Below are 115,343 nucleotides of genomic sequence, written 5' to 3' on the forward strand. Positions count from 1 at the left end.
AACCCGGTTACTGGTGTTAGGCAAGCGTGGTTTTAGCAGTGCTGAAGCGCATGGCCATATGGGGTTGCATGTAGAGCGGGTTATACGCAGTATTCAAAAGCCAGTGTTACTCACGCAGCAACGTTATAAAGTGCCGCAGCGCATTATGTTTGCTTATGATGGCAGCGCCACAGCGTTGAAGGGCTTGCAAATGCTGGCTGCCAGCCCGCTAGTGCAGGGGCTACCGGTACACCTGGTGATGGTAGGTGCCGATGTTGAAGCCGCCAGAGCGCAAATGCAGGCCGCAGCAGAAATTTTACGAAGCGCCGGTTTTGAGACGAAAACCGCTATTGTGGCTGGTGAGCCGGAAACCGCATTGAACCAATACCAACAGGAGCATGTGATTGACCTGATGGTCATGGGGGCTTATGGCCACTCCCGTATCCGGCAGTTTATCGTCGGCAGCACGACGACTGCGATGATCTGCAAGGCGAAGTGCTCATTACTGATTTTACGTTAACTACGAAACCCGGCTATCAGCCGGGTTTTTTGTTCCTGTAACTTAACCTGGATGTTGTGATTATGTGGAAAAAGCAAGGATCCCTGTACAGTCTGGTGTTGCTACTGAGCCTGTTGGTCATGCCGGTACATGCTGCTGTGGGTGAAGTCGATTTGGCACATAGCCTGACCGGCTATATCGCCATCGTGATTTTTGTCGTGGCTTATGCGCTGGTTATGGCAGAAGAGAAAATTCATCTGCGTAAATCTAAACCCGTGCTGGTTGCCGCTGGTGTGATCTGGGTTTTGATCGGCTGGCAGTATGTGCAGGCGGGTTTTCCGGCTGCGTCTGAAGCCGCATTCCGGCATACCTTGCTTGAATTCTCAGAGCTGATGTTGTTTTTGCTGGTGGCGATGACTTACATCAATGCCTTGGAAGAGCGACGGTTGTTTGATGCGCTGCGTAGCTGGATGATCCGCAAAGGCTTTAGTTACCGTCAGCTGTTTTGGTTAACAGGCGCATTATCTTTTGTCATTTCTCCGGTTGCAGACAACCTGACTACGGCATTACTGATGTGCGCTGTGGTCATGAAAGTTGCTGAAGGCGATAAAAAGTTTATCAATCTGTGTTGTATCAATATCGTGGTTGCCGCTAACGCAGGCGGCGCTTTCAGCCCCTTTGGTGACATCACCACGCTGATGGTATGGCAGGCCGGCTTACTGCACTTCGCTGAATTTTTTGCGCTGTTCGTCCCGTCGTTGGTCAATTTTCTGGTGCCGGCAATTTTGATGAGCCTGTTTGTCGAAAATCGTAAGCCATCGGCAGTACAGGAAGATGTTGAGCTTAAACGCGGTGCGCTGCGTATCCTGGTGTTGTTTCTACTGACTATAGCCACGGCGGTTGCCTGCCATGCGGTGCTGCATTTACCGCCGGTACTGGGCATGATGACTGGCCTGGGTTACCTGCAGTTCTTTGGTTATTTCTTAAGGGTTTCTCTGCCGGGCTCTTTGGCGCGTAAGAAAGCGCTGGCTGAGCGGGTCGGCGATGAAGAGCGGATCAGGGCACTGGGACAGGTAGTGCCTTTTGATGTGTTCAGCCGCGTCGCCCGCGCAGAATGGGATACGCTGTTGTTTTTTTACGGTGTAGTCATGTGTGTTGGCGGCCTTGGTTTTATTGGCTATCTGGCGATGTTATCAGATGTACTGTATACGCAATGGGACGCGTCCTGGGCTAACGTAATGCTGGGTTTGGTGTCGGCGGTGGTTGATAATATTCCGGTGATGTTTGCAGTACTGACAATGCAGCCTGAAATGTCACATGGCCAGTGGTTACTTATCACGTTAACGGCGGGTGTCGGCGGCAGTTTGCTGTCTATCGGCTCAGCAGCAGGTGTAGCGCTGATGGGGCAGGCCCGTGGCTACTATACATTTGCCGGCCATCTGAAGTGGGCCCCGGCCATTTTTCTCGGCTATGTTGCCAGTATTCTGGCTCACTTATGGCTGAACAGCGCAAGTTTTTCAGTTTTTACGGCCAGCTGAGTAAATATTCTAATCAAAGTGTTTTATAATATGCCGTCCGGTGTCCGCCGGGCGGGTTTCTTTCAGAACTGAGGACAAAAATTGTGAAGCAGTCTGTGCTGTACCTGTTGTTGTGCGCGTTATTCTCTCCTGTTGCTTTTGCCGAAACTGGCAGCCTTAACCTTACGCTAGCCCCTGTGGGTATTATTTCTCTGGTGTTGTTTGGCCTGGCTTACCTGCTGGTCATGGCCGAGGAGAAACTTCATTTACGTAAATCCAAACCGGTGCTGGTCGCAGCCGGTATTATCTGGGCGCTTATCGCCTGGAAATATATGCAGCAGGGCATTCCTGGCGTGACGTCGGATGCATTCAGACACACTTTGCTTGAGTTCGCAGAGTTAATGTTGTTTTTGCTGGTCGCGATGACTTACATCAGCGCGCTGGAAGAGCGGCGGTTGTTTGATGCTTTACGGGCCTGGATGATCCGCCGTGGCTTCAGTTACCGGACGCTGTTCTGGATTAGCGGTGTTCTGGCATTCATCATTTCGTCTTTTGCCAACAATATGACCACCGCTATGTTGATGTGTGCGGTAGTGATGAAAGTCGCTGAAGGCGACAAGCGTTTTATTAACCTGACCTGTGTCAATATTGTCGTTGCGGCTAATGCCGGCGGCGCCTTTATTCCGTTTGGCGATATTACCACGCTGATGGTATGGCAGGCGGGTATTGTTACTTTTAATGAATTCTTTACGCTGTTTGTTCCGGCTGTGGTGAACTACCTGGTACCGGCCATTATCATGAGCTTTTTTGTTGAGCGGCGTTATCCGGCGGCGCTGCAAGAAGATGTTGAGCTAAAGCGTGGAGCGCTGCGCATTCTGACGCTGTTTTTAGCCACTATTGCGCTGGCAGTGTTATATCACTCCTGGCTGGATTTGCCGCCGGTGCTTGGCATGATGACGGGCCTGGGCCTGCTACAGTTTTTCGGCTTCTTTCTGCGTAAAACACTGCCCGGTTCACTAGCACGGAAAAAAGCGATGGCAGAGCGTGAAGGCGACATAGAGCGTATTCGCGCGCTGGGCCAGATAGTGCCGTTTGATGTCTTTAACCGTATTGCCCGTGCCGAATGGGACACCTTACTGTTTTTCTACGGCGTGGTAATGTGTGTCGGTGGCCTGGGGTATATCGGTTATCTGGAAATGTTGTCAGTCGGTTTGTATGGCAGTGGTAATCCGACGTTTGCGAATGTTATTTTAGGTTTGATGTCATCTGTGGTGGATAACATCCCGGTGATGTTTGCCGTATTGACGATGGAACCGGCAATGTCACACGGTCAGTGGCTGCTGATTACACTCACGGCAGGTGTTGGTGGCAGTTTATTGTCTATTGGTTCTGCAGCCGGTGTAGCGTTAATGGGGCAGGCCCGTGGCTACTACACCTTCGCCGGTCATTTGAAGTGGGCGCCGGTGATACTGCTGGGCTATGGAGCCAGTGTTGTTACCCATTTATACCTGAATGCCCATTTGTTTGATGTGTTTAGCAGCGCTGCCGCTCATTAATCAGAAATAAGGTGCTATCAGCCGATAGCACCATTTCGGGAGAACAGATGTCTAAAAAAGTGTATTGTATTGCTCAGTTTCTGCCCAAACCGGGCAAGGCCGATGAGTTGTTTAAAGTACTGCAGAGCTTGGAGCCAAACAGTAACCGTGAAGACGGCTGTTTGCAGTACATTGTTACTCGCCAGATCGAAAGCCCTTTTGCTGAAGGCAAAAGCTTTCCTATTGCCTTTAACGAAATCTGGGCCGACTTGCCAAGCTTTGAAGCGCATTGCCAGCGCGCTGAGATAAAGCACTTCTTTGAAACCTACTGCTTAGCCGAAGACGGCCTGGCAGCGGACTGGAACGTATGCATTTACAGCGACGAGCCAGCCAATTTCGATGCGCCTGCATTAAGCTGAAGCCTGATTCTGCTAGAAACAAAAAGCCCTGCATTGCAGGGTTTTTTTTGCAAAGTACTATGCTAGCTTAGTACTTTTAAGTGCACCGACGAGCAAATTATGAAAACGATAGGATTGATTGGTGGTATGAGCTGGGAGTCGACCATTCCTTACTACCGGGCAATAAACGAAGGCGTGAAACAGCAGTTGGGTGGTTTACATTCTGCTAGGTGTATTTTGTATAGCGTTGATTTTCACGATATCGAGCGTTTACAACATGCCGGCGATTGGAACGCCGCCGGTGCCATGCTCGCTGATGCGGCTCGCTCGCTAGAGTTGGCAGGGGCAGGTTTTATTGTGTTGTGTACTAATACTATGCATAAAGTTGCCGGCAGCATTGAAGCCGCGGTAAGCATTCCTCTGCTGCATATCGCCGATGCAACGGCTATGGCGGTTAAACAGGCAGGTTTTAGCCGGGTAGGCTTGCTTGGTACTAAATTTACCATGGAACAACCGTTTTACCGTGAATATCTGAATGATCAATACGGCATAGAAGTACTGCTGCCAAATGACGCCGAGCGCGATAGTCTGCATCAGATTATTTATCAGGAGTTATGTCAGGGTATTATTAACCCGGAGTCGAAACAGACAGTGCGGCGCATGATGGCAGGGTTCGCCTGGCAAGGTGTGGATGCGATAATTCTGGGGTGCACAGAGATTGGTTTGCTGGTAGGCAAAGCGGATGCGGCAGTACCGTTATTTGATACCACACTGCTGCATGCTAAGGCTGCAGTACAGCAGGCGCTGGCTTGACTGCTAACAAAAAGCCGCTTTACAGCGGCTTTGATGGCAAAATTATTACTACCGACGGCGTAATCTGAGAGCTGCTAAACCCGTGGCTAAAATCAGCACGCTGGCAGGTGCCGGTACCGGATTAGATGGATTTTCAGTTTGTTCACCCACAAAAGCAATCAGGTTTTTCGTCAATTGTTGTGAATTAGGCAGATCAAAATCGTTCATCATAAAATTCACATCCAGGATTGTTGTCAAGGCACCAGCCATAGCATTAGCCAGGCTGCCAGCAGCAAAGGCGACACCTGAACCGACAGAGCCGTCAGCCCTCGACGTGATCCACTGACCGCTTCCTTTGTTATTAAAACAGCCCGACATAGCGTAATTAACCTCAGAGACATCATTCGGCCCGGTAAAAGGTGCATGCACAACTTGCGTGCCATCGCTGCAACTATTAAAGCCTAAATCTCCGCCACCCAGTGAAGCTATCAACGACAGCACTGAGTTGTTCCGTTCCATAAAATAGTGGTTTTCGCCCATTAAAAACAAGCCCCCGCCACTTACCAGATAATTGCTGTAAGCGGTTTGTTCTGAGCTATCTAAGGCGGCGGCGTTAAAAAAACGCACGTCCCATATCTGCGAGTATGCAGATAGGTCGCCCAGTAAGTCATCAACGATAGTAACAGTGTTACCAACGGCTTCATGTAACGCTTTAAGGTTGTCGGTCAGCGCTGAGGTTGTATCAACTTCTGTTGTCTGGTTAGCGCCATTGATAATCAGAATTGGGCCTGCCATTGCCGCACTTGATACCAGTAAACTACCTGCACAAATTACTGATTTTAAAAACTGCATTTTCACTCCGTGAATTAACTTCTTTATTGCTTACTTCAGGTTATTTGCTATCTTTGCAAAAATTATTCCTTTTTTAATTGCTTTGTTTTTCAATATCATACATCCAGCATCATGTGATTTTGTAAAGAAAGTCGACATTTGATGGCTGCGTTGAATGCTACTATGCACAGCAGTACCGGGTGTTACCTTGCCTGTGATGGCTAAATTAGTTAGTTTTAGCGGCAGTTAAGCTGTTGCTGGCAGGAGATGTGTTCTGGATACGTTAACTACCATAGTACTTTGCACACTGGGTGCAGGCCTTGCGATGCCAGCTGGTGCATTATTAGCTGCCATTGAGCATATCCGGCCGCATTGGCTGGAAAAAGAGTTCCGCCACAGTGTATTGGCGTTTGGTGCCGGTGCGCTGTTATCTGCAGTTGCGTTGGTACTGGTGCCCGAGGGTATAAAGCATCAGGCGGTGATACCGGCTGCGCTGTGGTTTGTTGCCGGTGGTTTTGGCTTTATGCTGCTGGATATTATATTGAAAAAAGCCAATACGCCTGCCAGTCAACTTGCGGCAATGCTGGCAGATTTTATCCCCGAATCGGTTGCGCTTGGCGCCGCATTTAGTGCAGATCCCAATACAGCCATCTTACTGGCCGGTATTATTGCATTGCAAAATCTGCCCGAAGGTTTTAATGCCTACCGGGAGCTCAACCCTTCTGGTGGCTCTAAATGGCGGCTGATCATCAGTTTCAGTGCTATGGCACTACTCGGTCCGGCTGCCGGCCTGGTTGGTCATGTCTGGTTGCAGCAGCAGCCGGTGATAGTGAGTGCGATGATGCTATTTGCCGCCGGCGGCATCCTGTACTCGGTATTTCAGGATATGGCACCGCAGGTAAAGCTGGCGCGTCACTGGGGCCCGCCAATGGGGACAGTGCTGGGGTTTATGCTTGGTATGGCAGGTTTTATGCTGGCACATCAATAAACTGGTTGCTTAGTTTTAAAACGTTATTTACAGGATAATGGCATGGATACAGCATATCTGGAGTATGCGGCGAACGGGTTTTATCTGCTGGCAGTATTTCTGGCAGCGCGTAATAGTATTCATACCTGGTGGTTGGGTATTATTGGTTGCCTATTGTTTGCGGCACTGTTTTATCAGGTCAAACTCTATGCTGAAGTGCTGTTGATGCTGTTTTTTGTCGTCACTAATGGCATAGGTTGGTATCAATGGGGCTGGCAAAGCGGTGTTAAGCAGGTTACTAACACGCCACTCTGGCGTCTGGCTGGTTATAGTGCCCTGGCCGCACTGGTGACTCTGTTGTATGGCTACATATTACACAGTATGACGGATGCTTATGCACCCTTTATTGATTCCGCTATTTTGATGTTCAGTGTTATCGCACAGTTTTTACTGATGAACCGTAAACTTGAAACCTGGTGGTTCTGGCTTGTGGTTAATACGGTAGCGGTACCGTTGTATTTCTCTCGTGACTTACAGCTGACCGCTATCGTCTATATTGGCTTCTGGTTTAATGCCTGGTATGGCTTATATATATGGCGCAGGTTACGCAACGTCAGCCTCACACCAGGCTGACCCGGTTAGGCTGAAAAAATGAGTTTGTCCTGCAGCTTCTGCGGCAGCTGCTGCAAATCTGTAGCGTTGCTGCTGACAACGACGACATTTGCTTTAGGCATAGCCATAGTGATGCCCTGATACCGCTCGTCGGCAAACTGTGCGTTAAAGGCCAGTTCAACTTCTTTGGGTACCACAAAGATAGTGGCATAGCCGCTGTCGGTTTTTACTGCCAGATGCAAAGAACGCACCCCCTGAAAGGTACAGTAACGGGCATAAATAATCTCGTCCTGCCAGTCCTGCAGGCTGGCATCAAAGTCTGCAAGTTTCAGATTTACTGTGCTGACCGGCTGCACCTGCGCATGATTTAGCAAGTAGTTTTCTTCATGGTAAACATGGGCCAGGGCATGCCCGCCTAAATCTGTCGCAAAGCTGTTGTAATACAGTTGTAAGCCCAGCACTGACACTACAGCAATACTGGCCGCCATCGCCAGCGGTTTAAACCAGTTACGGCGTGGCTTTTGCTGTTGCTGTGGTATCTGCAACAAGCGCTCTGCCAGCATCGGCGGTACCGGAATATGCAGTGCATCTTCCAACTGGCGCTGCTGCTGTTGTAATTCACTGGCAAAGCAGCGCAGGTCGTTGTCGTTCGCAATAGCTGCCAATACTTCTGGCTCCGTGCTAAAAGGATCTGCCATTAAGATACGGCGTAATTCGGTGTTATCCATGGCGGGACTCCCCTTGTTGCATCAGGCTGTCGCGTAGCAGTTTACGTGCCCGGAACAGCCGGGTGTTAACGGTGTTTACATTCAATTGCAGCACAGCGGCTATCTCGTCGCTGCTAAAGCCACCCAGAACCTGCAATACCAAAGGCTCGCGGTATTCTTCGGCTAATGCCGCCATATGGCGGCGCAGCGTATCATTGTCACAGTCCTGTTCGGCACTGGTCTGGGCGGTATCAGGCAAACTATCCTGCTCGGCCGCGTCATCATAATCAAACTGACGGCGCTCAAAGCGCCTGGCATTTTCCCGCCGCACTATCGTGATTAACCAGGCTTTGGCAGCACCGGCATCAAGCAAGCTATCAAGGCTTTTCCAGGCCCGCAGAAAGGTTTCCTGCACCAAATCCTGGGCTATATCAGGGTCTTTACACAGCCAGTAGCCGTAGCGGTACACATCAGCATGATACAGCTGCACCAGCTGTTCATAACGTTTGGTTTTGCTGCCGTTGTTGTCAAATATCACAAGGGTTGCGCTGCTCTGAGGCAGCGTTTTTGCAGAGTGTTCAGCCATCGGCCCGATATCTTTGGTTGATTCTGCTGCCAGCCTAGCGTTATTTCGCTGCGCTGGCAAAAAATGTAGTTCACCCATGTTGCTGCTCCGCTACAACAGGCCGCCCTTTGCTGATGTAGTGATCAAGGCTGGTATAGCGGCCGCCACCGGTGAAAAACAGGCTAAATAACATCAGAAAGTAGGTTGCCGCAAACTCAATACCATTATTCAGGATGACAATGCTGCCATTGCTGGTCAGCCAGTCGTAGTTGCCGTGTTCCTGCAATATGCTGCGGGCTGCACTGAGTTGCTGCGCCGAATTGACAACTTGGTCGTTTGCCAACCAGCTGCTGCTATCGGCAATTGCCAGCCAGCCATTTGGCCAATGTACAGCGAAGATCGCCACCAGCATGGTTACCATCAGTGGAATGCTGACCAGGCGGGTAAATAACCCGAGCGCCAGTAAGATGGCACCCAGCATTTCAGCGCCAATGGCAAGTGTTGCCATTAGGGCAGGTGCCGGTAACCCCAGGCCCCATTCACTGTTGCCAAACCAGGCAATAGTGTCATCGATGTGCTGATATTTGTTCCAGCCTGCCTGCAATAAAACCGGCGCCAGATAAAGCCGCAGTAAAAAAGGCGCAAAGCCGGATAAATGCTGGCTTTTCGCCACAGCACGCTGGTACAGCGATATAACAGTCTGCATAGATACCTGAGTGATTAAATCAATAACTTTGCTATAGGAACGGCAGCAGTGCAGAAATATTTCAGCGCAGTATGAATTTACTGCGCCGGAGCGGGCTAAGGCGGCTTAGTGCACGCGATACAGACGGCAGAAGAAATCGATTACAGCATCTGCATCCAGGTTAGTAAAGCGCACTTTGCGTTTGGCCACGATGGCCTCACCCAGCGTTTTTAACGTGTGCTCCAGTGGCAAGCCGCTTGGACGCTCCAGCTGGTGGTCGGCAAACAAAAAGTTAAGCGCGGCACTGGCGTAGGATTTACCCGGTGATAAAGAAACCAGTTCCAGCTCCTGCAAACGAACACCCAGGTTGCGGATCCTCTCTAAGCGGTAAGTTTCTTTCATCATTGGCCCCGTGTTATCTATGCCTTGGTAAACACTGTATCGACAACAGAGGGTTTTTCTTTAGTAAAACGATGAAATTGACCAGTACAGCTAAGCCGCTTTTTGCTAGTATACCGGCCATAACAGTTGGTTACGCTAAGGTATTACATGACCCAACATCCACATCCTCTGGCACTGACGGTGCATCAGCTTGGCCCGCAATTGGACAATAAACTGATTAAGCAAGCGCTGTCGCCACAGCAGCTGATCCCAGCCTTTATCGGCCAGGACAGAGCCAAATCTGCACTGGCGTTTGCCATTGGTATGGACATGCCCGGCTATAACCTTTACGTAATGGGTGAACCGGCGCTGGGACGCTTTACGCTGGTACAGGATATTCTGCAGCAGGCAGCCAGCGAGAAAGCCACACCGGATGAATGGTGCTACCTGAACAATTTTGAAGATGAACGCGTGCCCAATACGCTGCGTCTGCTGCCCGGTGAAGGTAAGATCTTGGTTAAGCGTATTGAAGCCCTGATCGATGAGCTGTTAGATACCTTTCCGGCCGCTTTTGATAACCCGGGATATCAGCGCAAGAAAAAAGCCATAGCCCGCGCCTTTGATGATAAATACGAGCAGGCGATTGAACTGGTTGAGAAAAAGGCGCTGGAAAAAAATGTCGTGCTATATGAAGAAAACGGCGCTGTCAGTTTTTCACCAATTATCGATGGTAAACCACTGGATGACCAGGAGTTTTCTAAGCTGACTGAAGAGCAGCGGCAATATTTTTATGCGCTGGTCGGCGAGCTCGAAACCATCTTAAACGAGCAGTTGCTTGAGTTGCCACAGTGGAAACGCGAAGTGTCGGAAGGGATGCGCGCACTGCGTAAAGACACGATAGAACAGGCGATTAAACCGTTGCTGAAACAGCTTGAGCATGATTATACGTCTGAGCTGGGCGTGCTGCGCTACATTCGTGAAATGCGCAGTCATCTGGTGAAAGCGGTACTTGAACTACTTCCGGACGAATCAGATACCGACAAGCAGGAAGAAAGCGATAACCGCGAGATTTTTATCGAAGAGTTTGTACCCAATGTGTTGGTGCATTTTGAAAGCATGTCGGGTGCGCCAATAGTATTTGAGCCAAATCCCAGCTACGGCAATTTGTTTGGCCGGGTAGAGTACAATTCCAGCAGTGGCGCACTTTATACCAATTACCGCATGATTCGCCCCGGGGCCTTGCATCGTGCTAATGGCGGTTATCTGATTCTGGATGCTGATCGCCTGTTAACGCAGCCTGCGCTGTGGGATGCCCTGAAGCTGGCGCTGAAATCCGGTGAGTTGCTGATTGATACGCTGTCTGAGCATGCTGTAACCAATTCCACCATCATTACGCCTAAGGCAATACCACTGAATGTCAAAGTGGTGCTGCTGGGCTCTCGGGACCTGTATTACCTGATCCAGGATGTTGATGATGAGTTTAATGAGCTGTTCAGGGTATTAGCCGATTTTGAACACTATCTGCCTTACAACACCCAAACCATCAGCTACATGGCAATGCAAATTCGGGCGCAGATGCAACAGCTGAATATTGAAGAACTGACGGCCGACGGTCTGAAGCAACTGTTGATGTTCAGTTTTCGCCAGGCCGAGCATCAACGCAAGTTGTCAGCACGTTTTGCTGATGTACTCGAACTGGTGCGGGAAGCCTGCTTTTATGCCGGACAGAAGCTGAGTAATAGCCTGAATGCAGAACATATTCAACAGGCGCTAAAAGGTAAGCAGCACAGAACCGGCCGTATCAGTGAAGGGTTTCTGGAGGATATCCAGGAAGGTCAGATCCTGATCGACACAGACGGCCTTGCTGTAGGTAAGGTAAATGGGCTGACGGTGCTGGAAATTGGTGATACTGCTTTTGGCACGCCGGCGCGTGTTAGTGCGACGGTTTTTGCCGGCTCCAGTGGCGTTATTGATATTGAGCGTGAAGTGGAACTGGGTAAAGCAATTCACTCTAAAGGGGTGTTACTGCTGACCGGTTACCTTGGCGCCAAATACGCCCGCGAATTTCCACTAACCCTGTCTGCCAATATCGCCATGGAGCAAAGTTACGGTCATATTGATGGTGACAGTGCTTCGCTGGCAGAGGTATGTGCACTGATTTCTGCCATCACGGATATCCCAATCAAGCAAAGCCTGGCGGTGACCGGCTCGATCAATCAGCACGGCCAGGTACAGGCTATCGGCGGTGTTAACGAGAAGGTCGAAGGCTATTTCCGCTTGTGCCAGAGCCGTGGCTTAACCGGTGATCAGGGTGTGATCATTCCGGCCAGTAACCAGCTTAATCTGGTGCTGAACGACGATGTGACGCAGGCTGTAAAACAACATAAGTTCCATTTATATATCGTAAAAACAGTAGATGAGGCGCTGACGCTGCTTACGGGCGTGGACGCCGGCGAAAAGAGTAGCCGTGGCCTGTATCCGAAAAAATCAGTCAATGGGCGCGCGCTGCAACGTTTATCTGATATTGCCGATATTGTTAACGGCGCATCTGATGATGATTAACTGACAATCTGTATAGCTACAGCTGAGCAAAAGCGCGCTGATAATTCACCTGGCCGCTTTTGCCGTTAAGGCTACCGGGTTCCAGCTCCAGCAGCATAAAAGCGTTGTCCGGTGCCTGCCAAGGGCAACTGATGTTGAACCGGCTGGCTGCAGTAAAACCAAAACGCGGGTAATATGCCGGATGGCCCAGTACGACCGCGGCTACCGCACCTTGTTCTTTACACAATTTCAGACCAGCGCGTACCAGTGCCGACCCTATACCCTGATGCTGCAGCACATTGCTAACAGCCATTGGCGAGAGCGCCATCAGCCTGGTATCAGGATAATTATCCAGTGTTGCAGGTGAGAACAATATGTGACCGACAATGTTGCCGTGCTGCTCTGCAACCAGAGAAATGCAATCAGCGCATTGCTGACGTAGCGAGTTGATAAGGCGGGCCTCGGTATCGCCATTAAACGCATTGCAGGTCAGGGTGGCGATGGCGTTATGATCGTCAGGCCGTTCAGGCCTTACGGTGGTATCGTAGCCAAGCGCATGCCAGGTCGAGTTACGGCGGCGCTGCAAAGTGCGGCTGATGTTGTGCAGTAAGGTCATGGTCAATGCCAACAAAGCGAAGCATAAATTCAGTCTACCGGACTCTGTGCTGTTCTCAAGCAGATTGTTAACAAATTACCGCTGAACTTTGAACATTGTCCGCCAACGAATGAGAAATGCACCACCGATAATCAGGAAACAAAGCAGCCACAGCGGTTTATCTCCCCATTGAGAGTAAAGCGTCGCACCTTCAGTTAAACGCACGGTGTCAGTAAGCACAGCTTCAGTAAACTGCGGTGCGACTTTACTGATTTCGCCTGCCGCATTGACGGTTGCTGTCACGCCATTGTTAGTGGCGCGCAGCAGCGGCCGGCCGAATTCCAGTGCGCGCATTTGCGCTATCTGTAAATGTTGCAGCGGGCCAATACTGTCGCCAAACCAGGCGTCATTGCTGACGGTCAGTAATAGCTGGGTGTCTGTTGTCATATTAGCTGCAATCTGCTCAGGGAAGGCAATTTCAAAGCAAATTGCCGGTAGAATGTGATAACCATTGGCCACCAGATTAGGCTGCACATAACTGCCGCGGGTGAATGAACTCATCGGCAGATCAAAGATAGGCGCTAGCTTACGCAGCCAGTCTTCCATCGGTACAAACTCTCCGATAGGCAACAGGTGATGCTTGCTGTAGCGGTTGCCATGGCCATAGAAATAGTCACCGTCGGTAGAGTCAGGGTTACGTTTACCCAGCACAATCAGGTTGTTCCAGGCTTGCTGGGTTTTAAAGTTGTAATCGAGAATGCCGCTGATAACCGCAGTGTTGGCATATAAAGCCGCACGGTTCAGATTATCCAGATAACTTTCAGCCAAAGGTTCCAGCTGTGGTATAGCGGCTTCTGGCCAGATCACCAGATCGCTTTGAAAGTGGGGCCGGGTTAAATCCATGTATTTGAGCATCGTTGGCCATTCCTGCTCGGGTGCCCAGCGTAGCTCCTGCTTGATATTGCCCTGAACCAGCAGCACTGACAGGGTTTTATCGGTATCTTGCCAGCCTTTGAATGCCGTCAGCTGTGGGCTTACAGCAAAAATGATACCTGCAACAAGAACATAGCTGTAACGGGCAAGTGGTTTTTGCTTGAATGTCAGCTGCGCCAGTGCCGCAGCTGAAAAAGCCAGCACAAAACTGATACCGGTTTCACCAATCAGAGGGGCTAAATCTTTAAGGCCGGCAGAGGTCTGGCTATAGCCGAGCGACAGCCACGGAAAGCCGGTGAGTAATACGCTGCGCAGCCACTCTGCCAGCGTCCAGCTAGCAGCAAACAACAGCGGCATCATACGGTACAGACGCAGTTGGTAGCTAAGGCCACTGGCAAGTAGTGGGAACAAGGCAAGGTAGCCAACCAGTAAAGCCATCAAGCCGAGGCTGCCAGCCAGCGGCAAGCCACCAAACTGGTCTATGCTGACATGCACCCAGCTGATACCCACGCCAAACCACCCTAAGCCATAACTGAAGCCATACAAACAAGCTTGTTTGACTGACGTTGCACGCTGTACATAAAACACCAGTAATGCCTGTGTCAGTAGCGGCAGCCACCACAGGGTGTAGGGCGCAAATGCCAAAGTAGTTAAGCCGCCCGCCAGGATCAGCAGAGCATAGGGTAATAACATTTTTAGCTTAGCGGCTACTGCGGGCAAGATGTCAGCTTTCCTCAGACTCAACCGGTTCTTTGGCGCGGATCACCTGCAACTGCACCAGACGTCTGCTGTTGGCTTTGCTGACTTTAAATGTCAGCCCCTGCAGTTCGATACTCTCGCCACGTGCCGGCATATGGCCAAAAGCATGCAGCACTATACCGCCGATGGTATCGGCATCTTCTTCGTCAAAGGTGGTATTAAAGGTTTCGTTAAATTCATCCAGTGGGGTCAGCGCACTGACCTGAAACACGCGGGACGCCATTTTCTTGATATCGTTTTCTTCTTCATCGTCGTGCTCATCTTCAATTTCGCCGACAATTTGCTCAAGAATATCTTCAATGGTGACCAGGCCAGATACGCCGCCATATTCATCGACGACAATCGCCATGTGGTAGCGTTTCTGACGGAACTCTTTTAGCAGCGCATCAACACGCTTGCTTTCCGGGATGATGACAGCCGGGCGCAGTAAATCGCGCAGATGCCAGTCGGTAACATTAGGGTCAAGTGCGAATTGCAGTAAATCTTTTACCAGCAAAATGCCTTCGATATGATCTTTATCTTCGTTGACTACCGGATAACGGCTGTGGTTATTTTCCATCAGGATCGGCAGCATATCGGCTACCGTATCGTCGATATCAATGGTAGCCATCTGCGAGCGCGGCACCATGATATCGCGGGCCCGCATATTAGAAACCTCAAGTACGCCTTGCAGCATGCTTTTGGTATCGCTATCAATCAGGCTGCGTGCTTGCGCTTCACTGATGATATCCTGTAAATCTGAAATATCCTGTGGTTCTGCGTTAAAAATACTGGCGATCCGATCTAACCAGGATTTACCGGCAGAACCGCGACTAGAGTGGGGATTGTCGTCACTCATGGGTGAACTATTACTCCAAAAAATAAAAAAACCTATTCGTCATCCAACAAATAGGGGTTAGTAAAGCCAAGTTGCTGCAAAATGGTGACTTCTTCGGCTTCCATTTGCTCTGCATCGTCGTCATTTATATGGTCAAAACCAAGTAAATGCAAGCATCCGTGCACGACCATATGGGCCCAGTGTGCATTCAGGGTTTTATTTTGTTGCTGTGCTTCTTGCGCCACCACGGGAGCGCAAATGACTAAATCGCCAAGCAGAGGCAGTTCAATACCGGGCGGGCATTGAAACGGAAAACTCAGCACATTGGTGGGTTTGTCTTTACCACGGTAATCGAAGTTAAGCTGCTGGCTTTCAACGTTGCCGACAATGCGGATTGTTACTTCTGCGTCGGCCTGAAACGGTAATACCGCTGCATCCAGCCACTGCTGAAACTGCATTTCGGTTGGCAGGTCCGGCGTGTCAAACGCCAGCTGCAGGTCAAGGGTTATGGCCATTAGTCACCTTTTGCAGCCGTGGCGGCCAGTTTGGCGGCTTCATGCGCTTCATAGGCCATGACAATACGCTGCACTATAGGATGGCGCACCACGTCTTTGGCGGTAAAGTGGTTAAAGCTGATTTCTTCCACAGCGCTTAATACATCAATAGCATGCTTTAAACCGGAATACTGGCCGCGTGGCAAATCGACCTGAGTGATATCACCGGTGATCACAGCTTTAGAGCTAAAACCAATCCGGGTTAAGAACATCTTCATCTGTTCAACGGTCGTGTTCTGGCTCTCATCCAGAATAATGAATGCATCATTCAGTGTACGGCCACGCATATAGGCCAGCGGGGCGATTTCGATAATACCGCGCTCTAAGTACTTTTCGACTTTTTCAAAGCCGAGCATCTCAAATAAGGCGTCGTATAACGGGCGCAGGTAAGGGTCGACTTTTTGCGCCAAATCACCCGGTAAGAAACCGAGTTTTTCACCGGCTTCTACGGCCGGACGGGTCAGAATAATACGCCTGACCAGATTGCGCTCCAATGCATCAACTGCACAGGCTACCGCCAGATAGGTTTTACCGGTACCGGCCGGGCCTATGCCGAAGCAGACATCATGTTTTAGCACGTTGGCAACATAAGCCGCCTGATTCGGATTACGCGGTTTAATCAGGCCTTTTTTGGTTTTCAGGCTAAAGTCCTGTTGTTCACCGTCCTGTTGCTGATACTGAATGTCGTAGTTCTGACTAATCAGTAAATGCACCTGTTCCGGTGTAAGTTCGGCACCCGGGGCAGAGGTCGCGCTATACAACTGCTGCAGTACATCCATAGCGGCAGCGACGTTGTCGGCCGGGCCTGCTACTTTCAGTTGGTTATCGCGGTGGCTGATGTCGACCAATAAGCGCCGTTCTATATGCTTAAGGTTGTCGTCAAAAGGTCCGCACAACAGGGTTAAGCGTCTGCTGTCTGCGTCTTCGAGGGTTAAATCTGCCGTGTGTAAAGGGGTGCTCAAATGCCTGCCTCTGAATAAAAGGGGGCTATACAGCCCCCGGATAAATTAAGGAATAAAGGTTGTCACGCCAAGGGTGTCGGCCACAGGTTCTGTTTTTTGCCGTGCCAGAATTTGCTGTGGTGCCGTATCGCGACGTAAGCCCATATCGGCTTCGGTGCGGATAAGCTCACCGCGTAATGAGTTACTGAACACATCCGTGATCCGTACATCAACAAACTGCCCAATCATGTCAGGCGAGCCTTCAAAATTCACTACCCGGTTATTCTCGGTACGGCCGGTCAGTTCCATAATGTTTTTCTTTGATGGCCCTTCTACCAGAATCCGCTGTTCCGTGCCAAGCATGCCACGTGCAATACGCAGTGCCTGCTGGTTGATACGGTCCTGCAGAATATACAGTCGCTGTTTCTTGGTGTCTTCAGATATGTCATCCGGCAAATCTGCCGCAGGCGTACCCGGGCGGGCACTGTAAATAAAGCTGAAGCTCATATCAAAATCTATCGCCTGAATCAGATCCATCGTGGCCTGAAAATCTGTATCTTCTTCACCCGGGAAGCCGATAATAAAATCAGATGACATGCTCAGGTTAGGCCGGATGCGCTTCAGCTTACGGATTTGTGCTTTGTATTCCAGTGCAGTATGGCCGCGTTTCATCAGATTCAAAATACGGTCAGAGCCGCTTTGTACCGGAAGGTGCAGGTGATCAACCAGCTCCGGTACGTCGCGGTATACTTCGATAATATCGTCGGTAAATTCGACCGGATGTGAAGTGGTGTAGCGGATCCGATCAATACCGTCGATCGCCGCTACCAAGCGCAGTAACTCCGAGAAGTGGCAGATGCTGCCATCAAACTTCTCACCGCGGTAAGCATTGACGTTTTGCCCCAGCAGGTTCACTTCGCGTACACCCTGCTCAGCTAACTGAGCAATTTCGAATAGCACATCGTCCAGCGGTCGGCTTACTTCTTCGCCGCGGGTATAAGGCACGACACAGAAAGTACAGTATTTTGAACAGCCTTCCATGATAGACACAAAGGCAGTCGGGCCTTCGGCTTTTGGTTCTGGTAAGCGGTCAAACTTTTCGATTTCAGGGAAAGATACATCCACTACCGGTGACTTGGAGCCACGAACGGCATTGATCATTTCCGGCAGGCGGTGCAGGGTTTGCGGGCCAAAGACAATATCGACATAAGGTGCACGCTCACGGATGGCGGCGCCTTCCTGTGATGCTACGCAGCCGCCGACACCGATCACCAGATCTGGATTCTTCTCTTTCAGCGGACGCCAGCGTCCCAGCTGATGGAATACTTTCTCCTGGGCTTTTTCACGGATAGAGCAGGTGTTCAGCAGAATAACGTCTGCCTCTTCGGCTTCCTCTGTCAGTGTGTAGCCATGAGTAGAATCCAGCAGGTCAGCCATTTTCGATGAATCGTATTCGTTCATCTGGCAGCCCCAGGTTTTAATGTGCAGCTTTTTGCCCATTGCGTGTTGTTACCTGTCTTGTCACATCGAAAAAAGGAGCGTATTTTAGCCTGTTCGGCTGCGCGTTGCCAGCGTTGGCGTCAAAGCCTCAGAACAATCTTTGTCTGGTGGTGATATAGCCGGCATAGAAAATCACCAGTACACCGCCAAACCAGGCCGCGCTGACCGGTTCCTGCCAGAACAAATAACCAAACAGGCCGGCAAAGATAACACTGCTGTAGGTCCACATGCCAATATCGCTGGCAGGGGCTACCGCATAGGCGCGTGTCATCGCAAGCTGGCCGGTGGCTGCTAACACCCCCATGCCGATAAATGCCAGCCAGACATCATTGTTCAGGGGTTGCCAGTAAAATGGCACCGGGATTGCAGACAGCAGGGCAGTCAGCAGCGAAAAGTAAAATACAATGCGTACGGCGGGTTCAGTGTCAGACATATAGCGGATCGTGGTTTTGGTTACCGCAACCAGCACTGCCGACAGCAGCCCTACCAGCAATACAGCTTCAGCACTACCGTAGTTAGCAGGTAACGCCAGCAATACCCCGACAAAGCCCAGTAAAATACTGAACAGTGTCAGGCGGCTGGGGCGTTCTTTTAGCCAGAAGCGTGCAATCACCGGCACAATAAAAGGTGATAGCAATAACACCAGCATACCCTGCGCCAGTGGTAGGCGGGCCAGCACATAGAAAAAACAGTACATCGAAATAATACCGGTTAGCGCCCGGCTTAAATGCAGATACCAACGTTTTGTCTTTAACAACCGAAAGCCATGTTTGTATAAAAACGGCAGCATCAGCAGCAGGGCAAAGAAGTTACGGAAGAACACCACCTGAACTTCAGAAGCTGTGCCGCTGGTGAATTTGACAATGGCGCCGATACCGGCGAAGCAGGCTTCAGCCAGCAGTAACAGCAAGGCTCCTTTGACGAGGGGCGACAGCATAACAATCCGGGCGACGTTCTGGGGTGGCTCAGTATACCAGAGTCGTTAACCTGGCTGGCATCAGCGGCTAAAAAGTTATCTCAGCGCCAGTACAACCTGGCGCATGCTGGTCACAGGTTGGCATGTTCTTGCTGTAGAAAAGCAAACATATCTTGCTCCGGCATTGGTCTGGCGAACAGATAGCCCTGAATCAGGTAACACTGGCGTCTGCTGAAAAATGCCAGCTGCTGTTCGGTTTCCACACCTTCGGCCACACAATACATGCCCAGACTATTTGCCATACTCAGCATGGCCTCTATGATGGTTTCATCACTACTGTCGATTCCGATGTCCTGCACGAAACTGCGGTCAATTTTAATGCCATCGATCGGCAGTTCTTTCAGGTATTTGAGTGATGAATAGCCGGTACCGAAATCGTCCAGCGCCAGCTGTATGCCCAATTCACTTAACGCCAGCATGGTATCTATCGCGCTGCGGTGATCGCGCATCAGCGCGCTTTCTGTTACTTCAAAACGCAGGCAGCTGGCCGGTAAGTCATATTTCAGCAGCAGGTTGCGGGTATGCTCAGCCAGTGATGGTTGCTCCAGATGCTGCGTGGACAGATTGACCGACAAATACAACTGGTAGCCACTGTCATGCCATTTTTTCAGATCGGCCAGGGCGCGCTCCAGCAGCTGTTGTGTCATGTTAATAATTAAACGTAACTCTTCTGACAGCGGAATAAATTCAGCCGGTGAGATCAGTCCTTGGTTGCTTTGCCAGCGCAGTAACACTTCAGCGCCGACTATGCGGTTAGTCTGGCTGTTTATTATCGGCTGGTAAAAGTTAACAAATTCGTTGTTATGCAATGCGTTACGTAAGCGTGTTTCACGTGCCAGCCGCATATGAGCTTTTTCGTTCATTTCGGCGGTGAAAAACTGGAAGTTATTCCGCCCGGCTTCTTTGGCGTGATACATCGCCACATCGGCATGTTTCAGCAGCTCAGTGGCATTTATCGCATCTTCCGGATAAACGGCGATACCAATACTGGGTGACACACCAACGGTATGGGTGCCCAATTGCATAGGTTCGCTGACCACGGTCAGCATTTTTCGTGCAACATGGCTGATGTTGTCGTCATTTTTGTAGCCTTCAAGCAATATGACAAACTCGTCGCCGCCTAAGCGGGCTACTGTATCACTGTCGCGCAGCGTTGACGTCAGCCGTTTAGCGACTTCTTTTAGCAACAGATCACCAATATCGTGGCCTAGGGAATCGTTAATTTGTTTAAATTTATCCAGATCAATGAAACATAACGCCAGGCTGCGCCTGTCGCGCCTTGCCTGATCGATACCATGATATATTCTGTCCATCAGTAGGGCGCGGTTCGGTAAACCGGTTAAGGCATCGTAGTTAGCGAGGTAACGTAATTCGTCTTCTGCCATTTTTTGTGCGGTAATGTCAGTAAATACCAGCACAAAGAAGGTTTGCTGCTGCTCACCTATAGCACTGATATTGATTAGCGTCGGCCGTTCACGTCCGTCAGGCGTAATAACCTGCTCTTCTCCCTGCCAATGCTGGCCACTTTGCATACTGCGCAGCAATTTGGTGTAAAAGCGTCGTCTGACCAGGCTGATGCCAAGGTGATGGGTGCGTGGCTGGTCGATATATTGTTCCAGGCTGCCAAAAGCGGTGGCAAAAGACTGGTTGGCGGCAATAACCCGCTGTTGCTGGTCCAGAATGACGACCCAGTCACGGGTTTGTTGAAAAGCTTCACCAAACAGACGGGCCTTTTCCTGACTGGCGCGGGTTTCGGTAATATTACTGAAGGTACCCAATACACGACGTACGGCTGAATCTTCATCCTGCTCAGTTACTTTGCCGATATCCCGGAACCACAGCCAGTGGCCATCCCGGTGTTGCATGCGGTAGGTGCAATCAAAACTCTGCTCTGGTTGCTGGATAAAGCGTTGCCATTGAGCTGTGTAATTAGCTTTGTCATCAGGGTGTATCAGGGCTTCATGCTGCGACAACGTCATCGGATTCATATTTTCCGGGTAGCCGAGCATTTGCTGTACTCTGGAAGCGTAGAATAAGTTGGTATCAGCCTGCCATTCCCAGGCACCACTATCCACTGAAGCCAGTGCCTGTTTCAGCCGCTGCTCGCTCAGGCGTACTTTGCGGTGAGCCTGGTTGATAAGACGATGTTGATTACGGCGAATCGTTAGCAAGCTGCCACCTGCGGTCAGCAGCAGTAGCAAATATGCGAGCAAAGCCCAACCTGACAGCCAGGGGCTGGCAGACACGTGCAAAAATATTCTGGCCGGCTCGCTTTCCTGGCCATTGGTCGGCGACAGCGCTACCACATAAAAAATGTAGTCGCCCCGACTGAGCTGCGGAAATACTACTTTGCTGCTGTGCTGTACCGGATAACGTAATTCCTGAGCGCCTTCGAGCCAGAAGCGGTATTGCATTTTATGCGCATCACGAAAGTTCATGCTGCTGAAATTCAGCTCGATGCCTAAATCTTGATACGATAAATCGATATGACGTTCATTCAGATTGCCGTGCAGCTGCAGCTGATTGCCGGTTTGCGTGCTGATGCCGGTTATTACAGCGCTTGGTTTAAGGTTCTCGGTTGCCAGGGCTGCTGTGTTAACCACAGTGACGCCACGCATACTGCCAAACGCCAGTTTACCGCCGGGCAAGCGGGCCGACGCGGCGCCATTGTATTCATGCGTTGGCAAGCCATCTGCCTTAGTAAAATGTTCAGCCTGCAGCGACTGTGGGTCAAGCCGGAATAAACCTTTATGTGATGAGAACCAGATATAGCCTTCGTTGTCGCGTTGCAATGCGTAGGCATTATCTGCTGTGGTCAGAGTATGCTTAAGCTGCAGCGTTTGCTGGTCAAACCCCATCAGGCCATGGCCGGCAAAACCGACCCATAAAGTACCGTTATCATCAGTGACCATAGCGTCAGCCTGGCGGTTAAGTTCAGGCTGATATTGCGGGTATTGATAGAGCAAATGCACCTGGCGCTGCGCTGTGTCATACAACCACAGCTGATCCGCCGCCGATAACAGCAACTGACCAGGCTTTGCGGTTTCGCCGATAAAACCGCCAAATATCAGATTGGCAAAAACACGATCCAGTTCGGGTAAGGGTTCCACTTCAGCAGTGTCAGGCTGATAGCGGTAAAAGGCGTTGTCGGCAACAAAATAAAACTGGTTATTGAAGCGGTAAGCGAAGCCGGTTGCTGATGCTAACAGGCGCTTATCGGTATCGTTATTTCCGGGTGGTAGTCTGAGTTCATTTTGGGCAGTATCAAACTGGCGCAGCCCGGCCGAAGTTTGCAGCCAGAACAGGTCTGTCTCGTCAGGGAATATGTTCAGAATAGTGCCGCTGTGCCATATAGCTTTGGTATCGTTATTGACTAAATACGCTGTAATCTCGCCTGAGGTCAGATCAACACGATTAAGGCCGTTACTGGTACCAACCCACAGCGTGCTATTCCCGGCGGAGGCCAGTGCATACACTTTTTCACTGCTGAGGCTGTTATTGTTCTCTGCCAGACGACTGATATTACTGAAAGCAGTACTACGTGGGTGCCAGTAGTAAGCGCCATCGTTGCGAGAGGCCAGCCAGTAACCGCCGTAGTTGTCGGCAACGATATCGAGAATATTATCGTCAAATAACCCCAGATCGCTGCGGGTAAGCTGCAACAGACGTGTGATACTGTTATCTGCCAGGTTGAACTGATACAAGCCCTGTTCAGTGGCCAGCAAGGCTTGCTCTCCTTGCCACAGCAGTTGCCATATATTGTGGCGGGGTACATGTTGCTGCGGTGTATAGCGGCTTTGTTGCTGTATATATTGTTGTATATCGGCAGTGGCAATACTGTATAAGCCTTCTACGGTGCCAATCCACACACGTTCGTGTTGCAGCTCAAGATACTTCACATGCTTTTGATCGTCGTGGTTAGTGTTTTCGGCCGCCGTCATAGCCGGTGTCAGATGGGGCAGCAGCGTCGGTTTTTTGCTGGCATATTCGAGAAAATACAGGCCATTAAAGCCACCAATAAACACATTGCCATCCACAACAATAGCCGTACGCAGCCAGCCGTTTTCCACGCCTTGCTCAGACAAGCTGAAAAGCTGCTCTGGTGCTGCGGTAGAAAGCGGCAGACGGTATAGCGCATCATCCATCAGAAACAGCAAAGTGTCTTTGTCATATTCCAATAGCGAGATAATGCTGTGTGCCCCGGCCTGTTCATTATTCGCTGGCACAGGCATCGGCATAAACAGTTCAAATACTGCATTAGCAGGGTTAAATAAATAGATACCTGCGTGGGCTGAAGCGGCCCATAGCCTGCCGCTGGAATCTTGCAGTAATTTACTAAATGGCAGCTCTCTGAGCTGGTAACCTTCAGCATTAATATGGTTTAGGCGGGTGCTGTCGTAGCGGTTAATGCCGCCGTCGGTAGCCAGCCAAAGAAAGCCGTCTTTGTCCAACAGCAAATCACGCACTGAGCCCTGCGACAAACCCTGGTCAGGCGTCAATGGCCGCAACAGCGGCGCAGCAGTGGAGCTGCAGACCACGAGTAACAACAACATACTCAGGCAGCGCAAAAAGTGCGGCAAAAAATTCACTGATACTCCTGTTGTAGCTTTATTAATTTTATTGGCGCTACATCTGCGGTTAGGGGCAAAACATATAACGAGATCGCCTGACTGTCCAGTGCTGTTAACTGCGTAATTCTAATGTTTTAGTTGCCATACCAATTGCAGCAAACTACCGCCGGCAATCACCAGTAGCAGGTACAGATGGGAGAACTGCAATATACTGACAGCGCGTTGGATGTCCGTCGCCACCGGCTCGTTTGGCTGCTTAATTTTACTGCGCTGCTGTTTCAAACCGTTGTAATATACCGGCCCACCGAGACTGCGGCGCAGCGCCGCACTGGCGCAGCACAGCAGCCAGAAAGAGCAACGGTTAATATTAAAGCAGTGCGTTGCCCGGCATAGCTGATAACTACGCAGTACCCCATGCTGTATAGCCAACAACAGGCTACTGATACATTTTGGTATAGCGGTCAGCAGCCCTGCCAGCGCCGAGGCCGGTGCGCCAAAATAACGATATTGGTCACGTTTAGGGTTCCATTGTTGCTGCAGTTCAGTCACTAACCGGTAGCCTATAGCACCAAGCCCGCCAGCCAGCACAAATGCCAGACAAACCCCTACAAAATGACTGGCAGAGCGCAGTGTAAGGCTTTCCAGCAATGCTTTTGTCAGGCCCATTTCACTTAATGTGGATGTTTTACGGCACAACAATGACTTTGCCTGCTCACGGGCCAGTGTCAACTGGCCCGTGAGCAGGCGCTGCTGGATCTTTTGTGCCTGTTGCTGCGTGCTGTACCAGTCCAAACCGGCGTACAGCAGCAGGGCATCGAGTACCAGAGGTAATTCGGAAAACTGATACAGGCTATACAGCAGCGCCATAGCAGGCAACCAGGCGACAAGAAGTGCCAGACTGCCTGAAATATATAGCTGCTGCCTTGGCCGCTCTGGGTCCGGATTAACTTTTGCCGCCAGTTGCTGAGCAAAATAGCGAAACAGCATTAACGGGTGGTACGCCGCTGGCATAGGAATTAGCCGGGCTGCCAGCACCACCAACAGTAAGATAGCTGGATGTGCAGATAGCTCTGATGGCCAAGTTATGCCAAGCGGCCATGGCATATTACAGTGTTACTCCGTTCAGGCGTTGCAGCAGCTCCAGCACCATCGCAGAGCTGTTTTTCGACGCAACTTCCAGATAGTCTTCAAAAGACTGCGGCGATTCTTTACCGGCAATGTCGCTTAAACTGCGGATTACAACAAAAGGTGTTTTCAGCATATGGCAAACCTGCGCTATAGCGGCTCCTTCCATTTCAACCGCCAGCATAGTTGGGAACTGCTGACGAATGACAGCAATACGCGCCGGGTCGCAGATAAAACTGTCGCCAGTGGCGATCAGGCCTTTTTTTGTCTGGCAAAACCCCAGCGCCTGAATGCTTTGCTCTGCAGCGCTGATTAATTTGGGGTGTGCGGTAAAAGCAGGCGGCATTTGTGGTACCTGACCCATTTCATAGCCAAAAGCGGTTACGTCAACATCGTGATGACGCACTTCTGTACTGATGACGATATCACCGACGTTCAGATCTGGGTCAAAACCGCCGGCAGAACCTGTATTGATAACTGCCGTAGGCTTAAAATGCTGGATCAGCAGCGCGGTTGCCAGTGCCGATGCCACTTTACCAATACCGGATTGCACCAGTACCACCTGAACACCCGCCAGTTTGCCGCTATAAAAGCTGTAGCCGCCCAGTTCGGTGCAGCTAACATCATTAATTTGCTGGCGCAGTAGCGCCACCTCCGGCTCCATGGCGCCGATAATACCAATCTGTTGCATGTTGCAGTCTCTGTTGTTACAAAGCTGCTAGTATAAAACGCCATGGCGGTAAAATCCCGCTTTTCATGGCGTTATCCATTGTTATTGTGCCAGTTGGATGGTCGCTGCAGCAGTATCGCCTGTCAGCTTACCCTGCTGATAATCACTGATAGCCTGCTCTATTTCCGCCATGCTGTTCATCACAAAAGGGCCGTACTGTACTATGGGTTCACCGATAGGGGCAGCAGCCAGTACCAGCACGCGACTACTGTGTTCTGCTACCAGTGTCAGGGTATTGCCGTGGGTCAACACACCTGCATGATGCTCAGGGACTTTGCGCAGTTCTTTATCATCCTGTATCAGTACCTGGCCAGCATACGGATAAACAAAGGCATTATGTGTGACCGGCAGTTGCAGGCTAATGCTCTGGCCAGCTGCCAACTGCAGGTCATAATACTGCGGATCGGTAGTCAGCCCCTGGATCGGCCCGCTTTGCTGCAGATTACCGCTTTGCAGGGTACCGGCAATCACTTTGGCACTGCCTTGCGGCAGGTTAAGTTGCGGTATTTGCTCAGGGGCGATATCAACATAGGCTGCAGCTTTCATTTTTTCTTTTGCCGGTAAGTTGAGCCAAAGCTGGAAACCTTGCATCAGCCCGGCTTCTTGCTGTGGCATTTCAGAATGGATAATGCCGCGGCCCGCCGTCATCCATTGCACACCACCTGATTTCAGGTGGCCTTGGTTGCCCAGATGATCTTCGTGCAGCATATGGCCATCAAGCATATAGGTAACGGTTTCAAAACCGCGATGCGGGTGCGGAGGAAAGCCTTTAATGTAGTCGCCGGCTTTGTCTGACCCAAAAAAATCCAGCATCAGAAATGGATCCAGTCTGGTGTGCGGATTCTGCCCCAGGCTGCGCTTTATTTTTACCCCGGCGCCGTCTGAAGCCGCAATCGAAGGAATAAGGCGTTGTAAAACTCTCGCTGTCATAATGTCCTCCCAAAAGTGGTTTTTACTATTAAGCATTAAGTTAAACCAAATGAAAACCGCATAATTAAGCCGTTTACTGTCGATAAAATAGAATACTTCTGGCTGTTATACAGTTCAGCCAGTGTTAATTCGCCGCCGCTAAGCTGTCATCAAACAAACTGAGCAATACCCAAAATCTCTGGTACTGAGAATTCTCTGATACAGGGGAAAACAAGGAGTAACAATATGAAAAAGTCTTACGCATTAGCAGGTATTCTTGCAACCATGTTTGCTGCTGGCGCACAGGCCAATATTAAATGGGACTACGTTGGCGCCGGTTATACTGACGCCGGTGGTGATGGCCCTTATATTGAAGGTTCTTACCGTTTGGATGGCAATTGGGTAGTTGACGGCACTTATACCCGTCTGTCTGAAGGCCCGTTTGACGTGAACTTTGTGCAGGCTGGAGTGAACTATCTTACCGGCTTTAAACTGGATTTTTCACCTACCACTCAAACGTACGTGCTGGCAGGTATTGAGAATGCGTCCGGTGATGCTGACGATACAGGTGGTTACGCCGGTGTAGGTTTGCGCCACCCTTTAACACCGCAGGTAGAGCTGTATTCTGAAGCTGCTTACCATTCTATCGGTGATGACCATGGCAGTTTAGCAGGTGGTATTGCTTTCTATTTAAGTCCGGACTGGGCTATTCGCAGCAATATCGCGCTGAACAGCGGCGACACCAAAAATGAGTTCCGCTTTGGTGTGTCTTATCAGTTCTGATGCAATGTTCAAGATAAAACAACAGCGCCTAACGGCGCTGTTCGTGTTTTAGCAGCCAGGCTTTTTTATCCAGGCCGCCGGCATAGCCGGTTAGTGTACCGTTGGCACCGATCACACGGTGGCAGGGCACCACTATCGCTATTGGGTTACGGCCGTTGGCGGCGCCGACGGCCCGTACCGCTTTAACATTATTGATATCACCGGCAATGGTGGCGTAGCTGCAGGTGGTGCCAAAAGGTACCCTGCACAGTGCCTGCCAGACCTTGCGCTGAAAGTCCGTGCCAGCGGCATCAAGCGGCAGGCTAAAATGGGTGAGGCTACCGCCGAAATAATCGCTCAGTTGCTGTGCCGCCTGTTCAGTCAACGCAGAGCGATGTTCCACAGCAGTCTGGCTGACAAAGCGTATTTCGCTGATCCCGGCAGCTGACGCCGCGATTTTTACCGGCCCAAGTGGGCTGTCAATATATTGGGTATACATGCGTTAACCTCCTAAGCTAAACCATAACTGAAACGTCGCGTAGCTACGCCACGGCGCCAGATTGCTGTGTGCCAAAGCGACAGAGCCGTTATCGGCATGCTTTGCCAGCGCTTTTTGCACCCCCAGGTCGCCGCCAAGCCAGATATCACTGTCAGATAAGCCCCGCAACCGGGCATAACTTATCGTCCAGGGGCCGATGCCTTTAATCTGCTGCCACAGCTCAGGTGCTGCATCAGGTTGCTGCAGTACAAAGTCGGCCAGCGCTTTTAACGTGTCCCGTCTGGCTTGCGGCACCTTGATCATTTGCAACTCGCTTTGCGCCACCGCGGCGGGGGTTGGAAACAGCTTTTTATCCCCGGCGACAGCTTGGCCCAACGCCTCGACCAGGCGGTTAAGCTGGGTACGGGCACCCGCCACACTCACTTGCTGGCCAAGCACTGCGCGTACGCCTGCTTCCCAGCTGTTCCAGACGCCCGGTATGCGCAGACCACTGATGACTTTGTCAGTAAACAATGGGTGGTTTTGCAGCTGCTGTTCTATTTGCAGCATATTGGCATCTAAATCAAGCAAACGGCGCAGGTGCTGTACCAGATGAAACAAGCCCTGTTTGCCGGGCCAGTTAAGTTTCAGTATTAAGCTGCTGTTGGTGCGCGGCGTAATATCAAACCAGCCCGCTTGCTGTTGCCAGCTAAAAGTGCGGCCATAAGTTTGACCATCTACCCAGTCTATACCGTCCAGTGTGCGCTGCTGCCAGAAATCCAACATGCGTTGCCATGCCAACGGTGGCCGGTAGCTGAGTTCCAGTTCAATTACCTCACCAATAGTACCGCGATGGCGGCGGATACTGGCTGGTGTAAGCTGCAGCTGTTGTTTAAACGCATCGTTAAAACGGCGCAGGCTGTTAAAGCCAGACTGAAAAGCTACAGCCGAAACCGGAAATGCTGTTTCATGCAGCAATTTTTTGGCAAACAATACCTGCTGCATTAACGCATATTGCTTAGGGGCGACGCCAAGTTGCTGCTGAAACAGTTTGCGCAGATAGCGCTCGCTAATACCTAAACGCTGTGACAACTCTGCCTGTGAATGTTGCTGTAGTGCACCCTCATCAATCAGCCTTAGTGCACGTTGTAAGGTGGTTTGGGTGCCCTGCCAGGCGGCAGAGCCCGGTGCGCTGTCTGGCCGGCAGCGCAGACAAGGGCGAAAGCCGGCCGCACTGGCTGCTGCCGCGCTAAAGTAGTAACTGACATGTTGCTCTGCCGGCGCTCTGGCCGGGCAAATGGGCCGGCAGTATATGCCGGTGCTGCTGACGGCAGTAAAAAACAAACCGTCAAAACGGGCATCGCGTGCCAGCCTGGCCTGCTGACAGATAGTGGCTGATAACATGCTTTATCCGGTGTTAAGTAAACTTGATTGCAGTATATCAATATCAGCCAGTGATACTGGCCGGATCCGGCACTGAATAGTAAATTAATGTTACTGCGACCTTGGTGGTATTGCGAAGTCATTGCGCTGCCTTTAGTATCAGCGCATACCCTCTTTAACAGAGCCCGGCAGGAAATCAGTATGTTGCAGCAGTTTTTTATTCAGTTGAGTGTTGAACCGCAGAGCATCAGTTTTGAACAGAGTATCAGCCTGATTGATGCTTTATATCATTTCACGCCGACGGCATTTAAGAATGGTGATTTGCATAATGCTGCCGGTGAGAATAACGGCTCGTGCAAGATACTGGCATTTGGCTTGTTACATCAGTTATCTGAGCCGCAGACATTACACCTGTTTGGCGATTATTACCGCCAGGTATTGGAAACGCCGCAAGCCGACGACCACCAGAACATCCGCAACTTCATCCGCACTGGCTGGGGGGGCGTTGAATTTACCCAGCTGGCATTGCAGGAAAAAACACCGCAGCCGTGAGGTGTGTCAGCGCAGATCCGGTGCGGCTTATCCTGCCTGACTTTGCGAAGCCAAAGCCCTGTGTTATTTTGACAGCCGTTTGTGCTGACAATAACAATCTATTTTTCAGGGTCCCCTATGCAAGAATCCAGTGTACTTATCACCAATGATGCCGTAGTACTTGGTTTAATGGCGGTCATTCTAGGCGCCGTATTTTATACCAGTCACAGTGATAACCGCTTTTTTAAAGCTTTTTATACCTATGTGCCGGCGTTGCTGCTGTGCTACTTCATTCCATCGCTATTTAACAGTTTTGGCATTATAGATGGCGAAGGCTCGTCGTTATACAAAATGGCGTCGCGTTATCTGCTGCCAGCCAGCCTGGTATTGTTAACGCTAAGTGTTGATTTTAAAGCCATTCTTGGTCTTGGCCCTAAGGCACTGATCATGTTCTTAACCGGTACTGCCGGTATTGTCATCGGCGGCCCGCTGGCGTTGTTAGCAATGGGGTATATGTTCCCGCAGGAGTTGGGTGGGGATGTCTGGCGCGGTATGACGACAATTGCCGGCAGCTGGATAGGTGGCGGTGCCAATCAGGCCGCCATGAAAGAAGTGTTTGAAGTCGATGGCAGCATTTTCTCGGTGATGATCACGGTTGATGTGCTGGTGGCAAACGTCTGGATGGCGGTGTTACTGTTTATCGCCAGCCGGTCTGAGTACTTTGACCGTAAAAACGGCGCTGATACCTCAGGCATAGTGCACCTGCGCAAAAAGATTGAACAATATGAAGCAGAAAATGCCCGTATTCCTACATTGACCGATATTATGCTGATTGTCGCCGTTGCCTTTGGTGTGACAGGGTTATCGCACTTTCTGGCTGATATTATCGCGCCCTGGATTGAACGGGTGGCACCGCAGCTGGCAATTTACAGCTTAACCAGCAGTTTCTTCTGGTTGGTGGTTATTGCAACGACGCTGGGCTTAATTATGTCGGCAACCCGGGTGCGCAATCTCGAAGCGGCCGGTGCGTCAAAAGTTGGCTCTGCTTTTTTATATATTCTGGTGGCGACCATTGGTATGCATATGGACGTTACAGCGATTCTGGATTATCCGCTGATGTTCTTAGTCGGTATTGTCTGGATGGCAGTGCACGCAGGCTTGCTACTGCTGGTGGCAAAATTAATCAAAGCGCCGATGTTTTATATGGCGGTAGGCAGCCAGGCTAACGTTGGCGGTGCCGCATCAGCACCTGTAGTAGCCGCGGCGTTTCATCCGTCGCTGGCACCGGTCGGCGTGTTACTGGCGGTACTGGGCTACGGCTTGGGCACCTATGGCGCTTATATCTGTGGCCTGATATTGCAGCAGGTTGCGCCATAACACAGCATTTTAACAGGGGGTGAGTATGACAAAGTTTGAAGCCGGCATGCGACACTGGATACTGGTTATTGCGCTGTTGCTGGCGCTGTACAGCAGTTATTTATTGGTGGCGCCTTATGTAGGGGCCATAGTGCTGGCATTCGTATTGTCGTTACTGTGTTTCCCGGTACATCAGTATATCGAACAAAAGATCCCGGGCCGGCCAAATCTGGTGGCTATCATCTCCTGTGCTTTACTGGTCGTAGTGATCCTGGTGCCGGCATCGTTGGTGTTTATGGCGATAGTCAACCAGGGCGTGACCTTTACTAAGCAAAGCTATCAGTGGCTCGATGGCGGCGGCGCGGAGCAGCTGTTACAGCATCCGTTTTTGCAAAGTGCGCTGGAAAAAATCAATCAGGTGTTACCAACTGAGCAAATCAGTGCTGCCAGCATCGTGCAGAAGCTGACGGAGTTTGCCGGAGGCTTTGGCAAAGAATTGCTGGATCTGAGTACCAAACTGGTGGGGGATATTACCGGCTTGATCCTCGGCTTTATGCTGATGTTGTTTATTTTATTTTTCCTGCTGCGCGATCACGAAAAAATTGTCGATACGCTGTACTGGGTGTTGCCACTGTCACGCTCGCAGGAAAATGCGTTGTTGGCTGAAGCAAAAGCCGTGGCGCGCTCTGCCGTCATGGGATCTTTTTTAACGGCGATAGCACAGGGTATTGCCGGTGGCATCGCGATGGCGATTGTTGGTCTGCCTGGTTTGTTCTGGGGCACGATGATGGCGTTTGCGTCATTAATTCCGGCTATTGGTACGGCGCTTATCTGGGTGCCCGCCAGCTTGTATCTGCTACTGACCGGTGACTGGCCCTGGGCGCTGTTTCTGGCACTGTGGGGCGCAATAGTCGTGGGGTCTATTGATAATTTCCTACGGCCTATCCTGATGCAGGGCAGTGGCGGTATGAATACCTTGCTGCTGTTTCTGTCGCTACTGGGCGGCATCCAGCTGTTTGGTTTGATTGGCCTGATTTACGGCCCGATTATTTTTGCGTTGACGCTGGTGCTACTAAAACTTTACACCATAGAGTTTAAAGACTTCCTGGAACAACAGGATAAGAGCTAAGCCTTATCCTGTTGTTGTTTTACACTACTAAATCAATTTGCTGTACCAGTGCAGGTTTGCCGTCTGTCATAAACGCCAGGCCGCTGCGCTGCAGCTGGCCAGCCAGAGTATTATCGGCATTATGCAGCGGCATAGGTGTCGCTGCGGACTCAATAGAAATAGCGCCTAATTTAGCCTGCTGCATACTGAGCAAGCTTTGCTCTGGCCGCCACAGATACAGGTACTGCCAAATATCATCACCGGGGTCGATAAAGCCGTTCGCGTTGTCATCAAATCCGGCCAGTTCCGCGAAACCCTGTCCGGTACGGGGGCCGAACAACTCTGTACCATTGTTTACCTGCTGATCCTGATTACGGTCATATGCCAGATAATATTGCCGGGCCGCCAGCTGTGGCAGTTGAATATTGCTACCGTCGTTGCGCAAGTCAAACTCGCTGCGGTCTTTACTTAGCTGCACCGGCTCGCCGGATAAGCTGACCAGTAACGGATCCTGCACAGGTTGCTCGGTGTAGCTGTATCTGGCCCAGCTGAGCTCCATCCTGAAATCCAGCGCGAAGCTGATGCTTTCACCGTTTTTCAGTGTCAGCTCGCCGCTGAAACTGGCTTGCACAGCCTGATAGCCAAATTCCCACTGCTCTGTAGCCAGCCATTGCTGCTCGCTGTTTTGCTGACTTTGACTACTACTAAGCCAAATTGACTGTGTGGTTATTTCTGAGCTAAACGAGAAGCTGTTGAGGTCTTTTGCTGAAAATTCTGCCGTCAGCGGTTTGTCCAGCCAGTCGCCGGTGTGTTTACTCAGTTGGGCCAGAATACGCTTAACCATGCCGACGGTCTGAAAGGCGTTAAATACCTGTTCATCGTCCTGCGCTTCGGCGATATCTTCTGCCTGACCACTGACAACCTGTTGCGGCTGAACAGCTGCAACGGCTGGCTTGGCTGGTGCATTTGTGCGGGTTGGGTGTTGTTCGTTTTTGCTTAGTAACTGCTGTTTGCGACTATAAGCAAGGTGTTTCTGTTCGGCAACCGCAAACTGTTGCGAAGCGGATGTAATCTCCATCGTCTGCTCCACAAGGTTTTTCTGTTAGCTTGTTATCGGAGCTACCGGTTGAAACTTGAGCAGTTTTTTGGCGCTATCTGTTAACTGACTGAACAGACAGGGGAATTAAATTACTTGCCGGCTGGTAAATTGAACTGGTAAGCATGACGCTTTAATGGCTGTTGTACGCTGGTCTGGTAGGTCTCAACCTGCATCAGGCCGTTGCTTTGCAACGAAAACACCCTGAACATCGCGGTATGGTGGCTCTCATCCGGAATTTTTGTCCGCTCCAGTGCCGGTATGTGCAGATAATGCACGGCTCCCAACTGTTTTGAGTGTGTCACTCTGTCCATGTCCATATGCAGGTCGCCGGAAATGACCGCTGCCAGGTTTGGCTGCGCTATGACGTCACTAAATCCCTTATGGCGGATGCCTTTTTCTGCATTCTCCGGATAAACGCCGGTCTGGGCGCTGTGTACCAAAAGCAAGACAGGCTTGGGTTGCAGTTGTGTTATCTGCTGCATTATCCACGCTATACCACTGTCGTTGAAATCGCGGCCGTGGTCCGGCGAGGTAAACACCAGTGCAACGTCTTCAAATTCGAGCACATAGCTTGGTGATGTCAGCGTAACGTTGCCTTTATTCCACGTGTTAGCAAACTGCATAAAGCGCTCAACTGTGCTGCCATGCTCTTCATTACCCATGATCGGATAAAATGGCATAGTAAGCTGTTGCAGGACAGGCGTTGCGTTTTCGTACTGGATAAGGCTGCCTTTGTGCGCGATATCGCCAATACCGGCAACAAAGTCAATTTTTTGCTGCTGTGCCAGTTTGTTGATGTCTGCAACGGCTGCCGCCAGATTAGGAAACTGCGGCTCGGGTTTAGGCTCGGCATCGCCCAGCACAGCGAAGCGCAATACAGTCTGCGTTGGTGCAGACGTGTCTATATCGCTGGCAACGCTGGCGCCGGCAAAGACAAAAAATAAGCAAAGCAAAATGGCTTTCATGTTATCTCCTGAAGATCAAAAATGGATTAATGGCTGTTCTGCAGCTCTTTAAAACTGCTGGGAATTAGGCCGGTCCAGCGTTTAAACGCCCGGCGAAAGTTATGCTCGTCGGAATAGCCAAGCTTGCAGGCTAACTGGCGATTGGAGTAACACCCTTGTTGCAGCAGTTGGCGGGCGGCGTCGCGTCGCACGCTATCTAACAGCTGGGCAAAATTGGTTTTGTGTAAGTTAAGCTGGCGCTTTAGCATGCTGGCAGATACGCCGAGTTGTTGTGCGGCTTGCTCAAGGCTGAGTAAGGCTGGCAGTGCCCGCCGCTGCAGCTGGCAAATATGCTCCAGCAAGCCGCGTTGGCGCGGCAATATACGATTCAGCTGCCGGCAGGTACGTCTGGCCGCTGCAAATTTAGCCGGATTTGCAGCAGAAAAGGCCTGATGCCAGAGATGATGCTCAATCAACAAACTGTCGCAAGGCTGATTAAAACTGACTGCACAGCCCCAGTGCAACTGATAGGGTAACGCCAGCGCCGGTGGCTGATGTTTTAACTGTGCACTGATACCATCGCTACTACCAAGCTGAAGTTTAATCAGGCTCAGTAACAGTGAAAGTAAAACAGTCATGGCGGTGCTGTGTTGTTGGCCGTGAGTCAGGCCGGTGTTGAATTCCAGCACAATACCCTGTTGTCTGCGATACAGCTGAACATAGATGCCGGGAAATAGCTGATGACGGAAATAGAGCAGCTGACGTAACGCTTGTTTCAGATCGGCGGCGTACAGCAGGCACTGACTTACTGAGATGTAGCGGTTGTGCAGCAACGTGGTGCCAAGCAGGAACGGTAGTTCCGGGCTGTTTAGTTGCTGTTGGCAGTTTTGCAGCAGCTTAAGCCAGTCGGCATGATGCAACCGGCCATGCGGTTTTTGGATATCCTGCTCAAATATTGAGGTACCGCTAAGTAACTTATGCAGCAGGGCACCACGACGCTGAGCTAGGTGTAGTAGATCAGTACAGCCATGTTGCAGCAACAGTATTTTATCCTGATAGCTGAAATGGCGTGGCAGCATCAGGCGTTCTGCACTGTCAGGGGGGCATGCTGGCGGCGCGCAGTGGTTACGGCATTTAATGCTGCCTGTAACGCAGCTGCCGCACTGCTCTGACTTACACTACTGCATACCAGCGTCAGCTGTGGCTGGTTGTCGTCTTTACAAAGCATACTCAGATGCTGTTGTAAGTGCTGTCGCATAATCTGTGCTTGTACATCACTGGTATCTGGCAATACAGCGACAAAACGGTCGCCGCTGTAGCGGCAAATCACATCACTGTGGCGCAGCTGACTGGATAACAACTCACTCAACTGACCCAGATAATTATCGCCGGCGGCAATACCGCAGCGGCGGTTAAAGCCGGCAAAATCATCAATGTCTAACAGCAACAGGCTGAGCGGCTTGTGCTGGCTGCGGTGTAACGCTATTTCACGGCCCAGCACAGCATGCAGATAGTCGGCACCGTACAGTTGGGTCAGGGGGTCGATTAAATGGTGGTCGCGCAGAAACAACTCTCTACCCCGTAATTGCCGGTCAATCGAGCGCTGCTCACGGTGCCAGCCGACCAGGCCGTATGTCAGCAACAGCATGCCAACCGGCGCAGGCAAGGATTCCAGCCAGCTCATCAGGCGCAGCGTATCCGGGTAACGGATGAACTCGTCCAGCAGGTCGAGAAAGTAAGAATACATTAATAGCAAGCTGCCGTAGTACAGCCATTCAGTGACCGGGCCCGCCGGGCGGCTGCTGATAATCAGCCCAAGCCACAGGCAGGCCACCAACAAGGTAGTGCCTTCACCTAAGATATCAAGCGTATCAAACAGTTGTACCGGTTTTAAACTGCCGAATGACACGGCCATCAGCAACGCGCTAAGTAGCAGTAAAACGCTGAAAACTAACTTATACCGGTGTAATCGCCACATGAAACTGACCGCAGGAACAAAAACGCCATTGTCGGTAAGCAGTATGACAGTCAGATGACAAGATCAGGGCTGCTACGCCTGGGGATGCGCTTTGCTGACCCGGGTCAGTAGCGTGCAGTGAGCTGTGTTAACAAACGGCATTTTGTCATACAGCTTGTGCAAACTTTAGCCCCATCATTATTACCTGCAAACTGAGAGCTGTTTATATGATGTCAAATGTCTGCCATACCCAACGCCGGTTGATAAAACAAAAGCCAAGCCTGCTGGCTTGCGCAGTGATGTTAGCTTGTGGTGCTTCTTCAGTACCGGCATTGGCCGATGCTGATGTACAGGGCCGTATTACCGATAACCGCAGTAATCTGCTGACCGGGGCTGAAGTGAGTATTCCGGAGCTTAAGCTGCGCCGCACTACCTCTGCCGATGGCCGTTTTCAGTTTAATCAGCTGCCTTCAGGCACTTATACCTTACTGGTGAATTATCTTGGCGCTATGCCGGAAACACGGGTGCTGACTGTGGCAGATACTACACAGCAGCTGGGTGATATTAAGCTATTGTCAGCCAGCGACAGTGTGGAACATATAGAAGTTGTTGGTCAGTCGGGGGCGGTCAGTAAGGCGCTGAACCGTCAGCGTAACGCTGGCGGCATTGTCACCGTTGCCAGTACTGACGAGATGGGACAGTTTCCGGACAGCAACGTCAGCGAAGCACTGCAGCGACTTGCCGGTTTATCGGTAGAGCGGGATCAGGGCGAAGGCCGCTTTGTCAGAGTGCGTGGTTTAGCGCCGGATTATAACGCGGTGACCTATAACGGTACCCAACTGGCAGCACCGGAAGCAGGCCGGCGGGCGGTAGCGCTGGATGTCATCCCATCTGATCTGCTGGAGTCGGTGGAAGTCAGTAAAACCTTAACGCCTGATATGGCCGCCGGTTCGCTTGGTGGTACTGTCGAAATTAAGAGCTTATCTGCCTTTGATCGCAGCGATGATTTCTACTCGGTTACCGCAGAAGCGGGTTATAACGAGCAGCAAAGCAAAACCAGCCCTAAACTCTCTGGTGTCTTCAGCAAAATACTGGATGCCGGCGGCGAGACCGACAGCCTGGGGGTTGCCATTGCAGCAAGTTATGCTGAACGTAAGTTTGGCTCAGAAAACGTAGAAACGGGCGGCAGTTGGGACTTTGACGACGGCCTGGAAGAGTTTGAACTGCGGGACTACAGCATTACCCGTGAACGGTTAGGATTGGCGCTTAATATGGATTACCGGCCGGGCAGCCACAACGAATATTATCTGCGCTCTTTGTATAGCCGTTTTAGTGACAACGAACAGCGCCAGGCTTTGGTGGCGGAGCTGTCTGAGCCGCAATTTGCCGGCGCTAGCGGTGAAGCAGCACTTATCCGCTCATTAAAGCAGCGTGAAGAAACACAAAGTATCAGCGCCATTGTGCTGGGTACTAAACAAACCCATGGTAACTGGCACTGGCAGTTAGAGGCAGGCGCCAGCAAAGCCGATGAAGACACACCTTTTAACATCGCGTCTGCCGATTTCGAGCAGGAGTTTGATGACGGTGTTGGCTTTACCGGTGAACAGATTATCCGTCTTAATGCTCCGGCTGAAGCTTATCTGACAGAGGGATATGCGCTAAAAGAAGTCGAGATGGGCGATACCTATACCAAGGAAACCGAGCGCAATATCAAGTTTGATCTGAGCCGTGAAATTATTCAATCCAGCGGTAGCATGACGCTTAAAGCCGGCGCCAAATTCAGCCAGCGGGAAAAAGAAGCTGCCGAAGATGTCTGGCTATTTGAAGATTTTGAGGATGCGGGCATCAGCGCCCTGAGTATGAGTGACTACAGTAATACAACGGTTGATTATGGCCTGGGTACTATGGGCGGCGCTATAGACAGCGGCAGTATTTACCGCTTGGTAAGCACACTTAGCCGTGAAGATTATGTTGATGAAGTAGAATCACGTATTAATGATTATCAGGTAGATGAAGACATCAGTGCAGGTTATCTGATGGCGCAGTGGGAGCGTGATAACTGGCAACTGATTAGTGGCGTGCGTTACGAGCACGAGCAACGTGATGCTGCTGGAACACGTTATGATGATATCAACGAAGTCTTCAGCGAAAACCGGCAAAAAAGTAGTAAAGGCTACTGGCTGCCAGCAGTAGTTGGCCGTTACGACTTATCTGAAAATAGTATCGTGCGTGCCGCTTTTAGTACAGGTCTCGTGCGGCCCAACTTCGAACAGCTTGCCCCGGCGTTTATCCTGGAAGAGGACGATGATGAGCTCGAAGCCAGTTTCGGTAACCCGGCATTGAAGGCACTGACAACCAACAACGTTGATTTGGGTATTGAACATTACGCTGACAAATTAGGTGTGTTGTCTGCGATGCTGTTTTACAAGCAGATTGATAACTTCATTTATGAGGCGGATTTAGCCGGACGAGGCGACTATGCAGACTTTGCTAAAGCAGAAACCTATGTCAATGGTGGTAAGGCCGATTTATATGGCCTTGAGCTTAACGCCATACATAAAGTATCCGGTTTTGGAAACTGGCTGGATAACCTGCTGTTATCCGCCAACCTGACGCTGACAGATTCTGCGGCAGATATTGAATGGTTCGACGACGGCAGTATATTTAGCCGCGAAGTCGCACTGCCCAGTCAGTCAGATAAGACCGCTAACCTGAGCCTGGGCTATGAGACTGACACCATCAGCCTGCGCCTGGCAGCCAATTATAAATCTAAGTACTTAGCCGAAGTCGGTGATGTGACAGATGCCGCTTACGATGTGTATTCCGATGACCATCTGCAGCTCGATTTTACCGCTAAATGGACATTCCAGCGTGGTATGCAGTTGTATTTCAACGTGGTGAATTTAAACGATGAGCCGTATTACGCCTATACCGGCAGTAAAGCTTACAACTTCCAGTATGAACAGTACGGCCGCACTTTTGTGCTGGGTGTACAGATCACTAACTGGTAATAAAGGGTAGGTTATGTCTTTGAATATTAAGTTTAGCTTGGCTGGTGTATCGCTAGTGCTGGCGGCTGCATTAAGCGCCTGCCAAAGCAGTAACCAAGCTACAGACAGAAACGATGACAACAGCGTGACAGCACTGGCAGTGAGCGCCAGTCACTATCTGAACGTGACGCTGGCTGATGAGCAATATCAGCTGATGACAGATGCATCGCAATTACGTGTGCAAAAAGCGGATAAACTGATTGCCCGGCAAAGTGGTAAATTCAGCCGCGTAGCTATACAGGCATTGGGGCCTGATGATGCGCTGCTGGCAGCCATTGAGTCAGACAGCAACAGCCTGATGCTGTGGCACCTGATGCCATCGTCTGCCCAGCCGCTGGTGTTGTTACAACGGCAAGTTGTGCACAGCCGGGTGGTAGAGGACATTTGCTTTTATCACAGCAGCGAAAATCAGCAACTGAGCCTGTTTTTGCTTGGTGGGCGCGGCGGTGCAGATCAGTTGCTGTTACAGCAGCAACAGCAATGGTTAGCTCAACCTATCGTCATTCGTGAGCTGAACGTACCTTACGACAGCACAGCCTGCGCGGTTGACCATCACTCGGGCAGTTTGTATATCGCTGAAGCAGACCGGGCTATCTGGCGCTATCAGGCAGAACCTGAAGCCGATGAAGGCCGCAGTCTGGTGCAGGTTAATCAGCCTTTTGGTCAGTTGCAGGGTGAAGTAAAAGCGCTGGCGGTATTACCGGATTCAAATGTGCTGGCACTGGAAGAAGAGCCTGCCCGGCTGCTGCATCTGAGCAAAGAAGGCAAAGTACTGAGCAGTACGGTACTGGGTGCACTTGAAGAAGCCGGTAATTTATCGGTAAGCCAGCAACAGACAACATTACAGGCTTATGTCAGCAGTGAAACTGGGGCTGCAGTGCAGCAGGTGCCGTTTACGCTGGATACTGCGTTGTTGCAGCACAGCAAGCCTGCCATGGCGCAGGTTCAGCCTACTGTGCAAACTGAAGCGGCAAGTCAGCGAGGGGATGTGATTGATGACCCGGCGGTGTGGCATCATCCTGCCGTGGCGTCGCAAAGTCTTATTCTGGCAACAGACAAACGCGCCGGGCTCGATGTCTACACTATGCAGGGTAAGCGGGTACAGCAATTAGCCGTTGGCCGCCTGAATAATGTGGATGTCCGTTATGGTCTGAGCTGGCGCGGTAAGTCACATGATATCGCAGCCGCCAGCTCGCGTGATGATAATAGCCTGCAATTGTTTGCTATAGACGCCTCGGGCAAACTACATGATGCGGGCAAGGTAAACACCGGTCTGACAGATATTTATGGCTTGTGCATGTATCAGAACACAACAGATAAAAAGGTGTTTGTGTTTGTAAATGATAAGTCCGGTGTTATCGAGCAGTATCAGATAGACGCCAACGGTGCAGACTGGCAGGGCCGCCTGGTGCGTTCGCTTAAAGTGCCAACTCAACCGGAAGGGTGCGTCGCCGATGATATCAGTGCAGAATTGTTTGTCGGTGAAGAGGATGCCGGTATCTGGCGTTTTGCCGCGAATGCGGCAGCTGGCAGCGAGGGTGAGAAGATCATTCTGGTTGATGGCGAGCGTTTAGTTGACGATGTTGAAGGGCTGGCACTGGCACAGAGTGGTGACAAGCGCTACCTGGTGGTATCAAGTCAGGGCAATGACAGCTACGTTTTGTATGATGCAGCAGCACCTTATTCCGAGCAACTGCGCTTTCGTATAACCACTAACCCGGTACTGGGTATAGATGGTACATCAGAAACTGACGGGCTGGAGGTGACAACCCGCTCACTGGGGCCGGGGTTTGAACAGGGCGCCTTGATTGTACAGGATGGCCGTAACCGCATGCCGGAGCAAGGCCAGAACCTGAAGTTGGTGCCCTGGCAGTATATTCTTCAGCAGTTACGTTGATTTGATTACTAATGCCAGAAACAAACAGGCCGCAATCACATGCGGCCTGTTTTAGTATCTGCTAATTCAGTTTTGCAGCTAAACAGCGTTCGACAATATTCTTAATCTTCTGCGGTGAAAACGGCTTTGCAATAAAACCACTGGCACCGGATGCAATACTGCTTTTTACGTTTTCTACAGAATTGTGCGCTGTGACCATAACCACATGGGTTTTATCGGCTTTTGTCTTAATTTGCTGCAGAAGTTGCTGACCATTGATATCCGGCAATTCGATATCCAGAAAGACCAGATCGTGCTGCTTTTCACCAAATACCTGCAAGCCCCGTTTGCCGTTTGCGGCTTCATGAATATTACTTATACCCAGATGTAACAGGGTCTGACGTAAGTACTCGCGTACTGTATAAGCATCATCAATAATCAGTACTGAGCACTGTTGCTGGGTCATGACAGGTCCTTTGTAATTTTACCGCATGCGTTACAGTGTAACGCATAAAAATACAGGTACAAAAAATAGCTAGCAAGTTTAGCCGATGTTACTGAACAGACCATGAACTGACACTAAAAGTAATAACAACTTTGAAACCGGCGATCGCACTATTATGCACAATATTGTTGACTGTAATGCTGCCGCCGCAGGCTTCAATTACGCGTTTTGCAATACTGAGGCCCAGGCCAATGCCATTATGGCTGCTGTGGGCGCGGAAAAACGGCGTGAACAGCCGGTCAAGGTGTTGCTCTGGCACTCCGGGCCCTTGATCGCACACTTGCAAGCTTAACTGTTGGCCATGTTGCTGCAGGTTGACACTGACTTCTGAATACGCGGGGGTGTATTTTACCGCGTTGCGGATCACGTTTTCGATTGCGCTGTATAGCAGCGATGGATCACCTTTAATACTGGCAACAGGGCTAAGCTGTAACCACAATGATTTCTGGCTGGCACTGGCTTCAAGCCTGGCATCTTCACAAATTGACTCCACCAGATCAGCAAGGTCAACATTGATATGTTCAGGCTCTGCAGTGCCATCTTCCAGTTTTGAAAATGTCAGAATTTTGGCAACCAGCAAATCCAGTTTTGTCACTTCCTGCTCTATTTTGGTGATCATTAATTCAGCGTCAGCCGGTGATTGGCCTGCCAAACCACTCAGAATTTGAATACGGGCCAGTGGTGAGCGAAGTTCATGGGATACATCATGCAGTAAACGGCGCTGAGACGCGATGGCTTCGGCTGCCTGGGTAGCCATCTTATTAAAGTTTGTGCTTAAACTACCAAACTCATCGCGTCGCGCGGTCAGCTCAGGCCCAAGCTGAGTTTGCCATTTATTGCTGGCTAACCCGGCCAGTGCCTGTTTCAGTTGTTGTACCGGTCTTGCAATATAGCGGGCCAGCAGCCAGCTAAATACAATGCTGGCGCTGAGCAGTAGTAGCAGATGCAGCCATGGTCTGCGCCAAAAAGGTGGTGGCATACGCTCAGGCGGCATATTCAGCTCTGCATGTGGCGGCTGCATAGTGAAGCCGGGTGGGCGCATATGCACGTCATCCTGCCAGACAAACGTAAGCCGGACTAACATTATCGCCATCAGCAGCGTGGCCCAGAACACCAGAAAAAAACGCCAGAATAGTCGTTGCATGCTGTAAATCTCTAAGAAAAAGCAGAGTATATGAACTGATAACCTTTGCCACGTACTGCCGTGATCCATTGCTGGCCTTCAGGTCTTGGCCCGAGTTTCTGCCTGATGTGGCTGATGTGAACGTCGATACTGCGATCGAAACTGCTGAGTGGCTTACCCAATGCCTGCTCAGACAGCTCTGCTTTGCTGATGATTTGCCCGGCTTTTTGTGCCAGCAAATACAGGATGCTGAACTCAGCCCCCGTTAGTTCAATTTTCTGCTTTTGCAGGTACACGGTGCGGCTGGACGAGCGGATGTTGAGCTCACCACATTGCAATTCTGTGTACTGTTGCTGATGCTGCACCCGGCGTAAGATAGCTTTTATGCGGGCAGTTAACTCACGTGGTAAACAGGGCTTGGCAACATAGTCATCCGCACCCAGCTCCAGTCCGACAACTTTATCCAGATCATCACCTCGGGCAGTCAGCATTATCACCGGAATACCGTTGCTATGTCTTATTTCCCGGAGCAGGGTTATACCATCCATGAGCGGCATCATGACATCCAGGATCAGCAGATCAAAGCTATTCTGGCGCAGGCAGGCTAGCCCGGTCATGGCGCTGTTATGTACAGTAACGTCAAAGCCATCTTTTTTCAGGTACTCTGCCAGCAAGCCTGTCATTTGAATATCATCATCAATAAGCAATAACCGGGTCACGATATCCTCAGATACTTTTAGTGCAATAAACTTATTTTATAGTCAGCCGCGTCTGGTTCAGCAACCAGAAGGTAATTACGGCCAGCAACGAACTGTTCAGACTCTGACTCTGCCAGTAGCACTTTGTTCTTATTGCCGTCGGTATATACCAGTAAGATGCGGTATTCGCCGTCCGGCAAATTAATGTCGGTATGGGCGCCCTGGCTCAATGATGTAATGTAATACTCAGTGGTATCAATAGTTTCGTTTGGCGGAACAAAATACAGGCTTAATGAAGGGTAGTCTGTAATAACATTCACAACACTGATATCAAAATCATAAATCTGCGGCAGGTTACTCTCTTCAACCACTATCGAACTTACTACTGCGCTACTGTTTTTAAATAACACTACTGCTTTACTCTCGCCCTGGTTCAGCGTCAGTAGCGCATTTTTCAGTAAAGAATTGCCCTCCATGTCTGTGGCTGATAAGCGGTAATCTGCGGCGTCCAGTTGCAGGTAGTCACTGAACGTATCATGTGACAGACTGGTGAAAGCAATACTGTTGTTCAGGTAGATGTCGGTGGGGTCGGTACTGTCTACGCTGTTATATAACCTGAACTGCGCTGTTGCTGCTATGTCAGTCAGGTGTGTAACCGTAGTGGTATTGTTAATTACGTCTACCGCGATGTTACCTTGCAGCGGGCCTGATGCTATACGTGGAACCAACACGTACTCTGTCAGATAACTAAAGCTATAACTGGATGAGGTAAAGATCACATCATTACTGCCAGCTTCGGTAATGTAAATGATATAGCTGCCAAGCGTGAACTCAAGTGGCTCACTGATTTGCTGATAGTTTACGGTTGCGACCAGGCTGGCGTCAGCAAAGCTGGCATCCGAATCACTGATATAGACATCATAAGCGCTGTCTGCACTTAGTAAGCTGGCGACATACAACTTAAAGCTGTCTGTCAGGCTGTCATCACGTAAAAAAGCCAGGCTGAGTAAATCCGGGCTGGCGTAGTCACCGGCCAGCAGTAGCAAGTGCTTATAGCTCTGCTTAAGCTCAATACTGTCTTCCCGTATGCTGACGTCATCACCTGCGCTGTTAAGCCGGCTTAACGCTATATCATAAGTGCCGGCAGCATAGCTCACCAGAGTTGTGGTATCGGTGTAGGTTGCACTGCCTGCTAAGTAACTGCTGTCGTTGCTGTCGGTAAGCGTTAAACGGGTTGAAGTGCTGTTAGCCGAGCCGTTATATAGCTGAATATAGCTGCTGGTATAAGTTGCAGAAGTATCATCTGAACCGGTACTACCACATCCGGCCAACACCAGTGCTGCTAAAAACGGGAAACAAAGTATAACAATACGCATAAAGCCTCATCACATTAAGTACTGAATCAGCGCTAAGAAGGCTGAAATACCGAACAGTTCCGGGCTTTACTCAGCTTTACCCGGCTTAACCTTTCTTAACCTCAGTGCATTTATTTTTTTAACAATAAGTGACTTTATTCTTTAATTTTCATTGCCATATTGTGAGCTGTTGCTACTTTTAGAATTCAGGTTCAAAAAGGAACAGCAGGGAGCTCATTCTTATGCGTCGTAATATGCCGGTGACTAACACCGAACGTACTTTTCCGCCAAACCAGAAACTGATTTCTAACACTGACCTTAATGGCAATATCCGCCATTGTAATGATGCTTTTATCGCGATAAGTGGCTTTAGTAAAAGTGAGTTAATTGGTCAGCCACACAATATCGTTCGTCATCCGGATATGCCGCCTCTGGCTTACAAAATAATGTGGGAGCATTTGAAAGCCGGTAAACCCTGGATGGGGCTGGTAAAAAACCGTAGTAAAAATGGTGACTACTACTGGGTGGATGCTTATGTCACCCCTGTTACTGAAGCCGGAAAAGTAGTGGGTTATGAGTCTGTTCGTTCCTGTCCGTCGCGTGAAGACATTAAGCGGGCGGAAAAACTGTACAGTGCCATTAATCAGGGCAAGTTCCGCTCCCGCAATTTCCATCTTGGTATTCCCAACATGGTTCTCGCCGCGGTTTTGTTGTTAGCTGCCGTTTTGTATTTCAACGGTTTTACCGGCTTAACTCTGATTACTATGGTGCTGGCGTTATTGTGTTATGCCGGTTGGGCTAACTACAGCAAGAAAAACGCACTCGATAGTGTTAAAACCTTACTGGCAAACTCGTTCCGGCATGAGCTGGCGGTGAAAACCTTTACTGATGACAAGCCTGATGTAGGTGAGCTAAAAGTTGCAGTGATGAGTTCCAGAGCCCACCTTGGTGCAGTGCTGAGCCGGATGGAAGATGCTGCCAAGAGTGTGTCAGAGCAATCTGATCTGGGCCTTGAGCTGGCCAAATCGTCAATGAAACTGATCCAGCGCCAGCAGCAGGAAACCGAGCAGGCAGCCACTGCTATGCATCAGATGACAACAACTATCGCCGAAGTGTCAAAACACGTACAGGAAACCGCAGAACGGGCTGAGCAGTCTAATGAGCTGGCAGGTCGCAGCAGACAGACCGCAACGATAACACGTAAAGCTATAGAAGAGTTGCGGCAAACCGTGAACGATATCAGTAACTCGGTGAAAGATGTGTCAGAGCAAACGAAAAAGATTGCGTCGGTGGCGCAAATGATAGAGCAAATAGCCGAGCAAACTAATTTACTGGCACTTAACGCGGCGATAGAGGCGGCAAGGGCTGGTGAGCAAGGCCGCGGTTTTGCGGTGGTGGCGGATGAAGTGCGTAATCTGGCGCAGCGGACTCAGGATTCGACCAAGGAAATTCACCAGATTATCAGTGATTTAATCAGTAGAGCAGATAACGCTGTCAGGGTGGCTCAAAACGGTACCACAGGTGCAGACGCCGGGTTAAGCAGGGTAAAAGAAACCGAAGAAATGCTAAATGGCATTTCAGATGCCGTTGGCAGCATCGCCAATATGTCGATTCAAATGGCAGCTGCAGTTGAAGAGCAAGCTAACGTAGCAGAGGAAGTGAATCAGCAGGTCGTGAATATTTCCAGCCTGGCTAACAATAGCCTGACAGAAGCCGGCAATTCAGCTGACAGTATTAAGCAGTTGCAACTGGTATCAAATGAACTGCATGAATTGGTTGTCAGGTTTGCCCGTTAAAAACTGCAGCAAAATGGTGTTGTGCTAAATGATAAAAAGGCCAGCTGAATGCTGGCCTTTGTTCTTATATCCATAGCACTGTTACACAGTGATATTGATATTCTGTCCCAGGTTACCTACAGGGGATGAAGCCTGTACCTGCTCAACCGATTGCATAGCACTTTGTACCAGCATGGTCGCCATTTTAGCTTCCTGGTTTTGCTGCTTTTTGGCCATTACAGCCCCCAGTACTTCATAGCCCTGGTTTGATGCCGCAGCGCCAACGGATTGACTCATAGTACCTCCTATGCCAATTCCTCAACACTGTAACGGCGGAGTAAGAGTTTACTTTAGTAAATTATTTTATTTTTTTCACCAGCGAAACAATAGCTGGTACCGGCATAGCCATTTTACGATCTGAGCGGTTTAAGGCTGCTTTAGGGGGCATAAATAAAAAATGCCGCCCGTTGCAGCGGGCGGCATTCCAACTTAGCGCGGAGTGACTCATTTCTCCATGTGCGTTAAGAAGCCTGTATCAGCGCAGTCTGCTGCGCTTTAATCTGTGAATGTGACAAAGCAGGTACCGGCAATCTGTTGCCGCTGTCCACTGCCGGTTTCAAGGAGCGGACCGGCCGGGTTGGCCCTTTCTTCACTAATCCTTTAAACATTGGTTCTGGTTTGGCAACAGGTTTGCCAAGCCTAGATGCTATCGCCGCCTGTATATCAGCTGCGGTGTAGCCAGCTTTAATTTTCATCCGCAAGTAAGGAATAGCTGCGGCGTCCAAAGCGCCATTTACAAACCAGTCAGGTACGGCTTTGTGGCCTTCTTTGCTGGTGTTGTTAACTAAATCCAGTACCGCGACTATGCTGAGATCTGTCGGGTCGCACAGCACGAAATCGAGGTATTTGCCATTTAACTTTGTTAACGTATTACTGCGGCTTTTATCACTGATGCCGGTTTTTAATTCCATAATATCAGCCAGCTTAACCCGGTTCAGAATTTTATATTCACCGGCAACGGCTTTTTCCAGCAGCTGCATAAATGACCTTTCAACCGGACTGAATAAACTGGTTTTCTTCTGTACCGGGAAAGGGTTACCACTGTCAATAAAGCGGCTGGCAACCATAGCTACCACAACAACTAACAATAAAATCAACAGCAGGACATATTCCATGCTTACCTCCGACAGAAATTTGACTCGGTGTCAGGTATATCGCAACACAGTGATAACTAAGCACAACTTGTGCCAATATTTCTTGCTGTTGGCCGGTTCTGTTATTTATGTGCCGAATGGCTGGCATTGCCTGCATTGATACATTTTATAGTCGAAAAGCGCTTATAGTTAGTGCGTACCCCTGATAAGCCCGACAGTGTGCAACAACGCTGCTGTGGCGGTAACCAAGGACAATATTATGACAACAAGCATCAGCCGTGCCGGATTATCCATCAATGCGCCTTTGACGGCCGAATACGACGCCATTTTAACTGAACAGGCCTGCGCTTTGCTGGTGGAGCTGACACGTGAGTTCCGGCCGGCGCTTAAGCAATTGCTTGCAAAGCGCCAGCAAGTACAACAACGATATGACGCCGGTGAGTTGCCGGATTTTCTGGCTGATACCGCCAATATTCGCCGCTCGGATTGGCGTGTTGCTGCCATCCCGGCTGATTTGCAGGACAGAAGGGTTGAGATCACGGGGCCGGTCGACCGCAAAATGATCATCAATGCATTAAATGCTGATGTAAAAGTATTTATGGCCGACTTTGAAGACTCGCAGGCACCAAGCTGGGCCGGCGTAATTGAAGGCCAGATTAACCTGCGTGATGCCAATCTGGGTACGATCAGTTATACCGATCCGCAAAATGGTAAACAGTATGCTTTAAAAGACGATCCGGCGCTGTTAATAGCACGCGTGCGTGGTTTACATCTGTGGGAAAAACATTTGCTGGTAGATGGCGAGCAAATTCCCGGAGGCTTGATGGATTTCGCGCTGTATTTCCTGCACAACTATCAAACCCGGCTAAATAACGGCACAGGAGTGTATTACTACGTGCCTAAGCTGCAAAGCCATCTGGAAGCGAAATGGTGGGATGATGTGTTCCGCTACACTGAGCTGAAGTTTGCTCAGCCTGTCGGCACCGTGCGGGCAACGGTGCTGATTGAAACTCTGCCGGCTGTGTTTGAGATGGATGAAATTCTCTACATGCTACGTGACCACATCGTGGCGCTAAATTGTGGCCGCTGGGATTATATTTTTAGTTATATCAAAACGTTAAAGAATCATGCTGACCGCGTGCTACCTGATCGCCAGGTGGTAACGATGAAACAGCCGTTCTTAAATGCCTATTCCCGTTTGCTGGTTAAAACCTGTCATAAACGCGGTGCGCTGGCAATGGGCGGTATGGCAGCCTTTATACCAGCTAAAGATGCTGAGCAGAACGCTGCAATTCTGGCCAAAGTCACCGCCGATAAAGAGCTGGAAGCCAGTAATGGCCATGATGGTACCTGGGTGGCGCACCCGGGGCTTGCAGCAACGGCAAATGCGGTGTTCGATAAATATTTAGCGGGTGGTAAGCAGAATCAGTTAGACGTAAGCCGTGAGGAAGATGAAGAAATCAGCGCAGCGCAGTTGCTAGAGCCCTGTGATGGAGAGCGCACAGAAGAGGGCATGCGCACCAATATTCGCGTAGCGCTGCAGTATATTGCTGCCTGGATCAGTGGCAAAGGCTGCGTGCCGATTTATGGCCTGATGGAGGATGCCGCCACGGCGGAGATTTCCCGTACCTCTATCTGGCAGTGGATTAAACATGGAAAAAGCTTAAGTAACGGCAAGCTGATTACCAAAGCCTTATTTGCTTCTATGTTAGAGGAAGAGGCAAAAGTGGTGAAAGCAGAGGTTGGCGAGGCAACATGGGCGGAGCAAAATTTCGACCGGGCGCAAACTTTATTGCTGGATATCACGACTTCTGATCAGTTGGTAGACTTCCTGACCCTGCCAGCCTATCAGTTACTTGACTAAACCTGAGTAAACCAAGCCAAAGGCGCTGACTTGCTGACAGCGCCTTTTTTATGTCTGTTGCTCGTCGGAACACAGCGTGGAAAAGGCCGTGTTGAGCGAGCCGGGGAGTGTCTGAGCCCTGCCGCAGGCACAAGGGCGAGTTGCCCCGGCGAGAGAGGCAGGGTGTTTTCCTAAGCATCCATGTTAGCTTCGGCTGCAATGCCCATTTTGGCTAACCGCAGCAACTCGCTCGTGCTTACGCACTCACTCAGACACTCTGCGGTGACCAAAACGGGATTCCAGCCTTCGATACTGGTTCTGATTAATTCAACTCGTCTGCCGTTTCAACAATCAACCGGCGAAACCAGATATGGCTGGCGTCTTGATGCAGTAGCGGGCTCCATATCATTTTCAGCTCAATCGACGGTATCGCAAACGGTGGGTCCATAATGGCCATGGTCGGATCCTTGTCATACAACTTTGCCGCGCGGCTGGGCAAGGTAGCAATTAAATCAATGCCAACCGCCAAATGCATCGCCACATGGTAGTTACGGGTAAATACCGAAATACTGCGTTGTTTGCCCAGTTTCGCCAGCGCTTCGTCTACCCAGCCCAGCTTTTGCACATCTTTCGGGTCCATGCCTACGCCAACACCAAAGCCGGTTTTACTAACCCAGATATGTTGCGCTTTTAAGTAGCTGTCCAGGTTGAAGTTTTTAAGGACCGGGTTTTGCGCATTAATCAGGCAGGAGAAACTGTCGCGCCAGACGGTTTTCTGATGAAACGACTGCGGCAGCTGGTCAAAACGGTTGATCGCCATATCCACTTTGCCGTTTTCGACATCGTGAAAAGTCACATCGGAAGGCGTCATGATATCCAGGCTGGTATGGGGAGCCTGCACCCGCATTTTTTTCAGCAGTGCCGGGATCAACGTTGAGGCGGCGTAATCGCTGGCCATAATGCGAAACACGCGCTGACTGTGCTGAGGCTCAAAATCTTTGTTCGGTTGCAGAGTCTCTTCCAGCGTCAATAAAACGCCACGTACCACCGGTGCCAGTTCACGTGCCCGTTCTGTCGGCACCATACCATCTGATGTGCGCACTAAAATAGGATCATTCAGTAAATCACGCAGCCGTTTTAAGCCATTACTCATCGCCGGTTGAGTGATATTAAGCTGATTCGCGGCGCGGGTAACATTCTTCTCGCGCAGTAAGACATCTAAGTAAACCAGCAGGTTTAAATCCATTTTATTGATATTCATTACTTAAATATTCCCACCAGCTTTCATAATTTGACTGAATCATAGCATTAGCTAACAGGCCAGCGTCAAGCCACCTTTAGTATTAATCGTATGAATGGCCAGCATCACAAAAATCACCTTTATGAATTATAAAAATGAAACCTATAGTGTAATGCAACAGGTAACACATCAGCCTGGGAACAGTCAGCGTCCGGCAAGCCGGGCAATATGCAAGAAGAGGATACTGCTATGTCAGCTTACCAAGATGTAATACAACAAATCGCACAGTTACGTCAGCAGAATGGCGAGGCCTGGGCTGCGATAAACCCTGAGTCTGCCGCAAGGATGAAGCTGCAGAACCGTTTTAATACTGGCTTAGATATCGCGAAATACACAGCTAAGGTGATGCGCGAAGATATGGCAGCCTACGATGCTGATAGCAGCCAGTACACTCAGTCTTTAGGTTGCTGGCATGGCTTTGTTGGTCAGCAGAAACTGATCGCTATCAAGAAACATTTCGGCAGCACCAAACGAAAATACCTGTATTTGTCAGGTTGGATGATTGCGGCGCTGCGCTCCGATTTTGGCCCGCTGCCGGATCAATCGATGCATGAGAAAACCGCCGTGCCAGCGTTGATCGAAGAACTGTATACCTTCTTAAAACAAGCTGATGCCCGTGAGCTGGGTGGCTTGTTCCGTGAGCTGGATGCCGCCAAAGCAGGCAATGATGCCGCTAAAGTTGCAGCAGTGCAGAGCAAAATTGATAACTTTGAAACCCATGTGGTGCCGATTATTGCCGATATTGATGCCGGCTTTGGTAACGAAGAAGCCACTTACCTGCTGGCGAAGAAAATGATTGAAGCAGGCGCCTGCGCTATTCAGATTGAAAACCAGGTATCGGATGAGAAGCAGTGTGGGCACCAGGACGGCAAGGTTACCGTGCCACATGCTGATTTTCTGGCGAAAATTAACGCGGTACGTTATGCCTTTTTAGAGCTGGGTGTGGACGACGGTATTATCGTTGCCCGCACCGACTCATTAGGCGCTGGCTTAACCAAGCAAATTGCAGTGACTAACAAGCCGGGCGATCTGGGTGATTTATACAACAGCTTCCTCGATGGCGACGTAATCAACGGGGCAGATGATATAGCTAACGGCGATGTTGTGGTGAAAGCCAACGGCAAGTTATTAAAGCCAAAACGTTTAGCCAGCGGCTTATTCCAGTTTAAACAGGGCAGTGGTGTTGATCGCGTAGTGCTGGATTGTATTACTTCACTGCAACATGGTGCAGATTTACTGTGGATTGAAACTGAGAAGCCACACATTGGCCAGATCAAAGAGATGGTTGACCGCATTCGCGAGGTGGTACCGTCTGCCAAGCTGGTATACAACAACAGCCCAAGCTTTAACTGGACGCTGAATTTCCGCCAGCAGGTGTTTGATGCCTGGAAAACGACTGGAAAAGATGTATCGGCCTATGATCGCGCACAGCTGATGAGTGCCGAATACGATACAACAGAGCTGGCGCAGGAAGCGGACAACCGTATCCGTACCTTCCAGGCTGATGCAGCGCGCGAAGCGGGTATTTTCCACCACCTGATCACTTTGCCAACCTACCATACTGCGGCTTTATCTACCGACAATCTGGCAAAAGAGTACTTCGGTGCGGCCGGTATGCTGGGCTATGTTGAAGGTGTGCAGCGTAAAGAGATCCGCCAGGGTATAGCCTGTGTTAAACACCAGAATATGTCAGGTTCAGACATCGGAGATGATCATAAAGAATATTTCTCCGGTGAAGCAGCATTAAAAGCGGGTGGCACGCACAACACCATGAACCAGTTTTAAGGCGTTAGCTGAAACCAATTTACACTACGTGGTCAGGTAACTGACAGTTGGGCAGTCATTGGCTGCCCTTTTTTATTTCATAAATAATTCATCATAACGCTGTTCTTATACAAAAATGTTGCAATAGTGTATCTGGAGTGGTGCTTGTTCTAACCTTAATAACAGGATACGTTGCGATGAAAAAGATACTTTGCCTACTTGGCATATTCGCGCTCAGTGCGACAGCCGCCAGAGCTGATATTGAAAATGGCGGTTTTGATCAATGGTCAGCTAATATCCCGACGGGCTGGAGCCTGATCGACAATGGTATTACGCTGACACCTTCTACCGGTATTAAACTCAATGGCAATTACAGTGCGGCTGTGGCCGTCAATACGACAGACCAGGCCGCCACTGATTTTCGTCAGACAGTGGCCGTCAGTGCCGGGCAAAATTACCCTTTTAGTGTGTCTGTTTACCATACCGAGGGGCATGTCAGAGCCCGGCTGTATGTCGATGGCTATCAGAGCTATTCGAATGAAACGCTGACTGGGCAATGGCAAACACTAAGTTTCAATTACACTGCGACCACTAGCGGCACTATTGAAGTTGGCGTACGGTTTTATGATGTCGCCGGTTTTGATGGCAGTGAGCTGGTGTATGTGGACGACTTCCAGCCCTCTGCTACATCAACGCCGCCTGGCAGCAGCTGCAATGCACATGCACTGACTTTCGAGCTGACGACCGACAACTATGGTGCTGAAACCAGTTGGCAGCTGGCTGACAGCAATAATCAACAAGTTTATGCAGGGGCGGGGTATGCCAGTAACAGCAGCCACAGTGAGCAGTGGTGCCTGAGCGATGGTGACTATGCGTTCACCATAAGCGACAGTTACGGTGACGGTATCTGCTGTAGTCATGGCAATGGCAGTTATCGTTTGAGTGTAAATGGCGCAGACATATTCAGTGGTGGAAGTTTTACCAGTGCTAAGACACATAGCTTTAGCCTTGGTACTGGCGGTGGCAGCGACGATCTGGATGCCTACTATGCAGATGCTGCCGGTTTCACCGGTTATGCGTTAAAAACCGCACTGCATAATATTATCAAAAACCACAGCGCACAGGGGTATAGCGCACTGTGGACGTTTTACAGCACGCACGAGCTGGATAATTACTATGAGCAGGATGGCAGTATTTTAGATATCTACTCAGAAAATCCCAGCGGGGCGGATGCATATCAGTACGCGGCGACCGTAAACCAGTGCGGCAGTTACAACAGTGAAGCTGATTGTTATAACCGTGAGCACTCATTTCCACGCAGCTGGTTTGGCGGTGCAGTCGAGCCGATGAACTCTGATGTACACCATATCTTTGCCACCGACGGTTTTGTTAACTCCAAACGCAGCAGCTTTCCGTATGGCAAAGTCGGTATGGCCAGTTATATCTCGACAAACGGCTCTAAACTAGGCACTGCATTAAGTGGTAGTGGCTACAGTGGTACAGTGTTCGAGCCCATTGATGAGTTTAAGGGTGACATTGCCAGGGCTTATTTTTATATGGCAACCCGCTATCAGGACCGGTTAGCAAACTGGCAGGGTAACAGCAGTGAAGCCAATGCCGCACTGAACGGTACTACGACTCAGGTATTCGAAAGCTGGTTGTTGCAGCTGCTGAAGCAGTGGCATGTGCAGGATCCTGTTAGTCAGAAAGAGCGTGACCGCAATGATGCAGCCTATCAGTACCAGGGCAACCGTAACCCTTTTGTCGACTATCCGCAGTTTGTCAGCGCCATTTGGGGTAATTAACTTACGATAAAAAACGCCAGCTAAGCTGGCGTTTTTACTCTTTTGACTCAATCGCTAATAGCGCTGTTTTACATAGGCAACCACATCCTGATACTTCTCCTGCATCAGACGGATATCCTCGTTAATCACTGGCCAATCACTTTCCTCAGCAGCTTTTTCCAGCTTTAGTGCTTGCTCGGCTAAACTGATTGCGCCGACGCTCTTGGCGACAGATTTAAACTGATGCGCGACGGCCCGGACATTACTACGGTCCTGATTATCAGCATGAAGATGCAAATTCTGCAGTAAATCTGCAGCATGTCTGACAAAGTAGTTCAGATGTTCTTCATGCTTAGCCGGGTCATTGCCGAGAAAATTAGCAATAGTGGTAAAGCAGATTGGCGAGGGGGGCTGCGCCGTGTCAGTCGATGCGACGCCGGGTTTCATTGGGTCGGCCTGATGAGGTAACCAGCGTGATAGCATCGTGGCCAAAGTATCGAGTTCAACAGGTTTGGTGATATATCCATCCATACCGATACTCAGGCACTTCTGCTCTTCGCCTTTGAGCGCGTTAGCTGTCACTGCAATAATGCGAGTAAACTCAGCACCCTCGCTCAAATGCAGGCTCTCCTTGCGGATGGTGCTGGCTAAATCATAACCGCTCATATTGGGCATATGTAAATCGGTCAGGATTAACGGATAGTGGAAGCGGCGCCATTTTTCCAGCGCTATTGCGCCATCATCAGCAACCTCGACGGCGTAGCCAAGCGCATTTAGCTGATCAACAATCACGCGCTGATTCATCAGGTTGTCTTCCGCCAGCAATACTAAGCGTTTTTGTTTTCTGGCTTGTTCTATAGACGGCGCTTTGGCGGTAATAGTTTTTTCACCGGCATAAATGGGTTTAGCTTTACGCTTAGCCGCTATTAGCACAGCGTCATACAAGTGGCTGCGGCAGATAGGCGAGCTGTGCAGGTAGTAAACCCTATCGGTACTGCGCTCAGAAAGCTCAACCTGATTGGTGATCACAACAAACTGCACCTGGCTCATGGCTGGCAGCTGCTGCAACTGTTCTATCTGATTGGCCGAGATTTGCTCATAAGTTGCATCTAACACCCAGACTGCAGCCTGCTTGGGTGGCAGCGGTTTCATCGTTTGTGCTTTTTGCAGCAGAGCTTCAAAACTGTTGGCTACATCAAGCTCTGCACCTGCATATTCAAAATACGCACTTAAATGGGTTTGGTTATGCAAATCTGTCGTGAACAGGCACAGATGAATATCGTTAAGCTGCTCTTTATCCAGATACTGAATTTCATCAGAGCGGCGCATAGGGATGCGTACCCTGAATTCAGTGCCCTGATCAACCTGGCTTTGTACATTAATATCGCCGTACATTAATGTCGCTAAGCGCTGACAGATAGATAAGCCAAGGCCAGTGCCGCCAAACTTACGGGTAATAGAGCCTTCTGCCTGGTTAAAGGGTTGGAAAACATAGCTGATCTGACGTTGAGTCATGCCTTTGCCGTTATCAACAATGCTGAACTGGATTTGGCTGAAATCCATATTTTCTTCCAGCATTTCGGCTTTGATTATCACCAGGCCGGTTTTTTCCGGTGTGGTCTGGGTGAACTTAATGGCATTGCCGGCCAGGTTGTACAATATCTGCCGCAAGCGCACCGGGTCGCCGACTAAACCGTCAGGTATGCGTGGGTCAACAAACATCTTCAGGTCGATTTGCCGCTGATAAGCTACTGAAACCAGAATACGGCCTACCGCTTCAATGATATCAACCAGCGACAGCGGAATGGTCTCCAGCTCCAGCTTACCAGCTTCGATTTTTGAGAAATCCAGAATGTCGTCAAGAATGCGCAGCAATGAGAAGGAAGATTCGCGCACTGTGTCGGTCATACGAAATTGTGAGGTTGATAGCTGGGTCTTTCGCAGTAAATCTATGGTACCGATAATGCCGTTCATCGGCGTACGGATTTCATGGCTCATTGTTGCCAGAAAGGTTGATTTGGCTTCATTGGCTTTTTCGGCTGTCAGCTTAGCGGTTTCCAATGCATCGGTGCGCTCTTTAATACGGGTGTCGACTTCCTGTCTGAGCGTTTTAATGTTTTGCTCTGATGCCGCCAATGCTTCCTGAGTTTGTTCTATTTTTCGAAATAGCTGGTTTATATAACTGCCCAGCACACCGTAACTGTCCTGAGCATGGCTATCCACGCTGGCATTGAACTGCTCTTTTTCCAAAGCCTGACTGGTGCCTTGCAACAGCGGTTTAATACGGCGACTGAAGAAACCGGATATTGCAGAGGCGAAGAAACCACTTAACAGTAAACCCAGTAACAGGCTGGCAACAGACACCGCCGCATATGGCCACAGCGGTTTGATATCGGGCTGTTGCACATAGATCAGCAGCGCATTTTGCTGCTCGCCCAGCGCCACCAGCTGATGAACAATCAGATAACCATTTTGCTGCTCGGCAATTTCCTGCCATTGCGGCTGCGGCACATAGCCCTGCACATTATTGGTATTGGCAATAAGCTCAGTATCGCCACGCTCACTGTGGCGATACAGATAAAGTGCCCGGCTGGCATCACCGTTACGGGTTTGAAACAGTACCTGCTCAGTGGCGCTGATATCATTGCGGCGCAGCAAAGGGGCGACCGCACGGCTGACCAGCTTTGTTTCTGCCACCAGCCGTTCTAACTGCTTTTCTGCAAAGTTGGGGTCGGGCTTACTCAGTAGCATAAAAAGTGCAGCCTGCACTGCGAGTGTGAGTACACACATCAGTGCCAGACGTTTAAAGATCGGTTTACTAAACGACGTATTTTTCATTAGTGGTCCAATTTTTGATTGTTTATGCTGCAAGCAGAACAATTTGCCGGGCATTTTAACAACTTTTGGCCCGTTAGGTAGTGGCTTTATTGTGCGCTTTGTTCGACACCATTTTATGGCGGTGTGCTGAGGTTTTATTCGTATTGCTCAACTTATAAGCTAACGCACGGCCGGTTCTAAAATATCTGTTGACTTAAGATCGTAAAATCCGTTTAATACGACCCGCGTTGCCCAGATAGCTCAGTCGGTAGAGCAGCGGATTGAAAATCCGCGTGTCCCTGGTTCGATTCCGGGTCTGGGCACCATCAGTTCAGGTGCTAAAGTTGTTGTAACGTAGCAGATTTCAACAGCTTTTTCCATGATGCAACTTGCCGCTTTAGCTCAGTTGGTAGAGCAACTGACTTGTAATCAGTAGGTCATCCGTTCGACTCGGATAAGCGGCACCATTTTGCGTCACACAGTTTTGCCCAGATAGCTCAGTCGGTAGAGCAGCGGATTGAAAATCCGCGTGTCCCTGGTTCGATTCCGGGTCTGGGCACCATAAACACAGAAGGCCTGTCTTACGACAGGCCTTTTTGTTTCCCGCCAAACACCACAGAAAAAGCGCCGGACAGAAATAGGCAAAGCAGAGCTTCTTTGCTAAGCTCGGTCGCGTTAAAACAACAAGAAACAGGGAATTTCACCGATGAAACACGTATTAAGTATCCTGGCTGTATCCTTACTGGCTGCCTGCGGTAGCGAATCCACCACTTCTTCAGCAACTGAGCCCAATGCGATTACTATGACTGAAACTGTAAAAACGCCTTTAAGCTATCCGCAAACCGCCAAAGGCGATGTGGTGGATAGCTACTTTGAACAGACTGTTGCCGACCCTTATCGCTGGCTGGAAGATGATCGCAGTGCAGAGACCGAAGCCTGGGTAAAAGCACAGAATAAGGTGACGTTTGGTTACCTTGAGCAGATCCCATACCGGGAGCAGATTAAGCAAAAACTGGCCGCATCGTGGAACTATGAAAAAGTTACGGCACCTTTTAAAGAAGGTAAGTATACCTACTTCTACAAAAACGATGGCTTGCAGAATCAGTATGTGTTGTACCGGCAACTGGATGATGGCAGCAGCGAAGTATTTCTTGACCCGAACACTTTCAGCAGCGACGGTACCACTTCGCTTGCGGAAGTAAGTTTTTCCAAAGATGGTTCAAAGCTGGCGTATTCTATTTCTGAAGGTGGCAGTGACTGGCGCAAAATTATTGTTATCGATGTTGAAACCAAACAGCAACTGGAGCCGGAACTGGTAGATGTGAAGTTCAGTGGCATTAGCTGGTTTGGCAATGAAGGTTTCTATTACTCAAGTTACGACAAACCGGATGGCAGTGAGCTGTCAGCTAAAACGGACCAGCATAAACTGTATTACCACAAGCTTGGTACACCACAAAAGGACGATGCCGTCATTTTTGGCGCGACAGAGCAGCAAAAACACCGCTATGTCGGTGCATCAGTAACAGAAGATGATCACTACCTGCTGATTTCAGCAGCAGTATCAACGTCGGGTAATAAGCTGTTTTTAAAAGACCTGACCAAGCCTGGCAGTGAGCTGGTGACAATTTTAGATCACACCGACTCTGACACCGATTTACTCGATAACGATGGCAGTAAGTTGTATCTGGTCACTAACTTAAATGCACCGAACAAGAAAGTGGTGGCAGTAGATGCCGCTAAACCCCAACCAGAGCATTGGGTTGATGTGATCCCGCAAACAGATAACGTGCTGAGTGTGTCGACTGGGGGTGGCTATATTTTTGCCGAATATATGGTTGACGCCATCGCTAAAGTACAGCAATACGATTACAGCGGTAAGCTGGTGCGTGATGTTACGCTGCCTGGGCTAGGCAGTGTTGGTGGCTTCAGCGGTAAAAAAGAAGACAAGACGCTGTATTACACTTTTACTAACTACACCACTGCGCAAACGATTTACAGCTTTGTACCTGAGTCAGGCAACTCAGATGTTTACAATAAATCCGGTGCTGACTTTGACAGTAATAACTATGTGTCTGAGCAGGTGTTTTACACCTCAAAAGACGGCACCAAGGTGCCCATGTTAATCAGCTATAAAAAAGGTCTGAAACGTGACGGTACTAACCCGACTATTTTATATGGTTATGGTGGCTTTAACGTCAGTCTGACACCTGGTTTTAGTATTCCTAATGCCGTGTGGATGGAAATGGGTGGTGTGTACGCAGTGCCTAACCTGCGCGGTGGCGGTGAGTATGGTAAAGCCTGGCATGATGCCGGTACCCAGCTGAAAAAACAGAACGTGTTTGATGATTTTATCGCTGCTGCCGAGTATCTGCAGGCACAGAGTTATACATCAAAAGACAAGCTGGCTATCCGTGGCGGTTCAAACGGCGGCCTGTTGGTGGGCGCCGTGATGACACAGCGGCCTGAGCTGATGAAAGTGGCTCTGCCTGCGGTAGGGGTAATGGATATGCTGCGCTACCATACTTTTACCGCCGGCGCAGGCTGGGCCTACGACTATGGCACCAGCGAGCAGAGCAAAGAAATGTTTGATTATCTGCGCGGTTACTCACCGGTGCACAATGTTAAAACCGGTGTTACTTATCCGGCAACCATGGTCACAACTGCAGATCACGATGATCGTGTAGTACCGGCGCACTCATTCAAGTTTGCTGCCGAGCTGCAGGATAAAGATACCGGTGCCAACCCACAGCTTATCCGTATTGAAACCAATGCTGGCCACGGTGCCGGCACGCCGGTATCAAAACAGATTGAGCAGATGGCAGATATATTCAGTTTTACGCTGTATAACATGGGTTACCAGCAATTGCCGTAACGCTCTATATACCGGAAAAACCCGCCCGTGTTGGCGGGTTTTTTAATGGCAATACCATGCTGACAGCTGTTGTTATATTGTAAAGCGGCGCACTTCGATTTACACTGCGTGCCCTTTTTTAAAATGTAGCATGCAGTTAGCCGCTGAACACTTGATGGTTCAAAGTGGTCAGACGTAACAGCAACACATAAGCAAAAATAACAGATCAACTCAGGAGCAGGGTAATGGCAAAGAAAGCAGTGATCCTGGTATTAGACAGTTTTGGTATCGGTTATGCGCCGGATGCTGACAAATTCGGCGATGTTGGTGCGAATACCTTTGCCAGCATTGCGCGTGTGTTTCAGCAAAAAAAAGGCCGTCAACTGGCTTTGCCTAACCTCGCCAGCCTGGGGCTGGTAAAAGCAGCCAGGGCTGCGTCCGGCGGTAAACAAGCAGACGTTACCGATGCTGAAAACGTTGTGGGTGCCTATGGTTATGCCAAAGAGCTAAGCAGTGGTAAGGACACGCCAAGTGGGCACTGGGAAATTGCCGGTGTTCCTGTGTTGTTTGATTGGGGATATTTTTCTGATAAAACCGACAGTTTTCCAACAGAGCTGATAAGCGAGCTTTGTCAGCGCACTGGCGTGCCGGGTATTCTGGGCAATTGTCACGCGTCAGGCACTGACATTCTGGTAAAGCTGGGCGATGAGCATGTGCGCACCGGAATGCCAATTTGCTACACCTCGGCAGATAGCGTGTTTCAGGTGGCGGCGCACGAAGAGCACTTTGGCTTACAGCGATTACTGGATTTTTGTCTGGTTGCGCGTGAACTGCTGGATAAGTACAACATAGGCCGAGTTATAGCGCGGCCTTTTACCGGTGATAGCCCGGCAAATTATGCCCGTACCGGCAACCGGCGTGATTACTCGGTGTTACCGCCGGCACCGACAGTACTGGATAAACTTACCCTGGCCGGTGGTACGGTGGTCAGTATTGGTAAGATTGCAGATATTTATGCGCATCAGGGGATCAGCCAGAGCTTAAAAGCGACCGGGCTGGAAGCCCTTGTTGACACGACGCTGACGCAGATGCAAAAGCAGAGTGATAACAGTATCGTTTTTACCAATCTGGTTGATTTCGACCAGAACTTTGGCCATCGGCGCGACCCTATTGGCTATGGTGAAGCGCTGGAGTATTTTGACCAGCGTCTGCCTGAGCTGATGGCGGCCTGTGATGCTGACACCCTATTATTGCTGACGGCAGATCATGGTTGTGACCCTACCTGGCATGGTACTGAGCATACCCGTGAATATATTCCGGTGCTGGCGTATAAACCAGGTATGCAGGCGGCCGATTTAGGCGAGCGTCAGAGCTTTGCTGACATAGGCCAGACGCTGGCGGATTATTTTGGGCTGGACGCAATGGCGTACGGCGATTCGTTTAAAAATAAAATTAACTAAGAGATCTCTATGGCTACTCCGCATATTAATGCGCCAGCGGGCGCTTTTGCTGAAACGGTATTAATGCCTGGCGACCCGTTACGGGCCAAGCATATTGCTGAAACCTTTTTAACCGATGCGGTTTGTGTTAACACCGTGCGGAATATGTTCGGTTATACCGGTACCTATAACGGTAAGCCTGTCAGTGTACTGGGTTCTGGCATGGGTGTGCCGTCTATGTCCATCTATGCTACTGAACTGGTGAAATTTTATGGTGTGAAAAACATCATCCGTATCGGTTCCTGTGGTGGTTTGCCATTGTCTGTAAAAGTACGTGATGTGGTAATAGGTATGGGTGCCAGTACCGACTCAGGGGTGAACCGTAACCGTTTAGCCGGTATGGACTTTGCGGCTATTGCCAGCTTTAACCTGCTGGAAAAAGCCGTTGCGGCAGCACGTGCCAAAGATATCGACGTCAAAGTGGGTAATGTCTTTACCTCTGATCTGTTCTACAACCCGAGCGAAACCTTGTTTGATACGCTGGAGAAATACGGCGTGCTGGCAGTGGAAATGGAAGCTGCTGGCCTGTATGGCGTGGCGGCCGAGTATGGTATCAATGCGCTGGCAATCTTTACCGTCAGTGACCATATCCGCACCGGTGAGGCGTTAAGTGCAGAATTGCGTCAGACCAGTTTCAATGAAATGGTCGAAGTAGCACTGGGTTGTTTATAATTTCCGATTAATCGAATTTGCAGGACAGATGCTATGTCGCTATCAACCAATAAAATGTTTTATGTATCGTGGGAAGCTTTCCATCGTGCAACCAAAGAGCTGGCGCATCAGCTGCTGGGCAAAGAATACAACGCGATAGTTGCGGTAAGCCGCGGCGGTTTGGTACCCGCGGCCATTCTGGCACGCGAGCTGAATATCCGGGTGGTTGACAGTATCTGTGTTGCCAGTTACGAACACGATAAACAGGGTAGTTTGCGTATTCTCAAAGACGCGAGCCTGCAGGACGATAAACAACTGCTGATTGTTGACGATCTGGTCGATACCGGCGAAACCGCTAAAGCCCTGCGTGAGCATTTCCCCAAGGCCTGTTTTGTGACGGTTTATGCTAAACCTCAGGGTAAACCGCTGGTTGATCATTATATTACCGATATAGAACAGGATACCTGGATCCAGCTGCCATGGGATATGGAACTGGCATACAGTAAACCGCTGGCCGACAAGTAACAGACTAATCAGGCCCGCTGTTGCGGGCTTTTTTTTGAGGAACACAAATGAATAAGCATCAGGTTATGCTGGATTTACCTGGCTGGATTGACGAAGTTGTTGACTGGACTAAAAGCTACACCAGTGATGATGAGAAGATGGCCGTGGCGGTAGAGTTATCCCGTCAGAATGTATTGCGCGGCACCGGTGGCCCTTTTGGCAGTGCCATTTTTGATATAGCCAGCGGCAAACTGGTCAGTGTTGGCGTAAACCGCGTGATGCCACTGCATAACTCTACTGCCCATGGTGAAATGATGGCCATCATGCTGGCTGAGCATAAAGTGCAAAGCTTTAGTTTGTCAGCTGATGGGGTGAAACGTGAGTTGTTCACCTCTTGTGAACCCTGTGCCATGTGTCTGGGTGGAACACTGTGGAGCGGGGTAAAACGTTTGGTTTGCGCCGCTACGGCAGAGGATGCCCGCGCGATAGGTTTTGATGAAGGCCCGGTATTTGACAGCAGCTATGCCTATTTGCAGCAAGCCGGGGTCGAGGTTGTGCGCTTAGTGCAGCGCGATGCTGCGAACGATGTACTGCAGCAGTATCTTGGCGGTGGTGGCACCATCTACAACGGTTAAAGCCCGGGCAGGCTGTATCAACGCTGCTGATACAGCTTTTGGGCGACAAACAGGTCTTCAACTTTTTGCCGCGCCCAGGGCGTTTTACGCAAAAACTTTAAACTGCTTTTTACCGAAGGATCCTGTTTAAAGCAGTTGATATCAATCTGGTTTGCCAGCCCAGGCCAGCCAAAGTGGCTTACCAGTGACGTGACAATTTGCTCCAGCGTAAAACCATGCAGCGGATTATTAGCTTGGGTCATATCGATATCCTTAAAATCAGCATAAAAAAATAGCCACCCAAAGGTGGCTATGCTAACAAAATTTTTGCTTACAGGCGCTCTAATACTGCAGCTGTGAAGTCGGTAGTACCGAAGCTGCCGCCTAAATCGCGGGTAGTGCGGTCACCGGTGGCGATGACATCAGCCAGCGCTGAACGGATTTTCTCCGCTTTGTCCTGCATACCCAGATATTCCAGCATTTGGATAGATGCCAGAATAACAGAGCTTGGGTTAGCCAGATTTTTACCGGCAATATCCGGTGCACTGCCATGCACAGCTTCAAAAATCGCACAGTCAGCACCAATGTTTGCGCCCGGTGCCATGCCCAGACCACCGACTAAACCTGCGCATAAATCTGACAATATATCGCCAAACAGGTTAGTGGTAACAATAACGTCAAACTGCTGCGGGTTCATCACCAGTTGCATACAGGCGTTATCAACAATCATTTCCTGCGCTTCGATATCCGGGTAACGGGTAGCAACTTCGCGCGCGGTTTTCAGAAATAAACCCGAGGTTGATTTCAGAATATTGGCTTTATGCACGATGGTCACTTTTTTGCGTTTTTCGCGCCGGGCTGTTTCAAAAGCAAATACCGCAATACGTTCTGCACCTTCGCGGGTAACGATGCTGGTGGCTTCTGCAACTAAACCATCGGCAGACACGACCTGGCCATGCCCTGAGTACATACCTTCGGTATTTTCACGGATGGTGATGATGTCAATATTTTCATAACGGGCTTTGGTGCCTTTGAATGAGATCACCGGGCGCACGTTAGAATACAGGTTGAATTTCTTACGTAAGGTTACGTTAATTGACGTGAAACCTTCACCAACAGGTGTGGTGAGAGGGCCTTTTAACGTGATCTTGTTGCGGGTAATTGCATCTAATGTAGCTTGTGGCAGCAACTCGCCGGTTTTTTCCAGTGCAGTTAAACCGGCATCGACATACTCATATTCAAATTCACAGCCAACTTTATCCAGCACCTGAATGGCGGCTTCAACAATGCTCGGGCCAATGCCATCGCCTTTAATGACAGTAATAGTTTGTTTGCTCATGGGGATCCTTAGCTGTCGTAATTATTCGGGTCGTAGTTATTCGACGTACTTAATCAGACGTACTTGTTTGAAAACGGCCTCTGGCGGGCCTGAAAACGGCGCAGAATATAGCATTTTTCGGCACATTACGCCAGTTTGCTACGAAGCAGGCACAAAAATCTCAGTTATACCCTGTATAACGTATATGAATGTTGTAATAAAACTACAATGACAAAGTCAGTGGGCAGTAACATTCGCTGTTGGCTGCCAGCTGCGCCAGCCAGTTATGCTCATTTGTCACTGCTGCTGGACGTTTTTCAAGCAGCTCAATGTTGTCATTAAGCAGCAGTACTTTACAGCTGTTCCAGGCAAACGAAATCGCCAATGTTCTGTTGTCGGTTAGTGTCGTCATGTTATGCAGCCACTGTGTGACCGGCTGTTGCCAGATTGTCAGTTGATACTGACACAGTAAATCAGATATCAGTGCATGAGTGCTGTCCTGGCGATAAATACTATCGTCAAAAGGGGCTGCACTGCCCAGGCGCTGTGGCGCCAGTGCCGGGCTGCTGTAGTCGTTGTGTCTGAACCAGAGTGGCGCGCACAGGCAAAGTGACACGGCCTGCCAGTAAGCTTCTGAATGCTGTTCGGCACTAAGCAGGGCAAGAGCGTGCGCCATGACTTTACTAAACTGCTGCCATACAGCCTGCGACGGGTGCTTCAATCTCGTCAATTGATAATGCAGCTCAGCTTCGGCCAGGATAAAGGGTATTTGCTGCCTGCCGAGCAGATTCAGCGCCAGATGAAGATTGCTTATTTGTTGTTGTTGCCGGTTTAACTGACTTGCTCTGGCCAGCACCGGGGCTGCCAGCTCTGGCTGTTGTTGCAGATACTGTTCCAGCTGTTTGGTTTCAGCATCGTATAACTCCGTGAAGCGGGAGTCCGCGCTGAAGTTTTCAGTGCTTGGCGCAAGGTCTGAATTATCCAACTGGCCCAGGCGCTGTAGCAGCTGTCTAAGCAAAGCAATTTCATACTCGCTTTTCGTCACCGCGATACGCAGGCCAATCTGCTTTGATAGAGGCAGTGATTGACTGCTCAGATATTCTGCCTGCGTCAGGATCAGGCTCAGAGGGTTTTGCAGCCAGTAAGCAACCTTGCGCTCAGTCGGATAACTACCGGCCAGTATAAACCGCAGGCTGCTGCTTTGCGGGCTTTGCTTTAATATGTGCGCTGCTAACAGTGCGGGGTAGGCTTGCCATCTGGCGCTTCGTGCCTGCTCTGGCATGGCCTGGCACAGTGCGCTGCAAAACCCGGCCCGAACGGCAAGCTGCAGAGCCTTTTCCGGCACTTGATAATGCCTGCATAGCAATAATATGATTTCGATGCGCTGTAATGCTATAGGTATGCCGGTTTCGCTTTGCAGTAACAGCGCACAGTTTTCAGTTAGTGACAAACGTATCGCAGTTAGCTGCATACTCAATTTCAAGGCGGTATCGGGTTCTGAGCGGGTACTCAGATAGCGGCAACTTTGGAGTACCAGCTCCTGATACTGATTGAACGTGGTAACCTTAGTCTGCACTGCCACGCACAGCCTGATACTGCAATACTGCTGACTCGCCTATTGCAATTAACTGTCTGTTTTTAAACAGCAGCGCAGTGCACTCTGCTGTAGTGGTAATGCCATCGGGAGTGTCACGATGTGTACGGTAATACAATACCTGATACAGCGTATTGCCTTGTTGTTTTGCCGCCGTGATATCTGGCGAGCCTAGCCGATCCAGTACCTGTTGCTGGTTAATACCGCTGTTCAGCGTGTATTGACTGATGATTTTATGATTAAACACTTCGCGGTCAGCCCAGGTCATTTGTTCCACATCATCCTGATACCAGAACAGTACCGCCAGAGTTAGCATTACATAAATCAGCACGCCTAAAATGAAGCCGCTGAGTTTGCTGATACGAAAGTGTGAGGTAAGATGCTGAATGTTTGCCTGCATATTTATCCTTCCTGCGGGACAATACGCATTTCCTGCAGGTTTAGCCCCAGCTGAACATCTGTTTTTAATGTCAGGATTTGCATAAAAATCTTAATTTGTTCTTTATGCTGCAGAATTTTTTCGCGCAGTTTTTTGTGACAATCCGGATGCTCCAGCGCATCAGTCAGCGTAGCTCCCAATGCCAGTAAATCGTGTGCGCCTTTCGGACCAATGCCGTTTACGCCGGGAATATTGTTGGTGCTATCGCCAACCAGACTCCAGTACCTTACCAATTGGGTAGTGCTAACGCCAAATTTTTGCTGCACATCTGTTTTATTATGGAATTGACGGGCAAACGCATCATAAATCTGAATATCCTGCTCGAGCAGCGGCAAAAAGCCTTTGTCTGTTGAAACAATAGTCACCTGTTGTCCATGCTGAGCCATTTTTACCGCGACAGAAGCAATAATGTCGTCAGCTTCATATTCAGCTTGCTGAAAACTGTTTATACCGGCGTTTTTCGCAACCTGTTGCAGGTTTTCCAGCGCACCGGCCAGTATTGCCGGCATTGGTTTACGATTCGCTTTATAGTCCTGATACAAGGCTTTGCGCCACAGGCTGTCACGGCCGTCAAACACCAGCAGCGCGTGGCTGGGGGATAATTCCTGCTGCAGTCTGGTCAGCGCCTGACGCAGCATATTTTCTGTATTGCGGACTATCTGTGCTTTTGTGCTTTCGGCAACGTCATCCGGCAAAGGCAGGTACGGCCGTTCCTGCACTGCATATAAACGCCGTATCAGGTTCAAAGCATCAATAAGCAGTAAATGAGCCATCTAACGTACAACCCGATAACACGGAATATACTTACTGCCAGGCAACTTCATCCTGCCCTGATCAACAAAAGCCTGTAACAGCGTGTCCATCATTTGCATCAGTTTTGGTTCACCACTTATCTGGAATGGACCATGTTGGCGTATCGCTTTAATGCCTTCGTCTTTTACGTTACCGGCAACAATGCCGGAAAAGGCACGGCGCAGGTTAGCTGCCAGTGTTGCTTTGTCTTGCTCCAGGTGCAAGTCAAGTGCGGCCATGTTCTGATGATTCGGGACAAAAGGCTGCTGGAATCCGGGTTCAATTTGCAGTGTCCAGTTAAAGTGATAAGCATCTCCTACCGATTTGCGGTAGTGTCTGACCTCTGCTGCGCCAAGTTTGAGCTTACGCGCCACAGCAGGGGCGTCATCAATAATGATTTCGAACAAGTCCAGTGCTTCTTTGCCAAGTGTATTCTCGATAAAGCTGGCAATTTCACGGAAGTAAGCTTCACTCTGTTTCGGTCCGGTCAGAATAACGGGTAGAGTTTGCTGCCGGTTATCCTGATGCAGCATGATACCAAGCAGATATAACAATTCTTCTGCGGTACCGGCACCGCCTGGAAAAACAATAATACCGTGTGCCACCCGGACAAAGGCTTCGAGCCGTTTTTCGATATCAGGCAGTATTACCAGCTCATTAACAATAGGGTTTGGTGGCTCTGCTGCAATGATACCTGGCTCTGTTAGGCCCAGATAGCGGCCACTGCTACGGCGCTGTTTGTTGTGACCTATAGTGGCGCCTTTCATTGGCCCTTTCATGGCCCCCGGGCCGCAGCCGGTACAAATATCCATGCCGCGCAGGCCAAGTTCATAACCTACTTCTTTGGTGTATTTGTATTCGGTTTCATTAATCGAGTGGCCACCCCAGCACACAATCATATTGGGTTCGTTACTGGCATCTATAACACGGGCATTACGCAAAATATCAAATACTGTATGGGTAATGTGTGGGCCCAGGTTTAAATCTAGCCAGCTTTTATTGCTTTGCAGGCGGCTGTGGTAAAACAATATATCTCTTAAAACGGCAAACAAATGCTCATGTATGCCTTTTATTATCTGGCCATCAACAAAAGCGCTTTGCGGCGGGTTGAACAGTTCAATTTTGATACCGCGCTCACGGCTAATCAGGTTGACCGAAAAGTCTTTGTATTGATCGTATATTTCAGCAGAACTGTCAGTGTGGCTGCCGACGTTTAATACAGCAAGACAGCAGTTACGAAACAGTCGGAAGGCCTCTTGCTCGGTGTTTTGCTTTAAATGGTCTACTTCTAATTGTGATAACAGATCCATAGACCCTAGCGGGTTTAGCTGCACATGCATATGTGATCCTTAAATAGTGGTAATACCCGCTATTCGCCGGCGGGTTTTAAAATGACGTTGTCCCGGCCCGATCTCTTCGCTTCATACAAGGCTTCGTCTGCACGGTCAAAAGCACTGCGGCTGGTGTCTTTCGTGACAAACTGTGTCGCGCCAAATGAAATAGTGATTGGAACACTAACATTTTTGAATTTAAACGGGATTTTCCTGATTTTCTCTCTCAAAGCATTCAGTGGTACTTCCAGCTCTACAAGCGATGTTTCAGGAAACAGGATAATAAATTCCTCGCCACCGTAACGGGCGATGAAATCGGTCTCACGCAGGTTTAATTTCAGCGTCTTGGCAATAACTTTGAGTGTTTTATCGCCTGCACTGTGGCCGTAGTTGTCATTGATGCTTTTAAAATGGTCAACGTCAGCCAGTACCACGCAAAGAGGCTTCTTATAACGCTGCCAGCGTTTAATCTCCAACTGGTAACGTTCATCAAAAGCAGCACGGTTCGGGATCTCGGTAAGGGCGTCCTGTAGGCTACGAAAGCTTTGATCTGAAATACGTTTTTTAAAGGTTAACGCTTCGCTTTCCAATTCATGTAACCGCTGCTCCATGTCACCAAGTGTCAGCTGCAGGTTATGCCGCTCTTGCTGTTCCAGTTGATCTTTTTCACGCAGCGAGCTGGTAATTGCAGACAGCTTGTCACTCACCAACATTTTCAACTGTTCAAGTGATGTAGCCCTCTCGCTGGCGGCGCCGAGGTGAACAATCTGTTGTTCAATTTGCTGATTCAGTACCTGCATGCGCTCTTTTAGCGCAGAAGAAGTGCTTAGTGATGAAACAACGGTTTGTTGTACGCTGGACAGCGCATCGTTTAACTTCAGGAGAAAATGTTCTGCTGATTGCCGTTCCCGATTGATACTACTGATAATAATGTTGATCGTTTTAAGGCAGGCTTCCAGCAGGGCGTCTATAGGGAGCTTTTCCAGCAAACTGTGGCGGATCTTATCCATCTCAGCCGCGCTATCTTCGGCAAAGGCCAGTTCGCTCAGCAGGTTTGTCAGCTCGACACTGATCTGGCGGCAAATATGGCTGTAGCGATCATCATCTGCACAGTCGCTGCTTAGCTGTTGCTTAGCTTCCAGTGCGTGCTGGTATAGCCTGGTTAAGTCATTCAGGTGAGGTAAAAATGCATGTACGGTCGCTGAGGGAGTTTCAACTTTGCCCAGCAATTCTCTTAAGTCTCGCCTTAGCTGGTCCGGTAAACCTTTCTGCTTCTGCAGAAGTTTACCCGCTTCTGTCAGGCCGCGCTGCACTTTTTGCACGTCAAGCTGGTGTTTTGCTTCTAATTGCTTCAGGTTTTCGCTGGTACCTTCAATAAAAGGCAGCAATTTCTCCAGATCGGTACCGCGGTTTAATTCGGTGCGTAGTTTCGCCAGCCGGTTATCCAGGTCAACGTCTACGCCTTTGCATGCCAGAGACAATCTGGAAACAAATAATGCCAATATTTTAAATTGCGCTTCATAGGTATCTTCCAGCGCTTTACGGGCTTTGAGGGCATCATTCAGTTGTTGTTTAGTGTCGTCCTGCAAGGGCATCAACCATCAACCATTTAGTTAAATACATGTTTAATCTTAAGTATATCGACTATCGCTGCAAAAGCGATCACTGTTTGTACTCAAATCAGACTTTTGCACAAAAAAAACGGGCCAAAAGGCCCGCTACAGTAGGGAATGTTTTTATTCAGGTTTACTTCTTACACAGATAGTAAGGTAACCATGATTGTTCTTCAGTAGAGGTCAGGTTAAACATAATCAGCATTCCTTGTTGGAACTCACGTCTGATTTTCCCTCAGACGCTGCACATTTAACCAGAAATGCCGCTATTTTGAAAGTTTGTTTGTAATATTTCTTTTTGCAATTCATTTTTTTGCTGCGCAAGTACGCGAATTAATCGCGTTTTGACCTTTTTTGTGTCAGTCAAGGCTTTGTATTTAAGTTTTTCGTGAAAGTTAATGTGTAATATTACAGTTTACTGTCGGCTAAGTCGGATGGCCGGAGGTTTACAAGGTTCACTGGCACGCCATGGGTTTATATCCAGCCCGCCACGACGTGTGTACCGGGCGTAAACGGCTAAAAAAGACGGCTGGCAGCGTAGCCAGATGTCAGTAAAAATACGCTCAACACACTGTTCGTGAAACTCATTGTGGCTGCGAAAGCTGATCAGATAGCGTAGTAGTGCCTCATGATCCAGTGCTTTGCCCCGGTAATGGATATACACGCTGGCCCAATCGGGTTGTGAGGTGATAAGGCAGTTAGATTTCAATAGATGTGAATGCAGACGCTCTTCAGTGACATCCGCATCAGGTTGCAGTTGCAGCAGGCTGGCATCGTACTGGTACTGATTAATTTCAATGTCTAAATCATCAATACAGCGGCCTGGGATCCAGGTTGGTTGAAAGGTAGTAATTTCATTGACGTTATGCAAGCTGACTTTAACCGGCTTACCGGCACAGGCAGATAAATCTTGCTGCAGATGCTTATAGACCTGGCCTAGATCGGTAAACCGACTTTGATTGAAACTGTTCAGATACAGTTTGAAAGATTTAGATTCGATCAGATTGGCAGAATCAAATGGCACAACAAAAGTGGCCAGCGCCACCATAGGTTTGCCTTTGGCGTTTAACCATGACAGTTCATAACCGTGCCAGATATCCTGGCCAACAAAAGGTAAGGCGGTTGCATCCAGGCCGATATCGTCCCGGCCAAGGCTGCGCGGCACGGCTTGTAATAAACTGGCATCATATTTATCGGCGTAGGCGGTGGCTTTCCCCAGGCTGAGCCCGGCAAGCAAATCTGAGTTAAGGCTGGTCATGTCTGTTGGTGTCATCGCTTTGCTTTGGCGTTACAATGGCGCAAGTTTATCATAAAGTCTGATGGAAGATCGCGTGGCGCTAGAGAGCAATTACACCCATTTTGTGCAGCAAGCCTTGAGTTGGTGCAAGCAGAATCAACAATCTTTAATGACCTGGTGCGATCCGGACAGCCCGTCTCCTTGTCAGGTCGGCGCAGTACAGGATAATTCCGTGCAGTGGCAACCTGTTCTGCAACAGCAGCCGGCTGATTATCGTAATGTAGAACAGGCACTGGAGTTAACGCTGCATCCGGACATCAAGCGTTTTTATCAGCTGTACTACGGTGCAGGTTTATCTGCTTTGCATCAGCGCGGTAAGCTGATGCTGCTGATGGTGTGGAACGAAGATGATGTAAAACGGTTACAGGAAAATATTATCGGCCATGTCATTATGAAGCGGCGTCTGAAGCAGCGGGAAACAGTGTTTTTTGCCACAACCGAAGATGACGATATTTTGCTGTCAATATTAAACAGCACGGGTGAGGTGTATCTTGAGCATGTTGGTCAGGAAGTAACAGAAAAGCTCTCTGATAATCTGACCGACTTTATTGCCAGCTTAAAACCATGCAGTTACGACGGGCTTTGACAATCCCAGGCTATATTGCTGACTAAACGGCAAGTGTCGCATTTAAAATCAAATATATCATGCAAAGGTTGGTCTAAACGCCAGCTACCTTTACAGCCTGGGCAGCGTTTGTCGGTTTCAGTTATGCAATTGTCGCTGCTGCCGCTGTACAACGCATAAAACACTGGTGTCAGACTAATACGTTCAAAGCGGCGGGCCAACGCGTGCCCTTGCTGATTCAGCTTGCTGCTGAGCTGCTGCAGGCTGCGTTCTGCACTTTTATGCAACACCCGGTTTTGCTGCATCTGAATTTCATCCAGCGCCTGATACTGTAGTTGCCAGCGGATTAACTGCTCATGATCATCGGCAAGTGCTGAAAACTTGTATAGCGGCACTGGAGCAAAGTGTTCACCACAGCGCAGTGGTGAGCAGGTCTCGCTAAAGCGGCTGTACAAAATATAGTAATCGCTGCTTAGGCACGGATCGGTATGAGATGACATCAAATCCATCCCCAGTATTTGCCATTGTGGGTAAGCCAGGCCTGAGTTGGCCAGCTGCTCAAGTACAGCTTTGCCACGCTGGCTATGATATTGCTGCTGCAGCGCATCTTCTGCCGGTAGTACGACCCTGCTGTTAAATCTGTCCTGCAGCCAGGCTGTAGGAAACTCACGCCCCAGTATCTGGCCATTAAAAATCAGCGCTTCGATATAACGACGGATTGCCGCTTCTGCCTGGTCAAAGTTGGTATCGGCAATGATTTTAAAGCTTAACTCGGCCAGATACACGCTGTTACTCCAACTTGCTGAGCAAGAGGTCAAGTTTGGCCTCGATACGTTGTAGCCGGGCATTAATGTCGTCAGCGTGGGGTTCATTCTGTGGCATATCTGTCTGCTCAGGCAGATCAGACGCATCGTCAGCAAATACCGGGTTATTACGCCAATGCTGGTATGCCGCAAATAGTTGCTGAGGGGGCAGACGTCCGGCAAGGCGCGCCCGGAACAATGCCAGGCTAGGGGTTTTTCCTTCTTGTTGCAACTGCGCTGCAACCTGCTGCAGTAGCATTACCGCGTCGGTCATATTATTTGCCCGTTTGACTAACTATTAGTGGAATTTACCACCGCTGACAGATTAATGATAGCTGCTGTTTTTTAATTCATTGTTTTTAAAGGTTTTAATCGGTGGCATAGTCTTTGCTTTTGTTGGCTGCGGTCAAGTTGATGGCCCTTTAATCATAACAACACAGGAAGATCATTATGTTAGCAAAAGTATTTGTTACGGCGGCTCTGGCAGTAACCTTATCAGGATGTGTAGTAGCAGTAGGTGGCGACCACGACTTCGAGCGTGATGATAGCAGCTGGAAGAAAACGCAGCGCTATAATCAGGAACAAATCAATAAGCTGACATTGCAGATGAGTGCTGAAGATATCCGCACCTTGCTTGGCACGCCGGACTTTACTGAATCGTTTAATAAAGATGGTGAAACAGTGCAGGTCCTGTTTTACCGTACCCATCATCAGAAAAGCGATGGCAAAACGACAAAAGATGAATGCACACCCTTAGTGTTTAAACAAAATCGTTTAACGGGCTGGGGCGATAAAGCTTATCAGTATTTGTAAAAATACATGCCTCAGCAGCAAAGATGCTGCTGAGGCCAGACAATTCAATGCATCAGCGTATTGAGTTCATCAATTACCTCACACCATTCCGCATCCTGTTTCAGTGACTCACGCAGGAAGCTGGCCTGAGCCTGATTCCAGAACGGCGCATCCTGGATAGCGGTGCCGGGGGACAATTTATGTTGGCGGATAAATTGCGCCATCGCTTGCTCGTTATTTTCCAGACCAAGCTGGGCGAAGAGTGTTCTTAACGAGTGTTCTGAGGTATCCATCTGTTCCTCCTTTAATATGTTTCACGGGTTATTTAGCATAGCCAATCCAACTTTGTTTTGCTGCAACTGCCTGCTTGGCAACATCAGACCTTACTGCTATTGTGGATAAAAAAACAACAATATCACCGGGGCCTGTATGTTAGCTGAACTGAATACTATAGCGTTGGATCGGTTAAAAGCCGTGTTACTGAGCGCAGACGAACTAAAGCTGGCTGCATCTTTACTGTATCAGTCTTATTATGATGACCCGTTGTTTATGGAGATTTTCCGCGCTGATAAACCTGACTATGAGCAGCGCTTGAGGGCTGCAATACGTGAGGAACTGAACACGTTCTGGCAGGCAAAACAGCCAATAGTAGGGTTGTTTCAGGGTGAGCAATTATTTGGTGTGGCCTGTGTCATTGAACCAGACTCAGGTATTGGTAGCAGCCGTTTATGGCACTGGCGGTTAAAAATGCTACTGACAGCCGGTTATGTTTCGACCAAACAGTTGCTGGATAAAGAACAGAAAATTCATGCTGCGATGCCAGCACAGCGTTACCACATGCTGGCATTTATTGCTGTTGCTCCAAAGCAACAGCATCTGGGTTTGGGGCATTATTTAATCCATGCTGTTGACTCTATTGTTGATAAAGATGAATCATCAGCTGGTATAGGTGTCTTTGTGACACTGGAGAAGTACAAAGCATTTTTTGCAGACGACAAATATCAGGCGGTCACTGAGCTGGCGTTTAACACGGTAAGCGGTACGCTGATGTTTCGTCAGCGGCAGCAACCCCAAAACTAACAAACAGGGGATGCCAGCATATGAATAAATTCAGCAGTTTTGCCCAGTTTTACCCGTACTACTTAAGCGAACATCGTCATCCGGTCTGCCGGGCATTGCACTACATTGGCAGTGCGCTGGTAATTATTGTGCTGTTATATGCCCTATGGACACAGCAGTGGCGTTGGTTATGGTTGCTGCCACTGATTGGTTACGGTTTTGCCTGGGTTGGGCATTTTGCTTTTGAACACAACCGGCCGGCAACCTTCAAACATCCGTTTTACAGCCTGGCGGCCGACTGGGTTATGCTAAAAGACTTCCTGACCGGCAAGCTCAAACGTAAGTTGGGCGCTAATTAATACGGTATGCTGGCAGATTAAATGCTGCCAGCCGCATCCCGCTCAGTAGCAATTCTGCCTGATAACGGCTTTCGCCATCACCGCTGAAATCGACCTGATAGACGGTAATAAAGCGTAACCGGCCATCAACTTTGCGTATGCTGTGACCGCTGCGGCCGCAGTCAAGCAGTTGTAATTGTTGTTGCTGACACAATTGTCTGGCAATGACAAATGCGCGCTCATCCTGTTTGCGTTGCATCCAGAACAAATAACAAATACTACTGATAAACAGCAGCAGTAACACCGGCCCCATATCATACTCCTTATCGCTATCGGCAGATAATGCTGACTGCCAACGCGCTTTGCAAGGGCTGGCTGCGATCTTCGCTTATGGTAAACTGTTCTCCGAATAACGAGGATGCTATGCCAGATACAATACAGCAGTTGCTGAGCGCACTTGAAGCAGAGCTAAAACAGCTGCAGCTTTGGAGTGCTTCCCCGCCTGATATCCGGGCGCTTGAGAGTACGCTGCCATTTTGCTGCGATACTTTGCCACTGGAACAATGGTTACAATTCATTTTTTTGCCCAGAATGCAGGCCTTAATTGATGCCAGGTTAAATTTACCCGGCAAAATAGGCATCCTGCCAATAGCGGAGGAAGCTTTTAAGCAGCATGGCGAAAGCGCCGCGCCTTTGCTTAGGATTATTGCCCGTATCGACACGCATGTACCGGGGGCGAAATGAGCTCTGCTGCGCCTTTTGTGCTTGATGCGCCGCTTAATATTCTGTATCAGGACCAGCATCTGGTTGCCGTTGATAAACCAAGTGGCATGTTAGTGCACCGCTCGTTTTTAGATAAACATGAAACGGTGTTTGTGATGCAGACACTGCGTGATCAGATTAGTCAGCATGTGTTTCCGGTGCACCGGCTGGACCGCCCGACCTCTGGTGTATTGCTGTTTGCATTATCTGCCGATGTCGCCCGGCTACTCGGTCAGCAGCAGGAAAATCAACTCTGGCGTAAGTACTATCTGGCGGTCGTACGCGGCTTTTTAACGCAAGGAGGAGAGTTGGATTATCCGCTGAAAGAGGAGCTGGATAAAATAGCTGACAAGTTCAGCCGTGATGATAAAGCGCCGCAACACGCTATCAGCCGTTATCAGCCATTGCAGCAGGTTGAGCTGCCAATCCCGGTCAGTAAGTACCCCGCTGCGCGCTACTCTTTAGTGGCGCTGCAACCGCTGACCGGACGCAAACATCAGCTGCGCCGGCATCTGGCTCATCTGCGCCATCCGATTGTCGGTGATACCAGCCATGGGGACGGCAAGCATAACGCGCTGTTTAAACAACACTTTAATTGTCGCCGCCTGATGTTAGTAGCAAAACAGCTGCAATTGCCGCATCCGGTAACCGGCGAACCTTTGTGCCTGTCAGCTGGTCTGAACGGGCTTGAGCCGCTGTTTGCCAACTTTGGCTGGCCAACGGCAGAGGCGTATTATCAGCAGCAGTTTGCTGCGCTTTTTACGGAGAAAACATGACCAAAGTCGCGCTAATTGTCGGTACTGTGTATGGCGCCGCCGAGTATGTTGGCGAACAGGCGCAGGCACTGTTGAAAGAGCTGGGTTATCAGACAATGCTGTTTACTGAGGCAAAGCTTGACGATGTACTTAGTTTTAACGCTGATATCTGGCTGGTCATCAGCTCGACAACGGGGCAGGGCGATATTCCTGATAACTTGCTACCGTTTTATCTTGATGTACAGAATCGCTTTCCGCTGCTTACCGGTAAGCAATTTGCCGTGATTGCCTTAGGTGACAGCAGCTACGATACATTCTGCGGTGCGGGTGAGCAACTGCACGCATTATTGCTGGAAATTCAGGGCACTGAGCTGGCGCCGATGCTGCGCATCGATGCAGGTGAAACGCTGGAGCCTGAAACGATAGCCTTGCCCTGGCTGCAGCAACATTTCACCAAAGCTAACTAGCAATATTTATCCAGTTTATTGTATGCCCTGGCACCCGGTGCTTTAAGTGCCGGGTCATTTTGCATCGCGAGCCGGTCAACCCACATCGCCGTTGCGCCGCATACTGCAATGGGCATAACAAACAGGTTAAATAGCGGAATCATACACGCAACGTTAACGGTAACGCCAAACGCAAAACTGTTGCCGGGTTGATTACGCAGTTGCTGGCGCATAGTACGGAAATCAATCTTATGGTTATCATAAGGGTAATCCACGTATTGAATAGCGAGCAGCCAACTGGTAAACAAAAACCATAAAATGGGGCCGATCACCGGTAAAAATAGAAACAGGATAAAAAGAATAATTGCGCGTGGCAGTGCATACAGAAGCTTCTGCCATTCACGCCCCAGCATCCTGGGCATATCTTTAAAAAAACCGCTGATGCCTGTGTCCGCCGGTGTTTTGCCGGATAAGTGCGCCTCAACTTTCTCACTTAGCAAACCGTTAAAAGGGGCGGCAATAAAATTGGCCACCATGGTAAAGCTATAAGCCAAACCTATGACCAGCGTCATCACACCTAGTGGGATTAATAAATACTCCAGCCAGTGCAGCCAGGAGGGCAGATATTGCTGTACCGCTGCAACCAGCGCATTGACCTGCTGCAGTAAAAAATAAAACGCAAAAGAGAACAACACCAGGTTGATACTTAAGGGCACCAGCACAAAACGTTTCAAACCCTTGGTGTGGATCAAACTTAAGCCACGAAAAAAGTAGTACATTAGTTACCCCGGTAGAAAACTGCTACAACTAAGTGGTCAGTATACGATGAGCCAACGCCGGCTGGTGTTGTCAAAACGGCATTTTTGGTAACAGAATATAACGCCGGTAATACAGTGCTGGCATATGGTGGCAGTTTTTGTGCTAGAATGCGTCCGCTTTTAACCGCGCGAACGCGGATGCGGCGGTAATAATAACTTCAGATAAAGGTGAGATATGGCAATGTTAGGTTCTGCGCTGGTATTTGGCTTAACGACACTGTTTTTACTGGCAGGCTTAACCTGTCTGGTCTCTGCGCTGTTAGTGCCAGCTGAAGTTGGCCCGGAAAAACGTTTCGAAAAGCGCCTCGAATATTCAATGTTTGCTCTGGTTGGATTAGTGGGCTATGGCGTGCTGATGGTGATTGGTTAAGTCTGTAATCTGCAAAGCTATAACAGCAAAAACGGCAGCTTAGCTGCCGTTTTACATTTACCTTTGCGTTGTCAGCAACTATTCCACGCTACGCAGCAGCGCATTAATGCCCACTTTAGCACGGGTTTGCGCGTCCACTTTTTTCACAATGATAGCGGCATATAAACTATGACTGCCGTCTTTAGCCGGGATTGAACCTGGCACTACTACAGCACCGGCTGGTACACGGCCATAGCTTATTTCTCCGGTTTCACGATCATAAATGCGCGTGCTCTGGCTGATATAAACGCCCATAGATAACACAGCACCTTCTTCAACAATAACACCTTCTACTACTTCAGAGCGGGCACCGATAAAGCAGTTGTCTTCAATAATGGTTGGGTTAGCCTGCAGCGGTTCTAGCACGCCACCGATACCGACACCACCTGATAAATGCACGTTTTTACCAATCTGTGCACAACTGCCAACAGTGGCCCAGGTATCGACCATAGTGCCTTCACCAACATAGGCCCCGATGTTGACATATGACGGCATTAATACAACGTTTTTAGCAATATAGCTGCCCCGGCGCACTGCAGCCGGAGGAACCACGCGTACACCGTCAGCACGGAACTGAGCGTCGCTGTAACTGGCGTATTTCATTGGTACTTTATCAAAAAAGCGGTTTTCAGCGCCGTCCATAACCTGATTGTCATTGATGCGGAACGACAGCAATACAGCCTTTTTCAACCATTGATGCACAACCCATTCACCGGCAATCTTTTCTGCTACCCGGGCAGTGCCGTTATCCAGCATGCTAAGCGCTGTTTCTACAGCCTGCTTTATTTCGCTGCTAACGGTAGTCGGGGTAATGTCGGCGCGCTGTTCGAATGCGCTTTCAATGATGCTTTTTAACTCTGACATAATGTGTTAATTGCCTTCTGTTTGCTGTGATAGTTGCTCGATAAGTGCCCGTTTCAGCTCACTTTGCTGCTCTGCAGAAAGGGCCTGATCGTCGCTATTTGAAATCATAAAAAAGTCTTCGGCACGCTCGCCGATGGTGGTGATTTTCGCGGCATGAATGTTAACATCACAGCGCTGAAATACTTCACCGATGTTGGCCAGCAACCCGGGCGTATCCAGCGCAGCGAGTTCAATCATCGTGCGCTTGCTGGTGTTACCCGGCAAAAACACCACTTTAGGTGGTACATTAAACTGGCGCATCTGGCGTGACAGCTTGGTTTTTTGCCGGGACAAGTCGGGTTTACCGGCAATAAATAACTCCAGTGCCCGTTTGATACTTTGCTGGCGTGACGGCGAGTTAACCGCTTCACCGTTTTGTTCAAGAATAACAAAAGTGTCCATCGCATAACCATCTTTGTTGGTCATGATTTGGGCGTCAAAAATGTTCACTTTTTTACTGTCCAGCGCAGCCACCAGCCTGGCGAATAATTTCGGCTGGTCTTTGGTGTAAATAAACACTTGGGTGCCGCCACGAATAGGGGCCTTGCTGATCAGTACCATCGGTTCATTCGGGTTTTTATGCCGCAGGATATGTTCGCAGTGCCAGGCGATTTGCCGCGCGCTGTAACGGGCAAAATAGTCGGCTTTAATCCGGCTCCATAAATGCAGGATTTCGCTTTCACTGAAGGTTTGCTTTAGCAGCAGTGGCATGGCCTCGCTCTGATTCTCACGGATCAGATCGCGCAGGTCCATTGGCTTCTCCAGGCCGCGGCGGAACGCCTTTTGCGTGGCCAGAAACAGTTCACGCAGCAGTGAGCCTTTCCAGTCGTTCCACAGGTTGTCATTGGTAGCACGGATATCGGCCAGTGTCAGGCAGTACAGGTAATTCAGCCGGGTTTCATCCCGCACTTTCTCGGCGAACTCGGCAACCACGGCCGGGTCGTGAATATCGCGTCTTTGGGCTGTAACCGACATCAGCAGGTGATGCTCAACCAGCCAGGCGATTAGCTTACTGTCAAAATCACTGAGTTTGTGTAGTTTGGCAAATTCACGTACATCCATCGCGCCAAGCTCAGAGTGATCGCCGCCACGGCCTTTGGCAATATCATGAAAAATACCGGCCAGATACAGCAATTCAGGTTTTTCCATTTTCCTGACGATATCACTACACAGCGGAAACTCGCTTTCGTGCTCGCTCAGCGTGTATTTGTACAGATTCTTCAGTAAACGGTGGGTATGTTCATCCACCGTGTAAGCATGGAACAGATCGAACTGCATCTGACCGACAATGTTACGCCACTGCGGCAGGTAGGCCGCCAGCACGCCGTAGCGGTGCATCAGGGTAATAGCTTTGTCCATGCCTCTGGGGTGACGGATAATGGCCAGAAATAGCTGACGGCAGGCTTCATAATCCTGTAAATCGCCCATCAAACGGCGCCGTACCTGACGGATTAAACGCATGGTAGAGGAGTGAACGCCGGTGATGTTTGAATTGTTGGCGATGTGCCAGAATAACCGCAACAGGTTATCGCGTCTGGCGAACACGGCATTGTCGCGCGCGACAATTAAATGGCCCTGCAGCTCAAAGTAATCATCCAGAATCAGGGTTTTGACTTTCTCTTTGTGGTTTAAAATGCTGCCGTCAAAGTGCTGAAGCAGCATTTCATTCAGCTCACTGACGCGCTGTACGGTGCGGAAAAAGCGTTTCATCATCCGTTCTACCGAAGCTTTACCGTCGGCACCGAAGCCCAGACGCTCGGCTACGGCTGGCTGATAATCAAACAGAATACGGTTTTCATTGCGGCCAGCTTCCATGTGCAGGGCGAAACGCATCTGCCACAGGTAAGCTTCACATTCCATCAGCTCCTGATATTCATCTTCCGTCAGGTACTGGTAAGCCACCAGTTCACGCATAGTGCGGGTTTGAAAGTGGCGTTTGGCAACCCAGCCAATGGTTTGAATGTCGCGCAGGCCACCCGGGTTAGCTTTTAAATTCGGTTCCAGATTGTAGGCTGTGCCGTGGTACTGGGCATGGCGCTGTTGCTGCTCGTGCCGCTTGGCCTGAAAAAACGCCTGGCTGGTCCAGAAACTGTCTTTGCTGACTTCATGCTGCAACTGCTCAAACAACGGCTTATTGCCGGTGAGCAGGCGCATTTCCAGCAGATTCGTAGCGATGGTGATATCGTCTTTGCCCAGTTTAACCGACTCTTTGACGGTGCGCACGCTGTGGCCAACTTCCAGCCGCAGATCCCACAGCAGCGTAATAAACTGACCTATAGCATCCTGCTGCGCAGCAGATAGCTTGCCTTCAGAGAGGATCAGCAAGTCGATATCAGAGCACGGATGCAGCTCGCCGCGGCCATAACCGCCGACAGCAATCAGGCTTAAATCTTTACTTTTATGTAAGCCAAATTGGTGCCACAGCTGCACCAGTACTTCGTCGATAAAGCGGGCTCTGGCTTTAACCAGTACATTGACCGGATGCTGTGAGAAACTTTTACCTAACCAGTCCTGAAAATCGGCAAAATGCTTTTTATAGCTGTCCAGGCTGTAACTGTCCGGAAGCGCTTTGCTATAGGTTACCGCCTGGCTCATACTGCTACTCCGTAATTATTCTGCGGTTAAAATGCGCTCAATGGTGTCATCGCTGCGCAGCGTTAAAATTTCGCAGCCGGTATCGGTCACCAGAATAGTGTGCTCAAACTGCGCAGACAAACTGCGATCTTTCGTCACTACTGTCCAGCCATCGGCCAACAACTTACTATGGCGGCCACCGGCGTTAATCATCGGCTCTATCGTCAGGCACATGCCGGTTTTCAGCACTTCACCGGTACCGGGTCTGCCATAATGCAGTACCTGTGGGTCTTCGTGGAATACCGCGCCGATGCCGTGGCCACAGTATTCACGTACCACAGAGTAACTGTGTTTTTCGGCATGTTGCTGAATAACATGGCCAATGTCACCGAGGCGCACACCGTTTTTTACTTTTTTCAGGCCCAGGTACATGCATTCCTGCGTTACGCGGATCAAACGCTCTGCCATAATGCTCGGCTTACCTACCACAAACATCTTTGAGGTATCACCGTGGTAGCCATCTTTAATGACAGTAATGTCAATATTAATGATGTCGCCCTCTTTGAGCTTCTTATCGCCCGGTATGCCGTGGCAAATTACCTGATTGACAGAGGTACAGATAGATTTGGGGAAGCCGTGATAATTCAAAGGCGCCGGAATGGCCTGCTGCTCGTTCACAATATAGTCGTGGCAAAGGGTGTTCAGCTCATCGGTGGTGACACCGGCTTTAACATAAGGCTCGATCATTTCCAACACGTCGGCGGCAAGCCGGCCTGCTACGCGCATTTTTTCAATTTCTGCCGGGGTTTTGATGGTTGCTGTCATGCCTGCTCTCTTCGTAATACTTAGCCAATACCTGCAGTGCTTTTAGCCTGCAGTACTGCTGTAAAAATACACATTTGATTGTGTTTGTAAGGTGTCTATGGTATAAAGCGCGCCGCAAATTAGCAAATCGCTTTGCAGTCTATTACAGAACCATTTTGTTCTTAGTTAGACCCAAAGCCTGCTTAATGGGCGTAACGTAAACAAAACACACATGTATCGGCACATATTCCGGGGTGCTTTGCTCTGCACTGAAACACAGTCAGACCAGGGTCGGCATATGGGATACATGGAGGCTTAACCCCTTATACAGGAATTTAAATCATGGCAAAAGTTTCTATGCGCGACATGCTCCAGGCGGGCGTGCACTTCGGTCACCAAACCCGTTACTGGAACCCAAAAATGAAGCCATTCATTTTCGGCGCGCGTAACAAAGTACATATCATCAACCTGGAACAAACTGTTCCTATGATGAACGATGCACTGGCATTCATTCAGCAAGTTGCTGCGAAAAAGGGCAAAATCCTGTTCGTAGGTACTAAGCGTGCTGCCTCTGAAGCTATCAAAGAAGCTGCAATCAAGTCTGATCAGTTCTACGTAAACCACCGCTGGTTAGGTGGTATGCTGACTAACTGGAAAACAGTACGTCAGTCAATCAAGCGTTTAAAAGATCTGGAAGCGCAAAGCCAGGACGGTACTTTCGACAAGCTGACGAAAAAAGAAGCTTTAGACCGTACCCGTGAAATGGATAAGCTGGAAAAGAGCTTAGGCGGTATTAAAGACATGGGCGGCTTGCCAGACGTGCTGTTCGTGATCGACGCTGACCATGAACACATCGCGATCAAAGAAGCTAACAACCTGGGTATTCCGGTTGTATCTATCGTTGATACCAACTCTGATCCAAAAGGCGTTGACTATGTAGTTCCAGGTAACGATGACGCGATCCGCGCTATCCAGTTATACCTGGGTGCTGTAGGTCAGGCTATCCTGGAAGGTCGTGACAAAAACATCGAAGTACAGGCTGAAGCCGAAGCCTTCGTTGAAGCAGAGTAATTTCTCTGTCATTAGCGCAGGCTAAGCTTGCGCTAAACAGTGCAAAATTGCGACAGGGGCCAAGGCCCCTGTTTGTCCAACCAGAATTATTACGAGGAAGCTCCCATGGCTGTAACTGCCGCTTTAGTTAAAGAACTTCGCGAGCGCACTGGCGCTGGCATGATGGATTGTAAAAAAGCATTGGAAGAGACTGCTGGTGATATTGAAGCAGCAATCGATGCCATGCGTAAAAGTGGTCTGGCCAAAGCTGCCAAGAAAGCAGGCCGTATCGCTGCTGAAGGTACTATTATCACTCGCGTTGGTAACGGTATCGGTTTAGCTATCGAATTTAACTGCGAAACTGACTTCGTAGCTCGCGATGCCAGCTTCCTGGCATTCGCTAACGCGGTTGCTGATTTAGCACACGCTAACAAGCTGTTCACTGCAGAAGCTATCTTAGCTGCTGACTTAAATGGTACTTCTGTTGAAGATACCCGTGCAACTTTAGTTGCGAAAATCGGTGAAAACATCAACGTACGTCGCGCTGCAGTAGTTGAAGGTGCTGTTATCGGCCAGTACGTGCACTCAGGCCGTATCGGCGTATTAGCAGTACTGGAAGGCGGTAACGAAGACATCGCTAAAGATGTTGCTATGCACATTGCTGCTAACAACCCAGGTTATGTTAACCCGGAAGACGTTTCTGCTGAAGTGGTAGAGCGTGAGCGCGAAATCCAAATCGATATCGCGGTTAACTCTGGTAAGCCAAAAGAAATCGCTGAAAAGATGGTTGCAGGCCGTATGAGTAAGTTCACTGGCGAAGTGAGCTTAACAGGTCAGCCATTCGTGAAAGACCCGTCTATCACTACCGGTGAATTCCTGAAACAAAACGGCGCGAAAGCTGTTTCTTTCATCCGCTTAGAAGTGGGTGAAGGTATCGAGAAGAAAGAAGAAGACTTCGCTGCAGAAGTAGCTGCACAAATCGCAGCCGCTAAGAAGTAATTTATTCTTCTGCCTGACGGCAAAAAACGCTAGAATAACCGCGGCTTTCAGTCTTACTGACTGAGCCGCGGTTTTTTTATCCGCAACATTCCTAACTTTATCCAGTACTACGAGGATGTCATGAGCACGAACCCAAAACCGACTTACCGCAGAATATTACTAAAACTCAGTGGCGAAGCGCTGATGGGGGAAGAAGGCTTTGGTATTGACCCTAAAGTGCTCGACAGAATGGCGCAGGAAATCAAAGAACTGGTTGAACTGGGTGTGCAGGTGGGTATCGTTATTGGTGGCGGCAATATTTTCCGCGGCGAAGGTTTGGCCAAAGCCGGTATGAACCGTGTAGTCGGCGACCATATGGGCATGCTGGCGACAGTAATGAACGGGTTGGCAATGCGTGACGCTTTGCACCGTGCATACGTTAATGCCCGAATGATGAGCGCTATCCCATTAAACGGTGTGTGTGATAACTACAGCTGGGCTGAGGCCATTAGTTTGTTAAAGTCAGGCCGGGTGGTGATTTTTTCTGCCGGTACCGGTAACCCGTTTTTTACCACCGATTCTGCTGCCTGTTTGCGCGGTATTGAAATTGAAGCAGATGCTGTATTAAAAGCCACTAAAGTAGATGGTGTATTCTCCGCAGACCCGGTAAAAGACCCAACGGCGACATTATATCATCAGTTAACTTACACTGAAGTGCTTGAAAAAGAATTGAAAGTAATGGACCTTGCTGCATTTACGCTGGCGCGGGATCACAATCTGCAGATCCGTGTGTTTAATATGAACACGGCAGGCGCCTTAAAACGCGTGATTATGGGCGAGCAGGAAGGCACAGTAATCGACCACGCAGAAAATTTACAGTAAACTACCTGGCTTGGTACTGCATCTGTAAACAGTTGCAACGAATAAAAAAAGGATACAGATCGTGATTAACGACATTATTAAAGACAGCAAAGTACGGATGGAAAAAAGCGTGGAAGCGCTGAAAGGCCAGTTAACCAAAGTACGTACTGGTCGCGCTCACCCCAGCTTACTTGACGGTATTATGGTGTCTTATTACGGCGCAGATACACCTCTGCGTCAGGTGGGTAACGTATCGATAGAAGATGCCCGTACACTGGCTATCACCGTATTTGATAAGAGCCTTACTGCGGCGGTAGAAAAAGCCATTATGGCATCTGACTTAGGTTTAAACCCAATGTCTGCTGGCACCGTTATCCGTGTGCCACTACCACCGCTGACTGAAGAGCGCCGTAAGAGCCTGGTGAAACTGGTGCGTAATGAGGCTGAAGGTGGACGTGTCGCTGTGCGTAATATCCGTCGCGACGCCAATGCTGATTTAAAAGCACTGCAAAAAGACAAAGAAATCAGTGAAGATGACGAGCGTCGTGCAACAGATGAAATTCAGAAAATCACCGATAGCTTTATCAAACGGATTGATGAAGTATTAGCGGAGAAAGAAAAAGAATTAATGGAAGTGTAAATTACACTGCCATGTTACAGAATTAGCGTCGTGACGCTCGGGCTTTACGGCGCTTTTTTCTATTTGGCATTTTATTTTGCATGGCAAAAAGATTAATCAGAAGTCGTCTGATGAATCTGTGGAAGGACAGAGCACACCTATGACTGCAATGACGCAGCTCGAAGCGCAAAGTTTGCCAAGGCATGTGGCAATTATTATGGATGGCAATGGCCGCTGGGCGCAGCGCCAGGGAAAACCACGGGTTTGGGGCCACAAAAAAGGCGTAGAAGCTGTACGCCGCAGTGTTAGTTTTTGTCGGGAACTGGGTATACAGTCACTGACATTATTTGCTTTTAGCAGTGAAAACTGGCGACGTCCGGAAGATGAAGTATCAACACTGATGCAATTGTTTCTGATGGTGTTGCAAAGTGAAGTAAAAACACTGCACAAACACAACGTTCGGTTGAAAATTATTGGCGATTTATCAGCATTTAGCGATAAATTACGCGCAAGTATTGCTCAGGCAGAACAACTTACAGCTGACAACACTGCGCTGACACTGAATATTGCCGCCAATTATGGTGGGCGCTGGGACATGGTTAATGCCGCCCGGGAGTTGGCAAAGCAAGTTGGCCAGGGCGTGTTGGATGCGCAGCAGATAGATGAGCAGCTATTCGCTAAGCAAGTACAGATGCATGACCAACCTGAACTGGATTTGTTGATCCGTACAGGCGGGGACTTACGCATCAGCAATTTTTTACTGTGGCAGGCGGCTTACGCCGAGCTATGGTTTACAGAAACACTGTGGCCTGATTTTGATCAGCAGGTGTTTTCTGAAGCAATAGCTGCTTTTGTCAACCGTGAGCGGCGTTTCGGCTGTACCGGGGAACAAGTCCGGCAACTGGCGCTGCAAGCTAAAGGATAACGATATTGTTTAAACAACGGGTAATTACTGCGCTGATTCTGGCGCCCCTGGCTCTGATGGCGGTGTTTTATTTACCGCTGGCCGGCTTTGCACTGTTTATTTCCGCCGCATTTTTACTTGGCGCCTGGGAATGGAGTGGCTTGTGTGGTCTTGCCAGCAAGGCTATGCGCTGGGTATATGTCATGCTTACGGCCATTATTTTAGCACTGCTGTACTGGCAATGGCCTGCACCGCTGCATTGGCCGGTAGAGCAAAATGTATTGTTAAGCACGTTACTTTTGGCAGGCATTGGTTGGTGGGTACTGGCGATAGTATTAGTATTAACTTACCCCAAAAGTCAGAAATTATGGGCGGGAAGCGACTGGGGCAAAGCGCTGATGGGGTGGTTAACGTTAGTACCGGCCTGGGTAGCAGTATTGTTTATCCGTTCAACTGATTACGCCGCATCGAATTTTACCGGCGCCTGGCTGATTTTCTGTCTGCTGGCGCTGGTATGGGCAGCAGACATTGGTGGCTATATTGTCGGTAAGCCGTTTGGCAAACATAAACTGCTGCCCAAAGTCAGCCCGGGTAAAACAGTCGAAGGAATGCTAGGTGGTTTGGCACTGGTCGCGATAGTTGTAACTATCGTGGCGTGGCTGCAAGACTGGCCAGCGCAAACCGGTATTTGGTACGTTTCGGCGTTGTTGCTGACAGTATTGTCAGTATTTGGTGATTTAACCGAAAGCATGTTTAAGCGTGTGGCAGGTAAGAAAGACAGTGGCGCTTTTCTCCCTGGCCACGGTGGTATCCTTGACCGTATTGACAGCCTGACGGCTACGGCACCGCTGTTTGCCATTATCGTGGCACTGTATGGCGGCTTTTACTGATGCGTAATGTGGTGATCCTGGGTTCTACCGGGTCTATTGGTGTCAGTACCTTGTCTGTGCTTGCTGCACATCCTGAAGCTTATCAGGTGCTGGCGCTTACCGCGGCCAGCCAGTGTAAAAAGCTATTGCAGCAATGCCTGCAATTCAAACCACGTTATGCCGCTATGCTGGATGTACAGGCAGCAAAGACGCTGGCGACTGAGCTGAAGCTGGCAGGTTGCCCAACTGAAGTATTAACAGGCGTTGACGCCCTGTGCGAATTGGCTGCACACACAGATGCTGACATCGTGATGGCCGCCATTGTTGGTGCTGCAGGTTTATTGCCGACATTAGCGGCGGTTGAACAGGGTAAGACAGTATTACTGGCAAACAAAGAAGCGCTGGTAATGAGCGGTGAGCTGTTCATTAGTAAGGTGTCGCAACATGGGGCAACCTTGCTGCCTATAGACAGTGAGCATAATGCTATTTTCCAATGTCTGCCTGCAGCATTACAGCAACATACCCACAATCAAAAAATCCAACACTTCGGCATCGGTAAACTATTGTTGACCGGCAGTGGCGGGCCTTTTCTGCATACTCCTTTAGCCGAATTTCCGTTTATTACACCGGCCCAGGCGGTTGCACATCCAAACTGGAGTATGGGACATAAAATCTCTGTCGACAGTGCAACCATGATGAATAAAGGCCTAGAATTTATAGAAGCGCGCTGGCTGTTTAACTGTCAGGCCAGTGATATCGAAGTGGTTATTCACCCGCAAAGCATTATTCATTCCATGGTGCAGTACACCGATGGTTCGGTACTGGCGCAGTTAGGCCAGCCGGATATGCGTACTCCGATTGCCCACGCTCTGGCGTTCCCAAAGCGTATTGCCAGCCCGGTTTCCCCGCTTAACTTTAAGCAAATGCGTGATTTTACCTTTACCGAGCCTGAGCCTGAGCGTTACCCCAATCTTTATCTGGCAATGACAGCCTGTGCTGACGGCCAAGGGGCCACGACGGCGTTGAATGCCGCAAATGAGGTTGCTGTGGCAGCTTTTTTAGCTGGCGAGATCCGCTTTACTGACATTGCACGCGTTAATGCGCTGAGTCTTAGCAGATACACTGGCTTCCGTGTCAGCACGCTGGATGATATATTGGCGCTTGATAACGAAGCTAGAGTGCATGCCCAACAACAACTGAGGAAATTGTCCTGATGTCCGGTGCGATCTGGAATTTACTGTCGTTTATAGTCGCGCTGGGTGTGCTGATCACAGTGCATGAGTTCGGCCACTTCTGGGTCGCCCGCAAAAACGGCGTGCTGGTAAAACGTTTTTCTATCGGTTTTGGTAAAGCGTTGCTGCGCTGGCGGGATAAGCAAGGAACAGAATTCGTTATTGCCGCTATTCCACTTGGTGGTTATGTAAGAATGCTGGATGAACGGGTAGATCCGGTGCTGCCACAGTTTAAAGATCTGGCGTTTAACCATAAAACGGTTTGGCAGCGTATGGCTATTATTGCTGCCGGCCCCGCTGCCAATTTCATCTTTGCCGTATTTGCACTCTGGCTGATGTATATGCTCGGGGTACAAACGATGCGCCCGATCATTGCCTCAATTGAGCCGCAATCTATTGCAGCACAGGCTGGCATGACAGCGCAGCAGCAGATCGTGTCTGTGAATCAACATTCTGCAACGGATGCAGGTAGTGTGAATCTGCTGCTGGTAGAGCAAATTGGCAGTGAGAGTATTACAGTAGGCCTGAAAGATGTTGCTACGCTGCAAGAGCATACCGTGATACTGGATACCCGCAACTGGCGTTTTGACCCAGAGAAACAAAGCGTGTTCAGTAGCCTCGGGCTGAATTTGGCCCGGCCACAGGCGTTGACGGAAATTGCAGCAGTTGCACCAGACTCTGCGGCGGAACAAGCCGGTATCCGCGTTGACGATAAAATTCTGCGTATCGATGATGAGCTCATCGATAACTGGACACAAATTCAAACCATAGTCAGCAACTCACCGGAACAGCTACTGAATATAGGGTTGTTGCGTGACGGCACAGAGATTGAGCTGCAGGTAACGCCCGGACGGGTTGAAACGGAGGATGGTTTCTCGCAAGGTATGCTGGGTGTTTCACCGAAAGTCAGTGAGTGGCCTGATGGCGTGTTGTATACCCAGCGCTATGGTGTATTTGATGCTATCGGCGCAGGGCTGGCGCATACCTGGCAGTTGACGCGGCTGAGCTTTTCCATGATAGGCAAGCTGGTCACCGGCGATGTATCCGTCAAACACCTTAGCGGCCCTATTTCGATTGCCCAAGGTGCCGGCACCACAGCCAGTATAGGTTTGGTTGCTTTTTTATCGTTTTTGGCGCTGATAAGTGTTAACTTAGCCGTCATTAATTTGCTGCCATTACCGGTACTGGACGGCGGACATTTAATGTATATGCTGCTGGAACTAATGCGTGGTAAACCTGTCTCTGAAAAGACGCAGGAAATAGGTTTCCGGTTTGGGGCGCTAATCCTGCTGACGTTAATGGGAATTGCGCTGCTCAACGATATTTCTCGATTGTAAATAACTAATCATAAGTAGTTCAAATAATGACAATTAAACGATTAGTAGCTGCGATGTTACTTGCCTCTGCCAGTAGCTCGGTGCTCGCTGAAGAATCTTTTACGGTTCAGGATATTCAGGTAGAAGGCCTGCAACGCGTGGCGCTGGGTGCGGCGTTGAATAATCTGCCCTTTAACGTGGGTGATACCATTACAGAATTTAATCTGTCACGCAGTATCCGTACACTGTATGCTGCGGGTCACTTTGACGATATAAAAGTTTTTCGTGATGGCAATACTGTTATCTATCGGTTGCGTGAACGCCCTACAATCAATGCGATTGAATTTGATGGTAATAAAGACATTAAAGAAGACCAACTGACAGAAAGCTTGTCTGGTAATAAGGTCGAAGTAGGCGAACCTCTGGATAAGACAATACTGAAGAGTATTGAAAATGGCCTGACAGAATTCTATCACGGTGTTGGTAAATATCAGGCGAAGGTAGATATTGAAGTAACATATCTGCCTCGTAACCGGGTAAACCTGAAAATCAAGTTCGAAGAGGGTGATCCAGCCTCAGTTCGTCAGATTAATATCGTTGGTAACAAGCTGTTTTCCGATGAAGAACTACTGCAGGATATCGAATCAAAACAAGACTTGCCCTGGTGGCGCTTTATGTCATCCGACCGTTATCAGAAGCAAACCCTGCAGGGCGATATTGAAAAGATTAACAGCTACTACCTCGACAGAGGGTACTTACGCTTTAAAGTCGACTCTGAACAGGTGTCGGTCAGCCCGGATAAAGAATCGGTATATGTCACACTTAACGTGACTGAAGGCGAAAAATATACCATTAAAGGCGTTAAGTTTGTTGGTGACCTGATTGGCCAGGAAGACTTTATCACCAAAATTATGCCGTTAAAGGAAGGTCAGCTGTATAACGGTGCTTTAGTGACCTACACCGAAGAAAGTATTGCTAAGTTGCTGGCGCGTTTTGGTTATGCTAATTCCAAAGTGCGTACTATCCCGCAAATTAATGATGACACCAAAGAAGTGGAGCTGACGATCAGCGTTGATCCGGGCAAACGTGTATATGTGCGCCGTATTGATATGAAAGGTAACGCCACGACTAAAGATGAAGTATTGCGCCGTGAACTGCGGCAGATGGAAGGTGCCTGGCTGTCTAATGATGCGTTGGAATTATCCAAAAACCGTATTCAGCGTCTGCCATATATGGAAAGCGTAGAGTTTGAAACGCTGCCCGTTGCTGGCGAAGACGACCTGATTGATGTTGCCTTTACGGTAAAAGAACAGCCATCAGGTAGCTTCAATGCCGGTATTTCTTACGGTAACTATATGGGGTTGTCGTTCCAGATTGGCGTGCAGCAAGAGAACTTCTTTGGTACCGGTAACAGCGCCGGCATTAGCCTGAATACTAATAAGTATCAAAAATCTATCAGCATGACGTACACCGATCCTTATTTCACGCTGGATGGTGTCAGCCTGGGTGGCCAGGTATTCTACTCTGATGTTGACTACAGCAGCGCATCTTCTAACCTGGAAGCGTATAACCAGACGCGTTATGGTTTTGGTGCCAACGTAGGTTACCCAATTAATGAATACAACCGTTTAAACTTCGGTGCTAACTACGTCGTTAACAAAATCAACTCGATCAACGAGTACGATCAGCTACGCCACTTCCGGGCAGTCTTGTTGGATGCACAGAATCCGGATGGTGGATACCACTTTACCAACTATGAGTTAACTGCAGGTTGGGTTCGCAGTACACTGAACCGGGGCTTGTTCCCCACAGCTGGCCATTACCTTGGCGCTAGCATTAAAGCCAGTACCCCAAATTCTGATTTACAGTTCTTTAAAACGTCTTTTGAAGCACGTAATTATATTCCGCTGAGCAATGACCATGCCTGGTCATTCCTGTCGAAAATAGAGCTGGGCTACGGTAACGGCTACGGCGATAAAAATGGCTATGATTATACCTTACCGTTTATCGAGAACTACTATGCTGGTGGCCAGAATCTGCGTGGTTTTGAAAGCCGTATAATCGGTCCGCATGCTATTTACCGCTATGCTGACTCAGTACCAGGCTTACCTGGTAGCGGCACAGGTGCAGGTAGTTACCCAAGTGGTCCGGAAAATGACAGCTATCAGGTATCGCAACGCTCGATAGGTGGTAATGCGCTGGCAGTGTTAACATTGGAGCTTATTACACCAACGCCGTTTTTAAGTGACGACTACCGTAACTCAGTACGAACCAGCCTGTTTGTTGATGCGGGTAATGTTTGGGATACAGAGTTTGATATTAATCGCTACAATGGTCTGCGACAAATTCAGACCAGCCAGCAACAACCGCAGCTGATAGATTATTCAGATGCTGGTTTGTTTCGGGCGACAGCTGGTGTATCTTTACAGTGGATTTCGCCTATGGGCCCGCTCACCTTCAGCCTGGCAAAAATCATTAAAAAGCAGGAAGGTGATTTACAAGAGAACTTTAGTTTCAATATTGGTACAACATTCTAGATTAGAAAAAATAGGGAATAAAAGATGTTAAATATGCGTGCAGTAAAATCGGCAATGATTCTGGTTGCAGGTTTATTGATGGCTGGCACTGTTGCCGCTAAAGAAATGAAAATTGCTTATGTTGATGTTCAGGCGGTTGCCGCTAAAATCCCTCAGTCAGCGGCTATGCAGGAAACGATTAAAAACGAGTTTGCCCAGCGTATTGAAGCCGTTGGTAAGCTGGAAAAAGACATCGGTTTCAACATTGAGAAGTTGCGCCGCGATGGCCCGACAATGAGCGAAAAACAGCAAGAAGAGCTGAAAGCTACTGTAAGCAGCCAGCGCCAGCAATATGAGCAGTTGGCACGTCCGTTGGATGAAGAAATCCGTACCCGTCAGGCTGAAGAACGCAATAAAGTGTTGGCGCTGATTAAAGCCGCAATTGATGTAGTGGCTGAGCGTGAAAAGTTCGATATGGTATTAAACTCTGGCGCTGCAGTATATGCCAAGCCTGAATTTGATATCTCTGAAGCAGTTGTTGCTCAGGTAAGCAAAGCAAAATAATGGCACGTTTTATTCTTTCTGAACTGGCTGAGCGCTTAGGCGCTCAGCTGATTGGTGATGCAGATTGCCAAATTACTTCTACTGCGACACTGGAAAATGCTCAATCTGGGCAAATCAGTTTTCTCTCCAACAGTAAATATCGGAAATTTCTCTCAGAAACCGCAGCCTCCGCGGTACTGATTACTCAGGAAGACATTTCTTTTGTAGCCCCGGGTGTGGGGGCGTTGGTAGTTGCCAATCCTTATACGGCTTTCGCTCGTGTTGCGCAGTTGCTGGACAATACACCTGCGGTTGCTTGCGGCATTCATCCTACAGCTGTTGTTGACGACACTGCAGTGCTTGGCGATAACGTTGCCATTGGCGCCAATGCTGTAATATCTGCCGGCGTGCAACTTGGCAACAATGTCCAGGTGGGTGCTGGCTGTTTTATCGGCGAACAGGCCAGTATTGCAGACAATAGCAAAATATGGGCTAACGCCACGGTATATCACCGCGTACGTATTGGTCAGCGCTGTATTGTTCACAGTGGTGCCGTGTTAGGTGCTGATGGCTTTGGCTTTGCCAACGAACGCGGCAGCTGGCTGAAGATCCCGCAAACCGGCACCGTCATTCTGGGCGACGATACTGAGATTGGTGCTAATACGACTATAGATCGTGGTGCGATTGAAGATACCATCATTGGTAATAATGTCATTATTGATAACCAATGCCAGATTGCTCATAACGTAAAAATAGGCGATCATACCGCTATAGCCGGTTGTACTGTTGTTGCGGGCAGTACCAAAATAGGACGCTACTGTATAATAGGTGGCGCAGTGGTTATTAACGGTCATATGGAAATTTGTGACGGTGCCAATATTACTGGCATGGCAATGGTTATGAAGCCGATCACAGAAAAAGGCATATACTCGTCGGGTATTCCTGCTACCACTAATCAAGAGTGGCGTAAAAATACGGCTAAGTTACGACAAATAGATCAACTATATCAGCGGGTTAAGCAACTTGAAAAACAGCTTGCCACTGTGTTACCAGCACAGGATGCTGACCACCAGACAGAGGAATAGCTTTGGCTAACCAACTTAACAGCCTGCAAATCCAGGAAATTATGGCTTTATTGCCACATCGTTATCCATTCTTGTTAATAGACCGGGTGCTGGATTACACGCCAGGTGAAAGCCTGACAGCAATAAAAAATGTCACGGTGAATGAGCCTATTTTTACCGGTCATTTCCCCGGTATGCCCATTTTTCCTGGTGTATTAATTCTGGAAGCGCTGGCACAGGCTACCGGTATTCTGGGTTTTAAAACGGTGACAGAGCGGTCTGAAAACGAATTGTATCTTTTTGCTGCCATTGACGAAGCTCGTTTTAAAAAGCCGGTGTTACCCGGTGACACCATGGTATTGGAAGTGAAGTTTCTGAAAGAGCGCCGCAACATGTGGAAGTTTTACGGCGAAGCAAAAGTTGAAGGCCAGATTGTCTGCTCGGCTGAGCTGATGTGTGCCAGAAGAGAGCTCTAACGTGATCCATCCAACAGCGGTAATTGATGCCAGTGCCAAGCTTGGCAAGAATGTAAAAGTTGGCCCGTTTTGTTATATCGGTCCTAACGTTGTGCTTGGCGATGATTGTGTTCTGGAATCGCATGTGGCGATTAAAGGGCCTAGTACTATTGGTAAAGGCAATCATTTCTTTCAGTTTGCCAGTATCGGTGAAGATTGTCAGGACAAGAAGTATAAAGGTGAGCCAACCGAGCTGATTGTCGGTGATTACAATGTGTTTCGTGAAGGCTGCTCAGTGCACCGTGGTACTATCCAGGATCAGGGTAAAACCATTATTGGCAGCCATAATCTGTTTATGAACACCACCCATATTGCTCATGACTGCGTGATTGGTGATTACACCATCTTCGCCAGTGGTGCTCAGGCTGCCGGGCATGTACATGTAGGCGACTGGGCTATTCTAGGCGGCATGACCGGTGTGCATCAGTTTGTGCATATTGGCGCTCACGCGTTTTGTGGTGGTGGTTCTATCGTATTAAAAGATGTCCCGCCATATCTGATGGTGCACGGTGCCCCTTGCGTGCCTGCCGGTATTAATACCGAGGGCCTGAAACGCCGTGGCTATAGCAGCGAAGCGCTGTTGGAAATACGCCGCGCTTACAAAGAAGTGTACCGCAAAGGGCAGACGGTAGCTGAAGCCCTGGCCGCGCTGGAAGAAAAAGCAGCAGAGGTGCCCGAGCTTAAGCTGTTTACTGACTTCATAGCCAACGCCAGCAGAGGCATAGTGCGCTGATGCCGGCGGATAAACCACTGAAAATAGCCATTATCGCCGGGGAACACTCCGGCGATATTTTAGGTGCCGACCTGATAACCGCACTGAAACTACAACACCCGGATGCAGAGTTTTACGGTATCGGCGGGCCGCGCATGCAGGCTTTGGGTTTTACCGCGTTATTTGACATGGAAGAGCTGGCGGTCATGGGCATTGTTGAAGTGCTCGGCCGCTTGCCACGTTTACTGCAGGTGAAGCGTGAAATCCTGGCGGCATTGTTGTCTGATAAGCCCGATGTCTTTGTTGGTATCGATGCGCCCGATTTTAACCTGGCGGTAGAGCTTAAACTGAAACAGGCCGGGATTAAAACCGTACATTACGTCAGCCCGTCTGTCTGGGCCTGGCGACATAAACGTATTTTTAAAATTGCAGCGGCAACGGATATGGTGTTGTCATTGTTACCGTTTGAGAAAGCCTTTTACGATAAGTATCAGGTACCCTGTACCTTTGTTGGCCATACGATGGCGGACAATATGCCGCTGGATGTCGACAAAGCTAAGGCTAAAGTTGAGCTGGGGCTTGATCCGGCGAGGCCGGTGCTGGCTATTATGCCTGGTAGCCGCACTAACGAAATTAAACTGCTGGCACCGGATTTTCTCCAGGCCGCACTATTGCTGCAACAGCAAATACCAGAGCTGCAGTTTGTAACTAATATGGTTACAGAAACTAAAGCCGGGCAATTCAATGCCATTAAGCAACAGCTGGCACCAGAGCTGGCTGTAACAAGCTTTACCGGCCAGGCGCGTCAGGTGCTGTTGGCGTCTGATGCGACTTTTATTACCTCAGGTACCGCCACTCTGGAAGCTATGTTGGCGAAATGCCTGATGGTCGTGGCGTACCGTACAAACTGGCTGACCTATCAGATAGGTAAACGTCTGGTGAAGCTTTCACATTTTAGTTTGCCTAATTTACTGGCCGGACACGGCATGGTCACAGAGTTATTGCAGCATGAGGTAACACCGCAGGCGCTCAGTTCCGCTATGCTGCCGTTGCTGTCTGCTGACCGGCAGTCGCTGCTGCTTCAATACCGGGACATTCATCAACGCATAAAATGCGACGCCAGCGTAAAGGCAGCGCAGGCTATTTTACAGGTAGTGAACAATGATGTTGTACCAGCGGCCTGACGTCAGGCTAATTTGTGGTGTAGATGAAGTTGGCCGTGGCCCGCTTATCGGTCCTGTGGTGACGGCTGCTGTTATCCTGGATCCAGCCAGACCTGTCGCTGGCCTGACCGATTCAAAAAAACTGTCCGAAAGACGTCGTATTGAACTGGCAGCCCAAATTAAACAGCAAGCGTTGTGTTGGGCTCTGGGCAGGGCAGAACCGGCGGAAATCGATCAGCTTAATATACTGCATGCCACCATGCTGGCTATGCGCCGTGCCGTAGCCGCTTTAACGATTCAACCGGAATGGGTGTTGGTTGACGGTAACCGTACCACAGAATTTGGCCTACCAGCTACGGCTGTTATTAAAGGCGATTTGCTGGTGCCTGAAATCAGTGCGGCCTCTATTTTAGCCAAAGTGGCGCGTGATGAAGAAATGCAGGCTTTACATCTAGAACACCCGCAGTTTGGTTTTGCTGATCACAAAGGTTACCCCACTGCAGCGCATCTGGCTGCTATTGCACAATATGGTGTGTTACCTGAGCACCGGCGCAGTTTTAAACCTGTCAGGCTGGTACTGGAGCAGCAAAGCATATGAGTAGCCCGGCATTTATTCATTTGCGTGTACACAGCGATTTCTCGATGGTGGATGGGGTTGCCAAGGTCAAACCTATCGTTAAAGCTGCGCAAAAGCTGAATATGCCGGCGTTGGCGCTGACAGATCAAATGAACTTTTGCGGTCTGGTACGCTTTTACAGTACAGCGCACGATGCTGGAATTAAGCCCATAGTAGGCGTTGACTGCTATGTGCAGCACCCTTTGTTTGGTAGTGAAAGTAGCCGCATGTTACTGCTGGCGGCAGATAACACAGGTTATCAGAATTTAAGCCAGCTTATTTCTAAAGCTTATCTGCGTGGGCATGTCGACGGTAAACCTCAGATAGAGCATGACTGGCTAGCCGAGTATGCGCAGGGTGTCATTATCCTATCGGCTGGTAAAGACGGCTTACTGGGTAAGGCATTACTGAAAGAAAATCAGCAGTCGGTAAATGAATTAACGGCCTTTTATCAGCAGTATTTTCCGGAGCGTTTTTATCTGGAGCTTATCCGCACTGGTCGCGCCGATGAAGAGCTATACATTCAGAAAGCCGTAACGTTGGCAGAGCAGCATGACTTACCGCTGGTCGCGACCAATGAAGTGGTATTTTTGCAGCCAGAGGATTTTCCGGCGCATGAAATACGCGTTGCCATTCATGATGGTTTTACTCTGGATGACAAGCGTCGGCCGAAAAACTACACCGAGCAGCAATACCTGAAATCCGAGCAGGAAATGCAGCAGCTTTTTGCTGATTTACCAGAAGCGCTGGAAAACTCAGTCGAAATAGCCAAACGCTGTAATGTCACTATTCGTCTCGGTGAATATTTTCTGCCAGCGTTCCCGACTGGCGGCATGACCGATGCTGATTTTTTGGTGATGAAATCGCGCGAAGGTCTGGAAGATCGTTTAGTACAGTTATTCCCGGATGAAACTATACGGCAGCAAAAACGTGTCGAATACGATGAACGCTTGCAGATAGAGCTGGACGTTATCAACCAGATGGGGTTTCCGGGCTACTTCCTGGTGGTGATGGAGTTTATTCAGTGGAGTAAAGACAACGACATTCCGGTTGGCCCGGGGCGGGGTTCGGGCGCCGGCTCGCTGGTGGCATACGCACTTAAAATTACCGATCTGGACCCACTGGAATTCGATCTGCTATTCGAACGTTTTCTGAACCCTGAACGGGTATCAATGCCTGATTTCGACGTCGATTTTTGTATGGACCGGCGTGACGAAGTCATTGATCACGTGGCTGATATGTATGGTCGTGAGGCGGTGTCACAGATCATTACTTTCGGTACCATGGCCGCTAAAGCTGTTATCCGTGATGTTGGTCGGGTATTGGGCCACCCGTATGGTTTTGTCGATCGCATTTCTAAATTGATACCGCCAACGCCAGGCATGACGCTAGAGCAAGCGTTTAAAGAAGAGCCGCGCTTGCCAGAGTTGTACGAGCAGGATCAGGAAGTGAAAGACCTGATCGATATGGCACGTCAGCTGGAAGGTGTAACTCGTAATGCCGGTAAACATGCCGGTGGCGTGGTAATTGCGCCAACCAAAATTACCGATTTCTCTCCGCTGTGTTGCGATGATGAAGGTAACAACCCGGTTACCCAGTTTGATAAAAACGACGTTGAATATGCCGGCCTGGTAAAATTCGACTTCCTGGGCTTACGGACACTGACCATTTTGCAGTGGGCGGTGAATATGGCTAATGCGCGTTTGACGCGTGAAGGCAAGCCGCTGGTTGATATTAACAGCATACCGCTGACCGATAGGAAAAGTTACGACATGCTGATGAAAGCGGATACCACAGCGGTATTCCAGCTGGAATCGCGCGGTATGAAAGATCTTATCCGCCGTCTGCAACCTGACTGTTTTGAAGATATGATTGCTTTGGTAGCGCTGTTCCGGCCAGGCCCGCTGCAATCGGGCATGGTAGATAACTTTATCGACCGTAAACGTGGCCGCGAAGAGATTTCCTACCCTGATGCGACCTGGCAACATGAATCGCTAAAACCGATATTGGAACCGACTTACGGCATTATCCTGTATCAGGAGCAGGTAATGCAGATAGCGCAGGTACTCTCTGGCTACTCGCTTGGTGGTGCTGACTTGTTGCGCCGTGCTATGGGTAAGAAAAAGCCAGAGGAAATGGCCAAACAGCGCGATACCTTCCAACAAGGTGCTGCCAATAATGGCATTGACCCTGATCTGGCAATGAAAATTTTCGATCTGGTGGAAAAATTCGCCGGTTACGGGTTCAATAAATCTCACTCTGCCGCTTATGCATTGGTGTCTTATCAGACATTGTGGATGAAAGCACATTACCCAGCCGAGTTTATGGCGGCAGTAATGTCGGCTGATATGGACAACACCGATAAAATTGTCACCCTGGTTGATGAGTGCGAGCGGATGAAACTCAAACTTATTCCGCCAGATGTTAATGCTGGTGTTTATAAGTTCACAGTGAATGAGCAGGGCCATATTGTCTATGGTATCGGTGCAATAAAAGGCGTGGGTGAAGGCCCGATCGATGCGATTTTAGAAGCGCGGAACAAACACGGCGCTTTTACCGATTTATTCGATTTTTGCGCTAAAGTCGATTTAAAGAAACTGAATCGTCGTGTTATTGAAAAACTGATTTTATCCGGCGCGATGGACAGGTTAGGACCACACCGGGCAGCACTTTCCGCTACGCTGGAAGAGGCAATGAAGGCCGCTGAGCAACATGCCAAAGCTCAGGCGGTAGGGCAGGATGATTTATTCGGCTTACTAAGCCCGGAGCCAGAGCATGCAGCCGCGGCGTTTAAGCAGGTAGAACCCTGGGCAGATGAGGTATGGCTTGAAGGTGAGCGTGAAACCTTGGGGCTGTATTTAACCGGGCATCCGATAAACCGCTATCTCGATGAGATCCCCCGTTATGTTAATTGCCGCCTGGTCGAGCTGCAACCGACCAAAAAAGATCAGAGTGTTACTGTAGCTGGTTTAGTGGTGTCGGTGCGGATAATGATTAACAAAAAGGGCCGGCGCTGGGCGATTGTGACACTGGATGATAAATCAGCCAGGCTGGATGTACGATTTTTCCCCGATTTGCTGGAATCCTTTGAGCAACAGCTGCAAAAAGACCGTATTTTGGTAATAACGGGACAGGTCAGCTTTGATGATTTTAACGGTGGCCTTACAATGACCGGCCGCGATGTCAGCGAGATTACTCAGGTTCGGGAAAAATCTCTGAGATCGTTGAATATCACTGTACAATCGCCGCAAATAGACCACAATTACCTGCAAAGATTGCAGCAGGTGCTGGGTGAGTTTAAAGCAGGTACTGTGCCGGTGAAGCTGCGTTATCAGCGCCAGGAGGGCGAAGTGATGTTGCAATTAGGAACGCAGTGGTGGGTGACACCGGCCGATGCTTTGTTGCACCAGTTAAAACAATTGGCAACAATAGAACTGGAATTTAATTAATTAGGTAGTGACAGTCGATGATGCTGAATTATTTAGAGTTTGAGCAACCTATTGCTGAACTTGAAGCAAAAATAGACGAATTACGTAACGTCAGCCGTAACGGCGATTACGATCTGGGCCTTGAAGAAGAAATAAACAAACTAAAAGAAAAAAGTCTTGGTCTGACTAAAAAAATCTTTGCTGAGCTGGGAGCCTGGCAGGTGGCACAGTTAGCGCGCCATCCGCTTCGGCCTTATACGCTGGATTACATCCGGCATATGTTTACTGATTTTGACGATTTAGCCGGTGATCGCACTTTTGCAAACGATCAGGCCATTGTCGGTGGTACAGCACGGCTGGGTGATATTCCGGTGATGGTAATAGGCCATCAGAAAGGTCGTGATACCCGGGAAAAAATAAAGCGTAATTTTGGTATGCCGCGCCCGGAAGGTTACCGTAAAGCGTTAAGGCTGATGGAAATGGCCGAACGCTTTAAAATGCCGATTATTACCTTTATCGATACGCCGGGTGCTTACCCAGGGATCGGCGCCGAAGAGCGGGGCCAGTCTGAAGCGATTGCCCGCAACCTGAAAGTGATGGCCGGGCTTAAAGTGCCGGTGATCTGTACTGTTATTGGTGAAGGTGGATCCGGCGGTGCTCTGGCAATTGGCGTCGGTGACAAAGTGAATATGCTGCAATACAGTACTTACTCGGTTATTTCACCGGAAGGCTGTGCATCTATTCTATGGAAGAGTGCAGAAAAAGCACCTCTGGCTGCTGATGCGATGGGCATTACGGCTGACAGGATAAAAGAGCTGAAGCTGATTGATGAAGTGTTTCCTGAGCCGTTAGGTGGTGCCCACCGCGCGCCGGAGCAGATGGCACAAACGTTAAAGCAGGCATTGCTGCGTGATCTGCAAAAACTGCAGAAAATGAGTGAGAAAGAATTGTTGGATGTGCGCTATAAGCGTCTGATGTCTTACGGTTACTGCTAAGTTGTGTGACGACATTCTAAGCCAGTGCCTCTGCACTGGCTTTTTGTTTTATGTTAGCCTGAGCTAACTGTAATCTTCTGGCCAACAGAATTAACGCCAAAATGCCTGAACTGAATCCACGTTATATTGTTGATACCGTAGCGATGCGCCCGGATAACCAGCTGGTGCTGGCATTAAGTGGTGGGCTGGATTCTATGGTATTACTGCACTTGCTGGCACAAGCCAGACAACTGCAGCCATTTACGTTGAGCGCAGTTTATGTCCATCATGGGATCAGTCTGCATGCTGATAGCTGGGCAGAATTTTGTGCCGCGCAATGTGCCAGGCTGCAGGTAGCCTTTGCGACGCGTAAAGTGAATATTGCCGGATCGGATAACCTGGAGCATAAAGCGCGCGAAGCGCGCTATCAGGCATTAGCTGAGTTTGTCAGTTCAGATAAACATATGCTGTTAACAGCACATCATAGCGACGACCAGTTGGAGAGCCTTCTGCTGGCGCTAAAACGTGGCTCAGGGCCTGCAGGTCTCAGTGGCATAGCGCAGCAGCGTGGTTTCGCTGCCGGCGTGATGTTAAGGCCGCTGCTTGCATTCAGTCGGCAGGAGCTGGTGCACTACGCCAGGCAGTATCAGCTGCAATGGATTGAAGATGACAGCAATAGCGATATGCGGTTTGACCGCAACTTTATCCGTCACCAACTGACGCCGGTTTTACGTCAGCGCTGGCCGCATTTTGCAAATACCGCGATGCGCAGTATGCAACACGTGGCGAAGTTGCAGCAGCTAGCCGACTATTATACCGATAACGCGCTGCGGCTGTGTCAGCGTGGCAACCGTCTTTTATTATCTGAACTGGTTAAGTTGGTGCCATTGCAACAGGACCTGGTGCTGCGTCGCTGGCTATTGGGCTACGGCCTGAACCCTGAGACACAATGGCTCGACACGCTAAAGCGGGACGTGATAAGCGCACGCGAAGATGCCAGCCCGGTTCTGGTTTTAGCACACTACCAATTGCGCCGTTTCGCTGACGCTTTGTACCTGCTGACAGAGACTGAAGTACAACAACCATCAGAGACCGGGCTGTGGCAATCAGAAGTTACTGTTATGTTGTCTTCAGGTTGTGGTCAATTGGACTTCTCAACTGACTATAAAGAAGGCGCATTGCCAATCGGCGTGAAATCTGGGCAGTGGGTATTTGGTAAGCTTAGTCAGCGGTTTAAACCTGCCGGTTCGACTTTAACTAAACCGCTAAAGCAGTGGTTTAAGTTATGGCAGGTGCCGCCGTGGGAGCGACAGCGGGTGCCGCTGCTGATGGATGACGGTCAAATAATTGCTGTGGCGGGCTACGCCAGCAGCACAGCGCCTGAACACGCCAGTTGCTGGTGCAGCTGGCAGCGTTAGCTTCAGGCTACCCGTACGGTGCTTTTACCCGCTTCTTTTGCAGCATACAGGGCACTGTCGGCTGCCGCAAATAAGTGCTTGCCGTCTTGCTCTGGTTTTAGCAGTGCTAAGCCTGCACTGGCGCTGACATTATGTTGCTGACAGCGGTGGTGCTGATTAATTGCTCTGACCAGACGTCTGGCAACCAGTTCCGCACTGCTGGTATCCTGGCCTGACAGCAGAACTGCAAATTCATCGCCGCCGAAACGGAATAAACTGTCAGTACAGCGCAGCATATCACGCAGCGTATCGGCAACGGCAAGCAGGATCTCATCACCGGCACTATGACCTGCGTTATCGTTGACTTGCTTAAAGTTATCCAGATCAAGCAGAATCAACGCACAACTATCATTATGACGTTTTGCCAGTTGTACGGTTTTATCAAAGCTGTCGTCAAAAAAACGACGGTTGCCCAGGCCTGTTAAGGTATCTTTCAAAGCCATTTGCTGCAGCCGACTGACAACCAATGCATTACGCAAAGCAAACAGCCACTCGCTTTCCAGCAATAACAGCTCACGTTGGATCATCGGCGTAAAAGCGTAGTCGCTTTGGTAAATAAGCTCAGCGAGGCATTGCTGGTTTAGCACCAGCACGCTTTTATACTCAAAATCGGCCGCGCAGGACCCACTGGCAGTAAAGTCTCCTACAGCGGTTTTAACCGTCAGTGATGACAGCGGCAAAACTTTGCCGGTAGCCATCGACACAATATTTAGCTGCTGCTGAATATCTAAAGTGGTTTGTAACTGGCTTACCAGGCTTTGCTCAGTGCATTCCGGCAGCTGCGGCCAGCTTTGTAACTTAGTTACGGCGGCGTAGCTTGGAGCTGTACTTAGAGCGACATCTTGTACTAGCAGGTATTCCATAATCATGGCCCATTATTGCGTTGGCTTTACAAAGCAAATAACAGGCCAATATGTTAATTATTATATTTTTCAGCTAGATATGATTGGTCTGTGCTGGCGCAGTCAAAGCTTTGACTGCCGCGTTATTTTTCCACATCCGACGGTGCAAGAAACTGCAGTATGTTATCCATTTGCGCAATGGCATCGTTGTAACCGAGTTCAATCAGCCTGCGGGTGTATCGCTGCTCAAACAGCAGATAACTGGCAAGACTGGAGTCTGAGTGCTGGCGGATACCGGTCATTCTTAATATGGTCCGCACAGCCAGCGGCAGCGACAAAAAATGCTCACTGGCAATCTGGCCAAAGTTCTGGCTTGGGTTTATCAACAAACTTTGTACTGGTTTTAAATCGGTTTTTACGCCGTGCTCATGCATGGTGCTGATGGTATTGTTGACCCGTTGCATACGTTCCAGATCAGAGTTCAGACTGTCAGTAAACACCGTATCAAGTAAATGGCCTGCTATGGTTGCCAGGTCCGGATGGTGTAGCATGCGTTGATTGGGCTCATTTTTTCGCGGATCAGCCACCCCGATAATCAGAATTTTGTCCGCCCCTAAATGTATGGGAGCACTAAGCGGAGCCAGCTGGTTAACAGAACCATCGCCGAAGTACTGCTGATGAATACGTACCGAGGGAAACACCAGTGGAATAGCGGCAGAGGCCATCAGGTGATGAACGCCAAGCAGAGTGCGCTGGCCACAGCGCTTGGCGCGGCGCCATTCCACCGCACTGTCTGACTGGAAAAAAGTGATCGAGTCGCCATTGTTGTAGCAAGAAGCCGTTACTGACACGCTGGACAGATACCCACCCATGATATTGCGGTCTATGCGCTTTAAATCCAGCACCTTACTCAACATTTGCTGCAGTGGTTTGTTATCAAACAAACTGACGGGTTGTTTATTGGCATAATCGGCCTGAAAAGCGCTGAACATCCCTCGCAGTAACTGCCTGAATACCCTGAAATAGTCGGCATAATACACCTGGCTGGTGCGAAAATTACGCCAGATCCATTCCAGCTTTTTTACACCAAGATGAAAGCAGGACGCATAGCAAGCCATCGCAATGCCGTTCATTGCACCGGCCGAGGTACCGCTGATAATCTGAAAGGGTAATTTACTGCTGCGCGGGAACTGCTGCGCAATCGCTTTTAACACCCCCACCTGATAAGCTGCTCGGGCGCCACCTCCAGTTAACAGCAAAGCCGTTTTGGGGGCGGTGTGATTATTATTTTCAGGCATAACGAAGTTGAACTTTTTCCAGACTACAGGCTCATTGCTAGTATATTGCTGGAATCGTTGCAGAATGCAATGCTTAATCGTATTACCCTACCAGTCCGTTATCGAGGTTGTCATGGCAGAACAGGAACCAAGCAAAAATCAGCAGTTGTACCTATTAGCTATAGCAGGCGTTGTCATTGTAATACTTATTGCACTTTGGTTGATGTTTACAAAGGAGAAGACAGTGGAGCCGCCGGTGAACCTGATGCCGCCGGTGGTCAATGAGCCTGTGCAGCAAGCGCCGGAACCTGAACCGGTAACCGAAGCGGTAGAAACGGCACCTGAAACCGATATCACTGAACCTGTTACAGCAGCAGAGTCGGAGGCAACGGTTGCACCTGAGCCTGCTATTCCGCCACTGGATGACTCAGACGCCGAAGTTCGTCAGCGCTTACTGTCTCTGGACTGGCGTCCGGGGCTTGCCTCATTGTTTGTTACTGAAGACATGCTGCGCAGTTTTGCCGTGCAGGTAGATAATATTGCGCAGGGACAATTGGCGGCAGGAAGTGCTGTATTGCAACCGCTGGAGCAGAAATTTACCGTAGGGGACGGGGCACAGCCGCAACTGGATGAAGCAAGCTTCAAACGCTATCAGCCTTACGTTCAATTGTTAGAGAGCGTCAAACCGGCACAACTTGTTGCGCTGTTTAACCGTTATGAGCCGCTGCTGCAGCAGGCGTATGCGGAGCTGGGCTACCCGGATCAGCTATTTAAAAATAAACTGATAGAAGCGATTGATGAGCTGTTGGCCACACCAGACGTCAATTATCCGCTGGCACTTGAGCGTCCGGCAGTGGTGTACATTTTTGCCGATCCGGCAATAGAGCACTTGCCTCCGGCGCAGAAGCAAATGCTCCGGCTGGGGCCTGATAACCAGAAAAAGATCAAAGCGTTGTTACAGCAATACCGCGCATTACTGACCCAAAACTAACGACTTAACACGCAGCGGCAGAATAACTGTCGCTGCGTGCCCACTTCTGCAGTACTTTTTACGCCAGCCACTAAAAAAGCGCCTATGCTGATAATTGTTATGTAATTATCTGGCAGAGCACTTTATGTTAAACAACTATTCAGTAAAAAGCCGCTTAGCTGTATTGGCTGCGGTGCCTTTAATTGTTCTGGTGATGGTAACACTGGTGGCGTTGCAGGAAATGCGGCAGCTGAACCTCGGTATAAACAGCCTTTATCTGGACCGTGTACAACCACTACAGCAAATTAAGCAAGTATCAGATGCTTACGCCGTAACCATAGTGGATACGTTGCATAAATACCGTAGTAACATCATCAGTGCGAATGACGCCCGTGACAACCTTGCTTTGGCATTAAGCACAGCTGAAACAGCCTGGCGTGATTACAAACAAACTGAACTTACCAGTGAAGAGCAAAAGCTGCTGCAGGACGCTGAGCGGCAGCTCACGCCATTTTTAGCTGCAATACAGCAGTATCAGAGCAGATTAAATGACGGTAGCCTGATGCAGGACAGTGCGGACAAATTCAATAAAGCGTTGTATCAGATGGCAGATCCGCTCAGTGCGGCTTTGGACAAGTTAATCATGTTACAACTGAGCGAAGCCAATAAGTTTCGCCAGCTGGCGCATAATCAATACGAAAGTTTCCAGTGGATTTTCATGCTGGTGTTGTTAGTCGTGTTTGTCTGCCTGGCTTTACTGGGCTGGCTGATTTATCACTCTATCCATCGGCCATTGCATTTATTGCAGCACTGCATTGTCAGCGTTGGTAACGATTTGGACTTACGCAACCGGGCTCAGGTACAGGGTAAAGATGAAATTGCCGCTACCTCAGAGGCGTTGAATACCACACTGCAACGATTGCAGCAGTTTTTTAATGAGCTGGGACAGGCCATTACGCAGTTAGCAGCAGCGTCGGAACAAATGAGCTCTATAAGCGAACAAGTCAGCAACACGGCAATGGAGCAGGAGCAAAAAGCCAACCTGATTGCAACCGCCGTTACACAGATGTCTGCGGCGATCCAGGAGGTTGCATCCAGCGCACTGCGCACCTCAGAAAAGGCAAATGAAGCAGATGGCTTTTCGCAAAGTGGCTATGACAAAGTGATGCAAAACATGCGCTCTATTGAACAGCTTTCACTGACACTAACCGACACCGGTTCTGTCATCAGTAACCTGAACGATGAATCAGGTAAAATTACTCAGGTGCTGGCAGTTATACGCACTATTGCCGAGCAGACAAACTTACTGGCGCTGAATGCCGCTATTGAAGCTGCCCGTGCCGGAGATGCTGGCCGGGGTTTCGCTGTAGTGGCTGATGAAGTGCGTCAGCTGGCCACCAATACACAAAATGCCACTGAGTCGATAAAAGGTATGATTGATAACTTGCAATCTTCTTCCCGCCAGGCCGTCAGCTCTATGGATGAGTCACGCGGTTACGCTGATACCAGTGTCGAAAACGCTAAAGGGGCGGCAACCGTTATTGAACAGATTAAAGACTCTGTCACCAGCATTGTGGATATGAATGTACAAATTTCTACCGCCACTGAGCAGCAAACCATAGTGGCGGAAGACATTAGTAAAAATATCAGTGAATTTACTATCAGCATTGCGGAAGTCACCCACAGCTCAAGGCAGAGTGCACAGGCCAGTGATATGTTGGCGCAACTGGCTGCGAAGCTGCAAAATCAGGCTTCTGCGTTCAAGGTTTAGTGCGCTGTACTCTTGCAACGCAGCCCGCTTTTAAGCATAATGCGCGCCTGCTGATGATTCAGCAGCGCAATGGTAGCCCCATTGGTCCTCTCGCAATACTAGTAGGCGAACCTGGTCAGGTCCGGAAGGAAGCAGCCACAGTTTATGACGTATGTGCCGGGATGTGGCTGGTGGGGTTGCCACCCAAATCCCGTTTTTTTGCAAAATCCTGTTGTACTATGGTTAGCGCCCGTAACACCGTCTCCGTATCAAGCTGATGCTGCTCCAGCAGCATAATTAAATCTACTGCCAGTTTTACATGTTCAGGCGCCTGATCAAGCGCGTTATTCACGGGTTTCCATCCAGAAACTGCCTTGCTCTTGATACCGCCTCGCGCACTTTCATTTGCATTTCGAAGCGTTCGCTTTGTGGCAGATAAAACGCCATGTCTACCTCATAGCGAATATAACGCGGCGGTAGCAGGTTTAATGAAATACAACACAAATCTGCCAGATATTCTGTGTCCTTTTCTTTGTCTAAACCCAGTTCAACAATATGATCCAGCGTCAGTTTTTCATAATAGTTATGGATGTCATCGTCCAGCTTCATATTTACCTCTGTATGGTGTGTGCTCTGGCAAAGCATAATCAGCTTTACGCTAAAAGACCACTGAAAGATTGAGTTAGCCTAACTGACTGCTACAATGCGCGACAGAGCCATTACAGAAGAACAGCAATGCAAAAAAATACGACTCCCTGCTATTACGGCGACTACCTGCAACTGGATAAGCTACTGACTGCACAAGCGCCAGAGAGTGCAAAATATGCTAACGAAGCGCATGACGAAACCCTGTTTATTATTGTGCATCAGGTGTATGAGCTATGGTTTAAGCAAATTCTGCATGAACTAAAAGCTGTGATGCAGGTATTTGCAGCCGAAGAGGTAAAAGACGAGCAGCTAACCGGGATAGTGCACAAGCTAAAACGGATAATTACTATTCAGCAACTGCTTAATCAGCAGATCGGTGTGATGGAAACAATGACACCACAAGACTTTATGTCGTTCCGGGATTACCTGGTACCTGCATCTGGTTTTCAGAGTATACAGTTTAAAATGCTGGAAATCGGTTTAGGGCTGAAAAGTGACTTTCGTATCGATTTTGATAAAAACTCATTTTACAGCCGGCTGAATGAACAGGATCGGATTTTTTTGCAGCAGTTAGAGCATCAGCCCAGCTTATTTGAGCGCATTGAAAAATGGCTGGAGCGGATGCCGTTTCTTGAACTGGAGAACTTCAGCTTCTGGCAGATGTATCAGCAGGCAACCGATGCGATGTTGGCAGAAGATAAAAGCACAGTGCAGGCTATTGAGCAAATAGCCGAGCATGAGCGCGAACTGCAACTGGCAGAAATAGAACGTACCGCTTTAAAGTTTGCGGCTTTACTGGACAAAGACAAATACCTGCAGTTGCAGCAGGATGGTAGTTTCCGTCTCAGTCAACGTGCTATGTTGTCAGCCTTATTTATCAGCTTGTACCAGGAAGAGCCGGTATTTAACCTGCCGTTTCAGCTGCTGACCTGCCTGACTGAAATAGATGAGTTGTTAACAATATGGCGCTATAAACACGCTATGATGGTACAGCGGATGCTTGGAACAAAAATCGGCACTGGTGGTTCGTCAGGACATGATTATTTAAAGCGGACCACTGAGAAAAACCGTATCTTCACTGACCTGTTTAATATGGCAACGTTTTTATTGCCAAAAGCGGATTTACCGGTACTGCCGGCTCAGGTGAAACGGCGGCTAGGTTTCTATTTTGCCGGCGAAGTCTGAGCCACAGAGTGTGAAGGCAGCTTTAAACAGCTGCAGATGTAATTGCACCAGCGCATCAATATTGCGCTGGTAGCCACCACCGATTACAGCGGCAACCGGTATCGATCGTTGGACACAGCTTTGCAGTACCAGATAATCACGCTGAAAAACGGCGGGGGTGCTGATGTTCAACAGCCCCAATTCATCATTTTGATGAATGTCTACGCCAGCATCATAAATGACCAAATCCGGTTTATGCCAGTGTATCAAGGTATGCAGGCTTTGTTGCACGGCTTCCAGATAATGTTGTTCAGTGCAGTCAGGTGGCAGGCCGATGTCCCAGTCTGATGGTTGTTTACGGTACGGGAAATTCTTTTCACAGTGTACTGAAAAACTGATTATCCTGGGTTCGTCTGCCAGCATAGCCGCTGAGCCATCACCCTGATGTACATCCAGATCAACCAGCAATATTTTGTCCAGTCCACGGTGTAGCATAGTTTTTGCCGCCACAACTAAATCATTGAACAGACAAAAACCAGAGCCTTCGGCGTAGAAGGCATGATGATAGCCACCACTCAGATGCAGCGCTATGCCTGTTTCAAGCGCCGCTTGTGCAGTTTGCAAGGTGCCGCCGAGTGAACACAGTGAGCGCTGAAATAATTGCGCTGTCCATGGGAAGCCAATACGCCGCATCGCTTTGGCATCGATACTGCCATCGTACAAGCTGTTAATATAAGAGGGACAATGAAACGCTGCCAGCTCGGCGATACTCAACGGCGTGGATTGGCTAAATGCACCTGCCGGAACGCCTAAATTCAGGAGTTGTTCGTACAAAGTACGGTATTTTTGAATTGGATAACGGTGTTGCTGTGGCAGTATCAGCTCGCTGTAGCAAGGGTGATAAAACATCGCTGGCAACGGGGATAGCATTTGTGTCAGCTCCGCCGTTCCAGATCCTGGATCTGTCGTTCTGTCTCAGATAACGCTTTGCGGCAGCGTCCCAGGCGGGCATGCAGTGCCAGTGTACGTTGCACACTATCAGCTGAGGTATCACGCTCAGCCAGATGGATCATGTCCAGCAGACGCCGCTCAAATTCCTGTATATCACTTAGTTGCTGATACAGTTGCTGGCTGCTGGCGCTGATCTGTGTCAGCACTGCTTTAACTTTAGTGGTTTTACTGCCATTTTTGCGGCGTATTTTGGTATTACGAAAAGCCTGGGTTAAGGCAGCGGTTTGTTCGCTCAGACGCTGAACCAGGCGTAGCCGGCTTGCATCACTAAGTTGCTTGCGGCGTAACGAAACCAGGTTACGCTGCGCTTCGGCGACATAGTCAGCCAGCGCGATTGAACGGCAGCTGAAAAGTGCAGAATCAAACCAGTTCTGTGGTTTACCGCTAGCTGGTGCAGCATCTATCTGCTGCGCCTGTTGCTGCAGGGTTTTCAGCTGCTCTGCCAGTGTTTCAAGTAAGTCCATCAGCTGCTCCAGGCTTGCCAGGCCAAACGCACAGCAATCGCGATTACCACACAAATAAACACCGGGCGGATAAAACGGCTACCAAACCTGATTGCTGAATGGGCGCCAAGCCATGCACCCAGCATCAGGCAGAGCCCCATGGTAATGCCAAGCATAAAGTTAACATGACCCAAAGCGATGAAAGCCACCAGTGAAAAGCCGTTACTGATAAAGTTCATCGTCCTGGCAACGCCGCTGGCGAGTAACAGATTAATACGATACAACGCCATCGTTGATACCATCCAGAACGCACCAGCGCCTGGCCCGGCGATGCCGTCGTAAAGGCCAAGCGTGAGTCCCTGCAAGCGCTGTTTCCAGAACAGTTTATTATTTTGTTCAGGCAACTGCAGTCTGTCGTCTGGCTGCATGCGGTTAAACAGGGTGTAGATAGCGGCGAGCAGGATCAGCAGCGGCAGAATTTTCTCTAATGCCTCTTTGCTTATCATATCAACCAGAAGTGTGCCCAGTATGGCACCGATAGCTGTAAAAATCAGGCTGCGTCGCCAGTAGCGGGGGTTAAACAGGCGCTTGCGGTAATACGTCAATGACGCGGTAAAAGAGCCGAAGGTTGCAGCCAGTTTATTCGTACCCAGTACCACATGTGGTGGTAAGCCAGCTGTTAGCAATGCTGGTACTGTAAGCAGGCCTCCGCCGCCAGCTATTGCGTCGATAAAACCCGCGCTGAAAGCGACGGCGCACAACAACAACCAGATTGATGGCTCTAAAACCAGTTCTGTGGCCAAAATGTCTTCCTGTTAATACTCAATATTACGACGAAACGGTGGCAAAGCGTTCAGCATAGCCGGGCCGTAAGACTTGGTTACCAGCCGGCGATCCAGAATGATAATTCTGCCTTCATCCTGTTCCTGGCGCAGCAGTCTACCACAGGCCTGCACCAGTTTCTTTGCAGTAGCCGGAATAGTTAATTGCACAAAGGCATTACCACCTTTACGGCTTATTGCCTCTGCCAGCGCCTCTTCCAACGGCGAGGTTGGCACCGCGAAGGGTAGCTTGGTGATGACCAGATTGGTCAGCAATTTTCCTGGTAAGTCCAGCCCTTCGGAAAAGCTCTGGGTACCAAATAAGATGCTGCGCTTACCGTGTTTGCAGTTTTCGGCGTGCAATTGCAGTAGCGCCTGCCTGGAAGCTTCGCCCTGAACTAACAGTGAGAAGCCTTTTTTCCTTAGCATTTCTGCAACCTGCTGCATTTGCCAGTAGGATGCAAATAACACCAGGCTACCCTCGTTATCAGGCAGATACTGAGGCAGCAATACTGCCAGCTCGTCAGTGTAGGCTTTCTCTGTTGGCTCAGTATTCATTTTAGGAATAATAATCTGGCCTTTTTCGGCGTAGGCAAATGGCGACGTAACCTGTAGTGTCTTTACACCTTCAAACTGAGTCAGACCTAAGTCGTACCTGATGTACTGAAATGAGTTCAGTGCGGTGAGAGTGGCAGAACATAAAATGACAGCAAAGGCGTCGTTAAACAGTAATTGCTCCAACTTACCGGCGACGCCAAGCGGACAAGCATGGCCGATAATATGTTGTCCTGGTGTTTGCAACGCCACCCAGCGTGCCTGGTGCACACTTTTTTGTTGCTCGACGGCATAAAGCTGCCACAGTGTTTGTTGTTGCTCGATTTTTTGTCGTAAATAACTCAACTCCTGCAGCATAGGCAGACTTTGCCTGACTGAAAGCTGCTGCTCGGGGCCGTTCTCTTGTAGCTGCTGCTGAATTTTGTCCAGTTGCAGCAACGCTTTCTGACTGACCTGTGACAATTGTTCCGCCTGTTGCTGAAACAGTTTGGGCAACGCCGCATCACTGAAGCGATACTCAGTTTTTTCATTGAACCATCGCGGTGTAAACTCCGTCACACATCTTTCAATTGGCTTAAGCAGGCTGTTTAGTTCATTACAACTGTCGTCAAAACGCAACAGCTCTTTCATCACTGTCGCCGGTAAAACGGCAATCAGTTGCTGTACCAGTTTGCCTGCTTTTTCCAGCCAAACACTGTTATGCGTTAACTGTGCCTGCGCGGCGAAATAGTCTCTGGCGATATCGGGCAGGTGATGTGCTTCGTCTATGATGTAAAGTGTCTCATCCGGAGAAGGCAGCACACTGTTACCACTGGCCAGATCCGCCAGTAGCAAAGCATGATTGACTACCAGCACATCGGCATGCTCGATTTCTGCACGGGCCAGATGAAAAGGGCAATTCAGGTGGCGTCTATCATGTTTGTGGCAATGCAATGGGTCGGCAACGATGCGCTGCCACATGTTATCCGACAGTGGTATTGGTAAGGTGTCTCTGTCGCCAAGCCAGAAGCGTTGTTGCCAGTTATCGGACAGTTTCTGCCAATCGACAACATCATCAGATACTGCTGCAAACAGTTCCGGGTGCTTTTGCTGCTGGCGCAAGCGCTCTATGCAAGCATAGCGCTGACGGCCTTTAACCAGACAAAACTCAAATAACAGTTTGCTGTGCTGCTGAAAAAACGGCAGGTCTTTGTTTACCAGTTGTTCCTGCAGTGCAACGGTCGCAGTGGCTATGACCACTTTTTTTTTCTGTGACAGGGCATAGGGAATGGCAGCCAGCATATATGCCAGCGATTTGCCGGTGCCCGTACCGGCTTCAATCAAACCAATGCGCTCATGCCGGTGATAGGTACCTGCCAAAATTTTGGCAATCTCCGCTACCAGTTGATTCTGCCCGGCCCGTGCCTGGTAATGGGGTAGGCTGCTTTTTATCCGGTTATGAATAGCACGGATCTGGCTTTTTAACTGATCGCTAAGCATGTTCAATGTGTATTTTTATACAGTTGTTCGATTGTATACAGAAATTACCAAGCTGGCAAAGCATCACTGTACAGCCCTTTGTAAGGTCATTATCGAATTACCAATCCGCTGGTTAATAAAATCGCTTTCTGTTTATAAATGTTTACAGAAATTATATTGACGAAAAAGGTTTCGCCATTTTCCAGAGGCTGTCGTGAGTCAGTTGAAGACGTTAAATACGCAATTCTCTCAACCTGTGTTAGCTAAGTACTGAGTCTTGGTTAGCGAAATGTAAGTCAAGCCCCTTCGGCCTGAAATATCTGACAGAAAATCGTAATTGATTTCTTAATCTTATTGACCCTACTAAAAAACTGGGCCTATTATGGTGTTCGCTGAACGACCCTTTTTGAGTGTTGAGTGGGTTGTTTTTCGCGATTAGCGGTTTTCAATTAAAACAGAATCACTGGTAAATAGTGATCCAGGGAGAGAACATGTATACAAATAATAAAATCGCCAAGGCTGTGCGCTTAGCGATCGCTTTTGGTGCTGCATCTACACTTACCATGCATTCTGTGGCAGTTAGTGCACAGGAAGAAGCTGCAGCAGAACAGCAAGTTGAGAAAATCCAGATCACCGGTAGCCGGATCAGAAGTGCTAACGCTGTGTCAACGAGCCCCATCGCAACTGTCGGCGAGCTTGAAATTGAACAACAACAACAGCCTGAAATTGAACGTATTTTCCGTAACATGCCTGCGTCGTTACCAGGCGACAACAGCAACGTAAACAACGGTACCGGCGGTGCAGCAACGGTAAACTTACGTGGTTTAGGTTCTAACCGTAACTTAGTGCTGATGAACGGCAAACGGATGGTGCCTTACAACACTGCAGGTAGTGTAGATACCTCGACTATCCCAACTGCAATCATCGACCGTATTGATATCGTAACGGGTGGTGCTTCTGCAGTTTACGGTTCTG

At 49.4% G+C, this 115,343-nt stretch carries 106 protein-coding genes, 3 tRNA genes, 1 other RNA gene and 1 pseudogene (2 of these 111 running past the window's edge); 57 read left to right on the forward strand and 54 right to left on the reverse strand.

What is annotated here, in order from left to right; genetic code table 11:
* From LHL18_RS14385 to LHL18_RS14405, 5 genes are all read left to right on the forward strand, one after another.
* Positions 1-499, forward strand: the 3' portion of a protein-coding gene (locus tag LHL18_RS14385; protein ID WP_226767571.1) for a universal stress protein. It extends 356 nt beyond the left edge of the window; only the last 499 of its 855 coding nucleotides appear in the window; its start codon lies beyond the left edge, outside the window; its stop codon occupies positions 497-499.
* Between the two features lie 62 nt (positions 500-561).
* On the forward strand, positions 562-2,016 hold the full coding sequence (gene nhaD / locus LHL18_RS14390) for a sodium:proton antiporter NhaD (protein ID WP_404817942.1): 1,455 nt from the start codon (positions 562-564) through the stop codon (positions 2,014-2,016).
* 80 nt (positions 2,017-2,096) lie between these two features.
* Entirely contained in the window at positions 2,097-3,551 is a 1,455-nt protein-coding gene (gene nhaD, locus LHL18_RS14395) for a sodium:proton antiporter NhaD (RefSeq protein ID WP_134057275.1), read from the forward strand.
* 47 nt (positions 3,552-3,598) lie between these two features.
* Complete coding sequence (locus tag LHL18_RS14400) at positions 3,599-3,949, forward strand: putative quinol monooxygenase (protein WP_226767572.1); 351 nt, start codon at positions 3,599-3,601, stop codon at positions 3,947-3,949.
* Positions 3,950-4,048: 99 nt separating this feature from the next.
* Entirely contained in the window at positions 4,049-4,741 is a 693-nt protein-coding gene (locus LHL18_RS14405; RefSeq protein WP_226767573.1) for an aspartate/glutamate racemase family protein, read from the forward strand.
* 48 nt (positions 4,742-4,789) lie between these two features.
* Here the strand turns inward: LHL18_RS14405 and LHL18_RS14410 are convergent, their stop codons facing one another.
* The gene (locus tag LHL18_RS14410) at positions 4,790-5,572 is read right to left on the reverse strand and encodes a PEP-CTERM sorting domain-containing protein (RefSeq protein ID WP_226767574.1); all 783 of its coding nucleotides are present in this window, start codon (positions 5,570-5,572) and stop codon (positions 4,790-4,792) included.
* Positions 5,573-5,876: 304 nt separating this feature from the next.
* Here LHL18_RS14410 and LHL18_RS14415 point away from each other — a divergent pair, with 304 nt between their 5' ends.
* Both LHL18_RS14415 and pnuC read left to right on the forward strand, forming a co-directional pair.
* Positions 5,877-6,539, forward strand: a complete 663-nt coding sequence (locus LHL18_RS14415; protein ID WP_226767575.1) for a ZIP family metal transporter — start codon at positions 5,877-5,879, stop codon at positions 6,537-6,539.
* 42 nt (positions 6,540-6,581) lie between these two features.
* Positions 6,582-7,151 (forward strand): nicotinamide riboside transporter PnuC, encoded by a 570-nt coding sequence (gene pnuC / locus LHL18_RS14420; protein WP_226767576.1) that lies wholly within the window; start codon positions 6,582-6,584, stop codon positions 7,149-7,151.
* A 5-nt stretch (positions 7,152-7,156) separates the two neighbouring features.
* On the opposite strand, the gene LHL18_RS14425 is transcribed toward pnuC, so the two are convergent.
* From LHL18_RS14425 to LHL18_RS14440, 4 genes are all read right to left on the reverse strand, one after another.
* Positions 7,157-7,858: a DUF3379 family protein gene (locus LHL18_RS14425; protein WP_134057263.1), complete on the reverse strand. Its 702-nt coding sequence runs from the start codon at positions 7,856-7,858 to the stop codon at positions 7,157-7,159.
* Complete coding sequence (locus LHL18_RS14430) at positions 7,851-8,501, reverse strand: sigma-70 family RNA polymerase sigma factor (protein WP_226767577.1); 651 nt, start codon at positions 8,499-8,501, stop codon at positions 7,851-7,853. Before LHL18_RS14430 ends, LHL18_RS14425 begins: the two co-directional genes overlap by 8 nt.
* On the reverse strand, positions 8,494-9,108 hold the full coding sequence (locus LHL18_RS14435; RefSeq protein ID WP_226767578.1) for an HvfX family Cu-binding RiPP maturation protein: 615 nt from the start codon (positions 9,106-9,108) through the stop codon (positions 8,494-8,496). Before LHL18_RS14435 ends, LHL18_RS14430 begins: the two co-directional genes overlap by 8 nt.
* A 105-nt stretch (positions 9,109-9,213) precedes the next feature.
* Complete coding sequence (locus tag LHL18_RS14440) at positions 9,214-9,492, reverse strand: hypothetical protein (protein WP_226767579.1); 279 nt, start codon at positions 9,490-9,492, stop codon at positions 9,214-9,216.
* 144 nt (positions 9,493-9,636) lie between these two features.
* Between LHL18_RS14440 and LHL18_RS14445 the strand changes: the two genes are divergently transcribed.
* Positions 9,637-12,030, forward strand: coding sequence for a Lon protease family protein (locus LHL18_RS14445; protein ID WP_226767580.1), 2,394 nt, complete (start codon positions 9,637-9,639; stop codon positions 12,028-12,030).
* Positions 12,031-12,046: 16 nt separating this feature from the next.
* On the opposite strand, the gene LHL18_RS14450 is transcribed toward LHL18_RS14445, so the two are convergent.
* The 11 genes from LHL18_RS14450 to LHL18_RS14500 form a co-directional block, all read right to left on the reverse strand.
* On the reverse strand, positions 12,047-12,625 hold the full coding sequence (locus LHL18_RS14450) for a GNAT family N-acetyltransferase (RefSeq protein WP_226767581.1): 579 nt from the start codon (positions 12,623-12,625) through the stop codon (positions 12,047-12,049).
* A gap of 75 nt (positions 12,626-12,700) precedes the next feature.
* On the reverse strand, positions 12,701-14,257 hold the full coding sequence (lnt, locus tag LHL18_RS14455; protein ID WP_226767582.1) for an apolipoprotein N-acyltransferase: 1,557 nt from the start codon (positions 14,255-14,257) through the stop codon (positions 12,701-12,703).
* Positions 14,258-14,261: 4 nt separating this feature from the next.
* On the reverse strand, positions 14,262-15,134 hold the full coding sequence (locus tag LHL18_RS14460; protein ID WP_226767583.1) for an HlyC/CorC family transporter: 873 nt from the start codon (positions 15,132-15,134) through the stop codon (positions 14,262-14,264).
* A 32-nt stretch (positions 15,135-15,166) separates the two neighbouring features.
* Positions 15,167-15,628 (reverse strand): rRNA maturation RNase YbeY, encoded by a 462-nt coding sequence (gene ybeY, locus LHL18_RS14465; protein ID WP_226767584.1) that lies wholly within the window; start codon positions 15,626-15,628, stop codon positions 15,167-15,169.
* Positions 15,628-16,629, reverse strand: a complete 1,002-nt coding sequence (locus LHL18_RS14470) for a PhoH family protein (RefSeq protein ID WP_134057247.1) — start codon at positions 16,627-16,629, stop codon at positions 15,628-15,630. The genes ybeY and LHL18_RS14470 overlap by 1 nt, the downstream gene beginning before the upstream one ends.
* 45 nt (positions 16,630-16,674) lie before the next feature.
* On the reverse strand, positions 16,675-18,108 hold the full coding sequence (gene miaB / locus LHL18_RS14475; protein ID WP_226767585.1) for a tRNA (N6-isopentenyl adenosine(37)-C2)-methylthiotransferase MiaB: 1,434 nt from the start codon (positions 18,106-18,108) through the stop codon (positions 16,675-16,677).
* A gap of 88 nt (positions 18,109-18,196) precedes the next feature.
* Entirely contained in the window at positions 18,197-19,045 is an 849-nt protein-coding gene (locus LHL18_RS14480) for a DMT family transporter (protein WP_226767586.1), read from the reverse strand.
* Positions 19,046-19,155: 110 nt separating this feature from the next.
* A complete protein-coding gene (locus LHL18_RS14485) occupies positions 19,156-23,673 on the reverse strand; it encodes an EAL domain-containing protein (RefSeq protein ID WP_226767587.1) in 4,518 nt (1,505 codons plus the stop codon).
* 108 nt (positions 23,674-23,781) lie between these two features.
* Positions 23,782-24,759, reverse strand: coding sequence for a cobalamin biosynthesis protein (locus LHL18_RS14490; protein WP_226767588.1), 978 nt, complete (start codon positions 24,757-24,759; stop codon positions 23,782-23,784).
* A 1-nt stretch (position 24,760) separates the two neighbouring features.
* Entirely contained in the window at positions 24,761-25,471 is a 711-nt protein-coding gene (gene mtnN, locus LHL18_RS14495) for a 5'-methylthioadenosine/S-adenosylhomocysteine nucleosidase (protein ID WP_226767589.1), read from the reverse strand.
* 81 nt (positions 25,472-25,552) lie between these two features.
* Entirely contained in the window at positions 25,553-26,440 is an 888-nt protein-coding gene (locus tag LHL18_RS14500; RefSeq protein ID WP_226767590.1) for a pirin family protein, read from the reverse strand.
* A gap of 225 nt (positions 26,441-26,665) precedes the next feature.
* Here LHL18_RS14500 and LHL18_RS14505 point away from each other — a divergent pair, with 225 nt between their 5' ends.
* Positions 26,666-27,202, forward strand: coding sequence for a porin family protein (locus LHL18_RS14505; protein WP_226767591.1), 537 nt, complete (start codon positions 26,666-26,668; stop codon positions 27,200-27,202).
* A gap of 28 nt (positions 27,203-27,230) precedes the next feature.
* Here the strand turns inward: LHL18_RS14505 and LHL18_RS14510 are convergent, their stop codons facing one another.
* Both LHL18_RS14510 and LHL18_RS14515 read right to left on the reverse strand, forming a co-directional pair.
* A complete protein-coding gene (locus LHL18_RS14510) occupies positions 27,231-27,680 on the reverse strand; it encodes a methylated-DNA--[protein]-cysteine S-methyltransferase (protein ID WP_134057232.1) in 450 nt (149 codons plus the stop codon).
* Between the two features lie 3 nt (positions 27,681-27,683).
* Positions 27,684-29,063, reverse strand: coding sequence for an AlkA N-terminal domain-containing protein (locus LHL18_RS14515; protein WP_226767592.1), 1,380 nt, complete (start codon positions 29,061-29,063; stop codon positions 27,684-27,686).
* A gap of 180 nt (positions 29,064-29,243) precedes the next feature.
* On the opposite strand from LHL18_RS14515, the gene LHL18_RS14520 reads away from it, so the two are divergent.
* The 3 genes from LHL18_RS14520 (at position 29,244) to LHL18_RS14530 (ending at position 32,058) form a co-directional block, all read left to right on the forward strand.
* Entirely contained in the window at positions 29,244-29,594 is a 351-nt protein-coding gene (locus tag LHL18_RS14520) for a HopJ type III effector protein (protein ID WP_134057228.1), read from the forward strand.
* 117 nt (positions 29,595-29,711) lie between these two features.
* Positions 29,712-30,950, forward strand: a complete 1,239-nt coding sequence (locus tag LHL18_RS14525) for a DUF819 family protein (RefSeq protein WP_226767593.1) — start codon at positions 29,712-29,714, stop codon at positions 30,948-30,950.
* Positions 30,951-30,975: 25 nt separating this feature from the next.
* Positions 30,976-32,058 (forward strand): AI-2E family transporter, encoded by a 1,083-nt coding sequence (locus LHL18_RS14530; protein ID WP_134057224.1) that lies wholly within the window; start codon positions 30,976-30,978, stop codon positions 32,056-32,058.
* Positions 32,059-32,077: 19 nt separating this feature from the next.
* Here the strand turns inward: LHL18_RS14530 and LHL18_RS14535 are convergent, their stop codons facing one another.
* From LHL18_RS14535 to LHL18_RS14550, 4 genes are all read right to left on the reverse strand, one after another.
* Positions 32,078-33,115: a hypothetical protein gene (locus tag LHL18_RS14535; RefSeq protein ID WP_226767594.1), complete on the reverse strand. Its 1,038-nt coding sequence runs from the start codon at positions 33,113-33,115 to the stop codon at positions 32,078-32,080.
* A gap of 110 nt (positions 33,116-33,225) precedes the next feature.
* Positions 33,226-34,101, reverse strand: coding sequence for a metallophosphoesterase family protein (locus tag LHL18_RS14540; protein WP_226767595.1), 876 nt, complete (start codon positions 34,099-34,101; stop codon positions 33,226-33,228).
* 26 nt (positions 34,102-34,127) lie between these two features.
* Positions 34,128-35,159 carry a helix-turn-helix transcriptional regulator gene (locus LHL18_RS14545; protein WP_226767596.1) on the reverse strand — a complete coding sequence of 344 codons (1,032 nt, stop codon included), beginning with the start codon at positions 35,157-35,159 and terminating at the stop codon, positions 34,128-34,130.
* Entirely contained in the window at positions 35,159-36,058 is a 900-nt protein-coding gene (locus LHL18_RS14550; protein WP_226767597.1) for a GGDEF domain-containing protein, read from the reverse strand. Before LHL18_RS14550 ends, LHL18_RS14545 begins: the two co-directional genes overlap by 1 nt.
* A 206-nt stretch (positions 36,059-36,264) precedes the next feature.
* On the opposite strand from LHL18_RS14550, the gene LHL18_RS14555 reads away from it, so the two are divergent.
* Positions 36,265-39,048: a TonB-dependent receptor gene (locus LHL18_RS14555; RefSeq protein WP_226767598.1), complete on the forward strand. Its 2,784-nt coding sequence runs from the start codon at positions 36,265-36,267 to the stop codon at positions 39,046-39,048.
* 13 nt (positions 39,049-39,061) lie between these two features.
* A complete protein-coding gene (locus LHL18_RS14560; RefSeq protein WP_226767599.1) occupies positions 39,062-40,984 on the forward strand; it encodes a phytase in 1,923 nt (640 codons plus the stop codon).
* Positions 40,985-41,045: 61 nt separating this feature from the next.
* Here the strand turns inward: LHL18_RS14560 and LHL18_RS14565 are convergent, their stop codons facing one another.
* The 4 genes from LHL18_RS14565 to LHL18_RS14580 form a co-directional block, all read right to left on the reverse strand.
* Positions 41,046-41,429, reverse strand: coding sequence for a response regulator (locus LHL18_RS14565; RefSeq protein WP_134057214.1), 384 nt, complete (start codon positions 41,427-41,429; stop codon positions 41,046-41,048).
* 88 nt (positions 41,430-41,517) lie between these two features.
* Positions 41,518-42,612 (reverse strand): sensor histidine kinase, encoded by a 1,095-nt coding sequence (locus tag LHL18_RS14570; protein WP_226767600.1) that lies wholly within the window; start codon positions 42,610-42,612, stop codon positions 41,518-41,520.
* Between the two features lie 11 nt (positions 42,613-42,623).
* A complete protein-coding gene (locus LHL18_RS14575; RefSeq protein WP_226767601.1) occupies positions 42,624-43,310 on the reverse strand; it encodes a response regulator in 687 nt (228 codons plus the stop codon).
* Positions 43,311-43,327: 17 nt separating this feature from the next.
* Entirely contained in the window at positions 43,328-44,665 is a 1,338-nt protein-coding gene (locus tag LHL18_RS14580; RefSeq protein WP_226767602.1) for a DUF4397 domain-containing protein, read from the reverse strand.
* Positions 44,666-44,886: 221 nt separating this feature from the next.
* Here LHL18_RS14580 and LHL18_RS14585 point away from each other — a divergent pair, with 221 nt between their 5' ends.
* Complete coding sequence (locus tag LHL18_RS14585; RefSeq protein WP_226767603.1) at positions 44,887-46,440, forward strand: methyl-accepting chemotaxis protein; 1,554 nt, start codon at positions 44,887-44,889, stop codon at positions 46,438-46,440.
* 81 nt (positions 46,441-46,521) lie between these two features.
* On the opposite strand, the gene LHL18_RS14590 is transcribed toward LHL18_RS14585, so the two are convergent.
* Both LHL18_RS14590 and LHL18_RS14595 read right to left on the reverse strand, forming a co-directional pair.
* Positions 46,522-46,716 (reverse strand): hypothetical protein, encoded by a 195-nt coding sequence (locus tag LHL18_RS14590; protein WP_134057204.1) that lies wholly within the window; start codon positions 46,714-46,716, stop codon positions 46,522-46,524.
* A gap of 224 nt (positions 46,717-46,940) precedes the next feature.
* The gene (locus LHL18_RS14595) at positions 46,941-47,594 is read right to left on the reverse strand and encodes a DUF2726 domain-containing protein (RefSeq protein WP_134057202.1); all 654 of its coding nucleotides are present in this window, start codon (positions 47,592-47,594) and stop codon (positions 46,941-46,943) included.
* A 238-nt stretch (positions 47,595-47,832) separates the two neighbouring features.
* On the opposite strand from LHL18_RS14595, the gene aceB reads away from it, so the two are divergent.
* Positions 47,833-49,437 (forward strand): malate synthase A, encoded by a 1,605-nt coding sequence (gene aceB / locus LHL18_RS14600; RefSeq protein ID WP_226767604.1) that lies wholly within the window; start codon positions 47,833-47,835, stop codon positions 49,435-49,437.
* A 301-nt stretch (positions 49,438-49,738) separates the two neighbouring features.
* Here the strand turns inward: aceB and LHL18_RS14605 are convergent, their stop codons facing one another.
* A complete protein-coding gene (locus tag LHL18_RS14605) occupies positions 49,739-50,677 on the reverse strand; it encodes a LysR family transcriptional regulator (RefSeq protein WP_134057198.1) in 939 nt (312 codons plus the stop codon).
* Positions 50,678-50,905: 228 nt separating this feature from the next.
* On the opposite strand from LHL18_RS14605, the gene LHL18_RS14610 reads away from it, so the two are divergent.
* Both LHL18_RS14610 and LHL18_RS14615 read left to right on the forward strand, forming a co-directional pair.
* Positions 50,906-52,501 carry an isocitrate lyase gene (locus LHL18_RS14610; protein WP_226767605.1) on the forward strand — a complete coding sequence of 532 codons (1,596 nt, stop codon included), beginning with the start codon at positions 50,906-50,908 and terminating at the stop codon, positions 52,499-52,501.
* 176 nt (positions 52,502-52,677) lie between these two features.
* Entirely contained in the window at positions 52,678-54,285 is a 1,608-nt protein-coding gene (locus LHL18_RS14615) for an endonuclease (protein WP_226767606.1), read from the forward strand.
* Positions 54,286-54,339: 54 nt separating this feature from the next.
* Here the strand turns inward: LHL18_RS14615 and LHL18_RS14620 are convergent, their stop codons facing one another.
* The gene (locus LHL18_RS14620; RefSeq protein ID WP_226767607.1) at positions 54,340-57,102 is read right to left on the reverse strand and encodes a hybrid sensor histidine kinase/response regulator; all 2,763 of its coding nucleotides are present in this window, start codon (positions 57,100-57,102) and stop codon (positions 54,340-54,342) included.
* 229 nt (positions 57,103-57,331) lie between these two features.
* Here LHL18_RS14620 and LHL18_RS14625 point away from each other — a divergent pair.
* The 8 genes from LHL18_RS14625 (at position 57,332) to LHL18_RS14660 (ending at position 63,221) form a co-directional block, all read left to right on the forward strand.
* A tRNA-Phe gene (locus tag LHL18_RS14625) sits at positions 57,332-57,407 on the forward strand.
* 65 nt (positions 57,408-57,472) lie between these two features.
* Positions 57,473-57,548: transfer RNA gene (locus LHL18_RS14630), tRNA-Thr, on the forward strand.
* Positions 57,549-57,567: 19 nt separating this feature from the next.
* Positions 57,568-57,643: transfer RNA gene (locus LHL18_RS14635), tRNA-Phe, on the forward strand.
* 144 nt (positions 57,644-57,787) lie between these two features.
* On the forward strand, positions 57,788-59,953 hold the full coding sequence (locus LHL18_RS14640) for a prolyl oligopeptidase family serine peptidase (protein ID WP_226767608.1): 2,166 nt from the start codon (positions 57,788-57,790) through the stop codon (positions 59,951-59,953).
* 224 nt (positions 59,954-60,177) lie between these two features.
* Positions 60,178-61,392, forward strand: a complete 1,215-nt coding sequence (locus LHL18_RS14645) for a phosphopentomutase (RefSeq protein ID WP_226767609.1) — start codon at positions 60,178-60,180, stop codon at positions 61,390-61,392.
* A 9-nt stretch (positions 61,393-61,401) separates the two neighbouring features.
* Complete coding sequence (gene deoD, locus LHL18_RS14650) at positions 61,402-62,103, forward strand: purine-nucleoside phosphorylase (RefSeq protein WP_134057186.1); 702 nt, start codon at positions 61,402-61,404, stop codon at positions 62,101-62,103.
* 33 nt (positions 62,104-62,136) lie between these two features.
* Positions 62,137-62,607 carry a xanthine phosphoribosyltransferase gene (gene gpt, locus LHL18_RS14655; protein ID WP_134057184.1) on the forward strand — a complete coding sequence of 157 codons (471 nt, stop codon included), beginning with the start codon at positions 62,137-62,139 and terminating at the stop codon, positions 62,605-62,607.
* A 47-nt stretch (positions 62,608-62,654) separates the two neighbouring features.
* The gene (locus LHL18_RS14660) at positions 62,655-63,221 is read left to right on the forward strand and encodes a nucleoside deaminase (protein WP_226767610.1); all 567 of its coding nucleotides are present in this window, start codon (positions 62,655-62,657) and stop codon (positions 63,219-63,221) included.
* A 17-nt stretch (positions 63,222-63,238) separates the two neighbouring features.
* On the opposite strand, the gene LHL18_RS14665 is transcribed toward LHL18_RS14660, so the two are convergent.
* The 8 genes from LHL18_RS14665 to queF all read right to left on the reverse strand — a co-directional run bounded on the left by LHL18_RS14665 (position 63,239) and on the right by queF (position 71,560).
* Positions 63,239-63,463 carry a VF530 family protein gene (locus LHL18_RS14665; protein WP_134057180.1) on the reverse strand — a complete coding sequence of 75 codons (225 nt, stop codon included), beginning with the start codon at positions 63,461-63,463 and terminating at the stop codon, positions 63,239-63,241.
* A gap of 68 nt (positions 63,464-63,531) precedes the next feature.
* Entirely contained in the window at positions 63,532-64,539 is a 1,008-nt protein-coding gene (locus tag LHL18_RS14670) for an isocitrate dehydrogenase (RefSeq protein WP_226767611.1), read from the reverse strand.
* A 202-nt stretch (positions 64,540-64,741) separates the two neighbouring features.
* Positions 64,742-66,100, reverse strand: a complete 1,359-nt coding sequence (locus tag LHL18_RS14675; RefSeq protein WP_226767612.1) for a hypothetical protein — start codon at positions 66,098-66,100, stop codon at positions 64,742-64,744.
* On the reverse strand, positions 66,084-66,512 hold the full coding sequence (locus LHL18_RS14680) for a DUF3192 domain-containing protein (RefSeq protein ID WP_226767613.1): 429 nt from the start codon (positions 66,510-66,512) through the stop codon (positions 66,084-66,086). The genes LHL18_RS14675 and LHL18_RS14680 overlap by 17 nt, the downstream gene beginning before the upstream one ends.
* A gap of 2 nt (positions 66,513-66,514) precedes the next feature.
* Entirely contained in the window at positions 66,515-67,324 is an 810-nt protein-coding gene (gene xni / locus LHL18_RS14685; protein WP_134057171.1) for a flap endonuclease Xni, read from the reverse strand.
* Positions 67,325-68,683 carry a nucleotide 5'-monophosphate nucleosidase PpnN gene (gene ppnN, locus LHL18_RS14690; protein WP_226767614.1) on the reverse strand — a complete coding sequence of 453 codons (1,359 nt, stop codon included), beginning with the start codon at positions 68,681-68,683 and terminating at the stop codon, positions 67,325-67,327.
* A gap of 29 nt (positions 68,684-68,712) precedes the next feature.
* A complete protein-coding gene (locus LHL18_RS14695; RefSeq protein WP_226767615.1) occupies positions 68,713-70,269 on the reverse strand; it encodes a GGDEF domain-containing protein in 1,557 nt (518 codons plus the stop codon).
* 433 nt (positions 70,270-70,702) lie between these two features.
* Positions 70,703-71,560: an NADPH-dependent 7-cyano-7-deazaguanine reductase QueF gene (queF, locus tag LHL18_RS14700; RefSeq protein WP_264190218.1), complete on the reverse strand. Its 858-nt coding sequence runs from the start codon at positions 71,558-71,560 to the stop codon at positions 70,703-70,705.
* 58 nt (positions 71,561-71,618) lie between these two features.
* On the opposite strand from queF, the gene syd reads away from it, so the two are divergent.
* Positions 71,619-72,170, forward strand: a complete 552-nt coding sequence (gene syd / locus LHL18_RS14705) for a SecY-interacting protein (protein WP_134057167.1) — start codon at positions 71,619-71,621, stop codon at positions 72,168-72,170.
* Here syd and LHL18_RS14710 read toward each other — a convergent pair.
* Together LHL18_RS14710 and LHL18_RS14715 are read right to left on the reverse strand one after the other, a co-directional pair.
* Positions 72,155-72,934, reverse strand: a complete 780-nt coding sequence (locus tag LHL18_RS14710; RefSeq protein ID WP_226767616.1) for a Zn-ribbon-containing protein — start codon at positions 72,932-72,934, stop codon at positions 72,155-72,157. The genes syd and LHL18_RS14710 overlap by 16 nt on opposite strands.
* 4 nt (positions 72,935-72,938) lie before the next feature.
* Positions 72,939-73,226 (reverse strand): hypothetical protein, encoded by a 288-nt coding sequence (locus LHL18_RS14715; RefSeq protein ID WP_134057163.1) that lies wholly within the window; start codon positions 73,224-73,226, stop codon positions 72,939-72,941.
* Between the two features lie 176 nt (positions 73,227-73,402).
* On the opposite strand from LHL18_RS14715, the gene LHL18_RS14720 reads away from it, so the two are divergent.
* Positions 73,403-73,765 (forward strand): DUF3192 domain-containing protein, encoded by a 363-nt coding sequence (locus tag LHL18_RS14720; protein ID WP_134057161.1) that lies wholly within the window; start codon positions 73,403-73,405, stop codon positions 73,763-73,765.
* 44 nt (positions 73,766-73,809) lie between these two features.
* Here the strand turns inward: LHL18_RS14720 and LHL18_RS14725 are convergent, their stop codons facing one another.
* Positions 73,810-74,037 (reverse strand): DUF2789 domain-containing protein, encoded by a 228-nt coding sequence (locus tag LHL18_RS14725; protein ID WP_226767617.1) that lies wholly within the window; start codon positions 74,035-74,037, stop codon positions 73,810-73,812.
* Positions 74,038-74,173: 136 nt separating this feature from the next.
* Between LHL18_RS14725 and LHL18_RS14730 the strand changes: the two genes are divergently transcribed.
* Positions 74,174-74,824: a GNAT family N-acetyltransferase gene (locus LHL18_RS14730; protein WP_134057157.1), complete on the forward strand. Its 651-nt coding sequence runs from the start codon at positions 74,174-74,176 to the stop codon at positions 74,822-74,824.
* Positions 74,825-74,844: 20 nt separating this feature from the next.
* Positions 74,845-75,162 (forward strand): DUF962 domain-containing protein, encoded by a 318-nt coding sequence (locus LHL18_RS14735; protein ID WP_226767618.1) that lies wholly within the window; start codon positions 74,845-74,847, stop codon positions 75,160-75,162.
* Here LHL18_RS14735 and LHL18_RS14740 read toward each other — a convergent pair.
* Positions 75,155-75,454, reverse strand: coding sequence for a DUF3301 domain-containing protein (locus tag LHL18_RS14740; RefSeq protein ID WP_134057153.1), 300 nt, complete (start codon positions 75,452-75,454; stop codon positions 75,155-75,157). The genes LHL18_RS14735 and LHL18_RS14740 overlap by 8 nt on opposite strands.
* Positions 75,455-75,564: 110 nt before the next feature.
* Between LHL18_RS14740 and LHL18_RS14745 the strand changes: the two genes are divergently transcribed.
* From LHL18_RS14745 to LHL18_RS14755, 3 genes are read left to right on the forward strand one after another with little or no spacing between them, the layout of a single operon-like run.
* Positions 75,565-75,885 (forward strand): YqcC family protein, encoded by a 321-nt coding sequence (locus LHL18_RS14745; RefSeq protein WP_226767619.1) that lies wholly within the window; start codon positions 75,565-75,567, stop codon positions 75,883-75,885.
* On the forward strand, positions 75,882-76,679 hold the full coding sequence (truC, locus tag LHL18_RS14750; protein WP_226767620.1) for a tRNA pseudouridine(65) synthase TruC: 798 nt from the start codon (positions 75,882-75,884) through the stop codon (positions 76,677-76,679). The genes LHL18_RS14745 and truC overlap by 4 nt, the downstream gene beginning before the upstream one ends.
* Positions 76,676-77,125 (forward strand): flavodoxin, encoded by a 450-nt coding sequence (locus LHL18_RS14755; RefSeq protein WP_134057146.1) that lies wholly within the window; start codon positions 76,676-76,678, stop codon positions 77,123-77,125. The genes truC and LHL18_RS14755 overlap by 4 nt, the downstream gene beginning before the upstream one ends.
* Here LHL18_RS14755 and cysZ read toward each other — a convergent pair.
* Positions 77,122-77,883, reverse strand: a complete 762-nt coding sequence (gene cysZ / locus LHL18_RS14760) for a sulfate transporter CysZ (protein WP_226767621.1) — start codon at positions 77,881-77,883, stop codon at positions 77,122-77,124. The genes LHL18_RS14755 and cysZ overlap by 4 nt on opposite strands.
* A gap of 214 nt (positions 77,884-78,097) precedes the next feature.
* Here cysZ and LHL18_RS14765 point away from each other — a divergent pair, with 214 nt between their 5' ends.
* Positions 78,098-78,292 (forward strand): hypothetical protein, encoded by a 195-nt coding sequence (locus tag LHL18_RS14765; protein WP_134057141.1) that lies wholly within the window; start codon positions 78,098-78,100, stop codon positions 78,290-78,292.
* 78 nt (positions 78,293-78,370) lie between these two features.
* Here the strand turns inward: LHL18_RS14765 and dapD are convergent, their stop codons facing one another.
* Genes dapD through map form a run of 3 tightly spaced genes read right to left on the reverse strand, consistent with a single transcriptional unit; the run spans position 78,371 to position 82,633 of the window.
* Positions 78,371-79,195: a 2,3,4,5-tetrahydropyridine-2,6-dicarboxylate N-succinyltransferase gene (gene dapD, locus LHL18_RS14770; protein ID WP_226767622.1), complete on the reverse strand. Its 825-nt coding sequence runs from the start codon at positions 79,193-79,195 to the stop codon at positions 78,371-78,373.
* Positions 79,196-79,201: 6 nt separating this feature from the next.
* Positions 79,202-81,829 (reverse strand): bifunctional uridylyltransferase/uridylyl-removing protein GlnD, encoded by a 2,628-nt coding sequence (glnD, locus tag LHL18_RS14775; protein WP_226767623.1) that lies wholly within the window; start codon positions 81,827-81,829, stop codon positions 79,202-79,204.
* Between the two features lie 15 nt (positions 81,830-81,844).
* The gene (map, locus tag LHL18_RS14780; protein WP_134057135.1) at positions 81,845-82,633 is read right to left on the reverse strand and encodes a type I methionyl aminopeptidase; all 789 of its coding nucleotides are present in this window, start codon (positions 82,631-82,633) and stop codon (positions 81,845-81,847) included.
* Positions 82,634-82,954: 321 nt separating this feature from the next.
* Between map and rpsB the strand changes: the two genes are divergently transcribed.
* The 18 genes from rpsB (at position 82,955) to tilS (ending at position 103,390) form a co-directional block, all read left to right on the forward strand.
* Positions 82,955-83,683: a 30S ribosomal protein S2 gene (gene rpsB, locus LHL18_RS14785; protein ID WP_134057133.1), complete on the forward strand. Its 729-nt coding sequence runs from the start codon at positions 82,955-82,957 to the stop codon at positions 83,681-83,683.
* A 105-nt stretch (positions 83,684-83,788) separates the two neighbouring features.
* A complete protein-coding gene (tsf, locus tag LHL18_RS14790; protein WP_134057131.1) occupies positions 83,789-84,661 on the forward strand; it encodes a translation elongation factor Ts in 873 nt (290 codons plus the stop codon).
* 120 nt (positions 84,662-84,781) lie between these two features.
* Positions 84,782-85,522, forward strand: coding sequence for a UMP kinase (pyrH, locus tag LHL18_RS14795; protein ID WP_226767624.1), 741 nt, complete (start codon positions 84,782-84,784; stop codon positions 85,520-85,522).
* 61 nt (positions 85,523-85,583) lie between these two features.
* Entirely contained in the window at positions 85,584-86,141 is a 558-nt protein-coding gene (gene frr / locus LHL18_RS14800) for a ribosome recycling factor (protein ID WP_134057127.1), read from the forward strand.
* A 139-nt stretch (positions 86,142-86,280) separates the two neighbouring features.
* The gene (gene uppS / locus LHL18_RS14805; RefSeq protein ID WP_134057125.1) at positions 86,281-87,045 is read left to right on the forward strand and encodes a polyprenyl diphosphate synthase; all 765 of its coding nucleotides are present in this window, start codon (positions 86,281-86,283) and stop codon (positions 87,043-87,045) included.
* 5 nt (positions 87,046-87,050) lie between these two features.
* Positions 87,051-87,914 (forward strand): phosphatidate cytidylyltransferase, encoded by an 864-nt coding sequence (locus LHL18_RS14810; RefSeq protein WP_134057123.1) that lies wholly within the window; start codon positions 87,051-87,053, stop codon positions 87,912-87,914.
* Positions 87,914-89,107: a 1-deoxy-D-xylulose-5-phosphate reductoisomerase gene (ispC, locus tag LHL18_RS14815; RefSeq protein WP_226767625.1), complete on the forward strand. Its 1,194-nt coding sequence runs from the start codon at positions 87,914-87,916 to the stop codon at positions 89,105-89,107. Before LHL18_RS14810 ends, ispC begins: the two co-directional genes overlap by 1 nt.
* Positions 89,107-90,462 (forward strand): sigma E protease regulator RseP, encoded by a 1,356-nt coding sequence (gene rseP / locus LHL18_RS14820; protein ID WP_134057119.1) that lies wholly within the window; start codon positions 89,107-89,109, stop codon positions 90,460-90,462. The genes ispC and rseP overlap by 1 nt, the downstream gene beginning before the upstream one ends.
* 26 nt (positions 90,463-90,488) lie before the next feature.
* Positions 90,489-92,978, forward strand: coding sequence for an outer membrane protein assembly factor BamA (bamA, locus tag LHL18_RS14825; protein ID WP_134057117.1), 2,490 nt, complete (start codon positions 90,489-90,491; stop codon positions 92,976-92,978).
* A gap of 24 nt (positions 92,979-93,002) precedes the next feature.
* On the forward strand, positions 93,003-93,521 hold the full coding sequence (locus LHL18_RS14830) for an OmpH family outer membrane protein (protein ID WP_226767626.1): 519 nt from the start codon (positions 93,003-93,005) through the stop codon (positions 93,519-93,521).
* Entirely contained in the window at positions 93,521-94,585 is a 1,065-nt protein-coding gene (gene lpxD / locus LHL18_RS14835; RefSeq protein WP_134057113.1) for a UDP-3-O-(3-hydroxymyristoyl)glucosamine N-acyltransferase, read from the forward strand. Before LHL18_RS14830 ends, lpxD begins: the two co-directional genes overlap by 1 nt.
* Before the next feature lie 2 nt (positions 94,586-94,587).
* A complete protein-coding gene (gene fabZ, locus LHL18_RS14840; RefSeq protein WP_134057111.1) occupies positions 94,588-95,040 on the forward strand; it encodes a 3-hydroxyacyl-ACP dehydratase FabZ in 453 nt (150 codons plus the stop codon).
* Positions 95,021-95,812, forward strand: coding sequence for an acyl-ACP--UDP-N-acetylglucosamine O-acyltransferase (gene lpxA / locus LHL18_RS14845; RefSeq protein ID WP_206109653.1), 792 nt, complete (start codon positions 95,021-95,023; stop codon positions 95,810-95,812). The genes fabZ and lpxA overlap by 20 nt, the downstream gene beginning before the upstream one ends.
* Positions 95,812-96,975: a lipid-A-disaccharide synthase gene (gene lpxB, locus LHL18_RS14850; protein WP_226767627.1), complete on the forward strand. Its 1,164-nt coding sequence runs from the start codon at positions 95,812-95,814 to the stop codon at positions 96,973-96,975. Before lpxA ends, lpxB begins: the two co-directional genes overlap by 1 nt.
* Positions 96,953-97,552 carry a ribonuclease HII gene (gene rnhB / locus LHL18_RS14855; protein WP_226767628.1) on the forward strand — a complete coding sequence of 200 codons (600 nt, stop codon included), beginning with the start codon at positions 96,953-96,955 and terminating at the stop codon, positions 97,550-97,552. The genes lpxB and rnhB overlap by 23 nt, the downstream gene beginning before the upstream one ends.
* Positions 97,549-101,019 (forward strand): DNA polymerase III subunit alpha, encoded by a 3,471-nt coding sequence (dnaE, locus tag LHL18_RS14860; RefSeq protein WP_226767629.1) that lies wholly within the window; start codon positions 97,549-97,551, stop codon positions 101,017-101,019. Before rnhB ends, dnaE begins: the two co-directional genes overlap by 4 nt.
* Positions 101,020-101,036: 17 nt before the next feature.
* On the forward strand, positions 101,037-101,993 hold the full coding sequence (gene accA / locus LHL18_RS14865; RefSeq protein ID WP_134057105.1) for an acetyl-CoA carboxylase carboxyl transferase subunit alpha: 957 nt from the start codon (positions 101,037-101,039) through the stop codon (positions 101,991-101,993).
* Between the two features lie 101 nt (positions 101,994-102,094).
* Positions 102,095-103,390, forward strand: coding sequence for a tRNA lysidine(34) synthetase TilS (gene tilS, locus LHL18_RS14870; protein WP_134057103.1), 1,296 nt, complete (start codon positions 102,095-102,097; stop codon positions 103,388-103,390).
* A gap of 2 nt (positions 103,391-103,392) precedes the next feature.
* Here the strand turns inward: tilS and LHL18_RS14875 are convergent, their stop codons facing one another.
* Entirely contained in the window at positions 103,393-104,292 is a 900-nt protein-coding gene (locus tag LHL18_RS14875) for a GGDEF domain-containing protein (RefSeq protein WP_226767630.1), read from the reverse strand.
* A 122-nt stretch (positions 104,293-104,414) separates the two neighbouring features.
* Positions 104,415-105,569, reverse strand: coding sequence for a patatin-like phospholipase family protein (locus LHL18_RS14880; protein ID WP_226767631.1), 1,155 nt, complete (start codon positions 105,567-105,569; stop codon positions 104,415-104,417).
* A gap of 64 nt (positions 105,570-105,633) precedes the next feature.
* Here LHL18_RS14880 and LHL18_RS14885 point away from each other — a divergent pair, with 64 nt between their 5' ends.
* The 3 genes from LHL18_RS14885 (at position 105,634) to ffs (ending at position 108,465) form a co-directional block, all read left to right on the forward strand.
* Positions 105,634-106,539 (forward strand): DUF3014 domain-containing protein, encoded by a 906-nt coding sequence (locus tag LHL18_RS14885; protein WP_226767632.1) that lies wholly within the window; start codon positions 105,634-105,636, stop codon positions 106,537-106,539.
* 124 nt (positions 106,540-106,663) lie between these two features.
* Positions 106,664-108,289, forward strand: coding sequence for a methyl-accepting chemotaxis protein (locus LHL18_RS14890; protein ID WP_226767633.1), 1,626 nt, complete (start codon positions 106,664-106,666; stop codon positions 108,287-108,289).
* A 79-nt stretch (positions 108,290-108,368) separates the two neighbouring features.
* An RNA gene (gene ffs, locus LHL18_RS14895) (signal recognition particle sRNA small type) lies at positions 108,369-108,465 on the forward strand.
* A gap of 29 nt (positions 108,466-108,494) precedes the next feature.
* Here ffs and LHL18_RS14900 read toward each other — a convergent pair.
* Positions 108,495-108,620, reverse strand: a pseudogene (locus LHL18_RS14900) (YbaM family protein); the annotation flags it as partial.
* Complete coding sequence (locus LHL18_RS14905; protein ID WP_134057092.1) at positions 108,617-108,877, reverse strand: late competence development ComFB family protein; 261 nt, start codon at positions 108,875-108,877, stop codon at positions 108,617-108,619. The gene LHL18_RS14905 and the pseudogene LHL18_RS14900, both read right to left, overlap by 4 nt.
* 126 nt (positions 108,878-109,003) lie before the next feature.
* On the opposite strand from LHL18_RS14905, the gene LHL18_RS14910 reads away from it, so the two are divergent.
* Positions 109,004-110,101: a tryptophan 2,3-dioxygenase family protein gene (locus LHL18_RS14910; protein WP_226767634.1), complete on the forward strand. Its 1,098-nt coding sequence runs from the start codon at positions 109,004-109,006 to the stop codon at positions 110,099-110,101.
* Here LHL18_RS14910 and LHL18_RS14915 read toward each other — a convergent pair.
* From LHL18_RS14915 to dinG, 4 genes are read right to left on the reverse strand one after another with little or no spacing between them, the layout of a single operon-like run.
* Complete coding sequence (locus LHL18_RS14915; protein WP_226767635.1) at positions 110,072-111,010, reverse strand: histone deacetylase family protein; 939 nt, start codon at positions 111,008-111,010, stop codon at positions 110,072-110,074. The genes LHL18_RS14910 and LHL18_RS14915 overlap by 30 nt on opposite strands.
* A gap of 5 nt (positions 111,011-111,015) precedes the next feature.
* Positions 111,016-111,555: a primosomal replication protein PriC gene (priC, locus tag LHL18_RS14920; RefSeq protein ID WP_226767636.1), complete on the reverse strand. Its 540-nt coding sequence runs from the start codon at positions 111,553-111,555 to the stop codon at positions 111,016-111,018.
* A complete protein-coding gene (locus LHL18_RS14925) occupies positions 111,555-112,337 on the reverse strand; it encodes a sulfite exporter TauE/SafE family protein (RefSeq protein WP_226767637.1) in 783 nt (260 codons plus the stop codon). Before LHL18_RS14925 ends, priC begins: the two co-directional genes overlap by 1 nt.
* A gap of 12 nt (positions 112,338-112,349) precedes the next feature.
* Positions 112,350-114,389, reverse strand: coding sequence for an ATP-dependent DNA helicase DinG (gene dinG, locus LHL18_RS14930; protein ID WP_226767638.1), 2,040 nt, complete (start codon positions 114,387-114,389; stop codon positions 112,350-112,352).
* Between the two features lie 470 nt (positions 114,390-114,859).
* Between dinG and LHL18_RS14935 the strand changes: the two genes are divergently transcribed.
* Positions 114,860-115,343, forward strand: partial view of a TonB-dependent receptor domain-containing protein gene (locus tag LHL18_RS14935; RefSeq protein WP_134057080.1) — the beginning only. Its footprint extends 2,501 nt past the window's final position; the window shows 484 of its 2,985 coding nt (coding positions 1-484); it begins with the start codon at positions 114,860-114,862; the stop codon falls past the right edge of the window.

The organism is Rheinheimera aquimaris, assembly GCF_020531985.1.
Taxonomy (GTDB): Bacteria; Pseudomonadota; Gammaproteobacteria; order Enterobacterales; family Alteromonadaceae; genus Alishewanella; species Alishewanella aquimaris.

Excerpts from the sequence above, each read along its gene's own strand:
- LHL18_RS14515 (WP_226767592.1), bottom strand. The coding sequence starts at position 29,063 with ATGTTATCAGCCACTATCTGTCAGCAGGCCAGGCTGGCACGCGATGCC.
- LHL18_RS14885 (WP_226767632.1), top strand. The coding sequence starts at position 105,634 with ATGCAATGCTTAATCGTATTACCCTACCAGTCCGTTATCGAGGTTGTC.
- LHL18_RS14670 (WP_226767611.1), bottom strand. The coding sequence starts at position 64,539 with ATGAGCAAACAAACTATTACTGTCATTAAAGGCGATGGCATTGGCCCG.
- lpxD (WP_134057113.1), top strand. The coding sequence starts at position 93,521 with ATGGCACGTTTTATTCTTTCTGAACTGGCTGAGCGCTTAGGCGCTCAG.
- LHL18_RS14405 (WP_226767573.1), top strand. The coding sequence starts at position 4,049 with ATGAAAACGATAGGATTGATTGGTGGTATGAGCTGGGAGTCGACCATT.
- LHL18_RS14735 (WP_226767618.1), top strand. The coding sequence starts at position 74,845 with ATGAATAAATTCAGCAGTTTTGCCCAGTTTTACCCGTACTACTTAAGC.
- LHL18_RS14560 (WP_226767599.1), top strand. The coding sequence starts at position 39,062 with ATGTCTTTGAATATTAAGTTTAGCTTGGCTGGTGTATCGCTAGTGCTG.
- rseP (WP_134057119.1), top strand. The coding sequence starts at position 89,107 with ATGTCCGGTGCGATCTGGAATTTACTGTCGTTTATAGTCGCGCTGGGT.
- LHL18_RS14480 (WP_226767586.1), bottom strand. The coding sequence starts at position 19,045 with ATGCTGTCGCCCCTCGTCAAAGGAGCCTTGCTGTTACTGCTGGCTGAA.
- LHL18_RS14725 (WP_226767617.1), bottom strand. The coding sequence starts at position 74,037 with ATGGATACCTCAGAACACTCGTTAAGAACACTCTTCGCCCAGCTTGGT.
- LHL18_RS14880 (WP_226767631.1), bottom strand. The coding sequence starts at position 105,569 with ATGCCTGAAAATAATAATCACACCGCCCCCAAAACGGCTTTGCTGTTA.
- LHL18_RS14610 (WP_226767605.1), top strand. The coding sequence starts at position 50,906 with ATGTCAGCTTACCAAGATGTAATACAACAAATCGCACAGTTACGTCAG.
- LHL18_RS14445 (WP_226767580.1), top strand. The coding sequence starts at position 9,637 with ATGACCCAACATCCACATCCTCTGGCACTGACGGTGCATCAGCTTGGC.
- LHL18_RS14765 (WP_134057141.1), top strand. The coding sequence starts at position 78,098 with ATGGCAATGTTAGGTTCTGCGCTGGTATTTGGCTTAACGACACTGTTT.
- map (WP_134057135.1), bottom strand. The coding sequence starts at position 82,633 with ATGACAGCAACCATCAAAACCCCGGCAGAAATTGAAAAAATGCGCGTA.
- truC (WP_226767620.1), top strand. The coding sequence starts at position 75,882 with ATGAGCTCTGCTGCGCCTTTTGTGCTTGATGCGCCGCTTAATATTCTG.
- LHL18_RS14430 (WP_226767577.1), bottom strand. The coding sequence starts at position 8,501 with ATGGGTGAACTACATTTTTTGCCAGCGCAGCGAAATAACGCTAGGCTG.
- LHL18_RS14755 (WP_134057146.1), top strand. The coding sequence starts at position 76,676 with ATGACCAAAGTCGCGCTAATTGTCGGTACTGTGTATGGCGCCGCCGAG.
- LHL18_RS14915 (WP_226767635.1), bottom strand. The coding sequence starts at position 111,010 with ATGCTATCCCCGTTGCCAGCGATGTTTTATCACCCTTGCTACAGCGAG.
- cysZ (WP_226767621.1), bottom strand. The coding sequence starts at position 77,883 with ATGTACTACTTTTTTCGTGGCTTAAGTTTGATCCACACCAAGGGTTTG.
- LHL18_RS14665 (WP_134057180.1), bottom strand. The coding sequence starts at position 63,463 with ATGACCCAAGCTAATAATCCGCTGCATGGTTTTACGCTGGAGCAAATT.
- lpxB (WP_226767627.1), top strand. The coding sequence starts at position 95,812 with ATGCCGGCGGATAAACCACTGAAAATAGCCATTATCGCCGGGGAACAC.
- LHL18_RS14585 (WP_226767603.1), top strand. The coding sequence starts at position 44,887 with ATGCGTCGTAATATGCCGGTGACTAACACCGAACGTACTTTTCCGCCA.
- ppnN (WP_226767614.1), bottom strand. The coding sequence starts at position 68,683 with ATGCATGTGCAGCTAAACCCGCTAGGGTCTATGGATCTGTTATCACAA.
- glnD (WP_226767623.1), bottom strand. The coding sequence starts at position 81,829 with ATGAGCCAGGCGGTAACCTATAGCAAAGCGCTTCCGGACAGTTACAGC.
- deoD (WP_134057186.1), top strand. The coding sequence starts at position 61,402 with ATGGCTACTCCGCATATTAATGCGCCAGCGGGCGCTTTTGCTGAAACG.
- LHL18_RS14730 (WP_134057157.1), top strand. The coding sequence starts at position 74,174 with ATGTTAGCTGAACTGAATACTATAGCGTTGGATCGGTTAAAAGCCGTG.
- pnuC (WP_226767576.1), top strand. The coding sequence starts at position 6,582 with ATGGATACAGCATATCTGGAGTATGCGGCGAACGGGTTTTATCTGCTG.
- LHL18_RS14740 (WP_134057153.1), bottom strand. The coding sequence starts at position 75,454 with ATGGGGCCGGTGTTACTGCTGCTGTTTATCAGTAGTATTTGTTATTTG.
- gpt (WP_134057184.1), top strand. The coding sequence starts at position 62,137 with ATGTCGCTATCAACCAATAAAATGTTTTATGTATCGTGGGAAGCTTTC.
- mtnN (WP_226767589.1), bottom strand. The coding sequence starts at position 25,471 with ATGCAACAGATTGGTATTATCGGCGCCATGGAGCCGGAGGTGGCGCTA.
- ispC (WP_226767625.1), top strand. The coding sequence starts at position 87,914 with ATGCGTAATGTGGTGATCCTGGGTTCTACCGGGTCTATTGGTGTCAGT.
- LHL18_RS14830 (WP_226767626.1), top strand. The coding sequence starts at position 93,003 with ATGTTAAATATGCGTGCAGTAAAATCGGCAATGATTCTGGTTGCAGGT.
- LHL18_RS14605 (WP_134057198.1), bottom strand. The coding sequence starts at position 50,677 with ATGAATATCAATAAAATGGATTTAAACCTGCTGGTTTACTTAGATGTC.
- LHL18_RS14450 (WP_226767581.1), bottom strand. The coding sequence starts at position 12,625 with ATGACCTTACTGCACAACATCAGCCGCACTTTGCAGCGCCGCCGTAAC.
- aceB (WP_226767604.1), top strand. The coding sequence starts at position 47,833 with ATGACAACAAGCATCAGCCGTGCCGGATTATCCATCAATGCGCCTTTG.
- LHL18_RS14425 (WP_134057263.1), bottom strand. The coding sequence starts at position 7,858 with ATGGATAACACCGAATTACGCCGTATCTTAATGGCAGATCCTTTTAGC.
- LHL18_RS14505 (WP_226767591.1), top strand. The coding sequence starts at position 26,666 with ATGAAAAAGTCTTACGCATTAGCAGGTATTCTTGCAACCATGTTTGCT.
- dapD (WP_226767622.1), bottom strand. The coding sequence starts at position 79,195 with ATGTCAGAGTTAAAAAGCATCATTGAAAGCGCATTCGAACAGCGCGCC.
- LHL18_RS14460 (WP_226767583.1), bottom strand. The coding sequence starts at position 15,134 with ATGAGTGACGACAATCCCCACTCTAGTCGCGGTTCTGCCGGTAAATCC.
- nhaD (WP_404817942.1), top strand. The coding sequence starts at position 562 with ATGTGGAAAAAGCAAGGATCCCTGTACAGTCTGGTGTTGCTACTGAGC.
- LHL18_RS14490 (WP_226767588.1), bottom strand. The coding sequence starts at position 24,759 with ATGCCATGGCCGCTTGGCATAACTTGGCCATCAGAGCTATCTGCACAT.
- LHL18_RS14720 (WP_134057161.1), top strand. The coding sequence starts at position 73,403 with ATGTTAGCAAAAGTATTTGTTACGGCGGCTCTGGCAGTAACCTTATCA.
- LHL18_RS14500 (WP_226767590.1), bottom strand. The coding sequence starts at position 26,440 with ATGACAGCGAGAGTTTTACAACGCCTTATTCCTTCGATTGCGGCTTCA.
- dnaE (WP_226767629.1), top strand. The coding sequence starts at position 97,549 with ATGAGTAGCCCGGCATTTATTCATTTGCGTGTACACAGCGATTTCTCG.
- queF (WP_264190218.1), bottom strand. The coding sequence starts at position 71,560 with ATGACACCAACAGACATGACCAGCCTTAACTCAGATTTGCTTGCCGGG.
- LHL18_RS14520 (WP_134057228.1), top strand. The coding sequence starts at position 29,244 with ATGTTGCAGCAGTTTTTTATTCAGTTGAGTGTTGAACCGCAGAGCATC.
- LHL18_RS14580 (WP_226767602.1), bottom strand. The coding sequence starts at position 44,665 with ATGCGTATTGTTATACTTTGTTTCCCGTTTTTAGCAGCACTGGTGTTG.
- LHL18_RS14570 (WP_226767600.1), bottom strand. The coding sequence starts at position 42,612 with ATGCAACGACTATTCTGGCGTTTTTTTCTGGTGTTCTGGGCCACGCTG.
- LHL18_RS14550 (WP_226767597.1), bottom strand. The coding sequence starts at position 36,058 with ATGTGGCGATTACACCGGTATAAGTTAGTTTTCAGCGTTTTACTGCTA.
- tilS (WP_134057103.1), top strand. The coding sequence starts at position 102,095 with ATGCCTGAACTGAATCCACGTTATATTGTTGATACCGTAGCGATGCGC.
- rnhB (WP_226767628.1), top strand. The coding sequence starts at position 96,953 with ATGATGTTGTACCAGCGGCCTGACGTCAGGCTAATTTGTGGTGTAGAT.
- LHL18_RS14535 (WP_226767594.1), bottom strand. The coding sequence starts at position 33,115 with ATGGAGATTACATCCGCTTCGCAACAGTTTGCGGTTGCCGAACAGAAA.
- LHL18_RS14695 (WP_226767615.1), bottom strand. The coding sequence starts at position 70,269 with ATGCCCTTGCAGGACGACACTAAACAACAACTGAATGATGCCCTCAAA.
- LHL18_RS14510 (WP_134057232.1), bottom strand. The coding sequence starts at position 27,680 with ATGTATACCCAATATATTGACAGCCCACTTGGGCCGGTAAAAATCGCG.
- LHL18_RS14905 (WP_134057092.1), bottom strand. The coding sequence starts at position 108,877 with ATGAAGCTGGACGATGACATCCATAACTATTATGAAAAACTGACGCTG.
- tsf (WP_134057131.1), top strand. The coding sequence starts at position 83,789 with ATGGCTGTAACTGCCGCTTTAGTTAAAGAACTTCGCGAGCGCACTGGC.
- LHL18_RS14875 (WP_226767630.1), bottom strand. The coding sequence starts at position 104,292 with ATGGAATACCTGCTAGTACAAGATGTCGCTCTAAGTACAGCTCCAAGC.
- dinG (WP_226767638.1), bottom strand. The coding sequence starts at position 114,389 with ATGCTTAGCGATCAGTTAAAAAGCCAGATCCGTGCTATTCATAACCGG.
- LHL18_RS14555 (WP_226767598.1), top strand. The coding sequence starts at position 36,265 with ATGATGTCAAATGTCTGCCATACCCAACGCCGGTTGATAAAACAAAAG.
- LHL18_RS14525 (WP_226767593.1), top strand. The coding sequence starts at position 29,712 with ATGCAAGAATCCAGTGTACTTATCACCAATGATGCCGTAGTACTTGGT.
- LHL18_RS14640 (WP_226767608.1), top strand. The coding sequence starts at position 57,788 with ATGAAACACGTATTAAGTATCCTGGCTGTATCCTTACTGGCTGCCTGC.
- LHL18_RS14615 (WP_226767606.1), top strand. The coding sequence starts at position 52,678 with ATGAAAAAGATACTTTGCCTACTTGGCATATTCGCGCTCAGTGCGACA.
- LHL18_RS14890 (WP_226767633.1), top strand. The coding sequence starts at position 106,664 with ATGTTAAACAACTATTCAGTAAAAAGCCGCTTAGCTGTATTGGCTGCG.
- LHL18_RS14435 (WP_226767578.1), bottom strand. The coding sequence starts at position 9,108 with ATGCAGACTGTTATATCGCTGTACCAGCGTGCTGTGGCGAAAAGCCAG.
- LHL18_RS14680 (WP_226767613.1), bottom strand. The coding sequence starts at position 66,512 with ATGCAGGCAAACATTCAGCATCTTACCTCACACTTTCGTATCAGCAAA.
- LHL18_RS14745 (WP_226767619.1), top strand. The coding sequence starts at position 75,565 with ATGCCAGATACAATACAGCAGTTGCTGAGCGCACTTGAAGCAGAGCTA.
- LHL18_RS14590 (WP_134057204.1), bottom strand. The coding sequence starts at position 46,716 with ATGAGTCAATCCGTTGGCGCTGCGGCATCAAACCAGGGCTATGAAGTA.
- LHL18_RS14415 (WP_226767575.1), top strand. The coding sequence starts at position 5,877 with ATGCCAGCTGGTGCATTATTAGCTGCCATTGAGCATATCCGGCCGCAT.
- LHL18_RS14595 (WP_134057202.1), bottom strand. The coding sequence starts at position 47,594 with ATGGAATATGTCCTGCTGTTGATTTTATTGTTAGTTGTTGTGGTAGCT.
- LHL18_RS14530 (WP_134057224.1), top strand. The coding sequence starts at position 30,976 with ATGACAAAGTTTGAAGCCGGCATGCGACACTGGATACTGGTTATTGCG.
- xni (WP_134057171.1), bottom strand. The coding sequence starts at position 67,324 with ATGGCTCATTTACTGCTTATTGATGCTTTGAACCTGATACGGCGTTTA.
- LHL18_RS14660 (WP_226767610.1), top strand. The coding sequence starts at position 62,655 with ATGAATAAGCATCAGGTTATGCTGGATTTACCTGGCTGGATTGACGAA.
- LHL18_RS14910 (WP_226767634.1), top strand. The coding sequence starts at position 109,004 with ATGCAAAAAAATACGACTCCCTGCTATTACGGCGACTACCTGCAACTG.
- pyrH (WP_226767624.1), top strand. The coding sequence starts at position 84,782 with ATGAGCACGAACCCAAAACCGACTTACCGCAGAATATTACTAAAACTC.
- rpsB (WP_134057133.1), top strand. The coding sequence starts at position 82,955 with ATGGCAAAAGTTTCTATGCGCGACATGCTCCAGGCGGGCGTGCACTTC.
- accA (WP_134057105.1), top strand. The coding sequence starts at position 101,037 with ATGATGCTGAATTATTTAGAGTTTGAGCAACCTATTGCTGAACTTGAA.
- LHL18_RS14620 (WP_226767607.1), bottom strand. The coding sequence starts at position 57,102 with ATGAAAAATACGTCGTTTAGTAAACCGATCTTTAAACGTCTGGCACTG.
- LHL18_RS14440 (WP_226767579.1), bottom strand. The coding sequence starts at position 9,492 with ATGATGAAAGAAACTTACCGCTTAGAGAGGATCCGCAACCTGGGTGTT.
- LHL18_RS14540 (WP_226767595.1), bottom strand. The coding sequence starts at position 34,101 with ATGAAAGCCATTTTGCTTTGCTTATTTTTTGTCTTTGCCGGCGCCAGC.
- miaB (WP_226767585.1), bottom strand. The coding sequence starts at position 18,108 with ATGGGCAAAAAGCTGCACATTAAAACCTGGGGCTGCCAGATGAACGAA.
- LHL18_RS14715 (WP_134057163.1), bottom strand. The coding sequence starts at position 73,226 with ATGACCGACGCGGTAATGCTACTGCAGCAGGTTGCAGCGCAGTTGCAA.
- priC (WP_226767636.1), bottom strand. The coding sequence starts at position 111,555 with ATGGACTTACTTGAAACACTGGCAGAGCAGCTGAAAACCCTGCAGCAA.
- uppS (WP_134057125.1), top strand. The coding sequence starts at position 86,281 with ATGACTGCAATGACGCAGCTCGAAGCGCAAAGTTTGCCAAGGCATGTG.
- LHL18_RS14400 (WP_226767572.1), top strand. The coding sequence starts at position 3,599 with ATGTCTAAAAAAGTGTATTGTATTGCTCAGTTTCTGCCCAAACCGGGC.
- bamA (WP_134057117.1), top strand. The coding sequence starts at position 90,489 with ATGACAATTAAACGATTAGTAGCTGCGATGTTACTTGCCTCTGCCAGT.
- LHL18_RS14565 (WP_134057214.1), bottom strand. The coding sequence starts at position 41,429 with ATGACCCAGCAACAGTGCTCAGTACTGATTATTGATGATGCTTATACA.
- LHL18_RS14545 (WP_226767596.1), bottom strand. The coding sequence starts at position 35,159 with ATGCTGCCACGCCATTTCAGCTATCAGGATAAAATACTGTTGCTGCAA.
- LHL18_RS14410 (WP_226767574.1), bottom strand. The coding sequence starts at position 5,572 with ATGCAGTTTTTAAAATCAGTAATTTGTGCAGGTAGTTTACTGGTATCA.
- ybeY (WP_226767584.1), bottom strand. The coding sequence starts at position 15,628 with ATGGCCATAACCCTTGACCTGCAGCTGGCGTTTGACACGCCGGACCTG.
- LHL18_RS14645 (WP_226767609.1), top strand. The coding sequence starts at position 60,178 with ATGGCAAAGAAAGCAGTGATCCTGGTATTAGACAGTTTTGGTATCGGT.